Origin of the sequence: Heliorestis convoluta, from assembly GCF_009649955.1 — a bacterium.
Taxonomy (GTDB): domain Bacteria; phylum Bacillota; class Desulfitobacteriia; order Heliobacteriales; family Heliobacteriaceae; genus Heliorestis; species Heliorestis convoluta.
Window position 1 is genome coordinate 1,998,600 of sequence record NZ_CP045875.1, and the last position, 115,343, is coordinate 2,113,942.

A 115,343-nucleotide genomic window follows, 5' to 3' on the forward strand; every position below is an offset into this window, starting at 1 on the left:
CCCCTCGTGTCATTGCCAAAGGACAAGATTTTCTTGCTCAAAAAATAAAGGAAGTTGCCCAGGCACATGGAATACCAATGGTGGAAGATAAGCCTTTGGCGCAGACTCTTTATCGCACCGTTGACATTGGGCAGCAAGTGCCTGCGGAACTATTTCAGGCTGTGGCGGAAGTCTTTGCTTTTGTTTTCCGGTTGAAGCAGAAAAAAGCATAGAAATGTCTTTTTTCAGAAAGAGGCATGATAGGTAGCAACCATTATGGTGATGCACCGGGAAAGGAAGAGTTTAGATGGCCCAAATGGAGGCGCCAAACCAGTCTTTTCGATATTCAGATATAGTAGTTGCTGTTGCTGTTCTGACGACGGTCATTATGATGATCATCCCTCTAAGCCCTGTTATATTAGACATGCTCCTGATCTTTAACATCACTATAGCCATGCTTATCTTGTTATCAACCATGTTTATTAAAGGGACTTTAGAGATATCTGTATTTCCATCTTTACTATTGATAACAACACTTTTTCGACTGTCCTTGAACGTTTCTTCTACACGACTCGTTCTTCTCGACGGATATGCTGGACAGGTAATTGCCAAATTCGGCTCCTTTGTTCTAGCCGGTTCTGTTATTGTTGGCTTTATTATTTTCTTGATCCTTGTGGTGATTCAATTTATCGTTATCACCAAAGGATCAGAGAGGGTAGCCGAAGTAGCGGCACGCTTTACTTTGGACGCTATGCCAGGGAAACAGATGGCTATAGATGCAGATCTGAACGCAGGTTTGATTAACGAAAGTGATGCCAAGCAACGGCGTAAAGATATACAGAGAGAAGCAGACTTTTATGGTGCTATGGATGGTGCAACTAAGTTTGTAAAAGGCGACGCCATTGCAGGGATTGTTATCGTTATCGTCAATATTATTGGAGGATTTATTATTGGTGTCCTTCAAAGAGGCATGTCCATCGGTGAAGCAGCCAGTGTTTATACATTGCTTACAGTCGGTGATGGTCTTGTTACGCAAATTCCAGCCTTATTAATCTCAATCGCTACGGGTATCATTGTCACGAGAGCTGCTTCCGAAGGAAACTTAGGTCAAGATCTTACCTCTCAGCTTTTTCGCAGGCCGAAAGTTCTTTTTATTGCCGCAGGTTTACTCGCCTTGCTTGGTACCATTGGCTTGCCCCCTCTTCCTTTCTTCACCATCAGCATTCTACTAGCTATCCTAGGCTATCGCATGATGAAATCCGAGGAAAAAACAGCGGTCGCGGAAGTAGAGAAAGCACAAGAGGAAGAAATGGAAGAGATCAAAAAACCAGAAAATGTAATCTCTTTATTAAACGTAGATCCTTTAGAATTAGAAATGGGTTATGCTCTTATCCCTCTTGTAGATGCTCAACAAGGCGGCGATTTACTGGATCGAGTCATTATGATTAGAAGGCAATGTGCTTTAGAATTAGGTCTTGTTGTACCGCCAATTCGTTTGCGTGATAATATGCAACTAAAGCCGAATACATACTCGATCAAAATAAAAGGAGTCGAAGTAGCTAGTGGTGAATTATTGCTCGATCACTATCTGGCCATGTCACCGGGCTTTGAAGATGATACAATCTCAGGTATAGAAACCATCGAGCCTGCCTTCGGCTTGCCCGCCAAATGGATTACGACAGACATAAAAGATCAAGCAGAGCTAGCTGGATATACTGTTGTAGATCCACCGAGTGTGGTAGCGACTCATCTAACAGAAGTTATCAAATCACATGCCCATGAGATAATGGGTCGTCAAGATGTGCAGTCACTCGTTGACCATGTAAAACAAAGTCATCCCGCTGTCGTGGCAGAACTAATTCCTGATCTTATGACCATCGGTGAACTTCAAAAAGTACTCTCAGGATTATTAAAAGAGCGAGTGCCCATTCGAGATCTGGTCACAATTATGGAATCTCTGGCTGATCATGCTAGAATGACGAAAGACAACGATGTATTGATTGAATATGCACGACAATCCTTAGCTCGTCAAATTGTAAAAACCTATATCGTACCTGGAACGAATCAATTATCAGTGATCGCTTTAGATCCATCCTTAGAGAATCAGATCAGAGAATCGATTGAACAGACAGAACATGGTACCTATTTAGCCCTCGATCCAACACAAGCACAGAGAATCTTAAGCGCTTTGGTTAGCGAAGTGGAGCGAGTCTCTCAATTAGGATACCAACCAATCGTGCTTTGCGCACCCATTGTACGTCTATACTTTAAGCGTTTAACAGAAAGAGTTGTTCCGCAGCTAACAGTTTTATCTTATAACGAAGTTGGAACGAACTATGAAATCCAAACAATTGGGATGGTGAGCTAGTCTGTGCGTGTAAAACGTTTTGTTGCCAAAACGATGCAAGAAGCCATGAATAAGATGAAATCAGAAATGGGTCAAGATGCCGTAATTTTACACACTCGTAAAATTAAAGAAGGTGGCATCATGGGCTTCTTCGCCAAAGAAATGTTTGAAGTTACAGGCGCCATAGAGAATATTCCTGTTGGCGCAAAGAAAAAAGCGACAAACCCTCCAAAACTACAACCGGTCGTAGAAGAAGCCTTAGCAGCACTAGAAAATGACAAAACTGCGAGATCAGAAAGTTGGAAGGATTCCAAACTATTACTACCGCAAAAGTCAAACGATGATGGTGTAAAAAAAGAAATTAGCCAAATGAAAACCATGATGGGTGAAATTCTTCAGCGTCTGACAAGAGATAAAAATGAGTTACCGTCAGAATTTCAGCAGCTTCAAAAAGAGCTTGTTGATAATGAAGTAGATCCAAAGCTAGCCCAGAATATTATCACCGAAATATACCGAGAAGTCGGTGATACCTACAAAGATCAGGAGTTCCTTTTAAGACAAAGATTACACGATAAGATTAAGAAAATGTTAGGTACTGCAAAGCCATTCTTTACAGCTGATGGGAATCGCCAAGAAATTTTTATTCTGGTAGGACCAACTGGTGTAGGAAAAACGACAACGGTCGCAAAGCTTGCTGCTACATTTTCAATTGTTGATAAACGTAAAGTAGGCCTTATTACCGTTGATACTTACAGAATCGCAGCGGTAGAGCAACTAAAAACTTTTGGCGAGATAATTGGTGTACCTGTCGATGTTGTTTTTACACCTGATGCATTAGATGCGGCCATTTTACGTCATCGCGATAAAGATCTACTTTTAATTGATACAGCTGGAAGAAGTTATAAAAATGATGAGCAAATCGAAGAACTAAAAGGATTTGCTGATGCCTACCCCCACTCTAAAGTGATGCTTGTTTTATCTTTGGCAACCAAATATGCAGACTTAGAAAAAATCATCGAACGTTTTTCATTCTTAAATATTGATCGTTATCTCTTCACCAAATTAGATGAAACGAATCACTACGGATCGATTTTAAATATCTTGCATAAAACCAAGAAGCCTGTTTCATATGTTACAACAGGACAAAATGTTCCAGATGATATGGAAATCGCTGATACGAATAAACTTGCTAAACTAATTTGTGGAGAGACGGACCTATGAAAGATCAAGCAGAAAAACTACGTATCATGATGAACAACATGCGCCAACAAGTAGAATATGAGATAGAAGGAAAAGAAACCCCAACACGCATTATCTGTATTTCTAGCGGTAAAGGTGGCGTAGGGAAAAGCAACTTGACCCTAAACTTAGGATTGGCTCTCGTTGACTATGGCCAACGGGTATTGATTCTTGATGCTGATATGGGTATGGCTAACATTGATGTTATATTGGGAAAAGTACCTCCTTATAATCTCTATCATGTAATTAGAGGAGAGAAAAAGCTTTCAGAAGTAGTAACAACAGGACCTAAAGGAATTAGCTTAATATCAGGTGGATCTGGTATTGTAGAACTAGCCAATTTGGAAGCGCCTGATCTAGATCGATTCATTGAAGGACTCGCTGAATTAGATGGAACAGTAGATGTACTTTTAATTGATACAGGAGCAGGTATATCAAGAAATGTACTTTCTTACATATACGCTGCCGATGAATTAATTGTCTTAACAACGCCAGAGCCAACAGCGATTACGGACGCCTATGGTCTCATTAAATCTGTTGAAATGGTACAAAAAAAGATTCCCATATCACTTGTTATTAATAGAGTGGAGAATGAAAAAGAAGGCAATGCAGTTTCGCAAAAATTAGTTGTGGCCGTACGACAGTTTCTAAATAGAGATATTACTGTTATAGGTTATATTCCTGATGATCCTATCGTTTCTCGATCTGTAAAAAATCAAAAGCCTTTTTATCTCCAAAATGAAAATGCAGGCGCTTCCTTGGCCATTTCACGTTTAGCAGCTACGCTATGTAATGCACCTAGCAAAACAGAAACGCATGGTACCTTAACGCGCCTGTTTCACCGCATGAAAAGCTTTTTTAGATAAGTCGAGCGAAAAAGGGCAGGAAAAAAACTTAGTAACGTGGAAGATCTTTATATTCTGGTGAATAGTTTAATCTAACCCCATTTGGCCAGGAGTGATAACATGCCAGTTATTAAGGTATTGGTCGTTGATGACTCAGCCTTTATGCGTAAAATGATATCTGATATGATAACCTCTGAGCCCGGTATGACTGTTGTGGGAACAGCACGTAACGGTCAGGACGCATTACAAAAGCTTGAGCAGTTAGCACCAGATGTTGTAACTTTGGACATAGAAATGCCCATTCTCGATGGACTCTCCACTTTAGAAAGAATCATGAGTGACAAACCATTACCTGTGATAATGATCTCAAGTTTAACTCAAAAAGGTGCAGAAGCGACGATGCAAGCTTTACAAAAAGGTGCAGTTGACTTCGTACCTAAACCGTCAGGGACTATCTCACTGGATATTCATAAAGTGAAAGAAGAGCTTCTTGGCAAAATCAAAGTTGCTGCTGTTGCAAAAGTGCGTCCAAAATCTCTCCCTCACAAAAAAGCATTTGTGCCTTTCGGTTCTTCTTCCACAAAGCCAAAGATTTTTCCAATACCAGAAAAAGCTTATTCTTCAGAAGTACAGGAAGCAACAGTTTCTACAGAAAAAACAACGCAACATCAAGGTATATTAAATAAAATAGTCTTAATCGGCACTTCTACAGGTGGACCGAAAGCGCTCTATGAAGTGATCCCAAAGCTTCCTTTAACTTTAGATGCAGCTGTACTTGTTGTTCAGCATATGCCTCCCGGCTTTACCCGTTCGCTTGCAGAACGTCTTGACGCCAACTCACCTCTAAAAGTAAAAGAAGCCGAGCATAACGAGGAAATACGACCTGGTGTTGTCTACATAGCACCAGGAGACTACCATCTAAAGGTTCATCGAACAGAAAAACCAGGTTTCGGTAAACAACTATGGGTTCGTTTAACGCAAGAACTTCCTGCAAGCGGTCATCGACCTTCTGTAAACGTGATGATGTCATCAGTCGTTGAAAACTTTTGGTCTAAAATAGTTGGTGTAATCATGACTGGAATGGGCAGTGATGGCACAGAAGGTGTAAGAGGTATTAAAGAACGTCAAGGGAAAACGATTGCCGAAGATGCTTCCACCTGTATCGTCTATGGTATGCCAAAAGTAGCCATTGAATCAGGGAATATAGACAAAGTGGTTCCACTTACTGAAATGGCTGATGAGATTACAAAAGCCATTAGGGAACGCTAGATTGATAACTGTGGAGGTGTGGACAACATGGATATGTCCCAATACCTTGATATGTTTTTGGAAGAATCGCGTGAGCATCTTCAAGCTCTGAATCAAAAAATTTTAGAGCTTGAAGACAATCCCCACAACGTTTCTGTACTAGACGAGATATTTCGCTCTGCTCACACGCTTAAAGGCATGTCAGCAACAATGGGATTTGAAGGCATTGCAGAACTTACTCATGAGATGGAGAACGTACTATCTTATCTAAGAGGCACGCCAGAAGCAGTAACCACTGTTGTAATAGACTTGCTTTTTCGGTGCTTAGACTCTTTAGAGAGTATGGTAGATGCTATTGTTAGTGGCGATGATAGTAAAGGGAATGTAGAAGAGCTTGTTGCCTTATTGCGCCAAGCTGGCACAGGCGGATTGAAAAATGTAGTTCCAAGCATCAGAGAAAGAAAAGAAATAGAAGACAGTGACAAGAAAAAAAATACTAAGATAGAAGAGCAGGAGACTTTACTAGACTTCTTTAACATCAATCAATATGACTTAACAATTCTGAAAGAAGCAGACCGCAAACAAATGAATGCATTTCATCTTCAAATAGAACTAGATGCAGGATGTGTAATGAAAGCGGCTCGGGCTTTTATGGTTTTTCGCAACTTAGAAGAATCAGGAGAAATCATTAAGTCAGTTCCCACGGCACAAGAGCTAGAAGATGAAAAATTTGATAGAGATTTTGAGGTTGTCGTTGTAACACCTGATAGTAGAGAACAGGTCATAAAATTGCTTGAAAGTATTGCTGAAGTCAAAGTCAATTCTGTTTCAGAGATTAATATTGACGAAGTAAAAGCGAAAAAAGCAGTAGAAATATCATTGTCTCACGATGAAGCGACAGAAAATATTATCAGTTCAGAAGATCTCGTGCTTCAGAAAGATGACAAGGATGCGAAAAAAACATCAAAAGCAGTTCAAACAGGCAATGAAAATGCAAAAAGAACCAAAACAAACCCAACAGTTCGTGTAGATATAGAGAGACTGGATAATTTGATGAATCTAGTCGGAGAATTGGTCATCAGCAAAACAAGACTAGAGCAAATCTCAACAACAAGCAATCTGGCAGAATTGAACGAAACAATAGAACATATTGATCGCATCACCACAGATTTGCAAACAGTGGTGATGAAAGTGCGTATGGTTCCAATTGAGCAAGTGTTTAATAGATTTCCTCGCATGGTCCGTGACCTAGCTAAAGAATTGGGCAAAGAAATCAACTTAATTATTGAAGGCAAAGATACAGAGCTTGATCGTACCGTTATAGACGAAATTGGTGATCCTTTGGTGCACTTAATTCGTAATGCCATTGACCATGGAATAGAGCTACCAGAAGTTCGCCGTCAGAAAAACAAATCGATTGAAGCGGTTTTGCGCCTTGTAGCCAAGCATGAAGGCAACAATGTTGTTATAGAAGTGGAAGATGATGGTCAAGGTATTAATCCAGAAAAACTGAGAAATAAAGCAATCCAAAAAGGTCTCATTACAGCGAAAGAAGCAGAGCAACTGGATGATCAAGGAGCTGTTAACCTCATCTGGATGGCGGGCTTTACAACAGCTGAAAAAGTATCCGATGTTTCCGGTCGTGGTGTTGGTCTAGATGCAGTTAGAACAAAGATTGAATCATTAAGTGGTTCTGTAGAGATTGAGACCCAAGTTAACAAAGGAACCAAGTTTAAGATCCGATTGCCTTTAACCCTGGCTATTATTCAAGCACTGCTTGTAAATGTAGGCGATGAGATATACGCTATTCCATTAGGAGCCATTGACGAGACAACGAGCATTGAACAAGAGCATATTAAGAAAGTACAAAATCAAGAAGTCGTCTTATTACGAGGCCAAGTTCTTCCGCTAGTACGTCTTGATCAAGTCTTAGAAGTTCCCCGTGTAAATAGCCATACAGAGGAGCTCTATGTTGTAGTGGTACGCAAGGGAGAAAAGAAGGCTGGATTGATTGTTGATTCCTTAATTGGTCAGCAAGAAATTGTTATTAAATCACCTGGTAAATTACTTCAAGGCATCTGTGGCATAGCAGGTGCTGCAATTTTAGGCAATGGCCATGTTTCCTTAATTCTTGATGTAGGAACTCTCTTGTAAAGAGGTGACGATGATGGAAAAGGCAGACATTTATGATGAATCTCAACTGGTAGCCTTTATGTTAGATGGCGAGGAATATGCTGTTAATATTCACTATGTCCAAGAGATTAATCGCTTGCTGACAATAACACGGGTTCCCAAAGCACCTTTTTATGTTGAAGGGGTAATTAACTTAAGAGGAAACGTTGTGCCAGTCATCGACCTGCGCAAACGCTTTTCTCTACCTCCCCGAGAAACAACCGATAGAACTCGAATTATTATAGTTAAAGTAAAAGACATCACTGTAGGTGTTATCGTCGATGGCGTATCAGAAGTCATTAGCTTACCGAATGATAATATCGAACCACCACCAGGATTGCAAAGTTCTTTAGATCAAGACTATATTTATGGTGTTGGTAAGATTGAAGAACGTCTTTTAATTTTGATCAATATTGAAAAAATTTTAGCCATAGAAGCTTTAATCGAAAACGATTGAACATGGCACTGCTCGGAGTGAAGGGATGATGATGGCGTGCTGATAAAAGTGGGCATGGCCGATTTAAAAGTTTCAAAAGCACCTCAAAATCTAATGACCTCTGGCTTAGGTTCTTGTATAGGAATTTGTCTCTATGATGGTACAGCTCGAGTCGGAGGTCTAGCCCATATCATGCTCCCTGCATCAACGCAGGCCCGAAGCTCAGATAATAAAGCAAAGTTTGCAGATACAGCGATACCTTTTTTGATAGATGAGATGCGACGTCTAGGTGCCGTAAAAAGCCGCCTGGTAGCAAAAATTGCTGGGGGTGCACAAATGTTTGCTTTTCCCGGCTCTTCGGATGTAATGCGGATTGGGGAGCGAAATGCAGAAGCGGTTATTATACATCTAAGACGAGAAAATATACCTTTGCTGGCGAAAGAAACTGGTGGCAATTATGGTCGTACTATTGAACTAGATACAAGCACAGGAAAATTGCATATACGTACTATTGATCGTGGAGAAAAAGTGCTATAGGGGGAAATGTGGTGTTTACTGTCGCCATATGGTTCTCCGCTGGTATGGCTCTTTTTGTTGGTTTACTTACAGCAATTGTTGCTTTTGGAGCATCCATTGGTTGGACTACAATTCTAACTAGAAGTATGGTGGCAGCACTTGTAACGGGAGGATTAACTTTTGCCATAGCTTTTTACTTTGTGAAAATCCTAGAGAAGAATGATTTGGCAGAGCACACTATACCAGAGGACGTAGAAAAATCGAAAGGAAACAATCTTGATGTACAAATTCCTGCAGAAAAGCCTTTTGTTCCAGGTCAGATAGAGGCTGAACTAGAAGAACTGTTAGCAACAGATCCGGCCCGGGCAGCAGAAATCATCCGGAAGATGCAACTGGAGGAGTGAATAAACATGGGGGTACCTCAGGCCAGTTTACTCATCTGTGAAGGGGCGGTATAGGTGGTCGTAACAATGACGTTGTCTCCGACCAAAGAGGATCAGGCCAGGCTCTGGAAACAATACAAAGTAAGCAAAGACGATACAGCAAGAGAAGAGCTAATTTTACTGTATGCACCGCTCGTCAAATACGTAGCAGGAAGACTCTCTATGCTCTTGCCTCCGAATGTTGATAGAGATGATCTTACCAGCTATGGAATTTTTGGACTTATTGATGCAATCGAAAAGTTTGATCTTTCTCGAGGCCTCAAATTTGAGACTTATGCAATTGCTCGAATTCGAGGCTCCATATTAGACGGATTACGAGCAATGGATTGGGTACCTGCTTCTTTGCGGCAAAAAGCAAAAGAAGTGGAAAAAACAATGGCTTCTCTAGCGCATCAGTTGGGTCGAGAAGCAACTGATGAAGAAGTAGCACAAGCCATGGGCATAACAAGTAAAGATTATCAGAAAATCATACATGATCTAAAAGCAACGACTTTATTATCTTTAGATGAATACTGGCCATCTGACAGAGATAAGAGTGAAACAGTATCGCTAATTGAGACAATTGTAGATGAAAACGTTGAAGATCCTGGTATGTCAATAGAATTTCAAGAAATTAAAGAAATTTTGACGAAAGCTATTGATAGACTTTCAGATAAAGAACAGAAAGTAATAGCCCTCTACTATTACGAAGGCTTAACTTTAAAAGAAATTGGCGTTGTACTTCAATTATCAGAGTCTCGTATTTCACAAATCCACACAAAAGCTATATTACGACTTCGAGGACAACTGGCTCGGCAAAAGAAAAAAATATTTAACGTATAGGGAGTTGTGAAAATGACGGAAGAAAGAAAGGTGAAGTCTAGAGAAGAAAAAGAAGAAGAGCAAGTAGAGAGAAAAGACGGAGAGGCTCATGTAACTGTTTCACGAGATGAAATGGAAGCCTACTTAACGATAGTGCCACCAAAAGGCGGCGCGCCTGTTACACGAGAAATAGCAAAAAAAGCACTATTAGAAATGGGTATTCAATACGGTTTTATTGAAGAAGAAATAGATAGAGCTATTCTTGAAATGAATCCTATGGATAGTGTTTTAGTAGCAAAAGGCAAAGTAGCCACTCATGGGAAAGATGGAATCATAGAATATCGATTTAGCACTGATAACAGAATTCAGCCTGTAGAATTAGACAATGGTCGAGTAGACTTTTATAACCTAAATTTAATTAAGAATGTACAAGTTGGCGAAATATTGGCTGTAAAAATAGCACCTACAGCGGGAGAATCAGGAATGACTGTGAAAGGCAATGAACTAAAAGCCAAGCCTGGCAAAGATGTTCGAATTGCCTTTGGTAAAAACACACAACTGAGCCCTGACGAAATGATACTCACAGCTACATTGGCAGGCCATGTTCATGTGAACGGAGGTAAGATTAGTGTCGATCCCGTTTATGAGTTGAGAGGTGACGTTGACTTTGCATCAGGGAACCTAAACTTTTTAGGTACCGTTCTTGTTCGCGGCTCTATCACTTATGGTTTCTCCGTTCAATGTGAAGGAGACTTAGAAATAGGAGGTTCCATTGACGGGGGTTCTGTCACTGTTGGAGGCAACCTTACAGTACGTCAAGGTATACAAGGTCAACAACGCTCTATCATTGATGTGAAAGGCAATGTCTTATCGAAATTTATTCAGAATGCAACAATTAAAGCAGGTGGCGATGTAATGGTAGGAGAGGCCATCATGCATTCTTACATTGATGCAGGCACCAATCTTATGGTCGGTGGAAAAAAAGGACTCATTGTTGGTGGACAATGTAGAACCGGTCGAGAGATTGCTGCAAAAACTATAGGCTCTCTTCATGCTACAGTTACTGAATTAGAAGTAGGCGTTTGCCCAAGGGTTCGTCAAAAATACAGTGAAGCTATAAAAAAGCTCGAAGAAAACCGCTCTAATCTGGACAAAACACAAAAAGCAATCAAAGTTTTAAAAGACTGGGAAGCAAGACTCGGCTCATTGGCAGAAGATAAACGAATGTTACTATTGAGACTGACACGTACACAATTTCAACTACTAAAGACAATTAAAGATTTAGAAGCAGAAAGAGAAGTCTTAGAACTTCGTTTAGATGAAGGCAATCGAGGAAAAATTCGAGCAGCCAGTTGTATTTATCCAGGAGTGGCTATAAAAATAGGTCAATATACAACACGAATTCGTGATAAAATTGACTTTGCAACTGCTCTTGTTGAAGATGGGGAGCTGCATTTCAAACCTTATAACTACTAGACAGGTATTAACTTTTTTATTCTACAATGTTAGGAGTGTAAGGTTATGACCGTTCGTTCTGTAGATATGCAGGTTATGCTTCCGAAAGTTTCTCACGTAGGAAAGCAACAAAGTGTACAACAACAAGCACCTCAAAATCAACAAGACTGGATGGGACAACAGGCACAACAAAATGCAGAAGCCAATCAAAAAAAAGTTCTACAAACACCCCAATCAGAAGATGCAAAAATAGACGCACAAAGAGAGGGTAATCAATCCAAAGAGGAACAAAAGAAAAAGCAAAAAAACAAATCAGAATCCAAGGATAGTAAGAAAGAGACATCCAATGATCCTCATAGTGGAAGACACTTCGATATTCGAGTATAAATTCAGTGGGAGGTTGAAGTGTGGATATTGGTCTAGCACTTGCTGTTACAGGCACATTGCTGATGGCCGCTGGAATCCTCTTAATTTCAAAGCAGCAGCAAAAAAAAGAAGCAGCGCTATTAGAAGCAGAAGAGATCGAGAAAAAACTCGTAGAAGTAAAGTTGGTTGAGCGAGATCTACAAGAATTGCTGAAAGTAGCAACAATGCATAGTGAAGATATTGTGAACAAGATTCAACATGAAGTTGCCCAAGCGAAAGAAACCTTGTCAAATATAGAGGAAGATAAAAAAGGAAAAGATATCAAAAGTCTTACTCCTAATGAAACCATTACTTCGGCTTTGATGGAGAATGCAGCAACGGCTTCTTACTATCAGAAAGAGTCGATAGTGCAACGAAAAAGGAAAAATACCCCTAAAGACAGGGTTAAAGAGAAAAATTTATATCTGCAAGCAGAAGTATATATTCAGTCTTTAAATAAAGGCAAACCCCAGTCATGGAGTAAAGCAGAGCGTTATGCACAGATTCCACCTTTACAAAAGATCGGGATCAAAGACAGTGAGATTGCCCAGCTTCTCCATATCGGTCTAGGAGAACTTCAATTGATCAACCAGTTGAGTAGGAGGGCATGAATCATTGGGCAGCAACCATCTATCTGATCACAGAACCTTCTCTGCCAATCGTTCAAGAGGAGCGATCGACGGGAAGGTTCTCTTTGTTGTAGGCGTGCTCCTATTTTCTGTAGGCATCTCGACGTACTATTTAGGAGGAGACGAAAAAGATCGTAATGAGCAAGGTATAGAGCCTCTCGCCATTCATGAGAAAGAAAAAGATGATTTTCATAAGACCTACAACAATGAAAAAGTTGCAATAGAGATAGCAGAAGAAAAGATAGTGGTAAATGAAGAGAATCTTTTAGAGGAAGTAAACAGGGAATACAAAGATTTTACCGTTTATTGGGGAGAAACATCTACAAGAGTGGCAAGAAGGCTAGAAAATGCTGGGATCATAGATGATAGAATGCGTTTTAACAACTATATGATTACCCAAAACTATGTTCGACGCATACAGACAGGAACCTATCAGTTTTACTATGGCATGACAGACGAAGAAATTGCATCTTTCTTGCTCACCGGACCTGAAAAATAGACATTTTTCTTGCCAACCCTTCTTAACTATGATAAAATTCATTTTGGTGTGATTACACACGGTTGACCGATTATCTCGTCTGGTTCCCTTGAGAAAGCCAAGGGTGGCGAGAGTGAATGAAGCAACCGGAGGAAGAAAAACCTGGAAGGAGGTGGAGTTGTGGCGGTTATCTCCATGAAGCAATTATTAGAAGCTGGTGTTCATTTTGGACATCAGACACGACGCTGGAACCCTAAGATGGCCCCCTACATCTTCACTGAGCGTAACGGAATTTACATTATTGATCTACAGAAGACGGTACGCAAAGTAGACGACGCTTATAACTTTATTCGTGAAGTGGCGGCACAGGGCAAAAAGATTCTTTTTGTTGGTACGAAGAAGCAAGCACAAGACTCTGTAAAAGAAGAAGCAGAACGTTGTGGCATGTATTTCATCAACCAGCGCTGGCTTGGTGGTATGTTGACAAACTTCCAAACGATTCAAAAGCGCATTGCACGTTTGCGTGAGCTAGAGAAGATGGAAGAAGACGGCACCATGCAATTGTTGCCCAAAAAAGAAGTCTCTCAATTGATACACGAAAAAGAGAAGCTTGAGCGCTTCCTTGGCGGTATTAAAGATATGAAGGAACTTCCTGGCGCTATCTTTATCATTGATCCTCGTAAAGAGCGTATTGCTGTAGCCGAGGCTCGTCGCTTAGGAATTCCACTCGTTGGCATTGTAGATACAAACTGCGATCCCGATGAGATTGATTACGTCATTCCTGGTAATGACGATGCTATCAGAGCAGTAAAGCTGTTAACAGCAAAAATGGCTGATGCTGTTCTTGAAGGCAACCAAGGACAATCGGAAGCCCAATAAGTGAAAGGGGTGACCGGGGTAAACCCCAGGGTCACCCTTTTTTGCTAGATTATTCTCTTATAACGAAGGGAATACTAACTGAGTGAGCGAAATCGTAGGGAGGAATCGTTTGTGGTTACAGCAGCCATGGTGAAAGAATTACGCGAGCGCACGGGCGCAGGTATGATGGACTGTAAAAAAGCACTGGCAGAGACAAAAGGCGATTTAGAAAAAGCCGTTGATTTACTTCGTGAAAAAGGCTTAGCCGCAGCAGCAAAAAAATCAAGCCGTATTGCAGCAGAAGGCCGCGTAGAGTCTTATATTCATGGTGATGGACGTATTGGTGTACTGATTGAAGTTAACTGTGAGACTGACTTTGTGGCAAAAACAGATGACTATCGCAGCCTATGTCGTGATTTGGCTATGCAAGTAGCAGCTGTTAAGCCTGAATATGTTAGACGAGAAGAAGTTCCAGCTGCTAATATTGAGAGAGAGAAAGAAGTACTTCGTTCACAAGCTCTCAACGAAGGCAAGCCTGCACATATTGTCGACAAAATGGTTGATGGTCGAATTGACAAGTATTATAAAGAAATCTGCCTAATGGAACAAAGCTTTATCAAAAATCCCGATCAGACTGTAGAAGAGATGATCAAAGAAGCAATTGCTCGTATTGGTGAGAACATCAATATTCGACGCTTTGTTCGCTTTGAATTGGGAGAAGGCTTAGAAAAGCGGCAAGATGACTTTGCAGCTGAAGTAATGGCTGAAATGAACAAGTAAATGCTGTTATAAGGCCTGGCTAGACCAAAAAAGGGGACACAAAATCGTGTTCTCCTTTTTTATAATAAAAGGATTTTCCAAGCTTCTGTAGAAAAGGGAATAGAGTACAAAGGAGGTAACACTCCGTTGCAAATCAAATATAAGAGAGTCATCTTAAAACTAAGCGGAGAGGCCTTAGCAGGCGATCAGGGCTATGGAATAAATCCTGATGTAGTTAATTCTATAGCAGACCAGATTGGTGAAGTTAAAAGCTGTGGCGTAGAAGTAGCCGTTGTTGTCGGTGGTGGTAATATTTGGCGAGGTGTGGCTGGTTCGGCAAAAGGCATGGATCGAGCAACAGCGGACTATATGGGTATGTTAGCCACTATCATGAATTCTCTGGCAATACAAGATGCCTTAGAGAAAAGAGATGTTGACACTCGTGTTCAAACAGCAATTGAGATGAGACAAGTGGCTGAACCCTATATAAGGCGTCGTGCCATTCGTCATCTTGAAAAAGGTCGAGTCGTTATTTTTGCAGCTGGCACAGGCAATCCCTATTTTTCCACGGATACAACAGCAGCCTTACGAGCGGCAGAGATTGAAGCAGATGTTATACTTATGGCGAAGCGTGGCGTTGATGGCATCTATGACTCCGATCCAAGAAGAAACCCCAATGCGCAGAAAATTGAAGAATTGTCTTATATAGACGTACTCAATCGTGGCTTAGGTGTTATGGATTCTACGGCCACATCATTATGTATGGACAATCATATTCCTTTAATCGTTTTTGGCCTTGATAGGCCTGGAAATATAAAGCGAGCGATTGAAGGAGAAAAGATTGGTACGATTGTAAGGAGGAACGACCTATGATCGCTGGCATCAAGAAGGCAACAGAAGATAAGATGAAAAAGTCCTTAGATGCCCTTCGTAAAGAATACCAAAGTATACGTACAGGTCGAGCAAACCCAGCTTTACTTGACAAAGTTCTTGTCGATTACTATGGTACACCAACGCCTGTTAATCAAGTAGGCAATATCTCTGCACCAGAGCCTCGCTTGCTAGTCATACAACCATGGAGTAAAAGCGATCTGGCTGCAATCGAAAAAGCAATTCTTAAGTCTGATCTCGGTTTAACGCCTTCTAACGATGGTCAGGTAATTCGGTTGGCCATTCCAGCTCTAACACAAGAGCGAAGAGCAGATTTGGTTAAAACGACGAAGAAAAGAGCGGAAGAATATCGCGTCATTATGCGTAATTTCCGACGAGACGCTAATGAAGAAATTAAAGCTCTTCTTAAAGAGAACAGCATATCGGAAGATGAGTCCAAAAGAGGTCAAGAAGAGATTCAAAAGCTAACAGACAAATACATTAAAGAAGTAGATGCCACAGCAGAAAGAAAAGAAGAGGAGATCATGGAGATTTGATCCTTCTGACAGAAGAAGAAACTAAAAAGGCTGTAGGGCTCAACCTTAAGGCAATTCAAAAGCAATATGAAGATCTGGGTTTTTCTGTAGAGAGTCGTCTAACTGGTAAAGTGTTAAGAACAGAAGCAGCCCAACCCATACCTCGCGTCTTGCAAGTACAGGTCAAAGAATCTCAACAGATCGAACTCCTCTATGCTTTTTTTCAAAGATAAACATTAGGTAAAAAACATGACCCCCTCGGGGCTCCGAGGGGGTTTCCATCTTTTTTTGTTATAATTATAAAAACGATCTTTTATGGTAAAAACTAGAAGGGGGAGTTGGGTTTGACGAGGCGTTTTTGGCCCTTTAGCCAGCAAAAGAACACACCGTCAGAACAAGAGCTCATTAAGCAAATTGACCCCCAACGAATGCCCAAGCATATTGCTATTATCATGGATGGCAATGGGCGATGGGCCAATCGTCGAGGTCTGCCTCGTGCAGCAGGTCATCGGGCTGGTGTAGAGTCATTAAGACGAGTTTTAGAAGCTTGCGAAGACTTACGAATTCCTGTTCTAACGGTCTACGCTTTTTCCACAGAAAACTGGAAGCGTCCAGCCGATGAAGTCAATGCTTTAATGGATCTTTTGGTCGAATATTTACAACGAGAACTGAATGATCTTCACCAGAAAGGTGTACGTATCTCTACAATTGGCCTTATCTCAGAATTACCAGAAGCGCCACGCCGAGAACTGGAAAAAGCTATCCAAAAAACGGCAAAGAATGATAAAATGATATTGAATGTAGCATTGAACTATGGAGGACGCTTAGAAATCGTAGAAGCGGTCAAAAGAATCGCTGAAGAAATTTCCCAGGGTCGCATGACAACAGCTGAAATAAACGAAAAGTTATTTGGACAGTATCTATATACAGCTGGAATACCTGACCCCGATTTGTTAATTAGACCTTCTGGTGAACTACGACTTTCTAACTTTCTATTATGGCAGTCAGCTTATACAGAGATCTGGGTAACACCGACTTTATGGCCTGATTTTGGACGAATTGAACTTATGCAAGCCATCATTGATTTCCAAAAACGAGATCGACGTTTGGTGGCGTAAAAGTATAGGGGGAATTTTCCTCGTGCTTTGGAAGCGAATTGTAAGTGCTATTATAGGTATCCCTGTGCTCATAGCCATCGTCTATCAAGGTGGTTGGTGGATGACGATTGCAGTCGCAATCTTGGCTTTAATCGGTTATCGTGAATTTCAGGTTATGGCTAGACGGATGGACTATCGCCCCCCCTTGTGGATTGCCTACCCCTTGGTAATTGCCTTGGTACTGGTTGCTCACTATGGCGGACAGGGGCTTACTTGGTTAATAGCGTTAGCTACACTAGCCGTCTTAGCTCATTTTACCATTACCTTTCCGGAGGGGCAGCCGCAAGATGGTGCCATCGCTGTAGTCGGTGCTTTACTAACGGGTTGGCTCCTTGGTCACCTTATTTTATTACGACAATTGCCTAACGGATTAGAAATACTTCTGCTTACTTTTTTTATCACCTGGGCTACCGACACAGGCGCTTACTTTGCAGGAAGAGCCTTTGGAAAAAGACCGCTAGCAAAGCAGCTTAGCCCCAATAAGACAATCGAAGGTTCTATAGGAGGCATTCTCCTAGCCACAGTTATTGGCGTCACCTTTGGTTCTCTCTGGTTTCCCAACGTGAATCTATCTTTGTTGGTTGCACTATCGATTCTATTATCAATACTTGGTCAATTTGGTGATTTAGCTGAGTCAGCGCTGAAAAGAATGGCCCACGTAAAAGACTCTGGCACCCTCATCCCAGGTCATGGTGGCGTCTTAGATCGTTTTGATAGTATCTTATGGACTGCTCCAGCGGCCTATTATTTTTTTCTAACAATTGAGGTGTGGCTGCGATGAAAGATTGGCAAGATTCCCTGTCTCTCCTCTTGAAGTTGGCCACTTGGACGCTTGGTTTCATCTTAGCTTTACTAGTTATTAATTTTATTCTTCCCCTTTCGGGCGAGCTAATGAGTCGGCTAACAGTTTATCTTTTTCCATTTATCGTTGGTGCGACCATTGCAGTACTCATGGATCCTCTGGTCGAATTTCTAGCAAAGAAAGCTAAGATTTCACGAGGCTGGTCCTCTTTGATCTCGCTTATCCTTTTTATTGGTCTACTTAGCTTTACAGTTTTTTTTATCGTCAGTCGCCTTGTCGTTGAATTATTAAAAATAGCAGCGAATTTACCATCGCCACAGAAAATTAGTGATTTTTTTACGGACTGGATTAATGCAGCAGAGCCCTATTACGCTTTGCTTTACTCATCACCAGAAGTTGTTGCAACCATACAAAGAGTCACTTCTGATGCTTTAGTTACTGTAAAAAACATGATGGTATCTTTATCTAACTTTTTATTAGAAGCCCTTGCGGCTTTGCCTGAATTTTTTACAGTCTTGCTTTTTACCATCATTGCAACATTTTTTATTAGCCGTGATAAAAGAGTTATTTTAGGACTTTTATACGGTGTACTACCACGACAAAGAGCAAAGCAAACACGACAAGTATTGTTAGAGATGAGTAGAGCCTTTATGGGCTTTATTCGAGCTCAATTTATTTTAATCACCATCACAGGAATTTTAACAATTTTAGGGCTTTACATAATCGGCGTGGAATATGCATTTACAATTGGGATACTTGCTGGTGTACTTGATATTCTACCGATTATCGGTCCCGGTCTTTTATTCATCCCTTGGATTGGATGGGAATTGCTCACCGGAAATTATGGACTAGCCTTGAAATTAGCTCTTTTATACGGCTTTTTAGCCGTAAGCCGCCAAATGATTGAACCAAAAGTAGTGGCAGATTCTATAGGTCTTCATCCCCTTGTGACATTATTGGCAATCTACGTAGGCTTACGAGCTTTTGGATTTATTGGCATTATAATTGGACCTACCATTGTACTATTGTTGATGTCTCTCTATCGAGCTGGAATATTTCGTGATTTTCAAACGAGGTGAAGTTGTTGACCAAAGCAATTGCAATTTTAGGTTCAACGGGCTCTATCGGCAAGCAAACTTTAGAAGTGGTCGATCAACATCCTCAGGCCTTGCAAGTTGTCGCCTTAGCAGCTCATTCGAATTGGCAAGAACTACTTGAGCAGACAAAAAAATACAAACCCTCTCTGGTTGCAATGATGGATTCAACAGGTGCGCAAGAATTAGCACAAGCCCTCTATGAGCAAGCTATCGATGTTCCTGTAATGGTCGGAGAAGAAGGCCTAATTGCTGTAGCGACTCATGAACAAGCCGATACGGTAGTAACGGCCGTTAGTGGTGCTATTGGGCTTAGACCTACTGTCTCTGCCATTGAGCAAGGGAAAAACATCGCCTTGGCCAACAAAGAGACACTTGTTGCTGCAGGTGCCTTAATTATGGATATGGTAAAAGAAAAAGGCGTTTCCTTGTTACCTGTCGATAGTGAGCATTCAGCCATTTTCCAATGTATACAACAACAAGATTGTGAGCAAGCACGACTCATCTTAACTGCTTCAGGCGGACCTTTCCGAGATTATTCGCTAGAACAACTGAAAAAAGTAACAGCAGAAGACGCTCTAAGACATCCGAACTGGCGAATGGGCCCTAAAATAACCATCGATTCTGCAACGTTGATGAACAAAGGGTTAGAAGTGATTGAAGCCCGATGGTTATTTGATGTGGATTTTGATCGTATTGATGTATTAATTCATCCTCAAAGCATTATCCACTCTATGGTAGAATTTACAGATCGTTCCGTAATAGCACAGCTAGGCTTGCCTGATATGAGATTACCCATCCAATACGCCTTATCGTACCCACAGCGGTGGGAGAGCTGCTGGCCCAAACTCGACCTAACAACCCTAACAGGGCTTACGTTTCAGCAGCCTGACTATAAGCGCTTTCCAGCCTTAGAGCTGGCTTTAGAAGCCGGACGAGCTGACGGTTCAATGCCTGCTGTTATGAATGGTGCGAATGAAGTGGCAGTACATGCTTTTTTACAACGTAAGATTGGCTTTATGGATATTCCGAAAATCGTTAAAGAAACAATGAATCGTCACGAATGGGTCGCGAAGCCGCAGTTAGCTCATATTCAAGAAGCCGATCAATGGGCAAGAGAATTTGCCATTTCAATGGTGAAGCTTACTAGGGAGGACTCAGAATGACGTTCCTTGCTACGGTCTTTGTATTCGGGTTGTTAATTGTGTTTCATGAATTTGGTCATTTTATTGTGGCCAAAATGTCAGGCGTTCGTGTCTTAGAGTTCAGTGTTGGCATGGGTCCAAAAATATTTGGATATCAGCGAGGACCGACTTTGTATGCTCTTCGTGCTTTGCCAATCGGTGGTTATGTGCGAATGGCTGGCATGGATCCCGAAGAGAACAAAGAAAGTCAAGGAAGAACTGAGCATGCAGACAGCGATGAAAGTGTAGATTTTAAAGAAAACAAAGAAGTTCGTGGAAATACGTACGACTCAGGTAGTTTTAGTAACAAATCAATCTCTAAGCGAGCTGCCATTATTTTTGCTGGTTCTTTTATGAACTTTGTTCTTGCTTTTCTGCTCTTTATCTATATTTACGCAATTGTAGGAACCCCCATGTTCACCAATATAATTGGCGATGTCATACCAGAACGACCTGCTGCTATGGCAGGGATAGAACCTGGAGATCGTGTCGTTGCTGTTGATGACAGGCCAGTAAGCAACTGGGCTGAATTAATCCAAGAGATTCATCCGCGAGCAGGGGAAGAGCTACGACTGTTAATTGATCGTCAAGGTTCCGTACAGGAGTTTCGTGTAACACCCATGCTGGATCCTGAAAGAAATGTAGGCCAGCTTGGAATTGTGGTTGATGAAGGTACTATCTATCATGAAAAGCAAAGCTTATTAACATCGATTCGCTTGGGCTTAATGAATACGTACATGCTCACAAGTTTGATCTTAGAGAGTCTCTTTCAAATGATCACAGGTGCGGCCCCAGCTGATGTAGGTGGACCAGTCATGATCGTAAGTGAAATAGGCAAAGCAGCAGAAACGGGTTGGTCTAACCTTCTCATGTTAGCTGCAATTTTATCTGTGAACCTAGGGATCATTAACTTACTGCCCATTCCAGCCTTAGACGGAAGTCGGTTAATATTCTTAGGCATAGAAGCAGTACGAGGCAAACCAATCGATCCAGCCAAAGAGAATATGATTCACTTGATCGGCTTTGCTTTCCTCATTGCTCTAATGATCTTGATTGCTTATCGAGATGTAATTCGCTTAATGGGAGGCGGATAGGTTGATCGTTCCTCTACCGCGAAAAAAAAGGCGTCTAATCCATGTTGGTTCTATACCTATCGGGGGCAATGCCCCCGTTTCGATTCAGTCCATGTGCAATACCGATACAAGAGATCGAGAAAAAACAGTAAAGCAAATTGAAAAGCTAGCCGAAGCAGGCTGTGAAATAATTCGACTGGCTGTACTCGATCAAGAAGCGGTAGAGGCATTGGAGGAAATTGTAAAAAAGTCTCCCATGCCAGTAATTGCCGATATTCATTTTGACTACAAGTTAGCGATTGGCGCTCTTAAAGCAGGTGTTCATGGATTAAGATTAAATCCTGGAAACATTGGTGGAGCTCAAAAAGTACGAGAAGTCATCGCTGCCGCCAGAGAGAAAAAAATTCCCCTTCGAATCGGTGTTAACGCAGGTTCTCTTGAAAAAAACATCCTAGCAAAATATCAGGGAATTACGCCAGAAGGTATGATTGAAAGCGCTTTAGGGCATATTCGAATCCTAGAAAATGAAAACTATCCCTGGATGAAAATATCCCTCAAAGCATCGTCCGTTCCGTTGATGGTAGCAGCCTATCAGGGTCTAGCAGAAAAAGTTGACTACCCCTTACATGTTGGTGTAACAGAAGCAGGGACCCATCGCTCCGGCGTTATTAAATCGGCCGTAGGCATAGGAGCTTTACTTGCACAAGGTATTGGTGATACGATTCGAGTCTCTTTAACAGGCGATCCCCTACCAGAAGTTCATACAGCTTGGGAGATCGTCAAATCACTAGGATTGCGTAAGCGTGGCCCGGAACTGATCTCCTGTCCTACCTGCGGCCGCTGCCAGATTGACCTAGCTGCTGTTGCTGAAGCCGTCGAGCAAGCACTCACCCAAGAAAAAAGAGCAATTACTGTTGCTGTTATGGGTTGTGTCGTCAATGGACCAGGAGAAGCAAGAGAAGCTGATGTCGGAATAGCAGGTGGTAAAGATTGCGCCTTGCTTTTCCGACAAGGAAAAGTTATTAAAAAAGTTTCTCAAGAACAGATGGTACAAGCCCTACTGGAAGAAATCAAGCAGTTACCAGTAGAATAATTAGTGGAGTGAATCGATCCATGAAAATGAGTAAGCTAATGGTACCAACGCTACGACAAACTCCTGCAGAAGCAGAAGTGATCAGTCACCAACTCTTACTTCGAGCAGGCTATATAAGACGTTCTTCGGCGGGTGTCTATCACTATCTCCCTTTGGCCCAGCGGGTCCTACAAAAAATAACTCAAATCATTCGAGAAGAAATGAATGCCGCCGATGGACAGGAAATTGTGATGCCTGTGATACAACCAGCAGAACTCTGGACAGAATCAGGTCGATGGCACGTTTACGGTGATGAGCTTTTTCGATTACAAGATCGACATAATCGAGACTTTTGCCTTGGTCCTACCCATGAAGAAATCGTAACAGATCTGGTGCGGAATGACATACGTTCTTACCGTGACCTTCCTCTTCTGCTCTATCAAATTGCTAATAAATATCGCGATGAGCGCCGCCCTCGTTTTGGTTTATTGCGAGGTCGTGAGTTTATCATGAAGGATCTTTACTCTTTTGATCGAGACGAAGAAGGATTGCATAGAACATACGAGAGTATGTTTCAGGCTTATAGTAATATATTCAAACGTTGTGGACTAACCTTCCGTCCTGTTGAAGCTGACGCCGGAGCAATTGGTGGAACCGGTGGAACCCATGAGTTTATGGTTATCGCCGATTCAGGAGAAGGTGCAATTCTATTTTGTCATCAATGTGACTATGCAGCCAACGTGGAAAAAGCAGAAAGTAGCCTTTTGACAGATGAAGAATCTTTTCATGAACCTTTGGACATGATTGTAGTAGACACACCAAACCAAAGAACGATTGAAGAGGTAAGCAAATTTTTATCAGTTACTCCAGCAGAAACAATCAAAACAATGGTCTATCGTGCTGATGAAGAGCTTATTGTCGTAGTAATACGAGGCGATCGACAATTGAACGAAGTGAAATTAGCCAACGTAACAAGAGCTCTTGATCTATCACTGGCAACAGAGGAAGAGTGCAGAACCATAAGCAACGGTGGCAAAGGCTTTTTAGGGCCACAAGGGCTTCAAAATATAAAAATCTATGCCGATCGGGAAGTAATGAAAATGTCCCGAGCCGTTGCTGGGGCGAATGAAGAAAATAAACACGTTAAAAATATTTGCCCGGGAAGAGATTTCCAAGTTACCTTTGTGGACGATTTGCGTATGGTAGAAGAAGGAGAACCCTGTCCGAAATGCGGTGCGCCACTTGAAGCAGCGAGAGGTATAGAAGTCGGACAGGTCTTCAAACTGGGAACAAAATACACAAAAGCTTTAGGATGTACGTTTATTGACGAAAAAGGTCAAGAGAAACCGATGGTCATGGGATGCTACGGCATAGGTGTAAGTCGTACAATGGCTGCCACAGTCGAACAGAATCATGATGAAGCAGGTATTATATGGCCTATGTCCGTAGCGCCTTATCAAGTTATAGTTGTACCTGTTTCTTATAAAGATGAAAAACAAAGGGCTATTGCTGAAAATCTCTATCAGGGAATGCAACAGCAAGGTTTGGAAGTAATTTTAGATGATCGAGATGAAAGACCGGGTGTAAAATTCAAAGATGCCGATCTCATTGGAATTCCCATAAGAGTTGTTGTTGGCAACAAAGCAATCAAAGAAGGAATTGTAGAAATAAAAGTACGTAAAAGTGGAGAACAATACAACATAGCGATAGAAGAGGCCCTACAAAAAGTTGCGACCCTGATAGAGCCAGGTTTCGGCAATACCTAGTCACGATTAGGGGTGGGTAGTAGGTGTCTGTTTCCGTCATCATACCGGCCTATAATGAGGAGCCCAGAATTGCTGAGGTCGTAGAGGTTGTTATGACATCACCCTATCATCGCGATGTCATTGTAGTCAGTGATGGTTCCACCGATTCCACAGCTGTTGTAGCAAAGCAAGCAGGCGCTAGCGTGGTAGAACTGCCTACAAATATTGGCAAAGGTGGTGCGATGAAAGTAGGTGTGCAAGAAGCTAAGTATGAAATACTACTTTTTCTCGATGCAGATCTTATGGGTCTGAAAAGGGAACACTTGCAAAGCCTTGTAGAACCTCTGTTGAAAGGGAATGTAGAGATGACTGTCGGCGTTTTCGAAAGAGGACGACTGGCTACTGACCTAGGGCAATTGATTACGCCCTATTTGTCAGGACAAAGAGCTGTCTTGAAAAGCATTTTTTTAAATGTTTCTGAATTAGAAGCGAGTCGATATGGTGTGGAAGCAGCCCTAACGCAACATTTTAGACGTTCTCAATCACTACGGAAGATAGAAGTTCTTTTGCCAGACTTAACGCACATGATGAAAGAAGAAAAGCTTGGTTTGCTCAAAGGATTTAAAGAACGCATGAAAATGTATTGGGAAATTGCTAAGTGGGTAAAATAATCTCTACGAAAATTTAATATCATGCAAGGAATTACAATAGAGCCCGTGAAGATTTCTTCACGGGCTCTAAAACATAACAATCAATTCATTGACAGGGCTTAAGCAATAGTGGCATCATTAAAATAGATGATAGGACATTGAAGACCGTAGCAGGAGAATCGTGGATGAGTTTAAGCGATGTTTTAATATTATCAGTAGAAGCGGGAGCAGGTCATATTCGAGCCGCCCAAGCGCTACATAGTGCGCTTAAAAAAAGAGGTATACGAAGTCATATAGAAGATATCTTTACTTGTGGCCCATCTTGGGTTTTTCGCTTTACCATTGGAAGCTATATGCATATGCTTCACTATACTCCGGGGCTATATAGAAAGCTTTATGATACATCAGCAACACTCAAAGTAGGCTCACTGAGTAAAAGTTTTTTTAATCAATCCTTGTGGAAATACCTAGGACCTGGCTTGAAAGCGCTATTACAAGAACACAAGCCTCGAGTCGTGATCTGTACACACCCCTTTCCACTAGGACTCTTATCTGTGCTTAAGAAAGAAGAGTCACTAGATCTAAAAACAGCAGGTGTTGTTACCGATTTCTCGTTTCATCCTTTTTGGATTTATTCAGACTGCGATCGCTATTATGTAGCGGCGGAAGATTTGATCGATGAAATAGAAAAGTTAGGAGACAAAAGAGAGAAAGCTGTTGTAACAGGAATTCCAATCGATCCTTCCTTTTTGACAGTAACAGACATGAAAAGAGAAGCAGCAGAAGAAGTAGCAGCACTTTCTAGTGCAAGCCATCGCATTTTAATTATGGGAGGAAGTTTAGGCTTAGGGGCCTTAGATGTCTGGGTTAACAGTTTATTGTTACAAATGCAGAATAGCGATATCGACACATGGCAAATTGTAGTCGTAGCCGGAAAAAATAAAAGTTTAGAAGAGCGGCTCAGTGCAATAGAGAGTCCACATCTGAAAGTATATGGCTTTACGGATAAGATAGCCTACCTTATGGCATCGTCTGATTTATTAATCACCAAACCAGGAGGTCTTTCATCATCAGAAGCAATTGCTTTAGAATTGCCTCAATTACTCTTATCACCTTTGCCAGGCCATGAAGAACGGAACTATCAATTTCTACTAAAAAAAGATGTGGCAAGAGGTGCCTCTACGGTGGAAGAACTGACAAAATTAACGATTCAACTGATTAAGGACCACAAAGAACGCTCTCTTCTTCAGGAGGGTGCAAAAAAACTTAAAAAAGCCCAGGCCGCTTACCATGTAGCAGAAGATATTGATAAAATTCTTTCACAAACTTCAGTCATGGGCTCATAGAAGAAGGGAGAAAGGTAATGTCCCAACCTTCTAATGTGATAATAAACAATCAACGATATGATAATAAAGTTTTTCGTATCCAACAATTTCTTATTAATCAAAGGGGTCAAGAAGCTCTTCTTTACCTCCAAGCAACAGGGCCCTGGCAGGAAGAAGATTTGCTTCAATGGAAAGAGAAAGTAGCAGCGATTTTGCCGGAATGCAATTGTCTTCACCTTACTATACAATGCAAAATTGCTACGATTGAAGAGTTATTGCAAGAGTATTGGTCTTGTTGGATTCACCTTGCTACACCAGACCAACCTTTGCTTCGCTCGACCTTACAAGCACTAAAAGGCACTGTCGAGGGAAACCGAATTATTTTCAAAGTAGAACGAACGAAAATAGATTTACTCAAAAGTCGCCAATGTGTACATTCCTTGGTTCAACAGGCTGAGCAAGTTTTTGGACTTTCCATAAATATTTCACTTGAAGAAGTAGAAAATCTATGTGATGATAGCTATCTGCAAAATAGAGAAGAAGAAGAAAGAAGATTGTTTTTAGAAGCCTGTAAAAGCCAAAGTGCTGATGAAAAGGTTAAAGAAAGTAAAGATAAAGAAGAAAACAAGAAAAGCAATCAAAACCAAGAAATATACGGTAAAAAAATTGACACTTCTATGGTAACTCCTATTAAAGACATAGAAGATGAAGAACGATCTGTTGTTATAGCAGGAAGAATATTTGGCCTAGAAACTCGAGAAATGAAATCAGGTCGTCGTCTTATTACTTTTCATATAACAGATCTCTCCGATGCAATTACTGTAAAAGTTTTTGAAGGGGAGAAAGAGGATCTTTTGGAAAGCGGAGAGTTGAAAGAGCATCGCTGGGTAAAAGTACGAGGCTCTGTTCAATTCGATAAATATCAACAAGAACTAGCCCTGTTAGCACGAGATATTAACAAGGCGGAAGAACCAGTATCACGATTTGATAATGCACCGATAAAAAGAGTAGAGCTACACGCCCATACAAAAATGAGCTCTATGGATGCAGTCCTTTCAGCCAAAGATTTAATCGCTCGAGCAGCAGCCTGGGGGCATAAAGCGATTGCAATTACAGATCACGGTGTCGTACAAGCTTTTCCTGAAGCAGCCGATGCCGGGAAAAAACATAATATTAAAGTAATCTATGGCGTAGAAGCATATCTCGTTGATAAAGCGCCCGCAACAGGCGAAAAAGTAAAATCCTATCACATCATTTTGCTTGTTCGTAATAAGACAGGCTTAAAAAATCTATATCAATTAATTACAAAGTCTCATCTCCAATATTTTCATCGCCGACCCCGAATTCCTCGAGACCTCTTAGAAGAATATCGAGATGGATTGCTTCTCGGAAGTGCTTGTGAAGCTGGAGAACTTTACCAAGCCCTTCTTCAGAAAGCATCGCCAGAAAAAATCGAAGAAATCGTAAACTTCTACGATTACTTAGAGATACAACCGATAGGTAACAATCGATTTCTATTACGAAAAGGACACGTTCAATCAGAAAATGAACTACAAAGCATCAACGAACATATTGTAGGATTGGGACAAAAAGCCGGAAAACTCGTAGTAGCTACTTGTGATGTACACTTTCTAGAACCAATTGATGAATACTATCGTCGCATTCTAATGGCTGGGAAAGGCTTTGATGATGCTGACGACCAGGCACCGCTTTACTTTCGAACGACAGAAGAGATGCTTGAAGAATTTTCTTATCTTGGCAAAGATAGAGCCCATGAAGTGGTCGTTGCTAATCCAGGACAGATTGCTGACCAGATTGAGATGCTGCAACCAATTCCTGACGACTTTTTTCCACCCATCATCGAAGGGGCGGAAGAGCAGATTCGGCAGATGACGGAAGATTGTGCCGCCACACTGTATGGTAATCCTTTACCGGACATTGTACAAAAACGAGTTGATAAAGAACTGAACTCTATTATCTCCAATGGCTTTGCTGTTCTGTACCTAATATCACAAAAACTCGTCAAAAAATCAAATGACGATGGCTATCTTGTCGGTTCAAGAGGCTCCGTTGGCTCGTCCTTGGTAGCAACTTTTACAGGGATTACAGAAGTTAACCCTTTGCCACCTCATTATCGCTGTAGTGCTTGTAAATTCTCTGAGTTCTTTACGGATGGAACAATTGGTTGTGGTGCCGACTTACCGGATCGGAATTGCCCTACCTGCGGCAAAGAATTAGAAAAAGATGGACATGATATCCCCTTTGAAACATTTCTAGGCTTTGAAGGTGATAAAGTACCTGACATCGATTTGAACTTTTCCGGTGAATACCAACCTAGAGCTCATAAGTTTACAGAAGAACTTTTTGGACGAGACTACGTCTTTCGGGCAGGCACCATTTCTACGCTCGCAGAAAGAACGGCCTTCGGCTTTGTCAAGAACTACTTAGATGAAAAGAAAATGCACTGTCGCAATGCTGAAATTGCGCGCCTTGTCGGTGGCTGCACAGGTGTAAAAAGAACAACAGGTCAACACCCTGGCGGATTAATGGTTGTGCCCAAAAATGCTGATATTCATGATTTTACACCCTTGCAACGACCGGCAGATGATGTCAAATCGGAAACAATTACGACCCACTTTGATTACCACTCTATATCGAGTCGCCTTGTTAAGCTAGACATTTTAGGCCACGACGACCCGACTGTGATCAAGATGTTAGAAGACTTAACAGGTGTAGATGCTCGTAAAATTCCACTGGATGAACCCAAAACCATGTCACTATTCTCTACTACAGAAGCCTTAGGCGTAACAGCAGAACAAATACGATCGAACGTAGGCACCTACGGTATCCCTGAATTTGGAACTAAATTTGTTCGACAAATGCTAGAAGATACAAGGCCAAAATCATTTTCTGAACTGGTGCGTATTTCCGGCTTTTCTCATGGTACAGACGTCTGGTTAAACAACGCCCAGGATTTGATCAAAAGCGGTACTTGTCAAGTTAATGAAGCCATCTCAACACGTGATGACATCATGGTGTACTTAATCTATCAAGGTCTTCCACCGAAAAAAGCTTTCTCCATTATGGAAAGCGTACGTAAAGGAAAAGGCCTTAAGCCAGAAGATGAGGAATTGATGCGTCATCATCAAGTTCCGTCATGGTATATTGAATCTTGCAAAAAGATCAAATACATGTTTCCCAAAGCACATGCTGTCGCTTACGTGACGATGGCCTTTCGTATTGCCTATTTCAAGGTCTATTATCCTGAAGCCTTTTACGCTTCTTTTTTCACAGTTAGAGCCGATGAATTTGATGGTGATATTATCTGCAACGGCGTTCATCCTGTGCGCATGAAAATTGAAGAAATAGAGAAAAAAGGACACGATGCTACTCAAAAAGAGAAAAACCTGATGACCATTTTAGAATTGGCATTAGAGATGTACGAAAGAGGCATCGCCATGCAAAAAGTGACTTTGCTACGCTCCCATTCTACAAGATTCCTTATAGAGCGGGAGGGCTTACTGCCACCTTTTGCAGCCTTAGCAGGTCTTGGTGAGGCGGCCGCTCAAAATATTATGACGGCTCGAGAAGAAGTACCTTTTACATCTATTGAAGACATACGCATTCGAGCTAGAGTAAGTAAAACGGTTATAGAAGTATTACAGAATCACGGTGCTTTAGAAGGTCTATCAGAAACGAATCAAATCTGTCTCTTCTAAAAGAAATAAAAAAGCTCTACCACAACTTGATAAGTAATGCTATAATTAGGATTGAACAGTATTATCATTATACCCTCTAAGAAGTATAGCTGTGCTACAAAATAATTAATTAGTTTGAAATATAGAATTAAAGATTAAGATGCACAAAAGCCTGCTCCTCACTACGTTTTGTTGAAGGAGAGGCTTTCTTTGTAACTAGGATAGAGGAGACGGTGTAGAATGCGAGAAAAGATAAAAGGAATACTTAGAAAAATATATCCTCTTCCACTTACCAAAAGAGTGTACTTTTCTATCCTATTTTTGGTGCTTTTATACACTATCGGCATGACAGGTATCGTTCATCTAGGATTCATCAAAAAAGAGCGGTATGAGCGTAACTTCACACTTCATGAGATAACCTATGCCATGGCAGAGCGGATCGCGCATATCTATCAAGAACTTGCTCAAAAAGAAGAAAAAGTTGCTGAGACGAATTATGAAAGCCAGCTGAATGAAAGTATGCAGTTTTTCCTAGCAGAACTGGCCAGAAAATATCCTGGTGTCAACATGGCCTTTTACTACAATGAAACGGGCCAATTAATCAATTATGAAGAAGACAAAAAAATCAACATTCAAGTTATTGATCGGATTTTTCCAGTTGATAATTTCCGATTCAAAGTTTCTGAAACAAACAAAGAAATAATCACGATTCTAGAGAAAGAATTACAAAAAGGATTAAGTCCAACAGAGCAAAGTATCAAATACTTCTCTTGGACTGACGATCCTTCTATTTACGTCATCCGTCCCGTTTATGCAGATGACAAACTAATTGGCTATTGCTGGGGAAGTATCAACAAAAATAAATTTCACGGCATCGTTAACTTGAGAACAGCAGAAGTCGCTTTTATTCAGATGTTTATCGCAGCACTATGCATTCTACTAGCTTGGCATATTTTCCGTCGCCTAAAAATAGAGATGGAAAGTTTTGGCGTAGCAGCCACACAAACCGATGAAGCCTTACTCCTACAAACCAGCTTTCCAGAGCTACGTCCATTGCTAGAAAAAATGAGTACGCACAGCCATGAAATCGAAATAGCCAATAATCAACTTGCCAAAGAAACCATAGAACGCATTCGAGCGCAACAAGAACTGATTCGATTTTTTGCTTTATCCTTAGATTTTCTTTGTATTATTGACTTTCAAGGACAGATAAAACGATGGAACCTAGCTTTTGAAAAAACGATTGCCCAAGATATTAAGGAGCTTCACGATAGACCCCTGCACCTTTTTATTCATCCTGAAGATCGACAGAGTTTTGAAGAAGCTATTGAATTAACGAAGAAAGGCGTTGCAGAAGCGAATCGAGAAGTACGCTTTTACTGTAGGTCAGGAGAGTATAAATGGATTAACTGGAACGCAGTACCTGTTGTGGAAGAAGGGTTGATCTACATAGCAGGACGAGATGTAACAGAGCAAAAAGAGATGATGCGAAAGTTACACCTTTCAGAGGAACTTTTTTCAAAAGTTTTTCACGCCAATCCAAATCCTATGACCATTAATGAGCTAGAAACATGCAAATTTGTAGAAGTAAATGCTAGCTTTTTAGAGGTGACAGGGTTTACGAGAGAAGAAATAGTTGGAAAAATACCGGAAGAACGAAATCTGTGGACGATGGATCCATCGCTCTTTGATTCTAGCCATAAACAGCAAGGTACTTGTATCATGCGAAATGAAGAAAAAGAAGTGTCTGTTAGCAAAGGAGAGACAAGGAACTGGCTTATATCTACAGAAGTTGTAGAGCTGAACAACCATTTATGTTATATAACAGCAGCCAATGATATTACAGAACGAAAAAAGTTCGAAAAAGAAATTGCTGCACTCGATCGATTGAATTTAGTCGCACAAATGGCAGCAGGCATTGGCCATGAGATACGCAATCCTATGACAACAGTTCGTGGTTATCTGCAAATCATAAGCAACAAAGATATTTATAAAGCCGATAAGAAAAATTTTGATCTGATGATAGACGAATTAGATCGAGCGAATATGATCATAACGGAGTTCTTATCTTTGGCAAAGAATAAAGCAGAGAATCGCAAGAAAACGAATCTGAACAACATCCTACAGTACTTATATCCTTTAATTGAAGCAAACGCTATATTGGCGGAGAAAAAAATCATTCTAGAACAGCAAGATATTCCAGACCTTCTTCTCGATGAAAAAGAGATACGACAGCTTATACTTAACATAACACGCAACGGCTTAGAAGCGATGGAGCCTGGAGGAACTTTGCGTATTCAGACCTATTTAGACGAAGAAAAAGTAGTCATGGCTGTACAAGATGAAGGCAAAGGAATTGAAAAAGCCGTAGTTGATAAAATTGGCACACCTTTCTTCACAACGAAAGAAAATGGTACAGGTCTAGGACTGGCTGTTTGCCAAAGTATTGTCAAGAGACACAATGCCACCTTGACATTTGATACCAGTCGAGAAGGAACCACTTTTATTACGGCCTTTCAACAGGAAGAAAGCAACGGGAGCAGCTCCGTCGATAAAAAGTCATTACCGAAGAATGGATGAAGAGGTGTTGCACCGGAAGTTGAGGTGTGTTATACTATTTTTGGTTTGTGTTGCTTTTTTTTAGATCTTGTAAAGCAACCTTTCCTATGCCGTTTTTCCGATAAACACTGTTGATTTATCGATTTTGTAGTAGAGTGGGTACCTAACCCACTCTTTCCATTTGTCTATAAATGCGGTGTATCGGGTATGTCAATATTTCAATAAGGAAAAACTAAGACCTATGATCGAAACCCTACGATAATCTATTTGCTTTATTGGTTGTAGTAAGGAGGAATGAAGGTCTATGAAAGAGCGCATAGAAGATAAGATCGCACAATGGGTCGAACCATTTGCGCAAGAATTAGGCCTAGAGCTTGTTGATGTAGAATGGGTCAAAGAAGGCGGACAATGGTACTTGAGGGTTTATATAGATAAGGAAAAAGGGATTGAGCTAGAAGACTGTCAGAACCTGAGTCGTAAGATTGATGAACTTTTAGACAGGGAAGATCCTATCGTACACACCTACTCACTAGAAGTATCATCACCAGGTATTGAACGGCCTTTGAAGAAAGTCAGTGATTTTGAGCGTTTCCAAGGAGAGATGATTCGAATCACCACCTTTGCCCCTGTTGAAGGTAGCAAGGAGCATATTGGTCAACTGATACAGCGTAGTGAAGAAGGCATAACTATAAAGGGAGATACACAAGAAGTCGTTATACCTCTTGACAAAGTTTCATCAGTTCGGCTATACGTTCACTTTTAAATTATAGACAAGGTAAAAACAGAAAATAGGAGGTCATAACGATGAACGTCGAATTTCTAGAGGCGCTTCAAGACCTCGAACGAGAAAAGAATATATCTAAAGAGATTCTAATCGAAGCTATCGAAGCAGCACTTATTTCAGCTTATAAGAAAAATTTTGGTTCTCTACAAAACGTTCGGGTTCATATCGATAGGGCCTCTGGAGAGTTTAAAGTCTATTCTCGCAAAAACGTTGTCGACAATGTAGTAGATTCACGTTTAGAAATCTCTCTAGAGGAAGCCAAAACCATTGACCCACGCTATCAAATCGATGATATCATAGAGTTTGAAGTTACACCAAGGAACTTTGGTAGAATTGCAGCACAAACAGCCAAGCAAGTGGTTGTACAACGCATTCGAGAAGCAGAGCGTGGCATGATCTATGAAGAATTTTCGAATCGAGAAGGCGACATCGTATCAGGCATTGTTCAGCGTATGGAAAACAAAAATATTTTTGTAGATCTCGGCAGAGTAGAAGCTTTGTTAGCACCTTCTGAACAAATGACCGGGGAAAGTTATCGTCATGGAGATCGAATTAAAGCATATATAGTCGAAGTGAAAAAAACAACCAAGGGGCCGCAAGTCATGATTTCTAGAACGCACCCTGGTCTGTTGAAAAGACTATTTGAACTTGAAGTACCAGAAATTCATGACGGAACCGTTGAATTAAAAGCAGCTTCCCGCGAAGCAGGTGCCCGCTCCAAAATCGCTGTTTATTCCAGAGATGAAAACGTTGATCCTGTTGGAGCCTGTGTAGGTCCTAAAGGGATGAGAGTGCAAGCCATTGTAACAGAACTGCGTGGAGAAAAGATAGATATTGTAAAGTGGAATGAAGATCCAGCCAGGTTTGTAGCCAATGCGCTAAGCCCAGCGAAAGTCATCTCTGTTGATATTATAGAAGATGAAAAAGTAGCTCGTGTTATCGTTCCTGATTATCAACTTTCATTGGCCATTGGCAAGGAAGGTCAAAATGCAAGACTTGCCGCGAAGCTTACGGGCTGGAAAATAGACATCAAAAGCGAAAGTCAAGCCAAGTCACTACAAATTTTACCTTCAACATATGATGAGCAAGGAAATTATGAAAACTACGAGCTAGACTATGAATATCCAGAGGATACCGTAGAAGAAGTTGAAAATTATGATGCAAGTTATGATGAAGACTACGATTACGACGCTGATTATGAAGAAGTAAATAGTGAATACGACGAAAATTACGACGAAAGCTATGAAAAAACAAATGAGAACGATGCGGATTACGAAGCAGAGGATGATCAAAAAAGCTAAACTGTGCTGATGCGGAGGAACAGCCATGGTCCGTACGAAAAAAATTCCTCAACGAATTTGTGTTGGTTGCAATGAAAGAAAAGAGAAAAAAGCATTAATACGAGTCGTTCGAACACCAGAAAGCGAAATTGTCTTTGATCCAACAGGTAAAAAGTCAGGTAGAGGCGCCTACCTATGTATCTCACAAGAATGTCTAAGCAAAGCAATCAAAGCAAAGCGACTGGAAAAAGCATTAAAGCAAGCGATCTCACCCGATGTTATAGAGACCCTCAAGGTCCAATTAGGAGATGTCTGATGGACTTAGAAAAATTGTATGCCCTGCTTGGTTTTGCTCGAAGAGCTAAGCAAATCGCCTCAGGCGAAACAGCTGTAGAAGCAAACCTTAAAAAAGGAAAAGTAGCTTTACTCATAATGGCTAACGATGGCTCACCTCATGCGATAGAAAAATATAATCTCTGGTGTCAAGATCTAGGGATTAAAACGATTCAAGTCGGTACAAAAGCATCCTTAGGAATCGCACTAGGACAGTCTCCCAGAACAATTGTAGCTGTTCTTGACGAGGGATTTGCCCGGGCTATTGAGCAAGCGCAACAGAAATAAGAACAATATCATAGGGAGTGACAGTATGGTCAAAAAACGAGTTTTTGAATTGGCCCGAGATTTGGGCGTTGAAAGCAAAGCGCTTGTCACAAAGCTCAACGATCTGGGTATTGATGTGAAAAATCATATGTGTACCTTAGAAGACGGAGATATTGAAAAAGTATTGCCCCATGTCAAAAGAGCAAGTGGACCGAATCAGGAAAGAGCGTCTCAAGAAGGACGTCCTTTTCGAGGCGGACAAAGTGGAGAACAAAGACAAGTTCGTCCAGAAGAACAACGGAATCGACCACCGCGCAATGATGGACGTCGACCCGAACATGCAGGTAGACCCGATGGCATGAGACAAGAAGGCGCTACGCCTGCTGGAGCAAGGATAGGTGCACCAAGAAATCAAGAAGGTGGCCCTCGTCCTCAAGGAACCGGTCCAAGACCTGGTGGTCCCGGCGGTCCTCGTCCTCAAGGCGTGGGACCAAGACCCGGCGGCCCAGGAGGACCTCGTCCTCAGGGAGCGGGCCCAAGACCCGGCGGTCCAGGAGGAACCTCGTCCTCAGGGAGCAGGCCCAAGACCTGGTGGTCCCGGCGGCCCTCGTCCTCAGGGAGCAGGTCCAAGACCCGGTGGTCCCGGCGGCCCTCGTCCTCAAGGAGCAGGCCCAAGACCCGGTGGTCCAGGTGGTCCTCGTCCTCAAGGAGCAGGTCCAAGACCCGGTGGTCCCGGCGGCCCCTCGTCCCCAAGGAGCGGGCCCAAGACCCGGCGGTCCAGGAGGCCCTCGTCCTCAAGGAGCAGGCCCAAGACCCGGTGGTCCAGCCGGTGCTGGAGGAAGACCGGGGCAAGGTCGAAAACATACAGGACCTGCCGGAGGTTCTAGACCCATTCCTAAGTCAGCCATTCCTAAGCCACCTGATATTGCTGAACCGCCAAAAAAAGATGGACGACAAAGACATGCTAACAACAAACAAGCCCCAAAAGACAAAGATCATCGCTACGATGATAAATCAGATGTAAAACTCTTTCACCCTAGAGGTAGAGGAAAGAGTAAAAACTTTCATCGAGAACAGGTGATTGCAGAGCGACCGAAACATATTGTTATCGATGAGAATGTAACGGTAGCAGAACTATCCCAGGCTATGGGAATACCTGTTAACGAATTAATCAAAAAGTTAATGCATCTTGGCGTTATGGCAACCATTAACCAAGAAATCGATGCTGATACAGCGATGGTATTAGCAGCAGAGTGGGATATCTCTGTTGATGTTACCAAGTCCTTCACAGCAGAAGAATTGTTGGCCGAAGATGCTGAAGATATTGAAGAAGACATGATCATTCGTCCACCTGTTGTTACCGTTATGGGTCACGTTGATCACGGAAAAACATCTTTGCTTGATTCTATTCGTCACACTGATGTTATTGCTTCCGAAGCAGGTGGTATTACCCAGCATATCGGTGCCTACCAGGTAGAAGTACAAGGTAAGAAAATAACCTTTCTAGATACACCAGGCCACGAAGCATTTACAGCCATGAGAGCTCGTGGTGCCAAAGTCACAGACATTGCCATTCTAGTTGTTGCTGCTGACGACGGCGTTATGCCACAAACGATCGAAGCGATCAATCATGCGAAGGCAGCAGAGGTTCCTATCATTGTAGCCATCAATAAGATTGACAAGCCAGATGCAACGCCTGATCGTGTCAAGCAGGAGCTGACAGAACATGGTTTGGTCGTTGAAGAATGGGGCGGCGAAACCATTGCCGTACCTGTTTCAGCAAAGACAGGACAGAACCTAGACCAATTATTGGAAATGGTCTTGCTTGTAGCAGAAGTACAAGATCTAAAAGCCAATCCCAACCGTACAGCCCATGGAACGGTTATTGAAGCAAAGCTCGATAAAGGTCGTGGACCTGTAGCAACAGTCTTAGTAGCACGAGGAACACTCAATGTAGGCGATGCGATTACGGCAGGAACTTCAAGTGGTAAAGTCCGCGCCATGATTGATGATCGAGGTCGTAGAGTGAAAAAAGCCGGCCCCTCGATGCCCGTAGAAGTATTAGGGCTTTCCGATGTGCCACATGCAGGCGACACTTTCGCGGTCGTTGATGATGAAAAGCTATTTAAGCAAGTTATTGCAGAGCGTATGGCCAAGCGGAGAGAAGAAGACCATAGAAGAACATCAAAAGTATCACTTGATGATCTCTTTAAGCAAATTCAAGAAGGTCAAGTGAAAGACCTGAACCTTATCGTCAAGGCTGACGTACAAGGCTCCGTGGAGGCCATTCGAGGCGCACTAGAAAAGTTGTCAACAGACGAAGTAAGAGTGAAGTGTGTACATGATGGTGTCGGTGCTATTAAGGAAACCGATGTCATGCTGGCTGCGGCATCGAATGCTATCATCATTGGCTTTAATGTTCGACCCGACACAAACACTCGTAAAGCTGCAGAAGCGCAACAAGTTGATATTCGTTTGTACCGAGTAATCTATGATGCTATCGAAGATGTAAAAGCAGCTATGTCAGGCTTATTAGAGCCAGAACAAAGAGAAGTTGTTCTCGGTCGCGCTGAAGTAAGAGCAACATTTAAAGTGCCCAAAGCAGGCACTATTGCTGGTTGCTACGTACTTGAAGGCAAGATTGCAAGAAACGCTGAAGTTCGCTTAATTCGTGATGGCATTGTAATTCACGAAGGCAAGCTTGACTCTCTCAAACGATTCAAAGATGATGCCAAAGAAGTTAACGAAGGTTATGAATGTGGCGTAGGGATCGAAAAGTTTAATGACCTACGGGAAAATGACATCATCGAAGCTTTTATCTTCGAAGAAGTAAAGCGGAAAATTCAATAGAAGCGCTCAATAATAATTGTACATCAGAGAAAGTCTAGTAATCTCTTTCTCTGAACCTGGGGAGGTACCAACATGGCTGGTCATCGTTCGGCCCGTATGGCAGAAGAGATCAAACGAGAATTGGCTCGTTTGATTCGTGACGAAATGAAAGATCCTCGCCTGGGCTTTTTAAGTATCACTGATGTAGAAGTATCGAAAGATATTCGCCATGCAAAAATTTATGTAAGTGTGTTGGGCGACGAAGAGGTACGCAAAGCAACTTTAACGGCCTTAAAGCAAGCCACTGGGTTTTTACGCAGTGAACTCTCCAACAAAATAAGAGTGCGCTTCATGCCGGAACTGGTTTTTCAATTTGATGACTCTATTGAAAAAGGAACGCGTATTAACGAATTGCTTATACAAGCGAAAAGAGAGACCGATGCATAGAATTACAGGCCATGGTGACAAGGGAGCAGCCATTGTTGCTGCATTAAACCAAGCGAGAAGTGTACTGCTCTGTGTACATCAAATACCTGACGGTGATGCTCTTGGTTCTTTAAGTGCCCTTTTGACAACATTACAAAAACAAGGCAAAACAGTGATAGCTTATTGTCGTGATGTGGTGCCACAAATCTATCGCTTTTTGCCAGCTATGGAATTGGTACAACAAACTTTTCCCGAAGATGCTTCTTCTATTGATGTTGCTGTGGTTATGGACTGTGGTGATCTAGAGCGAGTCTGTACAAATCCTGACTTTCTGCAAAATGTTGCGATGCTCGTAAATCTTGATCACCACGTCGGCAACCCTCTTTTTGGTCACTTCAACTGGGTAGATACAGAAGCAGCTGCAACGGGCGAAATAATCTACCAACTTCATGAAATGGCAGGATGGCCCATAACGGCTGATGTAGCTACAGCGTTATATACATCCTTAATGACAGATACAGGTTCCTTTCAATTTTCTAATACAACAGCTTATACCTTGCGTCTAGCTGCAGAGCTGAGAGAAAAGGGTGCCCGAATCGAAGAAATTCGAAGAGAAGTCTATGAAAGCAGGACCTTACGATCTCTGCGATTGCTTCAACAGGCTCTTTCTACGCTACAGCTATCTACAAACGGTAAAATCGCTTGGATAGGAGTCTCACTTCAAGATAAAGAAAGAATTGGAGCCATTCATGAAGATTTTGAAGGCTTGATTTCCTATCCGCGAACTATCAAAGGCGTAGAGGTAGCACTCTTGTTTAGAGAGATTGAAGCAGGAACAGTTAAAGTGGGGCTTCGCTCACAAAGCACCATTGATGTAGCAGCAATAGCACGTCATTGGGGTGGTGGTGGTCACCGAAGAGCTGCTGGTTGTACCATAAAAGGTACAATGGCGGAAGCAGAACAACAACTGCTTGCTGTGGTAAAGGAGTGTCTTGATGAAGATTAATGGCTTCGTCAATCTACTCAAAGCGCCCGGAATGACATCTCATGATGTGGTGGCCAGAGCACGAAAAATTTTACAAGAGAAGAGGATTGGCCATCTTGGTACTTTAGATCCTGAAGCAGCCGGCGTACTGCCCATTGCTGTGGGACAAGCTACCAGATTGGTCCAATTCCTTAGCGGCTCTGATAAAATATATAGAGCTCAACTTTGCTTAGGTAGCACTACAGAAAGTCAAGACTTTACAGGTGCGGTCCTAGCAGAGAAGCCTGTTCCTGCAATTTCTACTGAGGAACTTCAAAGAACTCTGAAGCATTTCGAAGGAACGATAGAACAGATACCACCTATGGTTTCTGCTGTATCCGTAAAAGGCAAAAGACTCTATGAATACGCACGAGAAGGCATTGAGGTAGAACGTTCTTCCAGGAAAGTGCAGATCTATCGGTTAGAAATTTTACAATTCGATCCAGAAAAACCGGAAGAGATCATTATAGAAGTGCATTGTTCTGGAGGTACCTATGTAAGAACGCTTTGTCATGATATAGGACAAGTTATTGGCTGTGGCGCTCATATGGGATGGCTAATTCGTACACAAAGCGGTCCCTTTCCCCTGTCTGAGAGCATACCGCTAGAAGCATTGACAAATGAAAAAGCAACAACAACAGCCCTATCACTATATCAGGCCATGGAAGAATTTCCGTCGTGGGAAGTACCAGAGCATCGACTTGAAGCGCTACAAAAAGGTCTATCTCAGTATATAAAAGGTTCATGGACAGAAGGGCAGTGGATCCGTCTCCATCATCGTGGTCAGCTTTTAGCAATGGGTCAAGTCTATCAACAAGGTGAACGCTGGAGCTGTCAACCGAAGAAAGTCTTTCACTGCTCTCAAAAAGTAACAAAGTAGGGAATGGCCATGAAGACCATCATCTACAAGGGATCTTTCGTTCATAACTACAAAGATGTACATGTAGCTCTTGGCAACTTTGATGGCGTTCATCAAGGCCATTGCCACATCATTGAAAAACTGGTTGAAAGTAGTCGACAACGACAAGGTACAGCGATTGTCGCAACTTTTGATCCTCATCCATTGCATGTCATAAGATCACAGAATCCACCGAAATTGCTTACACCGACCCCAGTGAAAATAGAATTAATGCGTCAATTAGGTGTTGATGCCCTGCTCTTATTGTCTTTTAACGAGCAATTGGCACAACTATCTCCAGATGAATTTGTTGATCAGATTTTACAAAATGATCTGCGCAGTCAAAAGGTGATGGTTGGATTTAACTATTCTTTTGGTCGCCAAGGAGTAGGAACTTCAGAATTGCTAGAAAAACTAGGCAAAGAAAAGGGCTTTGATGTAGAAATTATTGATGCTGTTATGATCGACGGAGAACCGGTCAGTTCGACGAGGATTCGGAATGCACTAGCAGAAGGTGATCTCGAAAAAGCATCACGACTGTTAGGGTATCGTCCTTTTATTGCAGGAAAAGTGATTTCAGGCGAAAAGCGAGGAAGGAAACTCGGCTTTCCAACGATGAATCTTCAGATTGATAGGAATCAGCTATTGCCTCGACGAGGCGTTTATATTGCTTTTTCCACTTTGCCTGGTTTTGATACGAAATTTGCAACACTTGTAAACATTGGTGTGAAACCTACCTTTGGAAACTATCTAGAAAGTGTGGAAGCACATATTTTAGATTTTTCTGGTCATGTCTATGGCCAGACAGTCATTGTCCACTTGCTCCATTTAATACGTCCCGAAATTGCTTTTGAACAAGTGAGCCAACTTGTTGAACAAATGGAAAAAGACAAAGCTTACACAAGGCAATATTTACAAAGGCAAAGCCAACATAGCATTTTAGAAAAAATCAGGGACGTCAAAATAACTTTTCTAGAATAGAATAAGAAACTTTACTTGCCTTATAGGCTATGCTACAATGTTACAGGATTCCCAGACCATTGGCTCGGCTACCGACATCCTCCGACGGTAGGCTTGGCTTATGGAGAATAGTAAAGAGGAGGTGAATAGGATGGTATTAGAAGGCACTCGTAAGCAAGAGTTGATTGCAAAGCACAAGCAACATGATCGTGATACTGGCTCCCCAGAAGTACAGATCGCCATCCTCACAGATCGGATTAACTACTTGACGAACCACTTAAGAACGCACAAGAAAGATCATCATTCTCGTCGTGGATTGCTTAAAATGGTAGGTCAACGACGTAGTATGTTGCGTTATCTCAAGAACAAAGATATTGATCGCTACCGTAAGATTATTGGAGAACTCGGTTTGCGTCAATAAATGTCAGAAAAGAACGGGTCTACCCGTTCTTTTTTCCTTTACCATGTGTTTTTTAGCTTATGGAAGGAAATACTAAACTACGCGTCGAAATAATAAGTGTTTTGGAAAGGAGGTCTTTCAATTTGCAAATCTTTACAATGGAATTGGCTGGGCGCACATTAACCATAGAAACAGGTCGTGTTGCCAAACAAGCCAACGGATCTGTACTGGCCACATACGGTGATACGGTTGTTCTAGTAACAGCAACAGCTTCAAAAGAACCAAGACCAGGCATTGATTTCTTTCCTTTAACGGTTGACTATGAAGAAAGGCTTTATGCTGTAGGCAAAATTCCTGGTGGTTTTATCAAACGAGAAGGGCGACCTACAGAAAAAGCCATTTTATCTTCACGCCTCATTGATAGGCCGATTCGACCTTTATTCCCAAAAGGATATCGAAATGATGTACAAGTGGTTGCTACTGTAATGTCTGTGGACCAAGAATGTCAACCTGATATCGTGGCCATGATTGGTGCTTCTTGCGCTCTGTCCCTCTCTGACATTCCTTTTGAAGGACCGATTGGTGGTGTCACTGTAGGTAGAGTGGATGGGGAATTTGTAATTAACCCAGGGGTAGAAGCAACGGAGAAAAGTGATATTCACTTGGTCGTAGCTGGAACGAAAGACGCTGTTATGATGGTAGAAGCAGCATCTCATGAAGTACCTGAAGAGATTATGCTGGAAGCGATTATGTATGGGCATCAGGAAATTCAACGAATTGTCGAATTCCAAGAAAAGATGGTTAAAGAAGTAGGCAAAGATAAAAGAGAAGTTACACTGCAGAAAGTTGCTGAAGATATCGATAGTGCTGTCCGTAGCTTCGTAGGCAGTAAACTGGCGCAGGCCATTCGTAATTCTGACAAGCTTTCTCGAGAAGAAGATATACAAGCAGTCAAAGATGAAACAATGGCAGCACTGATTCAACAATACCCTGAACAAGAAAAAGATATTCAAGAAGTACTTTACACAATTGTAAAAGAAACGGTTCGTGCCATGATTACAGTAGATAAGATGCGTCCAGATGGCCGCAAGCCCGATGAGATTCGTCCTATCACTGTAGAGGTTGGCATCTTACCTAGAACACACGGTAGCGGCTTATTTACAAGAGGACAAACGCAAGTCTTGAACGTTTGTACCCTTGGCACGATAGGCGACTCTCAGATCTTAGATGGACTAGGTCTAGAAGAATCGAAACGCTATCTCCATCACTACAATTTCCCAGCTTTTAGTGTTGGTGAAGCTCGACCGATGAGAGGCCCTGGTCGTCGTGAGATTGGTCATGGCGCTTTGGCTGAAAGAGCGCTTGTTCCTGTTTTGCCTTCAGAAGATGAGTTTCCCTATACCATTCGATTGGTTTCAGAAGTTCTAGAATCCAATGGTTCTTCTTCGATGGCCAGCGTCTGTGGTTCCACTCTTTCTATGATGAATGCTGGTGTACCCATTAAAGCTCCTGTCGCAGGGATAGCCATGGGACTGATCAAAGATAGCAATGATTATGCTATCTTATCAGATATTCAGGGCATGGAAGATGCTTTGGGTGACATGGATTTTAAAGTAGCGGGAACAACAAAAGGTGTTACAGCCTTACAAATGGACATTAAGATTCAAGGTGTTAATCGAGAGATTTTAACAGAAGCACTGGCACAAGCTTATAAAGGTCGATTGCACATTCTTGATAAAATGACGGAAGTAATAGCGAAACCTTCCGAAACAATGTCTCCTTATGCACCTCGCATCATTGCTTTTGCCATTGACGCTGACAAGATTCGCGAAGTCATTGGTCCTGGTGGAAAAACAATCAATAAGATCATTGCTGACACAGGCGTAAAGATTGATATTGAAGACGATGGACGCATTTTTATTGCTTCTACCGACGAAGAAAGTGCTCAAAAAGCATTGCGCATTATTCAAGATCTCGTAGCAGAAGTTGAAGTTGGTCAGATTTATACAGGAAAAGTTACCCGCATCATGACTTTTGGCGCTTTTGTAGAGCTTTTACCTGGTAAAGAAGGACTTGTTCATATTAGTCAACTGGCCAATGAGCGCGTTGGAAAAGTAGAAGATGTTGTCAAGATTGGTGACGAAATCACAGTAAAAGTCATTGAAATCGATAAGCAAGGCCGTGTTAACCTATCAAGAAAAGAACTTCTCAAACCGAAAGTACCAACTGGCGAACCTCAACTTGGATAAGATAAAAGCAAAGACCGATAAACCGAGATCTACAGGCTCGGTTTATTATTTTTTTACCCCTTAGAGCATAAAGTTTTTATCAGGTCACCAGATAGAGGTGATCGAAAGGGGTAGAAGGACTATGAAAATTTTTTTTATTTCTAAGAGAAAGGCGATTAACACTTTTCTTGTAGCTGTCACTGTTGTAATGGTATTTTTCTTGCTTACGAACATAGGGAACTTATCAGGAAGCAAAGACATAGAAGAACCGATATCAACGATTGGATCAGGCCGAGAAATACCGGGTGTGTTATACCAAGGACCGGCCAGTGATAAAATTGCACTGGCTATTAATGTTGATTGGGGAGAAGAATATATTCCACCCATACTGGAAATCCTTCAACAACATCAGGTCAAAGCAACATTCTTTTTTACAGGACGTTTTGCGGAAAAGCTACCAGATATCGTAAAAAAAGTGGCACAAGAAGGTCACGAGATCGGCAACCATGGCTATTCACATCCCCATCCTACTCAGATATCAGGTGAAGCCAATCGTCGAGAAATACAACGAACTCATCAAGTGTTGGTCAAAGCAACAGGGCAAGCACCCCGGTGGTTTGCCCCTCCCTATGGAGAATGCAATGCCCAGGTTGTAGAAATAGCCCGTCAAGAAGGTTATGGTACTGTTTTATGGACCGTTGATTCAGCGGATTGGATGAATCCTACACCACAAGCTTGGATGCAAAGAGTGCTGAAAGGAATTGAGCCAGGCGCGATCATATTAATGCATCCTACTAAATCAACGACAGAGGCCCTGCCAGAACTTCTAAAATATAGCAAGGAAAAATCGTGGAAAGCTGTTACAATGACAGAACTAACCATGGAACCTGCCAAAGAACAAGGAAAAGAGATTGAAAAAGTACCATAAAAAATGCTTTATAGAGTCATAATAAGCCTGCACACTATAGCAGGGGGCTTAATTATGACAAGTATACAAAAAAAAGTTCTACTATTTCTCTTTTTATTCCTATACTCTTTTCCTTCCAGTAGCGAGGCTTTACCTTCAGTAACGGCCGATGCAGTGATTTTAATAGATGCTGATACAGGCGAGATTCTTTACGAACGAGCTTCAATGGAACCACGACCACCTGCCTCAACTACGAAAATTGTAACAGCAATTTTGGGCTATGAAATGGGAGATCCAGAAGAAGAAACGATAGTAAGTCAAAGAGCAGGAACAACAGGAGAAGCATCGATTCATCTATTTCCTGGAGAAAAAGTTACCCTTGGAGATTTGCTTACAGGTGCTCTCATTCGTTCCGGAAATGATGCTTGTGTGGCCATAGCAGAACATCTAGCAGGCAGTGAAGAATTTTTTACGCTATGGATGACTACGAAAGCACGATTGCTAGGTGCTCGCTCTAGTCAGTTTTATAATCCGCATGGTCTTCCCCACAAAAAACATCACTCAAGCGCCTATGACTTGGCTGTAATCGCTTACTATGCCATACAGAATCCTTCTTTTGCAGCTACAGTAAAACAAAAGTATGGTCACTTAGATCATCGAGAAGGATGGCCTCGAGAGATTCGAAGTACCAATCGCTTGCTTTGGAACTATCCTTATGCTGATGGCATTAAGACAGGGACGACTCGAGCGGCAGGAGCTTGTCTTGTTGCCTCGGCAACCAAAGAAGATCGACATTTAATCGCTGTGGTCCTACACTCGGACGATCGAGTTGGCGACACCATGCGTTTATTTGAATACGGTTTTGCCTTAGAAGCAGGAAAATAGTTTTGGAGACGAGAAGAGAACAAATTACCATTTATAAATTCCCTTTATAAGAGTCATCCCAATTATCAAGGAGGCCACAAACGAATGGTTTGCAAAGAAATATTTCCCAATGGAGTTCGCGTCGTTGCAGAAGCGATTCCGCATGTCCGTTCAGTGTCGATTGGTCTATGGGTTGCCACAGGCTCTCGAGATGAAGAGCCTGCTGTTGCTGGCGTTTCTCATTTTCTAGAACACCTATTGTTTAAAGGTACAGAAAAAAGAAGTGCCAAAGAACTAGCAGAAGTTCTTGAGGCTGTAGGTGGGCAGTTAAACGCCTTCACTTCCAAAGAATATACTTGTTACCATGCCAAGGTCCTTGATGAACATTTTGATCTAGCTCTTGATGTTTTGACAGATATGTTTTTTAATTCACGCTTTGATGAAGAAGATATCGAGCGAGAACGACGAGTCGTCCTAGAAGAAATCAAAATGTATGAAGATTCGCCTGATGAAGTCGTTCATGAGCTATTATCACAAACCATGTGGCCTACCAATTCGCTGGGCAAACCGATCCTAGGTACCTATTCATCCATAGAAAATCTGAACCGCTCTATGATTGTCGATCACTTTACCCAGGAATATAGAACCGATCGAGTTGTTATATCAGTGGCTGGCTGCATCGATCCGGAGCAAGTCATTCAAAAAGTCAAAGGCTACTTTGAGACAATGGATTCAATCAGTTCGAATATCGATCATACTCGTAAAGTACCAACAACAGAAACAACAATAGCCTTTGAACAAAAAGATGTGGAACAAGTTCAACTTTGCATCGGAGCGCCTGGACTATCACACAATGATAAAAATATTTATGCCCTCCATGTTTTGAATAACGTTCTTGGTGGGGGCGCTTCATCTCGTCTATTCCAAGAAATTCGGGAAAATCGTGGTCTTGCCTATTCCGTTTTTTCCTATCATTCATCTTTTTCGGACGCCGGTATCTTTAGTATCTATGCTGGAACGAGTCCGAAGTACCTGCAAGAAGTCTTAGAGATTTCATTCCAGGAAATGGTTCGAATGAAAACGGAAGGGATTACCGATCAAGAACTGAAGAGAGTACAAGATCAGATTAAAGGCAATATGTACCTCGGCTTAGAAAGTGTTAATTCTAGAATGACGCGATTGGGACGTTCAGAAATTCTTTATAACCGCTATGTAACACCAGAAGAAGTTATTGAGAAGATTTATCAAGTCACCAAAGACGATGTGTTACAATTAGCACAAAGTCTATGGAAAAAAGATCAGATAGCGCTGGCCATTGTAGGTTCTCAAAAGCCAGAAATTGATATAGAAAAAATCAAAGAAGAAAAAGGACTATAGAGGCACTGGAACAAATTTGAACTGGAGCGATATAATGGAACGAGATGAAGAAGTCATAACTGCTGATCGATTGGCTCATATCTTTGCTTTACAAGCCGCATTCGATGCTGAGGTTATTCAGAAGCGAGGGCTAGAACAAATCACCCGAGAAGAATGGCTACAAAAAGAGACCCTAGCTATGATCTCAGAACTATCAGAGCTCCTTGATGAAGTGAACTTTAAGTGGTGGAAAAATGCAAAACCTATTGATGAGGATGCAATTAAGGAAGAACTGGTTGATATAATGCATTTTTTTGTAAGCATGTGTCTAAAAGCAGGTTTTACCCCAGAGGAATTATACGAAAGATATAAGAAAAAGAATCAAGAAAACTTTGATCGTCAAGCTGGTTTATCGAAGAAAGAAGGCTATTCGTTCTAAACAGTGCTCTTCCTTGTATAGTATTACTATAAGGGACGAGAGGGAGAGATGAATATGCGTCTAAGTGATCTAGTCGGCAAAGAGATTGTCAATATTACTTCAGGCGCTAGACTTGGGACAGTCGGGGACTCTGATTTGGTCATTGACGAAGTAACAGGTGAAATTGATGCAATTATTTTACCAGCCCGCAATAGCCTTGTAGGATTCTGGACAGATCGACAACATCTGCTTATACCGTGGGATTCCATTGTGAAAATTGGAGCAGAAGTGGTTATTGTGGAACTTGACGATACATATCCTAATTACACCAGAAGATTTCCCTTTTAGCGTTGACGCTGACAATATAACATGGTAGTATCAAAGTCAACAAAGTTATATTTTTTGTACCTCATCCCAGTGGAGAGTTAGAGGCGCGGTTGATCATGAGTACTGCAAGTGAGTTTTGACGGAAAACGATGAACTTGTAGAAAAGGGACAGCCGCCGAAGTCTGAAGAGAACCGTTTATTTTCAGGCTGGGGCTGGGCAGAAGATGCCTAGCACTGCCACCAGTGCTTTTTTGGTGGAGAGCTGCTTTTTACGTACGGGTCGGTGGAAATTAGTACCCATCTTCTTTGATAATGGGGGCGACCGCTGAACTCCTTGCGGTCGCTTTTTTGCATTCTTTTTTAGAGGTGAAGATAATTATGTCCAAGAAAATTCGAGTCTTAGTCAATGGCGCTCGCGGAAGGATGGGAAAGGAAGTTGTAAGAGCTGTCCTATCTGATCCAGCCTTACAGCTTGTCGGCACCGTGGATCCTGCCGGTACAGAAGAAGATGCTGCTGTTATAGCAGGGCTGCCTCCTTGCGGCATTTTATTAACAGGAGATCTAGCTACCACTCTTGAAGCGACAAAGCCTGAGGTTATGGTAGACTTTACAGTGCCTCAATCAGTGATGGAAAACATTCACATTGCTTTACAACATAAAGTCTCGCCTGTTGTAGGAACTACAGGCTTGAGTGAAAAAGATTTGCAAGAGATTAAAGAATGGACAGCACGCTATGAAACGAGTTGCTTGATTGCGCCAAACTTTGCAATTGGCGCTCTCCTTATGATGCGCTTTGCATGCGAAGCTTCTCGTTTCTTCCCTCATGTAGAAATTATGGAATATCATCATGATCAGAAGCTAGATGCACCATCTGGTACAGCAATCAAAACAGCAGAAGCAATCCAAGAAGAACGACAAAAAATTAAGCAGGGTCACCCTGATGAAGAAGAAATTATCGTAGGTTCAAGGGGCGGTGAATACGAAGGCATGCGTATTCATAGCATCCGCCTTCCAGGTCTAGTGGCACACCAAGAAGTTCTTTTTGGTGGTCTCGGTCAGACATTGACGATTCGCCATGACTCCATCACAAGAGAATCTTTTATGCCCGGTGTTCTGGCAGCTGTGCATCGCATACGAAAAACTGAAGGTCTTGTTTATGGATTAGATAAGTTGATCTTTTAAGAATAGAACAAATGTAACGACAAAGCTAAAACCTGTTCACCTCTTATGAACTTTCCTCATAGTATGTGATGAGTTTTTATTGCACCGCTGTGAGGAGGTCAGAGGCATCATGTCAGACCTACAGGGAATTTCATTGGCTGTTGTCGGGGGTGACAAAAGAGACCAGATTCTAATACAGCGCCTCATTGAACTGGGCGCTAAAATCAATGTTATTGGATTACCTGTCGATGACTGCGAACAAATATCTATTAAAAACCATCTATCCCACGCTCTTACCAATGCAGCAGCTCTTCTTTTGCCAATGCCAGGCATTGATCCACAAGGAAAAGTATACGCACCCCTTTATGATAAAAAACTCTATCTTAATGATGAGGAGCTTCAAACACTACCGACAGGTGCACCCATTTTTGTTGGCGTAGCTCGACCCAAACTGCGACAAATGGCAGAAAAAAGAGGAGCACCAATCATTGAAGTTGCTGAAATGGATGAATTTGCAATTCTTAACTCCGTGCCTTCTGCAGAAGGGGCCATACAAATGGCCATGGAAGGATTGCCAATAACAATCCATGGCAGTCATTCTGTCATCATAGGATTTGGAAGATTGGCTGTAACACTGACCCGTATGCTCATGGGACTCGGGTCAAAAGTAACGGTCGTAGCTAGAGATCCTGTGGCTAGAGCACGAGTCTGGGAAATGGGGGCACAACCTTTACCACTGGAAAGGCTGACGGAAGCACTTGCACAAGGTGATTTTATTTACAACACTGTTCCATTCATGGTTTTAGATCAAGAGAAAATAGAGGCGATGAATCCCGAAGGAATGATTATTGATCTGGCCACTGCACCAGGCGGTACTGACTTTGAGGCTGCCCGACAAAAAGGTGTTAAAGCAGAACTAGCACCAGGACTTCCGGGTAAGGTTGCAGCAAAGACGGCTGGTATGCTCGTAGCAAGAGTATACCCTGGTCTGATCCGGAAGCATCTACTTGGCACCGATAGGTAGCCCTTCGGAGGTGTACAGTATGCGTCTACAAGGCAAACAAATTGGCTTTGCCGTAACAGGGTCACACTGCACCATTGCAGAAGTCATTCCTATCGTTAGAGCACTGATTGAAAAAGAAGGTGCAGAAGTCATTCCGATTTTTTCTGAAAGTGTACTCACAACAGATACTAGATTTGGCAAAGCAGCGAACTGGAAAAAAGACTTTGAAGAAATAACGGGTCACAAAGTTATTACTTCAATCAGCGAAGCGGAGCCCATTGGCCCACAAAAAAAGCTCGATGTTATAGTTGTTGCTCCTTGCACAGGTAACACCATAGCAAAGATGGCCAATAGCATTACCGATACAACCGTTCTTATGGCTGCAAAGGCACAATTGCGCAACTTAAAACCTGTTGTATTGGCCATATCGACGAATGACGGTCTTTCAGGAAACTTAAAAAATCTTGGTATCGTCATGAATGCAAAGAATATTTTTATGGTTCCCTTTGGTCAAGACAGTCCCCACGGCAAAGCCAACTCTATTGTTGCCAAAATGGAATTAATTCCTGATACGATAGTGGCTGCTCTAGAGAATCGCCAAATACAGCCACTATTAATTAACAAAGCAAGTTCCTAAAAAATCCAATTCAATCAAGCAAAACCAAGGAGGCCATGTTAGGTGAAAAAATACAACGTAGCGATTGTAGGAGCCACTGGTGCAGTTGGGCAAGAATTACTAAAAGTGTTAGCAGAGAGAAATTTTCCTATTGGTGAATTGCGATTGTTGGCCAGTCCTCGCTCAGCTGGTAAAAAAATGGAATACCAAGGTCAAGAATACACCATTGGACTCACTGATGAAAATGCCTTTGCGGGAATGGATATAGCACTTTTTGCCGGTGGTTCTGCATCGACAACTTATGCACAAGCCGCCATTGATGCAGGTGCCGTTGTAATCGATAATTCATCAGCTTTTCGCTTAAGAGATGACGTACCTCTTGTTGTACCAGAAGTAAACCCTGAAGATGTTGACTGGCATCAAGGCATCATTGCCAATCCCAATTGTTCTACCATCATTATGGCTGTTGCACTAAAGCCCTTGCATGATGCAGCTACCATCCGTCGTGTTGTTGTATCGACCTACCAGGCCGTCTCAGGCGCTGGCAAAGAAGGCATAGAAGAACTAACAGAACAGATAGGGCAAGTACTTCGCGGTGAAAAGGTAGATCCATCCGTTTTTGCCCACCCCATTGCCTTTAATTTAATTCCTCATATTGATGTTTTCCAAGAAGGTGATTACACCAAAGAGGAATGGAAGATGATCAAAGAGACACGAAAAATTATGCATGAACCGAACATGGCCATAACAGCGACTACAGTAAGAGTACCTGTCTATAGAAGCCATTCTGAATCTATCAACATTGAGTTAGAAAAAAAGATAACAGCTGAGGAAGCACGGGCACTCTTTGCTTCGGCACCCGGTGTTGTCGTTTTAGATGACACTATGCAAAAAGAGTATCCCATGCCTTTATATACATCTGATAAAGATGAAGTATTTATTGGACGGATTCGTGAAGACCTATCGACCGAAAAAGGATTGAACATCTGGGTCGTATCAGACCAAATCCGTAAAGGTGCAGCAACGAATGCCATTCAAATTGCAGAGACACTGATTCAACGGAATAAAATCTAACTCTTCCTGCCATGGCCAGCACTCATAAGGAGTGAGGCTATTTGAAAATTGTTGTCCAGAAGTTTGGTGGTACCTCTGTTGCAACGGAAGAGATACGACAACAAGCGATTGAACGTATTCTAGAGGCTCGCAAAAAAGGCTATCATGTCGTTGTTGTTGTTTCAGCGATGGGGCGCTTTGGCGAGCCCTATGCCACCGATACCCTTCTTTCCTTAACTCAATCCATGGATCCCGACTTGCCAACAAGAGAAAAAGACTTACTCATGGCCTGTGGAGAAATCATCTCCGGCGTCGTTATGACAGCACAATTGCGCAGAAGCGGTATAGATGCTCTTTTTTTGACAGGCTGGCAAGCCGGAATCCTAACAACAGATCATTATGGAGAAGCACGCATTCTTAGTGTAAAACCACAAAGAATTTTCGGTGAGCTCAAAGAAGGAAAAGTTGTCATTGTTGCAGGCTTTCAAGGTTCTAATGAACAGAAAGAAATCACGACGTTAGGTCGAGGTGGTAGTGATACAACCGCTGTAGCCATCGGAGCCGCTATGAAAGCAGAGCTTGTCGATATTTTTACGGATGTAGCTGGTGTGATGACAGCCGATCCAAGGCTTGTGCAACGAGCCAGATTTCTCAACCGCCTTTCTTACCAAGAAGTCTGCCAACTCGCCCAAGAAGGCGCCAAAATTATTCACCCAAGAGCGGTTGATCTAGCTATGCAGCGTCATTTGACTTTGCGTGTTCGCAGTACCAGCTCATCGGCTGCAGGCACTTTGATTTGTGATAAAGATGATGAGGGTAACTTTCCCCCGCAACGTCTTATCACAGGGATTGCGCATCGATCACAAATAACACAGTTTAAGCTTGACATTGCCCAGGCTTTAAATCCATCAGAAATTGAACTTACTGTATTCAAAGCATTGGCAGAAGCGGGCATTAGTGTCGATTTTATTAACGTAAGCCCTCGAATTATCATTTTCACCGTTGATGATGCCGTAGCACCGAAAGTAATGGAAATAATGAGAAGCAAAAATCTCGAACCCGATGTAATATCTCACTGTGCGAAAGTAGCTGTCGTCGGTATGAACATGATGGGTGTTCCCGGTGTCATGGCTCGCGTTGTAGAAGCCTTGACAAAAAACGGAATCACGATCCTTCAATCAGCCGACTCGTACACAACTATCTGGTGTCTTATAGAAGAAAAAAATCTAGTAAAAGCAGCCAATGCGCTTCATCAACAATTTTGTCTTGATTAGTTAGAAAATTCAATTTTAGAAGGAGCGAAGAGACATATGAATTTTGGTAGACTGGTAACAGCAATGGTAACGCCATTTAATGAGCGTTTAGAAGTAGATTATAATCGAGCCAAAGAATTGGCCCAATATTTAGTCTCCACAGGTTCTGATGGTCTAGTAATTGCAGGAACGACGGGTGAATCACCGACACTCACCAAAGAAGAAAAAATCAAACTTTTCGCAGCGGTTGTAGATGCTGTTGGTGATCAAGTACCGATCATTGCTGGAACTGGTTCTAACGATACATCTTCTACCATTGCTCTTTCTAAAGAAGCAGAAGCAGTTGGTGTCAGTGGTTTATTGCTCGTAGGTCCCTACTACAACAAACCAAGTCAGCAAGGATACTATCAACATTTTAGTGCCATTGCGAAAGCAACGTCCTTGCCGATAATGCTTTACAATATTCCAAGTCGCACAGGTTCGAATATTCAACCAGATACGGTGGCTTCTTTGGCCCAAATTGATAACATCGTGGCGACGAAAGAAGCAGCAGGCTCTATGGACCAAGTTAGCGAACTTATTCAAAAGGTACCAAGGGATTTTCGAATTTACTCCGGTGATGACGGACTAACTTTACCTATGATGGCTCTCGGTAGTTACGGTGTCGTCAGCGTCTCTGGACATCTTGTAGGTCAAGAGATCCAGAGAATGATCCAATCTTTTATAGCTGGCAAAAACGAGGAAGCGGCAGCCATTCATCGCCAATTATTTGGTCTTTTTAAAGGTCTCTTTGTTGCAACGAATCCCATTGCTGTGAAAGCGGCTCTAAAGCTTATCGGTCAGCCTGTTGGTGGACTACGCTTGCCCCTGATCGACGCATCACCAGAAGAAATAGAATTTTTGAAAAAATTATTGAAAAAGCATGGCCTTTTAGAGTGTAACTGCAACTGTAAATGCAGCTAATTATTAAGAAATATTGGAAAAAGCCTCTCCTGAATTTAGGGAGAGGCTTTTTCAATTTCCTGAACTTGTATCTCGAAGAAAGAGCTTGTATAATAAAACAGAGCGGTTTGTTCGGGGTAGCCTGACTGTGTTTATTTAGAACTACAAGAGGCGGCGGGGCCAGATACAAAAAACTTGACTAGAAGGTCAAAGCACCCTTCCCTGGTTGGGAGGGTGTTTGTTATGGTTACGGCGTCTGGTATATTTTTTATGAAGAAGGAGGGGTGTTATGGTAATACATGATAAGGTTAGCATTATACCTTTAGGTGGTCTCGGTGAAGTCGGAAAAAATATGACGGTAATCAAAGTAAATCAAGATTTACTTATCATAGATTGTGGTCTTATGTTCCCAGAAGATGAAATGTTGGGTATTGATGCTGTTATACCCGATATAACCTACCTGGTGGAAAACAAGAATTTTATTAAAGGAATCGTCTTAACCCATGGTCATGAAGATCACATTGGTGCTTTACCCTATATCTTAAAAGAATTACCCCTGCCAGTATTTGGAACGCCCTTGACCATAGCATTGGCCCAAAATAAACTAAAGGAACAAGCCATTCAAAGCAATGCTACATTTCATACGTTAAAACCTCGTGAAATCGCAAAGATTGGTTCTTTTCGCGTAGAACTGATTCGACTTTGTCACAGCATTCCTGATTCTACTGCTGTTGCGATTCATACGGCAGCAGGAACGGTTTTCTATACAGGTGACTTTAAGTTTGATCAGACACCTGTTGATGGACAATTATCGGACTACTATCGCCTTGCACAACTGGGCGAAAAAGGTGTCCTCGCCTTACTATCCGATTCAACCGGTGCGGAAAGAAGGGGCTTTACACCATCAGAAAGAGCTGTATACGGTAAATTAGAAGAAATATTTCGACTTTCCAAAGGTCGAATTATAATTACGACTTTCGCGACCAGCCTTTATCGCATTCAGCAATCTTTCTGGGTGGCTGCTATGTATAAGCGAAAAATAGCTATCGTCAGTAAGTCCATGAGAAGTGTGCTTGAAGTCGCTCAGCAGCAGGGATATCTGGACGTACCAGCAGGCCTTTTGGTTGATCCCGATCAATGGCATCAATGGCCCAATGAACAAATTGTTTTATTGACAACAGGCCATCAAGGAGAACCTTTATCAGCATTAACGCGTGGGACTCTTGGTGATGGTCGACTATCAAGTTATCAAAGAGGAGATACCGTCATTATCTCTTCGAGCCCCCATGCGGGTAACCAAAAATTAATTGGTCGCACCATTGATGCTTTGGCCCGACTGGGCGCAGATGTTTATCATGAATCAGCTTCCGTTCATATCTCAGGGCATGCCAGTCAAGAAGAATTAAAGATGATGTTGAACTTGATCAAGCCAAAGTATTTTATTCCTATTCAAGGTGAATATCGTATGCTTGTCTTGCATGCCAAACTAGCTAGAGAAGTGGCCGTACCAGAAGAAATATTTTTGTTTTAGAAAACGGACAAGTCTTAGAGATTTCCCAGCAAAAAGCAACGCGAGTTGCCAAAGTAACAGCCGGTCGAATCCTTGTTGATGGTCTCGGTGTGGGCGATGTAGGTAATATTGTTTTACGAGATCGGCGCCAACTGTCACAAGATGGTATTCTCATTGTTGTATTGACAATTAGCAAAGAGACAGGACAAGTTGTTGCAGGTCCAGATATGGTTTCTAGAGGTTTTGTCTATGTTAGAGAAGCGGAAGAACTTATGGAAGAAGCAAAAGGAAAAGTAAAGCAAGCCCTTGAAAAAACAGGAGAAGGAAAAGCAACAGAGTGGGCAGCAATAAAAACAAATGTGCGGGATGTGCTGTCAAAGTTTCTATACGAAAAAACGCGTCGTAGACCAATGATTCTGCCGATTATAATGGAAGTATAAGTCCTTCCAAAAGAGTAGAGACTATAAAAAAGTGTCTCTGAAGGAGGACTTTCAAGGATTATGGTCGAACAAAATTTTGAAACACAGACTCCGAACCAAGATGAAAAGGGTCAAAAATCGAAAGCCATAGAGCCAATCAAGGAACTAGGCGAAACATCTGTACCAGAAGCAAAAAGCAATATTCATTGCATCACAATTGTTGGTCAAGTCGAAGGACACATGATTTTACCACCACAAAACAAGACAACAAAATATGAGCATATTATTCCGCAACTTGTCGCCATTGAGCAGAACAAAGATATTGAAGGTGTGCTCATCATCTTAAATACCGTTGGTGGTGATGTGGAGGCAGGACTTGCCATCGCAGAAATGATTGTAAGCCTTTCTAAACCAACCGTATCTCTTGTCTTAGGCGGTGGACACTCCATTGGTGTGCCGATTGCTGTATCGGCCGACCACGCTATGATTGCTTCAACGGCTACGATGACCATTCATCCCATTCGATTAACAGGTTTGGTAATCGGTGTACCTGCAACTTTTGAATACTTAGAAAAGATGCAAGATCGAGTCGTAGCTTTCGTAACCTCTAATTCCTCGGTAACATCGGAGAAATTCAAAGAACTCATGTTTCGAACCGGCGAGTTAACAAGGGATATTGGAACAGTTGTTGTAGGAAGAGAAGCTGTAGAATATGGACTGATTGACTCTGTAGGCGGAATCTCAGAAGCAGTCAAAATACTAGACCAGTTAATTGAAGAGCGGAAAAAGAGCGGAGGGATGATTCAGTGATCATCTACACGCCTTTACCAGCAGAAATGGTCTTACAGGGCTTAGAACCAGATCTTCCTAAGATGTCCAACATCATTTATCAAGGAAGATCTGTGATGGGGTACAAACAGGAAGATGGTCATTATGAACTAGCTCGAATTATTAGTACTGATCCGCAAGATTTTTTAAATCCCGACTTTCAACCAGGAAGAAAGGTGCTTCCTGACTAAATGAGGGGTAAACAAAGTAGAGAGCCAGCCCAGGTGGGATGGCTTTCCTTTGTTCCGGTATACCTTTTGTAACAGTAGTAAGGTGATGGCATGGGTAATGTGTTTCAACAACTAAAAGAAGACCTAAAGTACGAGATAGTAGGGCTACTTATCCTAGCATTTGCAGTTTTTTCAATTATAAGCTTATTTACCGTATCAACAGACCCTCTATTTGTACCCTCTGCCGGCTCAGGGGCTGTTGGTCAATTTATTGTAGCTATGCTAAGCGTCGTAGCAGGAAATGGAAAAATACTAATTCCTCTTTTTCTCGCCTACGCAGGTGTCAAAGTGATGCTTGAGAGGGCGAGAGCTAATATTATTAATAAAAGAACGATTGCTTTTAGCATTGCTTATGTAATGTTATTGACCTTTTTACACCTTCAAATTTCCGGAGGATTATCAGATTGGCAGGCCGCTTTGCAAGGACAAGGCGGAGGAATTATTGGAGCCTCTGTCGTAATCATACTTAAGACGCTTTTTGGAACCTTAGGAACATATGTAGTCTTAACAACATTGATTCTTGCATCGATTCTTCTAGCATTTGATCTCTCCCTCGTTCGGATTATTAAAAAGATGCTCCTTAGAATTAATAAGAGCTTTCGTAATTCTAAAGGATCTTTAAGCAAATTTCTATTTACCGTCGTAGAGGAAGAAGAAAAGTTACCGAGAAATAGAAGTAAGAAGAAAAGCCGTCGAAAAACAATAGAGGAACAAGAAAAAAAAGAAGAGCACGAACCTGAAAAAAGCTTGATTATTATTGATCATAGGGATCAAGAAAAAGCTTGGCGTGAAGAAGCTACAGGCTTAACGAGTAGCATAACAGGGAGAAACGAACCAAAGAACACAGATGTAGAAGCTTACTCTTCAGAAGATACTTCGTGGCGTGAGCCGTTGCCTCTTTTCGATCATAGAGAAACGGAACAGTTAGCTTTAGGACTTCCTGATGAAAGTGATCTACTGCAAGATAAGATAGAAGAAAAGCAAGAAAAAAGACAAGAAGAGACTCTACGTACAGTGGATGTCCTTTCTGTAGAGAGAGAAGACAGGATTGAAGCAGCGCCTGCATACCAATTGCCACCCTTAACATTGTTAAACCGAGCATTGCGCTTAAAAAGTTCTCGCCTGAACCAGGATATTACAGAAAAGGTGCGCGTCTTAGAAGAAACACTGGAGAACTTTGGAGTGCGAGTTAAAGTTACACAAGTTAGTCGAGGCCCTTCAATTACTCGTTATGAGATTCAACCGGCACCGGGTATAAAAGTATCAAAAATTATGAATTTAGCCGATGATATTGCCCTTTCAATGGCTTCTGGATCGGTCCGAATCGAAGCTCCTATTCCTGGTAAAGCAGCTGTCGGTATTGAAGTACCTAACAAAGAGATTAGTCCAGTAACATTTCGAGAAGTATTGGAAGGTGGAGAATATCAACAATCTTCTTCGAAGCTAACCATAGCTCTCGGCAAAGATATTGCGGGCACTCCCATCGTATCAGAATTGAATCGAATGCCGCACTTGCTCATTGCCGGCGCTACAGGAGCTGGCAAGAGCGTCTGTATGAACAGCTTAATCTGTAGCATTCTTTTCAAAGCAAAGCCAACAGAAGTTAAGTTTCTGATGGTCGATCCCAAGATGGTAGAACTTACACAATATAATGGAATTCCTCATCTTATTGCCCCAGTTGTGACAGATGCCAAAAAAGCAGCAAGCACGCTTAAGTGGATCGTCAATGAGATGGAAAACCGTTATGAACTTTTTGCCAGTACGGGTGTAAAAGAAATTTCTCGATACAACCAGATGAAAGCTTTAGAAAATCCTGATTCTACGCAACCCGCTTTGCCCTATATCGTTGTATTGATTGATGAACTTGCAGACTTGATGATGGTAGCGGCTGTTGACGTAGAAGATGCCATTTGTCGATTGGCACAGATGGCAAGAGCAGCAGGGATTCACTTGGTTGTAGCTACGCAAAGACCTTCTGTTGACGTCATAACAGGAATTATTAAAGCCAACATTCCATCTAGAATTGCTTTTGCAGTTTCTTCTCAGACAGACTCGCGAACAATCTTGGATCAGGCTGGAGCGGAAAAGCTTTTAGGGCGTGGTGATATGCTTTTTAGCCCTGTCGGTGCGAACAAGCCAATGCGAGTACAAGGATGTTATGTATCAGACAAAGAAGTGGAAGATCTGGTAGAATACTTAAAAAAACAGGGCCTTCCTGAGTATCAGGAAGGTATCATAAAAGTACAAGAACAGCAAGAGTCGATAGTAGAAGAAGAAGATGAACTTTTTCTGCAAGCAGTGCAAGTTCTATTAGAAAATGGACAAGCATCCATATCGATGCTGCAACGGAGGTTGCGAATAGGCTACGCGAGAGCAGCTCGTTTAATCGATATGATGGAACAACAGGGGATTGTAGGTGGTTATGAAGGAAGCAAACCACGAGAAATATTAATTAGCAAAGCACAATTTGAATCACGATATGGCATTTCACAGAACAAGGTTACCTAGGCTAGGCTCACTGGGTAAGAAAGGGGGAAAAGATGAAAAAGTTGCGATTCATTCTAATAAAGTTTTTGGTATTATCTATCCTTTTATCAATACTTCTAATGGGCTGTAAAGATAGGGAAGCATTTGAGCAGATAGAGCCAGAATCACCGATGGTAAGCACCTTACCCAATCTACTGGGTGCAGTCATTGCCCCAGAAGATTCACCCTATGGCCAGTTTAACTCTGTTGTTCGAGAAGCCCTACAAAGGATTGGTCATAGGCAAGGCATGCAAGTTACCATTATTGAACCATCGGACTTTTTAGAAAAAGAAGATACCATCCACTATTTTGGGCAAAATGGAGCTTCTTATGTATTCATTATTGACCCTGCCTATGAGGAAGTGGTAAAAGCCTATGAGGAAGCCTATGTAGAAAGTTCTTTTGTTAAGTTTTATGAAATATTGCCGCCACCTCTTATAGAAATAGAGATTGAAGAGGAACCTAGTAGCCATCTCGCAGAGACTGTAGATGAAGACTCTTTCTCTGATAGAGAAGAGCCTGCAATAGATATTGAAGAGCAGATTGAAAGGATTATTAGTAGCTAATCCATAGATTTAATTAAGTAACTCTCAGCTTTTGACAGAGCCTTCAAAATAATGATATACTTCAATTAATGTCGAAGTAAGGCGAAAAAAGCATAGCCAGACAATTCCAAAATTAACTATGCTAAAATTGAGATAGGGAACAATAGATTCGGAAAGACTTGATATGCGCTTGGGAACTAATGAAATTACTTTAATTTTTATCATATCATTGAAAGGGGGCATCCTTTCATGAGCGCGATGAGATCAATCTTGAAAGAAACAAGAGAACGCAAAGGGATCTCGTTAGAGCAAGCAGAAAGAGATACAAATATTCGAAAACCATATTTGATAGGTCTAGAAGAAGGAGATTATGATCAGCTTCCGGGTCGTGTATACACAATTGGCTTTTTACGGTCTTATGGTAAATATCTTGGTCTTGATCCAGAACCTTTGATCCAGGAGTTTAAGCATAATAACACGACTGAACTTGCAGAGACCGTAGAAATAGAGTCTCATAGCAAAGAAACGGAAAAAACGGTAGAAGCAGAGAAAAGAAGCGTATCAAGAGTACAAATGATAGGCTACGGCCTGGCCGTTCTAACACTGGTTGGTTTATTTTACATTTCAACCCATTTGTCCAGTTCACCTGATATGAATGGTATATCTACAGAGAGAAGTGCTTCTGTTACAGGGGAACAAAATAACCAGATAAACGAAAGCCAGCAGGATGAACCTGCTGCTATTGTGCAGAATGCAAATGATGAAGAAGTACCTGTAGAAGAGGCGTCTGTAGTGCAAGAAGAAGGCGTCAATATTACAATTCATGTCCGGCAAGATCGCAGTTGGGTCGCAGTGACACAAGACGGGGTTCCTCAATATCAGGGGATTTTATACGCTGGTGAAACAATGACTTTCAAAGGAAAAGAAAAAGTTCTACTTCACGTTGGCAATGCTGGTGCTGTTGAGGTTATCTATAATGGTGAAAATCTCGGACCAATGGGCCGACTCAATGATGTAGAGAAGAAAGAATTTGTTCGTTCTTGATACCAAGGAGGCGGATGATGGTTGGCAAAGGACGCTAGTTTTGATATCGTTTCTCAAATAGATGAGCAAGAAGTAACAAATGCTATAAATCAAGCCGTTCGTGAAATGGAACAGCGTTTTGATTTTAAAGGAAGTAAAAGTAAAATCACCAAAGAAAAAGATAAAATTATCTTAATCTCTGATGATGAATTTAAGCTCAAAAACGTAGTTGACATTGTAGAAAGTAAAATGGTCAAGAGAGGCATATCTTTACGGGCCTTACAATACGGTAAAGTCGAAGATAGTGCCGGTAATACAGTAAAGCAACAAGTGGATCTTCAACAAGGTATTTCTAAAGAAAAAGCAAAAGAAATTATCAAGTTAATAAAAGATAGTAAAATCAAAGTTCAGGTTCAAGTACAAGACGACCAATTGCGTGTAAGCGGCAAAAAACGGGATGACTTACAAAATGTAATTTCCTTACTCAAAAGTGCCGATTTGGCTATAGAGCTACAATTTATTAACTTTCGATCGTAGAGATACTGGTAAAGTATAGATCAGGTAAAATACTCAATCGTAGCATCTGGAAAGATAGAGAGAATTTTAGCTTTTAGTTTTTCTTCTATTTCTTCTGCAACATCATCGGTATAGACATACTTTCCTCTACCGTATTTGCCGTATTTGTATTTACGCTTTTTTTCTTCGAGATCTAAGAGACTCTGGGGAAATCTCTCTAGTATCACTTTTTTTTGCTTTACTTGTGAAGCGATGCTGTATTAGTTCAAAAGAAAGCGGTACAGAAAAGGTCTTGACTTTATCAAGGCCTTTTTCTAATTCTTCAATGACTCGCCCATAGTCCTCGTACCAACCTGGGTATACCATAATAGGTGCAATAATAAAACCAAGAGGATAACCAGCTTTGGCTACTTTTACGGCTGCTTCTATTCTTTCCTGAACCGATGGTGTTCGATGCTCAAATTGCTGAACGACTTTATCGCTATTTAACGAAAAACGAAACCGACAGTGGCCATTATGCTCTAGGGGCAATAAAGAATCAACATAAGTAAACTTGGTGACAAAGCGCAAACGCCCCTGGGGCAATTGCCCAAAAAATGTGATGGTCCTAGCTAAGGAACCTGTTAAATGCTCGATGCTAAGAGGATCTCCTGAACTCGCTATTTCAAAAGTTGTGATTGAGGGACTTTGCTTATGGGTATAAGCGGCCGCTTCTTTCAGAAGTTCTTCAATGTTGACATAGACTCGTAAATAAGGGCGTTGCCCTAGTGTTGTTTGCAAATAACAGTATTCACAATGACCAGGACAACTCGTCATCAGAGGGAATTGATAATCGGCAGAGGGTCGGCAACTTTGGAAGCGCAGATCTTTTTTCAGACCAACAACAAGAGTTTTTTTTGCTTGGCTATACTTTTGCTGTGCCGTTTCTCCGGGTAAGCCTGTTACGCGGTTGTGTGCCGGAATCATTCGGTAGGGAATATTATTTTTCTGAGCGAAATCTTGTATATTTTGGCCTATGGGATACTCTAATGCTTCTTGTTCAAAAAGAATTCGACTGGGCATATACAGTTTCAATCTCAATGGGCTCCTTTCTAGAAGAAGCGTGGTTCGTGTATATTTTTTCTGAAATAAATTACATAGATAGAGATTAAAAGTAGGAAAGAGCTCTTAATAGTAGAGCTCTTTGGAAAAAATGGATTTATCTAATCTTGACCCTGAATATCATTGATGCCGTAGCGCCAAAAGTGGTTTTTCAGATGACCAATTGTTTTTGCGTTAACACCGAGCTCTTCAGCCATTTCGGTATCACTACGATCTTTGGCAATACCATCAATAAATTTGTCGAAATCAATACCCACTTCATGGGTCATATCGACTAAACTAGGACGTATGCCCCAAGGAGCACCACGAGTTGAGTATTGTGTTGTTTCAGGGGCACCTAGATCACGGGGTTTTACACCCTCTTTTGTAACGAATCCCTCTAGCTCAGAACGACCATCAAGAGCAACTCTTGTGGCAGATCCCAAATCTTCTGAAACAAACTTATCTGGCAACGGTCTTTGACTCATCCTTCCCCCTCCTTTGCTGGAAATCTGCTTCCAGGAGCGAATTTAGCGTAACTGCATAGAAGAGACCTATCCATAATCTTTCACTGCTTTTACGAGCTTATCCATCAGATTAGGGGATTTTTTTTACATCAATAATGTTTTTAAGAAAGGGCAAGATAATGTCACAAGAAATCTCAGAAGGGGTTGGTGACAGCAGCTTGCGCTTTGATACAATTATTATAGGAGCAGGACCGGCAGGGCTTTCTACATCCATTCAACTGGCTCGCTACAACTACTCTGTTTTAGTTTTTGATGGTGGTGACGGAAGAGCAGCCTGGGTCCCTAAATTCCATAATTACCTTGGTTTTCCTCAAGGTGTCTCTGGAAAAGACATCTTACGGTTGGGTCGTGAACAAGCTCAAAAGTACGGTGCTGAAATTGTTAAAAGTCAGGTCGTCAAAGTAGAAAAAAAGAGCAATGATGAATTTGTTGTTACCACTCGTAGTGCCGAATACCAAAGTAAGAGATTGGTATTCGCGACAGGTATGCAAGATATTCAGCCAGAAATAGCAAACCGATATGATTTTGCAGGACGATCCCTCTTCTATTGTTTAGATTGCAACAGTTACGAATTTACAGGACAGAAATCTGTTGTCTTAGGCCACAATGAAAAAACCATTGCGAATGCACTGGCTTTATTAGACTTTACGCATCAGATCTATATCGCTACAAACGGCCTAGAATTAGAAGGTATAGATAAATACAAAAGCCTTCTAGAAGAATACAATATAGATGTTATTACGGAGCCAATCGAACGATTTGTAGGACAAAAAGGTGTAAAAGGAAAACTAGAAGCAATAGAATTCAAAAACGGTGAAAACAGAGCTACAGAAATGGCCTTATCTACCTATGGTCATCATGTCAATAATGAACTAGCCCAAAGTCTAAATATTGCCATGAACGAGAGTGGTCATATCGAAGTTGGTAAATTCATGGAAACCAATATTGAGAATATTTACGCCGTTGGTGATATTGTCAATCGTACGCAGATGCTGGTATTGGCAGTTAGCGAAGGCATAAAAGCAGGCTTGGCCATTCATCGCTCCTTACAAACAGAAAGAAAAGCGACTCCGTGAAACAGCGTATTTAGTTACGCTGTTTCGCTTTTTTAGCCTCATTACTTCATATGTAAAAAAAAATAAAATATTCGGAAAAAAGACTTTTCATTCAAGGAATTATATCTTATAATGATAACTACATAAAAAGACGTAGATTTGTCTAACAATTCTCAAAATTCTTTGAACGAGACAGGGAAAGGGGAAGAGGAGATATGAAAATCGAGAAAATCAGTCAGGAACGATTGCAGCTCCTTGTCTCAGCCGGTGATCTTGCCAGTTATGGAATCGACATCAAAGATCTCTGGCAAAACACACCAGGGGCCCAGAAGTTTTTTTCATCTATCATTAAGCAACTTCTTGATAAGAATGACCTGAGAATTCAGAATCAGAGACAAGCAAGCTTTACTGTAGAAGCCATCGGCTTAATACCAGAAGGTGTTATTGTCATTCTTCATCCCTGTGAATACAGTGAATATCAAGCCAATCAAGACATAGAAGAAAGAGCCTCTAACGTAGACGATGATAGAGAACTCTGCTATACTTTTAATAACTTTGAAGATCTTTACGAGCTATGTACTCGTCTTATAAACATAGGTCAAAAGGAAGGTTCCATCTATCACATGGACGGTCATTTCTATTTCTTGTTCGAATCCGAAAAATCATCGTCACAGCTTCTGGCCTTGCTTAGCGAATATGGGGAGAAGAGCGGGAAGAAAGCTTGTTTCTTAAAAGAACATGGAAAGGTACTAGAAGCACTAGAAGGACCTCGCTTTATCAGCCAACTATTTGAAGCATGATGAAGAAGTAAAATAAATTACCAAAATTTTAATTTTACCCCTTGTCAAGGTAAGCTAGAGTCATATATAATATCATCAGGAAAAAGAACTGGTCACATTGCAGTGACCAATAACTAAGGCAAAGACGCCTTCACAATCTCCTTTTAGAGGGATGTGAAGGTGTTTTTTATTGAAAAATATTATTTAAGGGGGTTTTTTACAATGGGTCTCACCAAAGAAGATGTTCTTCGTTTATCGCGTGAAATGGATGTTAAGTTTATTCGGTTACAGTTTACGGATATCTTTGGCGTCCTAAAAAATCTAGCCATTCCTGTAGAGCAATTGGAAAAAGCTCTTGATGGCGAGCTAATGTTTGATGGTTCATCAATTGATGGTTTTGTACGTATCGAAGAATCAGACATGTATCTTCGTCCCGATCCCAACACATTTGTCGTTTTTCCCTGGCGTCCTCAGGATGGTGCTGTAGCTCGTCTTATTTGTGACGTCTATACACCTGATGGGAATCCTTTTATTGGCGATCCTCGCAATGTACTTAAAAACGTTTTAGCAGAAGCGTCTGAGATGGGATACACTATGAATGTAGGTCCAGAGCTAGAGTTTTTCCTTTTCTTAACAGATAGCGAAGGCAAAGCTACTACTAAAACACATGATAAAGCAGGCTACTTCGACTTAACGCCTGTAGACCTCGGGGAAAACGCACGTCGTGATATGGTTCTTACTTTAGAGCGTATGGGCTTTGAGATCGAAGCGTCGCACCATGAAGTCGCAGCAGGTCAACACGAGATTGACTTTAAGTATTCCGATGCTCTAGATGTAGCAGACAAAATTGTTACTTTCAAGTTTGTCGTACGTACCATTGCGCAGCGACATGGCCTCCACGCCACGTTTATGCCAAAGCCAATTTTCGGGATTAACGGATCTGGCATGCATACCAATATGTCCCTCTTCAAAGATGGGGAGAACGCCTTCTACGATCCTTCTACACCGGATCAATTAAGTGAAACAGCAAAATATTACATCGGTGGATTACTCAAGCATGTACGCTCTTTTGCTGCCGTAACCAATCCCACTGTTAACTCCTATAAGCGTCTTGTTCCTGGTTACGAAGCGCCTTGCTACGTAGCTTGGTCCTGCCGCAACCGCAGTCCTTTGATTCGCATCCCTGCGAAAAGAGGCAATTCTACAAGGGTAGAACTGCGCAGTCCCGACCCATCTTGCAACCCCTACCTATCCTTAGCTGTTTGCCTCAAAGCAGGCTTAGACGGCATCAAAAACAAAATTACTCCACCACCATCGGTAGATGAAAATATTTATCACATGAGCTTAGGCCGTCGTAATGAACTGGGCATTTCCAGCCTACCTGCGAACCTCTGCGAAGCTGTTGACGAGCTAGAAAAGAACGAAGTTATTAAAGCAGCTTTAGGACCTCATGTATCAGAAAGATTTGTAGAAGCAAAGCGTGATGAGTGGGATTCCTTCCGCATCACAGTACATCCATGGGAAGTTGAAGAATATCTAACCAAGTATTAATATCATAACTTGTAGTACAAAAGCGCATCCTTTCCAATATTAATTGGAAAGGATGCGCTTTTCCTTTTTTGATGTTTTCTTTATATTTTAGAGAAAAGGCTCATTATTAAATTATTTTTTCTTTTAAAAATTCACCAAAAGATGCTACTATATTTGTAGAAAAAGATTAAACTATGCTATTGTATATCACAATGTACATGTTATATAGTATCTAGCATAGAATAATCTAATTATTCTGGTTCCAATTCCTACATTTTCTTGCTTTGATTCGAGCAACGTTTTATAATGGCTAGGGAACCTTACATAAAGAGGTGACAGACCATGGAGAACAAAAAAGAGATGAATCCAAAAGTCATTCTGGGAATTGCCATGTTTTTCCTATTTTTTCTATCTGCAGGAATAACATATGGTCTCCTTGATAAAAACTACGGTATTACTGTCGATGAAAGCCAAGCAGAAGACCTAGACGAAAGAGCAAATGATGCAGCCATTTTGAAGAAAGACCGTATCAATGTATTGTTACTTGCTCTTGATGCAAGACCGGGTGAAGACGAAGAAGCTCGCACGGACTCTATTATCTTTGCCAGTATAGATAGAAATGAAAAGATTGTTTCCATTATGTCCATACCAAGAGATACGAGGGTACAGCTCAAAGGGCATGGCCAGGATAAAATTAACAATGCCCATGTCTATGGTGGTGTAGAGCTGGTTCAAAAAACGGTAGAAGATTTACTTGGCGTCACCATTGACTATCATGTAAAGACAAACTTTGAAGGTTTTCGTGATATAATCGACACATTGGGCGGCGTTGAAATCGATGTAGAGCGTAGAATGTATTACTACCAAGGTGATCCTTATGACCGCATTGATCTCCAAAAAGGCTTTCAAAGGCTAAATGGTGACAAAGCATTACAGTATGTAAGATTCCGTTCTGATGCCCTTGGTGATATCAGTCGGACGCAGAGGCAACAGAACTTCTTACAGGCTCTGGCTAAAGAAATGATGCAAATGAATACCCTTTGGAAAATACCGACTTTGATTCCTCAGATCTCCAAAGCAATAGAGACTAACATGGGTCTTAGTGATATGTTAGCCTTAGCGTTGACAGCCAAAGACTGGCAAACTGTTGAAATTGTTTCCCATACCTTACCGGGTAACTTTTTAGACTTAAACGGCATCAGCTATTGGCAAGTCGATCCTGCTGTGGCCAAAAGAGCAACAAGAGACTTATTAAATGGTGAAGTTAATACCTCCGTAGTAGAAGGTCGAACGATTGTCTTAAATGATCGCCCTGTTAAAATAACTACAACCGAAGACAATGCAATGGTTGTAGATGAAGAAGATAAAATAGAAGAGAAAGACAACAATCGTGATATAGATTTGAAGCCAACAGCACCAACTTCACCGAATAAACCAACAAGACCAACGGTGCCAATGCAACCAGATTCTTCACAGACGAAAGAACCAAAAGAACCGATAGAGCCGAAGAAAGAAGAGAAGTCTACTCAAAAAGAGGATCCTACAATATCGGTTCCAATTATTGATAGAGCGCCGGCTGTGCCTTCTGGTGTAGAACCTTTGTACCCTGCAACGCCCACTGATCACTCAATCCAATATCATAGTGGCATTGATGAAAATATTTAGGAGGTAACACTTGTGGACTCTATGATTCGTGATATCCAGTTAGCACCTTCGGGCCAGTTAAAAATTGATTGGGTAGAACAGCATATGCCCATTCTTAGCCAATTAAAAAGAGAATTTTCCGAGCGGAAACCTCTAGCTGGTAAAAAAGCCGTTATATGTCTTCACCTAGAAGCTAAGACCGCTTATCTTGCTCTTACAGTACAAGCTGCAGGCGCTGAAGTAGCAGTGTGTGCTTCTAATCCTCTGTCAACGCAAGATGATGTGGTCGCGGCTCTTGTGCAAAATGGTGTAACAGCTTTTGCTCGATATGGAGCCAGTGATGAAGAATATAAGCTTCATTTGAACAAAGCTTTAGACTTTGATCCCGACATCTTAATTGATGATGGTGGCGATCTGGTATCACTTCTTCATTCAGAAAGAAAAGAACAAGCTCAAAAAATTATCGGCGGTGCTGAAGAAACAACAACAGGAATTTTGCGTCTTCGTGCTCTTGCTCGCGAAGGTCTTCTGCAATTCCCTATGATGGCTGTAAATGATGCACAGATGAAATATCTCTTTGATAATCGCTATGGCACAGGCCAATCCGTTTGGGACGCCATAATGAGAACAACCAACCTCGTTGTCTGTGGCAAAGTGGTTGTTGTAGGTGGTTATGGCTGGTGTGGCAAAGGTGTAGCAGCTCGAGCGAGTGGTTTAAATGCGAGAGTCGTTGTTACGGAAATTGATCCTATCAAAGCCAACGAAGCTTTAATGGATGGCTATGAGGTCATGCCCATGATCGAAGCGGCCAAAATTGGAGATATCTTTATCACTGTCACGGGCAACCGCGATATTGTACGCAAAGAACATTTTGAAGTGATTAAAGACAAAGCCATTTTATCGAATGCAGGTCACTTTGACGTAGAAGTTAATAAAGAAGATTTGAAAGAACTGTCTACGTCTGTCAAAGTAGTTCGTAATAATATTGAAGAATATACCTTTGCTGATGGTCGGAAAGTCTATCTTTTAGGTGAAGGTCGCTTGGTCAACTTAGCAGCAGGAGATGGCCACCCTGCTGAAGTTATGGATTTAACGTTTGCTTTACAAGCTCTTTCCCTTGAATACCTTATCAACGAACGGGATAACTTACGTGCGGAAGTTTATTCTGTACCCGAAGAAATCGATCGCAAAGTCGCTACGTTGCGCTTAGGTGCTTTAGGCATTGAAGTTGACGAGTTAACAGAAAAACAAAAGCAATACTTAAGCAGCTGGCAGGAATAGCGCAGTCGCTTTCATAAAAAAGGCCGTCTCAAGACGGCCTTTCCCACTATCACTAGGAAGGAAAGCAGACACAAAGAATTAGATCGAAAACAACGGATGAAAAAAATGAAAAAAAAAGAATTATGGCGTAAAAAAGAATATCCTTTACTAACTTTTCAATCAACGCAAGAAGCAATGGCTGCAGAAAAGCTTTTTGAACAAGAAAGTATAGTCTGCCTGATTGTGCCGACACCTCGTGAGCTCAGTGAAGGTTGTGGACTTTCTTTACGAATCGATGGTCAGTCTATTCCTAAGGCGATGGAAAAGATAAATGCAAGGAGAATGAATGTAGCTATATTTCTTTGGGAAAAATCTCAAAGGACATGGAAAAAATGGACCCTTGAAGAATCGAAAGGATACCTTTTAACCACTCAAGAATAATGTTAAAATACTTTATATATCGTTGGCTTATCTGCCATGGAAGTGTAAACCACGGAGGTTACGAGATGAATCATAAGGTGGTCATTCCTAACGCTTTTACTTTGGCCAATTTATTATTAGGGATTTTATCCCTTGTCTACACCATGGATGGAAACTTTCGTTTGGCCGCCGTCATGATTCTTTTATCCATGGTATTAGATGGTATGGACGGAAAAGTAGCACGAAAGCTTGATGTTGCATCTCCTTTTGGAAAAGAACTAGATTCTTTATCCGATCTAGTGTCATTTGGCGTTGCTCCTGCAATTTTAGTTTATGCCGCTCAGATGTATGAACCCTATGGTATCGTTGGACTGATCATTGCTTTAATATTTGCCTTATGTGGTGCTGTTCGACTTGCTCGGTTTAATATATTAAATATTAGCACTCACTTTTTGGGAATTCCGATTACAGTAGCTGGGCCACTTATGGCTATCTTTACACTGGTTAGTGATCACTTGCCAACGCTTTTCTTCCCCGTATCTATGCTACTACTAGCCGGTTTCATGATTTCTAACATTAAAATTCCAAAAATATGAAAAATATGATATTATAAAAAAGAAACCCCTTTAAGGGGTTTCTTTTTCAACAAAGATAAAAGGCTAGAAGTAGAGCCATGTCTTTTGTAACTTCTCTAGAGACACAAGAAGAGGAAGTCCTCTTCGCTGGTTAGGCTAGCCAATAAGGGACCATCTTACTGGCAGGGAACTTCCTCACACCTAGTATAACCATCATAAGGTCTCCTATACATTGGAGGTGAGATTCTTGCAAATTCCTTTCTGTGAAAACTGCGGAATCAAAAATACGCAGGGAGCTGTATGCGGACATTGTGACACCATGTATTGTTATGACTGCATCGATAAGAAGCAGATTAACATGAGGGTCTGCAAAGACTGTGGAAGATTTATTTGTGCTGCCTGTAGAACAGGGATGGATCGGTGTACGCAAGTTCCAACAGGTATAGAGAGATAAATTGGGACAAAAGAAAAAGGCAAGCAATAATTGCTAAAAAAGGGCATAGTTGTCAAGATGGAGACATAGACATTACTACCTCAAAACAGGGAGGTATCATGTCATGTTTGACATCTTGGCTTTTTTTTTCTGTGCTTACGGAATTGGGATGCTACCCCTTAGCTACTGGTATGGCAAATATCGTTATAATCAAGAAATTGAAGACTATGGACCGGGTTCTATAGGCCCCATAAAGCTTTTACGGATAGTAGGACCCCAAGGAATGATAATCGCAGGCACGGCCGAAGGGGCTAAAGGATTTCTCGTTGCTTTTATTGGATATTTACTACATATAGAAGCGCTATACCTTTGGTGTGCTCTTTTACTCCTCATGATTGGACATGGCTGGTCACCACTGTTACAGGGTCGAGGAGGAAATAGTTGGCTCCCTTTTAGCGGATATCTATTTCTTATAGAGCCTTCACTGGCTCAACTATCTCTTGCATTAGCCCTATCTATCTTACTTCTTACGCGCTTACCTAGCCTGGGAGCCACTATTTCAGTCTTCTTAACAAGTCTAATTGTACCTTTTTGGTCTATTGGACTGGAGCTTATACTCATCTTATGGATAGCCACAATGATTTTGCTTTTGCAAAATTGGCTCGTCTACAATCACCGACTTGACAGTTCAAAAATATAATGGGATGGATACAAAAGGTAGCGTGATAAGAAAGGGTGAAAGTTGATGAAAATTTATTTCATTAAATTACCAAATTTTTTGCGGTCACTACTATTGAAAGTTTGGCGTTAAAAAAAGAAAAGATAAGAAATAAAGCCAACGGGAAAGGAGTAAGTAAAGACCCGTTGGCTTTTTATTCGCAACTATGCTATCATATGGTACAAGAAAGATTTACTTTTTCAAAGCTACACCTACAACACCACCAGACATGCCGCCTAAGAGAGCGTAGGCTATTTTTTTCCACCACTCTGTTACGGGAAAAGTTACTTCTGGGAGGAAATATCCTACCAGGGATGTAATCAGGAAGAAAGCTAGGCCAGCTAAAGAACCGTATATTAGACCTCTAGACCCAGCTCGGCGAGCTGTAACCAATCCTGCCCAGAACGCAGAAAGGGCAAAAGCTCCCTGTACAAAAGGAGCTACGTATAACTCCGATAGAGTTGTGAAGAAAATTGTTGTCACAATAATAAGAGACAATAGCAGTGACAAAACCAAAGCCTGCCCCGTTCCTACTACCAAGGGCATTACAGAAACCGTCTTTTTTTCGCTTTTTTCTTCCATTTCATTCCCACCTCCTTGCCTACACTTTATTCACCAAAGTATTTCTTTAGGACGAGATTTCTCTATAGGACGGTGAGGTTCTATGTTACATAGCAGGGCTAATAAAGTTGTAGCCCTCTTCTATGCATTTATTTTATGTATCGCTTTTTTTCTATCTTCGAATCATGCACCGTCATCACTTTTTCTTGATACAGCTTCAGCAACGCAAGAGGCTTATGAAGACAGATGAAAAGATAAACCTCAATGACGAGGTTTGACACGATTTATCTGCAAAACGTATAATATGGTAGATAATAAATATTTATTGACAGGGGGCGGCCCCAACATGGATCGATTCCAGGACATATGTGCCAAGATTCACAAAAAAGAATACAAGCTCACACCACAGAGACAAATCATTCTACGGGCTCTGCTGGCCAACGATGAAGAGCATTTAAGTGCAGAGGATGTTTATGGTATTGTAAAGCAGAAACATCCTGAAATTGGATTGGCTACAGTATACCGTACTTTAGAACTACTTGCTGAGCTCGACGTACTATTGAAAATGGACTTTGGTGATGGAAGATTGCGCTATGAATTTGCTGACCTTGATGGCACTCATCATCATCACCACTTGATCTGTAACAACTGTGGCAAAGTCCAGGAATTTGAAGACGACTTGTTAGAGGGGCTAGAACAAACAATCCAAAAGAATAGCAATTTTAAAATTCTTGATCACCAATTAAAATTTTTTGGCCTTTGCGCAGAATGTCAAAAAGAAGCCAAGGACTAAACCCTTGGCTTCTTTTTCTTATAACTCTTTTTTTGAGAGACCGTCTTTCATGACTTTAAGAAAAAATTGACTTAACTCTTCTTCACTCGAAAAGCCATCTATGGAAGGATAGGCTTCCATAGCCGCATCAAGTAGAGCACGAAGAACAGCTTCTCTTTCCATAAAAACTTTCGCTTCTCGATAGGGTGTATGGGCGATCTCTTTTAGCCATTGAACTTGTTCTTCATAGAGCGTTGTTGTTAAGCGAACTCTAGCGCCTCTAGTTTTTTTTTGCTTTTTTTACTGGAGGTACTATTGGAGGGTCCTTTTTCTTCTTGTCCGGGCTTGTTATCGCAACTTGAGGGATTGCACTTGCTTTCGGATTATCTGATTGTGCTTCAGCTTTGAATTCTTCTTTCGCTAAAGACCATTGTTGTCGAGCCAACCGCTCAATTTCAGGCTCTTTTTTTATTTGCTTGCTATTTTCTGATATAGATCTAGAGAACCAGCGTATAGCAACATCGTAATTTCCCACTTGACGATGAAGTTCACCGATTAAATAAGACAAAGCAGTACTCGTCATTTTTCCAACACAATGTTCTGATTCATAGGCTTTCTCATACAAAGGAATTGCTTCTTTAATATAAAAATAAACCATTGCCTCATCGTCCATCTCACGAGCTATCCAGGCGCTTTTTAAGCATAGAGAAGCTATGACGCTAGCGGGCTCTAAGCATAGCTGTGCAGTCTGTATGGCAAGCTCATAAGAACGCAATACAACAGGCAATGAACGAAGACCTTGAAAGGAAGGCTCTTTCTTACGAAGGGTAACTAGAGCCCGGGTCAACTTTCTAGGATCACCACCAGGGCTATCGAAAGAATTATCCTGCGCCGCATAAGAACAACTGGGGCAGACAAAAATCTGATAATGAAGAGGATTCACGCCTTCATAAAGTAACATAAAGTCAGCCTTACGCTCTTTAACACGAATATAAGAGCTACGCACTCTGGTAACAAAGAAAATCTGGCTGCAGATGGGGCAAGTTTTTTCTTTGGTAAAAAAGGCATTATCTAGAGACATAAAGGATACACTCCTTACGTTGATTTTCTCTTTCAACGTGATACAATGAAGCAATGGTAGTTAGGAACTAGCCTGTAAAAAGGAGGAAGATATAGTGGTCCAGCAGCGATTCATAGAAGACAGTATAAGATACGATGGAAGTCAATTATCTTCCCTATGGGCATACCGTTCTTATGGAATACAAGGCGATAGTATCGTATCTTTCTGTGGGCCTTGTCAAGTTAGTTTTGATAAAATGGTTGATCTCGAAGATGTTATCCAGGGAGAAACAATTTATAGCCAAGGTATGTTACACTTTATTATAGAACATTTTGAACTTGATTTGGAGAAAACTGTTCTACGACAGCGCTTGTTCATGACAATAATTAAAGAAGAAATCGAAAGCAAGGGTCAGTACCGATTACAAAGAAAGGGTGACGATTTATACTGGATTGATAATGAACAACAGAAACGGCAGAAGCTTTCTGTGTCTATTGCTACTCTTTCGCCCGTTTCTACAATGATTCATACAGGCCTTAATCTTCAAACAGAAGGCACACCAGTACCTACCGTTGCGCTTGCTCAAATTGGAGTAAAAGATCCCGAAGAATTTGCTCGTCGAATTATGGAAAAATACAGTGCAGAAATGAAAGATATCTATGCGGCTCGATGTAAAGTTCGAGGAGTTGAATAACCTATTGATGGAAGCAAATGCCCCCATTGTTGAAATTATGGAATCAGTACAAGGAGAAGGCCCTTATGTAGGGTGTCGGCAAATTTTTATCCGATTTGCTGGTTGTAACCTCAATTGTAGTTATTGTGATACCATAGGAAGTAAAGAAGCAGATCTACAGCTTTGTCGCATAGAAGAGCCTTGGGGAAGTCAACGGTTTCAGTATTGCTCCAATCCGATTACAGTTAGCGAGATTATTACAAAACTTCATAAAAGGTCTCAAAATATTCACTCTTTAAGTCTCACCGGCGGTGAACCGCTACTTTCTGCCAATTTTATCATAGAATTGGCACAAGCTTGGGGTTCAAACCGACCTCCTTTTTACTTGGAAACCAATGGCACCCTTGTTACAGCCATGGAAAAAGTGCATCACTGCATAGACTATGTAAGTATGGATATTAAGTTACCGACCCTTACGGGACATTGTTGCTGGGAAGAACATGGGCAGTTTCTTGAATGCATTCACAATAAGAAAGGGTATGTAAAAGTGGTCGTAGGTCAAGAAACAACAATGGAAGAAATATCCATAGCCAGTTCATTGATTCAGCAGAAAGCACCAACTTTTCCGTTAGTACTTCAGCCGATTAGTGACAGCTTAGGAAAAACAAATTTATCAGCGCAACAATTATATCAGTATCAATCTTGGGCTTTACAAGAACATGACGATGTACGTATTGTGCCACAGATACATCGGCTTTTATCGTTTTTATAAGCTAGCATCTTGAGCAGAGAAGCCACAAATCAACACAGTTTCCTTTATAAAGTCAATTTAGAGATGAATAGAAAGTATATTCAAAAAAAGGAGTGCTTATATTCTATGGATTTGCAAAAAATAGAATTGGCAGTACGAATGATGTTAGAAGCGATGGGTGAAGATCCCGAACGAGAAGGTTTGGTAGACACGCCACGTCGCGTAGCCCGTATGTATAATGAAATATTGAGTGGCTTAGAAGAAGATCCGCAAAGGCACCTAGAAGTACTTTTTAATGAAGAACACGAAGAAATGGTTCTCGTGAAAGATATTCCCATTTACTCCCTTTGTGAACACCATCTTCTTCCCTTCTATGGTTTAGCACACATCGCTTACATTCCCCAGGGAGGGCGTATCACCGGTCTTAGCAAGTTAGCGCGTGTCGTTGAAGGTTTTGCCAAACGTCCGCAACTTCAAGAGAGGCTTACATCACAAGTGGCTGACTCTATCATGAAGAAGCTAGATCCTCAGGGCGTGCTCGTTGTGGTTGAAGCAGAACACATGTGTATGACCATGCGAGGTGTGAAAAAGCCTGGCTCAAGAACTCTAACATCGGCAGTTCGAGGGATTTTTCAGAAAAACCAAGCGACAAGAAGTGAAGCTTTTGCATTGATTCGAAATAGTTCTTCCTAGAAGGAAAGTGGGAATGGACGAAAGGAGAGAAGGGATGAATCACTCTCTCTTTACCTATGGGACTTTAATGGTAAGAAAAATGATGCAAGATCTACTACAGAAAGAACTAGCAGAGCCCCAACAAGCACTTTTACGGGGTTATCGAAAATATCCTTCTTCCTATGGTTATCCCTTTATCATTGCTGATAACAGTTCAGACGTGAAGGGGATCCTTTGGGGAGGGCTTACCGATCATGATTTGAAAATATTAGATGATTATGAAGGAATATTCGACAGTCCGCCGCTTTATTTTCGCCAGTTCGAGGAAGTGTACATAAGTCAAAAATGTCAAAAAGAGATAAAAGCATGGATCTATGTGGGGAATCCAATCTTTTTTGGCAAAGCTTAACCTTTTTTGTTGATATGTATAAAATAAACCATAAGGCATACCATTTTCTGGTACAACGTGGAGGCAGGTATAATGGAAACAATCAACTTTTGTCTACATTGTTACCTTGATTTAGAAGGTTATCAATGGGACATCATAGTATCCAAAAGACCGATACGAGTCCTGCGTTGCCCACGTTGTCGAACGTTCCACTCTTGTTCTACAAGAAATCAAAGCTTGAATGATCCCAATCGACTATGGCACTCGCGGCGTTCGAATCACCTATAAGGATGGAGGTTCATGGTGCGTATCTTATTAACAAATGATGACGGAATCCATGCACCGGGGATTCACGCTCTTTGGAATGTTTTCGATGGCTGGGCTGACTTATTTGTTGTAGCACCGGAAGGGGAAAGAAGTGCTACCGGACATGGTATTACTGTTCACGAACCAATTCGAGTAGAAAAGTTACAGTTTTCCAATCCTCATTTTCATGGTTGGGCTGTAAAGGGTACACCGGCTGATTGTGTTAAGCTCGCTCTTGAAGAATTAATGCAAGAGCCTCCTGATATTGTGATTTCAGGAATCAATCGCGGACCTAACTTAGCAACTGATGTTCTTTATTCTGGTACAGTATCCGCCGCCATGGAAGGCATGATCTATGGATTTCCGTCTATGGCTGTTTCTATAGCGAGCTGGAAAGATTGTGATTATGATTACGCTGCAAAAGTTACCAAAGAAATTTGTATAAAAATCACAGAAAAAGGACTCACACCCGATACATTGCTCAATGTCAACATTCCCGATTTGCCAGAAGAGAAAATCCAAGGCATCAAAGTTACAAAATTAGGAAACCGTCGATATCAGAATATTTTTGACAAGCGAGTCGATCCTCGTGGTCGAACCTACTACTGGATGGCCGGGGAAGTTAAAGATATCGATTATAGCGAGGGAACGGATATTGGTGCTATTAAAGAAGGGTATATCTCAGTTACGCCAATTCACTTCGATCTTACCAATTACCCAATCTTAGAAGGCGTTCGTGGCTGGTTCAACAAATCAGAATAAGAAAATGAGGAAGGCATATCACCTTCCTCATTTTCCCGACCTTGTTCGTGCTTGCTCTTCTTGAACTAAAACTTCTTCAGCTCTTCGAATCATAGCTTTTACCATAGAGCCACCAATACGACCCCCGACGCGACCGCAATCTTTTGCTGACAAAGCGCCCCAATAATCGTGATGAATTTTTGGTGTTAATCCGAGCTCTTCAGCGACTTCATACTTGAACTCATCGCGTACCGATTGAGGAAAAATTTTCTTTTCAGGAAAGAACTGAGCCATAGGTTTACTTTCCCCCCTTCAGTTTTTTTGCAGTCGCTTTAGTTTGTGTCGCTTTCAAGGGGGCAAGTCTATGAAGATGATGGTGCAGCAGCAAAAAAATCACGCCAAATCGGTGTGATTTTTTGCTGCTGCTTATTTTCGCCTTAACCATCGCAAACCTGGTAAAGAAGAAAGATCATCCTTTGTAAGACAACCAAGAAGAGGCAATGAAACCAAGTAAAGCAAAGTAGAAGGGACAGACGCTAGCATCAATCTCATCAAAAGAGAGTGATCTTCCGCCATGGCACCAAAGAGGTAATAAAAAGATAGCATCATCAAAATAGCACCAAGAGCAGGTCGAAAAAGAAACATCCATTGATGAACAGAAATATTCAAATAATGGTAAAACCAGGCAAGGTGAAAGAGAGCTGTTATAAAGTTACTAATACTATAGGCCCAGGCGACACCTTCTAAGCCTAGGTCAGGAGAAGAGGCGAGGTAGATAAAAGCAAAGGCACGTACAGCAGAAGCAATAACGGTGACAATGAGAGGGAAAACAACTTGCCCCATCCCTTGCAAAATACTCGTTGTTGTCTGATGGATATAAAGAAACAAAGCGCCCACTGCCAGAATACGTAGAGAAGGTCCCAAGCCTTCTAAATCAAAGAGTAAGTTGGCGATATCGCCTCCAGCGAGAAAAAGAATGGCCACAATAGGCCAACTGACAAGGGCGGTAAAACGTAAAGCTTTTACCGTGCGATAGCGAACCGTCTCTCGTTGCTGCAAAGCCCAACTTTCAGCAATACCAGGAATTAAACTAATAGAAAGTGGGATGGTAAAAACCGTAGGAATGGTAACGAGTGGTGCAGCACCGCCATTAAAACTTCCAAAAGCAGCTGTAGCCTCAGCCATTGACATACCGGACTCTTGTAGAGTTCGTGGAATAAGGTAGGCATCAACCGAAAGCATAAGGCAAGTAATAATACGAGATATGGCAATGGGATAGGCAAGAGGCCACAGCGAGAAAAAAGCTTGTCGTAAAGAGAGGGTAGAGGGCATATGGATATGAGACCAAAATGTTTTTAATCGTCGAAAAAGAAAAGGACCGGACAAAAAGGAAAGGCTTAATAAACCAAAAAGTTCACCAAGTGTTATGCCAAGAGCCACACCAGCAGCAGCCCATTCAAGTCCTTTCGGTAGTAATAGGAGAGCAGCTGTCAATCCTGTAACAATACGAATCACTTGTTCAACAAATGAAGCAATCGCCGTTGGTTCCATCGACTGTAGTCCCTGACAAAAAGAACGAAGTACAGAAGAAATCGCAATTAACAAAATGCTAGGCAATAATACGAGATAGGCTGTTTCTGCACGTACATCAGCAACGACTTCCGTAAAAAGAAAAGAAGGTAGAAAAAAAGCAATTATAGTAACAAAAGTACCCATAAAAACAGTGCTAACAAGAGCTGCAATTACATATGTACGAACATTGCCCCATTGGCCTTTTGCCGCTTCTTCAGCCGCTTTCTTAGTGAGTGCCACCGGAATTCCAGCTGTGGCTAGAACGAGCAATAAAATATAAATTGGAAATATCATTTGAAACAAACCAACTGTTTCAGGGCCAATGTATTTCATTAAGACGATCTGATTAAAAAAAGCGAGAATACGGTTTGCCACTGTCGCGACAAACAAGACTAAAGCACCGTAGGTGAGAAGGGTCACCATAGAGCTATCTCCTTGCGCAAAAATAGGCCTGTATCTAAGTTCTAAGATATGCGAGCTCTTTGGCAAGAAGAAGTAAATTCATTTCTAATGACTTTTTTCGTTAAAAAAAAGGTTTTTCATCCCTCCGTAGGGAATAAAATAAGGCGATTCTCTCACTTAAAGTTGTTTTCAGATAGTCTTTTTCATGGCGATATTTAATGAAGTAGGGGAATTAAATAGATGAAAATTGATTTACATCTCCACACCACTGCTTCAGATGGTCAATATTCGCCCCAAGAAATGGTACAGAAGGTCATTGAGGCAGGTATAGACGTCTTTTCTTTTACTGACCACGAATCGATGGAAGGGTACAGAGAAGTGGTTCGTGAAGCGAAAGTGAAAGGCTTACATTTTATTGCAGGTGTAGAACTGCTTGTTCATTATAAAGGCGAAGAAATACACTTGCTGGGCTACGGCATGGAACTATCTGGTACACCCTTTCTTGAAGCGCTAGAGAAATTAAAAGAAGAGAGAAATGCTGTAGCGAAAGCGACAGTAGAAAAGCTACAGCAACTCGGTTTTGCCTTATCTTGGTCTGATGTCAAAGCATTGGGTCATCGGCGCGGTACGATTAGCAAGGGTCATATTGTGCATGCCCTCCACCGATGCGGACTTTTGCCCTGTACAGGTATGGAGTTTATCAAACGCTATCTTGAACCAAAAGGTTTGGCTTATGTACAATACAAAGCTAGCACCTATGATGAAGCTGTGGAGCTAATTCGATCGGCTGGTGGCGTACCTGTCATCGCTCATCCTGGCTTGATTACAGAGCAATCATTGCTTCCGGAATTGATTGCCCGTCACCCTGTAGGCATTGAGGTTTTCTATGCTTATTACGGCACCAAACGACAGAAGTGGATTCAACAGTACTACGAGCTAGCTCAATCAAAAAACTTGCTCATGACAGGTGGCAGTGACTATCACGGCTCCTTCGGTCCTGTGCGCATTGGAGAAGAAGAAGTTCCAGAATGGGTATTTTTTAAACTTAACGAAGCGATTGCCAAAGCGCACCACCAGAAAGCAATCTATTAAAATTTTCAATAGATTTTTCATAAAAAATACGATAGAAGTTCTTGCAATGAGGAGCGTGTAACATGATCTGGAATCGACCTATGGAGACAATGCCTAGAGAGGCTTTGTCGACCTTACAACTTGAGCGTTTACAGAAAACTGTAGAAAGAGTCTATCACAATGTACCAGCATACCGTGAAAAGATGCAAGCCGCTTCAGTAAGTCCTCAGGACATACGAACTTTGGAAGATTTGAAGCGTTTGCCTTTTACTTATAAACAGGACTTGCGAGACAACTACCCTTATGGACTTTTTGCAGCTCCTATGAAAGAGATTGTTCGAGTCCATGCATCTTCAGGTACGACCGGGAACCCTACTGTGGTCGGTTATACGCGCCGCGATATTGATAACTGGTCAGAGTTAACAGCTCGTACGCTCTCCTGTGCTGGCGCCAATGCTGATTCAGTTGTGCAGATTGGCTATGGTTATGGTCTCTTTACAGGGGGTCTAGGCGTTCATTATGGCGCTGAGAAAATTGGTGCTACAGTCGTACCCATTTCTGGCGGCAATACAAAACGTCAAATTAAGCTTATGCAAGATTTCGGCACATCCATTTTGGCTTGTACGCCTTCCTATGCTCTCTATCTCGCTGAGACAATTGCAGAAATGGGCATACCGAGGGAACAGTTGAAGTTGACAGCCGGTATTTTTGGTGCTGAGCCCTGGACAGAAGAAATGAGACGAGAGTTAGAACAACGTCTACAGATCTTAGCGATTGATATCTATGGACTGAGCGAAGTTATGGGACCTGGCGTTGCAAGTGAATGCTCTATGAAAAAGGGCTTGCACATATTTGAAGATCACTTTATTCCTGAGATTATCGATCCCGAATCAGGAGAACCGCTACCTTACGGAGAACAAGGAGAACTTGTGTTCACTTCTTTAACGAAAGAAGGTTTTCCTGTCATACGCTATCGAACTCGCGATATTTCTGTTTTATATGAAGAGCCTTGTGAATGTGGTCGTAGCCATGTCAGAATGGGAAAAGTGAGTGGACGGACCGATGATATGGTTATTATTCGAGGTGTTAACGTATTTCCTTCTCAGGTAGAGAGCGTCCTACTCAATCTAGGTTTAACAGAGCCACACTATTTGCTTGTAATTGACCGTGAAGGTCTTTTAGACACGCTGGAAGTCTGGGTTGAAGTATCAGACAAAGTTTTCTCTGATAAAGTTCGCACCCTAGAAAAAGTAGAACGGAAAATACAGCGTGAATTAGAAAGTTTGCTTGGTGTAACTGCGAAAGTAAAGCTTGTTGAACCCAAGACAATCGAGCGTTCTGAAGGCAAAGCAAAGCGGGTTATAGACCGCAGAAAAAGGTCTTCTTAGGACACTTTTCTTTCGTAATAAATAAAAAGGATCTAAAATAATAGATAGAAGAAAGGGGCGCTGATTTGGTGAAAGTTCAGCAAATATCCATATTTTTAGAGAACAAAACAGGGCGCCTGGCCCAAATGACCAGCACTCTGGCGCAAGAAAATATTAATATTCGAGCTCTTTCCATTGCTGATACAACAGACTTTGGGATCTTACGCCTCATTGTAGATCGACCCACAGAAGCCTATGAAGCTCTAAAAAAGGCAGGCTTCACAGTGACTGAAACATCAGTCATTGCGCTAGAAGTACCGGATCATCCCGGTGGTTTGGCTAGTATTATGGAAATCATGGCCCGTGAGAGCATCAACATTGAATATCTCTATGCTTTACCAGAAAAAACAAAAGATACTGCACTGGTCATCTTCCGCGTCGAAAAAATAGACAATGCGATAGAGGTTTTGAAGGAACAAGGTATCGTAGTTTTGTCTGGCGATAAGGTCTATGGTTTATAGACCTTAGACTATAGTCTTGCTGCGACCCTCTTTTATCGTCGGGTGGTTTCGAATACTTTTCTTTAGGATGAATTGTAAATTCTACTTTTTTAATCTGCTTTTTATGAGGGTACGTAGGGTACGACTTTTTGCATGCATGTAAAAAGCTTCGTACCCTCCTTGATTGCATAGCCTAAAAACTTCTTGTGGAGGTTGATATGAGTAATTTAAACCGGAGAAATCTAAGCATTCTAGGAATTGTTCTAGTAGTCGCTCTTGTAATACCTTTTTTCAAATCACTGCTAGGTCTTTATGTTGATTTTCAATGGTTTCGAGCAGAAGGTTACCAGGAAGTATGGGTGACCCAGTGGATTACTAGTTTGCTTTTGCATCTAGGAGTTGGACTTTTTGCTTTTGCTTTTATCTATATTAACTTGAGCTTGACTCGAACTGTCGTTGAAAAGGCTCTACGATATAACGCCAATGCTGTGAATGAGCCCAAAGTGGTTGACTTGACCAATTATGTCAATCCGAATCATTTGAATAAAATCTTTTTTGGTATCAGCTTTTTCTTAGCTTTTCTTATCTCTCAGACCATGTCGGGTCAATGGTCTAAAGTATTGCTTGCACTACAGAGCCAAGAATTCGCCATTGCTGATCCTCTTTTGAATAAAGATGTGAGCTTTTACCTATTCCAACTGCCTGCTCTTGAATTGTTATATTTTGTTATCTCAACCATTATTGTCTTAACGGCCTTGCTTCTTTTTGCAGTCTATCAAGGGGCCAACACCCTTGGTTTTGGTAAGATTTCTTGGAGCGATTTGCCACGGGCTCGTTATCACCTAGCTGCTCTTGGTGCGTTCTTCTTTTTGCTTAAGGCTTTTGGTTATCAACTTGACATTTATAACCTTGTCTATTCACCGCGAGGCGTTGTCTTTGGTGCTAGCTATACCGATGTCCACGCCCAACTCCCAGCTTTTCAGATCTTAACAGTCCTAGCCGTACTCACTGCTTTGATCTTAGTCTTATCTCTGGTCTTAAAAAGAATTCGCTGGGCCCTCTATAGTGTAGGTGTCTTGCTCCTCGCTTCTCTACTCATAGGGCAAATTTATCCGAATATGATTCAACGTTTTCGCGTGGAGCCCAATGAGTTTGTTATGGAAAAACCTTATATTGATATGAATATAGAGTTTACACGACTCGCCTATGGTCTCAACAATATAGAGCAAGTTCCTTTTTCTGCGACAAACAACTTAACAGCGAATGATATTCTTGCGAACAAAGATACGATTAATAATATTCGTTTATGGGATTGGAGACCTCTTCAGCAAACCTACAGTCAAATGCAAGAGATTCGTCTCTACTATAAATTGAGAGAGATAGATATTGATCGTTATATGATCAATGGCGAACTGCGCCAAGTTATGTTAGCGGCTCGAGAGCTTGACACATCGGCTTTACCCACAACAGCACAGACCTGGATCAACCGCCATTTGATCTACACGCATGGTTATGGTGTTGCCATGAGCCCTGTTAATGAAGTAACTTCAGAAGGCTTACCTACCTTTTTCCTCAAAGACATTCCACCAAGAGCAGAAGCAGATACTGTAGAAATTACTAGACCAGAAATCTATTTTGGAGAAGCAACCAATGACTATGTCATTGTTAAGACTGCTACGAAAGAGTTTGACTATCCTTCTGGCAATGACAACGTCTTTACCACCTACCAAGCTGATGCGGGTGTTCCCATTGGTTCTCTCTGGCAGCGTCTTGTCTTTGCTCTTTACTATGGTGATGCACGCATTGTTCTGTCCAAAGAAATCTTACCGGAAAGCCAGTTGCTTATGAACCGCAATATTTCTGAGCGACTGGAAAAGGTAGCACCCTTTTTGCGCTTTGATCGCGATCCCTATCTCGTTATTCATGACGGTCGCCTTGTTTGGATAGCCGATGCTTATACAACGTCATCCCAATATCCCTTTTCACAGCCCACTCGAGGTGTAGGCAACTATATACGTAACGCTGTAAAAGCAACTGTCGATGCTTATACAGGCGAAATCACCTTCTATATCAGTGATGCATCAGATCCAATCATTCAGAGCTATCAGTCGATTTTCCCCAACGCTTTCCGTTCCCTAGATGAGATGCCGGAGACAATGCGAAGCCATATTCGCTATCCAGAAGATATGTTTAATGTTCAGTCAAGTATCTATGCCACCTATCACATGCAAGACGCTGGTATTTTTTATAACCGAGAAGATGAGTGGAATTTGCCGCGTCTCGCTTCCGGTGGGGACAGCAACCTATGGATGGAACCCTATTATACTTTGATGACCTTGCCTGGGGAAGATGAGCCAGAATTTATTCTGATGACACCTTTTACACCGGCGAAGCGTGATAACATGATTGCTTGGATGGCAGCTCGTTCTGATGGGGAGAATTATGGCAAACTTATCGTCTATACCTTCCCGAAACAAGAGCTTATTTATGGTCCTGCCCAGATTGAAGCGCGGATTAACCAGGATTCCTATATTGCTCAGAACATGGCACTCTGGAACCAGCGTTCCTCTTCCGTCATCCGTGGTAATTTGCTCGTATTGCCTATCAATGAATCTTTGCTCTATGTACAACCGCTTTTCTTGCAAGCAGAGCAAGGAAGATTGCCTGCCCTACGCCGTGTCATCGTTGTGTACGGCGAACGTGTTGTTATGGAAGAAACCCTCGATCAGGCTTTACAAAAAATCTTTGGTCAAAGCGGTCTTACCGGCACCGGAGCAACAGCACCAACAGGAGAATCAACCGGCGCAACGCAAGAAATGGGAGAAACTTCTCTCGTAGAAGCGACGGTTTCACAACTGGCTTCAGAAGCCCGTAAGCTATATGATGAGGCCAATGAAAGACTGAAAGCAGGAGACTGGAACGGCTATGGTTTGAAACTGCAAGAATTAGAGCGCATACTGCTAGAATTAGAAAGAAAAGCGCCCTAAGAGCAGCTTTTTTAGCGAATTACCATATCATTACCAGTGCACCGAAAAAATGAACGTGTTATAATTACGACAAGGAATGGTTAAGAATAAATTAAAAGACTGCCTGCTGTGTACGTCAGCCGCTTTGTGTTTTAACCTACATGATTGAAACGGGAGCCAATATCTAGTTGTTACTGTCACGCCTGCTACGCGTAGGAAGACAAAAGCATCTGTGAGGCGCCCACCTGCGAGACGCAGGTCTAAAACCTTGGAGGCAACGGCATGGTGGGTATCTTATCTTTGATTTTGTAATTAATTTATGAGTCTAATAAAAAGAGTGGCGACTTTATGGGTCGCCACTCTTTTTTAGATTCCATCGGCATATAGACTTTTTAGAGTTACATAGTCTGTTTTACCGCTGCCCAAGAGCGGCATTTGTTCTATATAGCGAATGTGAGAGGGAACGAGCAGAGGTGTATGGCCAGATGCTACGATAAAATCACGAAGTGTTGCTTTAGACGCTTGCTGATCGGTCGTGAAAAGTAGCAGTTCTTCTCCTTTACGACCACCGCTTACACTAATCGCGGCCACCTCTGTTGTACCAAAGCATTGTCCAGCCAGCTCTTCTAAAAGATTTAAGGAGACCATTTCACCACCGAGCTTGGCAAAACGTTTGACTCGCGAAAGAATGGAGATAAAGCCTTCTTCATCGATATCGACAAGATCGCCACAGTCGTACCACTCTTCTACAGGTATAAAGCCTTTTCCATGAATCAAATAACCCTCCATCACATTGGGGCCTTTGACTAATAACTTACCACCGCGAGCGATGCCTTCAATTGGCTCTAAACGATGTTCAATCGCAGGCAGGAAAAAACCGACGGTGCCCGCTTTGTAATGCATGGGCCGATTGATACTAATAAAAGGAGAGGCTTCTGTACAACCATAGCCTTCTAAAGGACGAAGTCCGTACTTATCAAGGCTCAGTCGACGGGTTTCTTCTTTTAATTTTTCTCCTCCTACGATCAAATAGCGCATGGCCTGAAAGTCGTAGGAATGACCGTTTTGAAGATAACCATGGAGAAATGTAGATGTAGCAAAAAGCAAAGTGGCACCAATGTTATAAGCAATTTCTGGGATGGCCTTATAATGAAGAGGCGTAGGATAGAGGTAGAGATTGATACCTGTAAACAAAGGAAGAAAGGCTCCTTGCAAGCCAAAGCTATGGAACATGGGTAAAGGATTGAGTAACTTATCTTTGGCTGTTAGATCAACGACACCAACAGCTTGAAGAAGGTTGGCTCGAATGTTCTCATGACGTAAAAGTACGCCTTTGGGCTTGTTTTCACTACCGGACGTAAAGAGAATCAATTGATTCTTACCAGGTAAGGCTTTGCGTTTTTGAACAAAAGAAGTGAGTGCTTTCAGTTTATCGGTGGAGGTTAAAGATTTTTTTATATCTTCTAGATAGACAATCGATACTTTTTCTGAAAGTTTCGCTATTAAATGATTCAGTTCTGCTTTTTCAATAAAAAGGCGAGATGTAAGAAGGGTTTTTATCTCTGCTGATTCACAACAATCGATCAAACCTTGGGGACCTGTCGTGAAGTTTAAAATGGCAGGCGTTATATTTTGACGAAAAAGTGCCAACAGCGTAACAAGATGACCTATTGAATTGGGCAATAAGATAGCGACACGCTCTTGCTCTCTAAGTTCTTTTTTTAATTTGTCACCTAGGGCATAGGCACCGAGAAGGAGATCTTTATAGGTCGCCTTTTGGCTCATATCTTCTACGATTTGCCGCTTCCAACCGTATATTTTTGCTGTTTTTATTAATTCATCAAAAAGATTAATATTTTCGCGGTGACGAGCATAGAAAAGAGCTTGCTGTAACGCTTGTACCATTTGGTTGGCTACAAGCGTTTTTTCGTTTTTGGAACTCTTTCGGTCTTCAGAAAATAATGAAAAAGGTTTATCGACATAGACGGTAACCTCGGGAAAATCTCGGATGGGTAGCGTATCGCTTAATGTACTAAAAGGTGAAAATTGTGTACCTTCAATTCCAATGGGATAGATGGTCGCACCTGACTTCATGGCAATGTAAGCATAGGGTTCATATACCTTTAAGATACCATTGGTCATGGTGGGACGATCTTCAGGAAATATGATGACTTTTGTACCTTTTTTAATGCTGTTAATGACTTCGCGCAAAGAAGCAGGATTTTCCATATCAAAAGTTATATATTTACGCAGGCGAAAAGCTTCTTGAAAAGAATCCTTTTTATTTTTGTTCACGAGAAAAACATATTCTGGTGGAAGATACAAAGCTAAAATCAGAGCGTCCAAAGAAGAGACATAATTAGACATAACAATGGTCGGTCCACTATCATTTTTGATTCGATCGAAATGAAGTAACTTGAGCTTATATAACTTCTGAAATAGTGTGCGATAAAGAGAATGATGCCAGTTCACATTGAAAAGCCCCTTTCCTGCCTAATAATCTAAGTATAGCAAAAATAAAGGGACTAAGAATTATTAATTATTGTTTTTAAAGGCTCCTTGTAACAAATAGAGTAGGTGTAAAGTAACAATTCCTTTCGGTATTACTATAGATTTTTTATTGTGACAGATGTCACAATAAAAAAGTGTTATGTGCAACTTATCACAAAGTTGTGTGATCCCTCATAATAAAAGCAAGAAAAAGTAGAATTACATTTGTGATTTAAGATCTATAGCAGAAAGGACGTGAAAGAATGAAAAACCCCAATAATCGTCGTAAAATGCTCAAAGCAAGCCTCTTAACAGGTCTAGGTGTTGCCCTTGCTACGCTGGAAGGAAGCCTGCCTAGTAAAATCATGAGCAACCAGGCGATGGCTGCAGGAAATAAAGAAGAAGGTAAGCAGATTGGTTTTCTCTTTGATCAGAACCGATGCACGGGTTGTCAACTGTGCGTACGATCTTGTAAGCGAGGAAATACCTGGGAAGAGGATGTAGTCTGGCGCAGAGTGATCCAAGATCCTACGACAAAAAATGCTTCCCTGCCACGGGACAAGGCTTTGCTTTCCCTAAGCTGTAACCATTGTGAAAGGCCTGCTTGTGCAACTGTTTGTCCTGTAAAAGCCTACACCAAAAGAAATCGTGACGGCATCGTCATACAGCAACAAGAAAAGTGCGTTGGCTGTAAGTATTGTCTCTATGCCTGTCCCTACCAGGCCCTCTCTTATGGCAAAAGTACAGGCACTGTGAGCAAGTGTCACTTCTGTTTTCTAAGGCAAGATGAAGGAGAGCTACCTCTTTGTGTTGATAAATGTCCTACCGGTGCTTTATCGATAGGAGAAATGAGCTTCTTGAAAAGAAGAGCCGGTACGATTCAGCAAATCGGCAATTTGCCCAACCCGGCGATGGTCGGTGAACCCTCTATTATCATTGTACCGAAGCGAAATCATCCCACATAAAAAGGAGGTGCATCCATGGAACAAGCAGCACCATGGGGAATGCTCGTCGTTGTATATCTTTTTCTGGGGGGACTTGGTGCCGGTGCTTTCCTAACTTCCTATGGCGCCGAAAAAGGCTATCTAGGAAACATAGCAGGATTAACCAAAGCAGGCTATTTAATTGCCGCGCCGGCTGTTGCCATTGGTTGTGTATTGCTTCTATTTGATTTAGGACAAGGCCTGATCAAACCATGGCTTATCCTGGGAATGCTCACCAATTTTAGCTCTGTGATGACCTGGGGCTTTTATATTCTTTCGCTTTTTGTTCTAGTCGCCATAGCTCGCCTGTATTTCCAATGGAAGAATATAGAGGCACCTTCTCTCTTGTTATCAGCAGGCGCCATCTTAGCGATTGCCACAGCCATCTATACAGGCTTTCTTCTATCGGTCGTCAAAGCCGTACCGATTTGGAACAATCATATCATTCCATTTATCTTCTTAGCGTCTGCCTTATCGACAGGCCTTTCAGCTACCATGCTTCTAGCTCATGGTATAACAAAAACAGTAGCAGAGACATCGAAAGTGGATAAAGCCCACTTTTATATTATTGCTGCAGAAGCAGTGCTCCTTTTCGTTTATATTACGATGGCCATCAGTGGCCTACAAGGTCTTGTAGCACAACAATCGGCTCAAATGATCCTCTTTGGATCCTTAGCACCGCTATTCTGGGGACTTTTTATGATAGCAGGCATTGTCGTACCGCTCGCCATTTTTGCGCATAACAGCTTTCGGCACCAAAAACTATCCCATAACTGGGTATTGTCAGGTGATGTGGCTGTCATTGTAGGCGGTTTTGCTCTTCGTTACTTAATCATTGCAGCAGCTCTACCAGCCTGGTCGGGCACTTTACTGATGTAGAAGCTACAGAAAGGGGGAACTATAATGAACAATAAAGGCAAGAAAATCATAGTATTCGCCTTTATCATCACTGCATTCGCTCTTGTTCTTTCCGCCTGCGGCATCGGTTCTTTGGCTTCCACTACGACTATAGGAAAAATCGACATGGGTGAGGTTCACGGCATGCCTCTCGCTATGAAGGGCAAAGAAGGCTTTGTCGGTCCCGATGAATGCATTGTCTGTCACGTCAATGAACATAAGAACTGGGAAAAGTCCTGGCATACGCAAAAAGCCATGTGGGGTCCTTCTTTTGAAGATGCCTATGAAAATGATATCTACGACTGGGTACTTCAAGAGTGGGATAACTTAGAAACTTACATGATCTTAGACAAAAAAGATAACAACACCAACTATGTAGCCGTAGAAAAAGTACAATGGCAAGATGTAGACTTCATTATCGGCAAAACGTACAAGCAACGTTACATGACTTATTACAATGGAGAACCAAGACAAGCCTATCTGCAGATAACAGAAGATGGCGGTATTTCCTGGACCATTGATAAGTCTGTGGTCGTTGAATACGAAGGCAATAAAGAGAGAGCAGGCTATAAATTTTTAGCCATTGAAACGAAGCCCAAAGAAGGGGATCTGAACAAGAACAATTACGGAGAATTTCGCTCCTGGCAAGAACGCTGTATTAGCTGTCACACCACGGGCTTTGATCCCGATGCCTGGAACGAGGCCAAAGCTAACTTTGTCGCAGGGGAGCGAGAAGATTTACGAGACATTTTCGTTGCCGATATTCGCGTTTCTTGTGAAAGTTGTCATGGTCCTGGCGCTACGCACGTGAATGATCCCACTATCAATAACATTATTAATCCCCGAACGCTAACCAATGTAGAGCAACGTCTCCTTGTTTGCCAGCAATGCCATACCAGAACGAGTGAAAACACCATGTATGGCAATGGTGCTAACGACAACCGTCGTTTTGTTCTCGGAGAACATACCTATGAAGATGTTATGAATTATGTTCGACCGGCTTGGGGCACCGGTAACCGCAACGTGTCCCCTGATGGCAAAGCTCGTCGTGGTCACCAGCAAGATATGGATATTATGCTCAGCCAGTACATCAAAGGACCGCGAAGCAATCACGCTCGTTTATCCTGTGCAGTTGCGTATACATCGCAGAAAGTTGCGCAAAGCAATGTCAACGGAAAGTAACAATCAGCAAAAAGTCCTCTGGGTCTGGTCATCACGCTTTCCGTAGCGGGACTTGGGACCTCAGCTGTCGCCAGCTTGCTGGCGGTAACAGCGTGGGACCAGTCCAGAGCGGAGGAAAGCGTGATGACCAGACCCCTCTATGAAGTAACCCCAACGTAATCAGGAAAAGTTATTTTCATCAGTGGTTGTGCCCGACCGGGCATAGGGAGTTAATAGGGAAAAAAGCCTTCTACTTTTGTTCCACCTTCCGGCGGAGATGCTATGGTTAGCGTGCCCCCAATACGAGATGCTCGTTCTATCATCGAGGCAATCCCAAAACCACCTTTATTTAAAGTGCTTATCCCAATTCCGTTGTCATGGATAGACAAGTGCATGCCTTGAGCCTTATAAATAAGCATAATCTGGACTTTGGTGGAGCGAGCGTGACGAATCGCATTGGTAAGGGATTCATTGATAATAAGCAATAGATCTTCTTTTAACTGTGTTGCCAGTTCTTCCGGTTCTTCACCTTGAATAGAAAAATCGATTAGAAGAGAAGAGGCTCGACGAAGAAAATGAAGGCGCTCTTGTATCACGTCTGATAAAAGTCCTTTTTCAATTCGAAGAGGTCGGAGATCGTGAACATAGAGACGAATTTCTAGGATGATCGAATTAAGGTGAGTCATAACACGATCTAGATTTTCCTGTACCTCTGTTTCTTTATTTTTTTCTTTTACTAGAAAGCGAGTATTCTCCAATTCCAGACCAATTCCATAAAGATTTTGAATCACACCATCGTGAAGGTTCTGGGAAATTCGCTCTCGTTCTGCCGAAAGGGTTTGCTGTACCATGAACAAGACCAAACAAACCAAGCCAGACCATAGGTCCAGCCAAAGTAAGGCGACTAAATCGCAGTCGTAAAGCAAAAATAATTAAGCCCATGGAGAAAAAAGACAGGCCATAGACGAAATAGACAAGAATGACTGTTAGCAATGGAAAGATATCGTGCATACAGAAGGCTCCTTCGTTACACTTAATCATAGCATGTCCACGATAGAAGCAATTCTGTACGATTCTTTTCTGGACAAATCTACCTGCCTATGCTAACCTCTATGACTGCAAGCCTTCTACTTGCACGACGACGCGACGATGTCTTGGGCCGTCAAACTCAGCTAGATAAAGACTTTGCCAAGTACCTAGGAGTAACTTTCCTCGATGAATAAGCAAAGTTTCAGAAGCACCCGTTAAGGTCGTCATCATATGAGCATCAGAATTGCCTTCACCATGGCGATAGCCCTTTTGATATGGAACAAGGCGTTGGAAAATGGTCTCTAGATCATGGACGACATCGGGATCAGCATTTTCATTGATCGTGACAGCTGCTGTTGTATGAGGAACAAAAACGACAACTTTGCCTTGACCGATGCCACTTTCTCGAACAATGGCAGAGACCTCTGCTGTAATATCGGTAAAACAGAGACGCTTTGACGTTTTGACTTGAAATTCTCGAAGATGGTATAGCAAGATAAAGTCCTCCTATATATACTACTTATATCGCTATTGTACCAGCCTTCGAAGAGTCTGTGAATGATTGACTCAAGGGCGAAAAGAGCCTCGCCATTCCTAGTGATATCTATTTTTGAGGAGGTAAAAAATGATCATTGGTGTTGACATTTGCAATACCATTGCTAGAGTAAATGAAGCTCTGGCCCTCCACTTCCTTGGTACTTATACGATACCAGAATCTTTACAAAAGCAAAGGCGCTGGGATCTTCCAGGCTTGACCCCTGACTTTTTTCGTTCTCCAACTGGAATGATCTTTTTAAGTCAGGTGCAACCTTACAATGGCGCTGCCGAAGTATTGAGCAGCTTTGTTCGTAGCGGCCATAAAGTCATCTATATTACAGCAAGACCGCAAGAAACAGAACTAGTTACGCGGCGTTGGTTAAAAGAACATCACTTTCCTTGCGACGAAGTAATTCATAGCGAAGAAAAAGGCCTTGTCTGTATCGAAAAAGAGGTCGACGTTATGATCGAAGATGATCCCTTCTATGCCCAACAGATTAAAGAAGCAGGTGTCTCGCTTTTTCTTGTAAAGCAACGATATAACGCTACTTTTCCAGCACCCAAAATGGACTGGAAAATGGCTAGGCTGATATTACCAAAAGCGGTAGGAAAAAATATAAAAAGCGAAAGGAACTAAGAATGGATATCAAAGACTATCATTATCAACTAGATTTTCAAGTACGAGACTATGAATGTGACTTACAAGGCATTGTGAACAACGCCGTTTATTTAAACTATCTAGAACATGCACGCCATGAATTCATGTATGAAAAAGGTATCGACTTTGCTGCTTTACATAAAGAAGGCAAAGATTTGGTCGTCGTGCGCATGGAAATCGACTATAAATATTCCCTTACCAGTCGAGATCGTTTTGTTGTACGACTCAAGGTAGATCAAGAAAGCCGATTGAAGCTGGCCTTTTTTCAAGAAATATATCGTGTGCCCGATCAGAAACTGATCCTTCAAGCAAAAGTCGTCGGTGTATGTCTACATAAAGGCAAGCCCGTCGCCGTTCCAGAGATCATTCAAGCACTAAAATCTTGAGGAAGGCTATATTATTTTCATAATATCACCGACGATTTTCGACAAATTCTTTTATTCGATATAGGTATAATAAAGTAACTTCCTATTACTAGATTGAGATAAAAGAATAAGGTGGCGAAAAACAGAGTGAGCAACGTTCATACAGAGATACTTCCAGAATTACAAGATGAAAAAGCCATCGAGAAAATCTCTATATATTACCACGCTTTATTGGTTGAAGATAATTTTTTTACAGCACATCTTACAGAAAAGCTATTGCGTAAATTAGGTCTATTCGTGACAATTGCTAGTAACGGAGTAGAAGCCATAGAAGCGGTCTATGAAAAGGAATTTCATATTATATTTATGGATTATCACATGCCAGTTATGAATGGAGTAGAAGCAACAAAAGCGATTAAAGCATTAAATCATTGCAAAAGCCAATACATACCCATTGTGGCTTTAACAGCTGTTTTGGAAAGAGAGGAATTCTTTCAAGCTGGCGTAGATGATTACTTGTGTAAACCGGCTAAGCTTGCAGATATTAGAACGATTCTGGAACGTTGGCTTAGATAATCGATTCACTCAAAGTTATGAAAAAACTAAAACCTTGACAGAAAACTTGAAATTTGATAAATAATGAATAGCTCTCGAACCCTCTCGGTCAAGTGTTAGAGCTATTATCGTAACCCAAGAAGGTATTGTTCCGTTGGTCAGAACAGGAGAAGGAGGCACTTTACTTTGACAGTAAAACAATTTCAAGCTGAATCGAAACGATTGCTCGACTTAATGGTGAACTCTATTTATACCCACAAAGAAATCTTCTTGAGAGAACTTATCTCCAATGCCAGCGATGCAATCGACAAAATTTATTATAAAGCCTTAACAGACGAGTCCATTGATTTTATCAAGGACAACTATTATATTAAATTACAGATTGACAAAGAGAATAGACTGTTGACCATTTCCGATACAGGCATTGGCATGACCAAAGAAGAAATGGAAGAAAATCTAGGTGTTATTGCCAAAAGTGGATCTTTTGCATTTAAGAGCGAACATGAAATCAAAGATGGCTTTGACATTATCGGGCAGTTTGGCGTAGGCTTTTACTCTTCCTTTATGGTATCAGACATTGTCACAGTCATTAGCAAAGCCTTTGGAAGCGAAGAAGCTTACAAATGGGAATCAAAAGGTGCAGAAGGTTATACCATCGAAGCGTGTACGAAAGAGACAGTAGGCACCGATATTATTCTCAAGATCAAAGAGAGCAGCGACGATGAGAATTATGACGAATACCTAGAAGAATATCGAATTAAATCGATCATTAAGAAATACTCTGACTTTATAAGATATCCAATCAAAATGGATATCACCAAGACCAAGCCAAGAGAAGGTACTGAAACAGAGTTTGAAGAATACAAAGAAGAAGAAATCGTCAACAGCCAGGTGCCGATCTGGAAAAAGAATAAAAGCGAACTAACGCAGGAAGATTATGAAAACTTCTATGCAGAAAAACACTATGGCTTTGATAAACCCATCAAATACATCCACATTAGCGCAGAAGGCACGATCAGTTATAAAGCCATTTTATTTATCCCGGAAAATATGCCCTATGACTTCTATACAAAAGACTATGAAAAAGGCTTAGAGCTCTACTCCAACGGCGTACTGATCATGAGCAAATGCGGAGACCTCCTCCCAGATTACTTTAGTTTTGTCAAAGGTATGGTAGATTCAGAAGACTTGTCTCTCAACATTTCCAGAGAGATGCTGCAACAAGATAGGCAGTTAAAGCTTATCGCGAAAAATATTAAGACAAAAATCAAAAACGAATTAGAAGAGCTGTTGAAAAACAACAGAGATGGCTACGAAAAGTTTTATCAATCTTTCGGTAGACAATTGAAATATGGCATCTACAGTGATTTTGGAGCTAACAAAGAAGTATTAGAAGATCTATTGATGTTCTATTCCTCCCAAGAGAAAAAATTGACGACTCTCAGTGAGTATGTTTCCCGTATGCCAGAAGACCAAAAGTACATTTACTACGGCGCTGGCGAATCGATTGAGCGGATAGAAAAATTACCCCAGACTGAGGTAGTGACCGATAAAGGCTATGAGATTCTTTACTTTACCGATGATGTGGACGAGTTTGCCATTCGAATGCTAAGAACTTATAAAGAGAAAGAATTTAAGTCTATATCGAGTGGTGATCTCGGCATTGATGAAGATGATAAGAATCAATCTTCTCAAGTCAATGAGCAAGAGCACCAAGAACTTTTTGAAGAGATAACGAATATTTTAGCTGGTAAAGTCAAGATTGTTAGAGCCTCTAAAAGGCTCAAGAATCATCCTGTATGCTTGGCCAATGACGGAGACCTAAGCATAGAGATGGAGAAAATCTTAAGGGCTATGCCAAATCATGAAAATATAAAAGCCGATAAAATCTTAGAAATCAATATCAACCATAGAGTCTTTCAATCCTTGAAAGAAGCAAGCCAAAGCGATAAAGAAAAACTACGATTATACACTGAACTATTGTACAACCAGGCTTTGCTTATTGAAGGATTGTCAGTTCAAGATCCCGTAGAGTTTTCTAATAACATTTGCAAAATTATGGTCTAAGCAAAAGCCACTTTCAAGGGCACGTCCTTGAAAGTGGCTTTTGCTTGATTTTCTTTTGGCACTAGTGCTTGGGAACTTTATGATTGTAACTGCCTATGGTTCTACGGATATCGCTAATCACTTCATCTAGGTTCTTATAATCTTCATGGTGAAGAGCTTTTTCAGCTCTTTTTACCTTATCAACAAGTGTTTTCAGTCTTAAATTGGCAGATAAGCCTTTGATTTGGTGAAGGTGAGCGGCTATCTCTTTTTTACTTCTAGTACCATGATACTTTCTTAGAGAATCTATAAGTTCTTCAAGCATAGCAAGACCATGGCGCATAATATGATCTGCTTCTTCTAGATCAAGACCTGTTCCGACTATCAGCTTATCTAATAAGTTGCCCCAGTTATCACAATGGGGCAAAGAATTTCCTGGTGCGTATTTATGAATCATCGCCATGACTTTGTTGAGGGTTACTGGTTTTGAAAGATAGTCGTCCATTCCAGCTTCATAACAAGCTAGGGCGTCTCCTTTCATTGCATTGGCTGTTAAAGCAATAATGATTTTTTTCTTCGAATGTTTTTCCTCTTTTCGTATCTGTCGTGTCGCTTCATAACCGTCCATAACAGGCATCTGACAATCCATGAAGACAATATCATAATCTTTCTCGATACATGCTTTTACAGCTTCTAATCCGTTATTGACTACATCACAATGAAAACCTTTTTTCTGAAGCAACTTAACAAAAAAAGCCTGGTTAATGACATTGTCTTCAACAAGCAAAACCAAAGGGGTTTTATTGAGAAAAGCTACTTCTTCCTTTGATGTAACAACAACCTCTTCGGAAGCGACGCCCTTTGCAAGCCAGACAGTAAAGGTAAAGGTAGAGCCTTGGCCAAAGACAGTATCTACTTCCATCGTTCCGTTCATGAGCTCAATGATACTCTTACTAATCGGAAGGCCAAGGCCAGTACCGCCGTATTTTCGTGTTAAGGAAGCATCGGCTTGCATAAAAGGCTCAAAAATCATAGGCACTGTTTCAGGCTTCATACCGATGCCTGTGTCTATAACCCTACATGATAACTGGACCTTCTTTTCTTTCCATTCTTGTACAGTCACGTTAATCTCAACAGAGCCCTTTTCGGTAAACTTCACTGCGTTGTTCACTAAATTAATCAACACCTGACGCAATCGTAAAGCGTCACCGATCACCCACTGCGGTACAGCAGGGTCCAGTCGTAGCTGCAAATCAAGTTTTTTCTCTTTCGCTTTTTGTAGAAAGGGAACAATAGCAGCAGTAATCGTTTTATGAAGGTCAAAACTGTATTCTTCTAAAATTAATTTTCCCGATTCAACTTTGGATAAATCCAAAATATCATCAATAAGAGCCAACAAGGTTTCTGCAGATGTATAAATTTTTTCTACAAAGTTAGATTGTTCCTGAGTAAGTTCTGTTTCTTGTAACAACTGTAAAAAGCCAAAGAGTCCATTCATAGGCGTTCGTATCTCATGGCTCATATTCGCAAGAAAGCGACTTTTGGCAATATTGGCGGCTTGAGACTGTTCCATGGCCAGGCGCAACCTATTTTCCGCTTTTTTGCGATCGGTAATGTCAGTATGAGAACCCGCCATTCTATAAGGGATTCCTTTTTTATCGCGGAGAGCTTCTCCTCGAGCTAAAATCCAACGGTAAGAACCGTCTTTATGTCGAAATCGAAACTCCATCTCATAATGGGTAAGAGTTCCGCTAAGATATTGATTGACATAATCTTGAACCAACAATCTGTCATCCGGATGAATTCGCTCTTCAAATGAAGAAAAATGATTGGGTAACTCATAATCGTCATAGCCGATTATCTGTTTCCACTTTGGAGAAAGAAAAAGACTGTTATCTCGCAAGTCCCAATCCCAGATGCCATCTTGGGAACCATTCACCGCTAACATAAATTGTTCGCGACTTCTTTTTAATTCTACTTCTGTTTTATGACGAGTGATTAACAATCCTACTTGACGACCAAAAACTTCAAGGAGGCTTTCTTGGTGGAATGTTTTACCAGGTTTTAGAAATAAAAGAAAATTTCCTAAAATAGCACTTTCTTTTTGGATTTTCATAACCACAATGGAGTTTAATTGAAGAAATTGTTCAAGTTGCTGTAAGATAGAGTTAGAAGAAAATCCTTCTAACAAGTCCCTAAGGGAGGAATAATAGGATACCATAGCGCAACTTTTGCTTGAGCAAAACTGTTCAGATTGCCATTGCTTTCCGGTGAGAGTACCTATAGATGCCCCTTTTTGTAACAAATCGGGATGACCGGAGACAGCCATGGTGGTAAACTTTTCGCCAGTATTGTTATACTCATTGAAGATAACCAGCTGAGCGTCCGTAAGACATAGTAATTGATCGGTAATTTTTTTATAGTTTAGCTCTTCTCCTGACATCTGCATCATATCTTCTGAAAAAGCCACAATCTTTTCAAGGATGTTTTTTTCTTCGATTTTATCGGTAACATCTCTAGCAGCTGCATAGATCAAATTGTCTTGGGGATTGGATCGCCATTCGAGATAACGATAGGCACCATCTTTACTACGATAACGATTTACAAAATTTACAACTTGTTTTTGCGCACGAAGCTTTGCGGTAGCAGCTATCGTCTTATCGATATCATCAGGATGAATAAAATCAAAAATATATTGATTTTCTAACTCTTCAATTGAATAGCCCAATACATCTTCCCAGGCTTTATTCAGCTTAAGAAAGCGTCCTTCCGAACTGGTAATACATAACAAATCCAAATTAACGGAGAAAAAATTCTCGAAGACCGAAAGCTCTTGTATTTCTTTTGAGATATCGGTAAAACGGGTTACAAAATGATTTTTTTCCATTGAATAGGCACTTACTCGATACCAACGTTTTGAATAGGGGAAATAGTGCTGTAAATCTTTATGACCCCCGTGAATTGCAATTTCTCCAAATATAGCAACCCAATCATGGATATCTTCTCGAATGTTTGGATAAATTTCTAAAGCTCTTTTTCCTACAATTTTTTCTCGTTGAAGACCTATTAGCTTTTCAAAAGCAGGATTTATATCAAGACATTCAAAATCATAGGCTCGCCATTTTCATTACATATAATCCTGTAGTAGGCATATCCCACAGGAGATTTTTCCAGAATAGACTTGTAGAAAGGCTCATTCATAGGAGTCCACTCCCTATTTTAATAAAAATCTAAAATAGCCGTAGTTGTTGATCTACCACAAGCAAGCCCTTATGCAGAATCTTGTTAAAAATAGCTTTATGATTTAAGATATTATTTTAATTACAAAGTAGCTTATTTCCTGTTGTGAAATAGTGAATAGATATAGAGAAAAAGACCAGATACACCTGGAAGACAAGGGTATCTGGCTTTAAAAAAGGCAAATATATTAGCTCACGGGCCACGTATACTTACAGTCTGCACAATGATTGGCTGCTTTGCCACGCAATATCTTTACCGCAATCGCCCAGGGGAGCAAGACGCCGAAGAAAAGGTAAGGATATATAATAGCAAAAAGCAAAAAGATTATTGTACCGATAGCAAAAACAAAAAAAGACATAAACTTTTTGCTTACTTCTTTTACGCTTGAACTGCTACACCTAGGGCAGGTTAGAGCACCCTTGGGTCTGGAGTCTTGTTTGTCCTTTTCAATGCTTTGATTTTTTTCGAGCGAAAGGCCAGAACCGTTCGCTTTTTCCGTTCTTTTCTCTTCCTTTTTACCCGTACTTCTCTTTTTTCTAGACAATGTCACAACAGCTCCTTCGTATGAGATAGCACTTTCTAGACGAACCTTTAGAACAAAAGTTAATACAATATATTTTTCGACAATAACCATTTTAACTCCTGCAAAAAGTGAAAAAGGAGAAACTCTATTTGTGCTATCTGAAAGGATAGTCCGTAAAGACATCGAAAGTACAGATAGAGAAAAAATAGAAGGAACTAAGAGATTATGAAAGGTGGAGCAAGATTACATGGAAAAAAACACCAAAAGAATGACCGACTCTTATACAGTCATGACTGACCTTGTTTTTCCCAACGATATGAACCATCATCATACCATTTTCGGTGGAAAAGTCATGGCTTATATTGATCGTATTGCAGCCATCTCGGCCATGCGCCATTGCCACAAAGATGTAGTAACAGCATCAACAGACAGCGTTGATTTCCTCGGGCCTGTAAAAGAAGGAGAGATACTCGTTCTTAATGCCTTTGTATCCTTTACAAGGCGCACGTCTATGGAAGTCTGTGTTCATGTCTATAGCGAAAATCCAAAGTCAGGGGAGAGGAAGCTAACAACAACAGCCTACCTTACTTTTGTGGCCGTCGATGATGAAGGACGTCCAACAGAAGTGCCTGTTGTTATACCAGAAACAGAAGAAGAAAAAGCAATCTACTGTGGAGGCGAAGCACGCTGTCGTGCCCGTATGGCCAGACGGCAAAAATTCAAAGAGAAAGTATGATCTAGCTTCCTCTGGTAAGGTAAAGCTTATCGACAGCTCGCTGTTTCTCTTCCTCGGAAGGTTGGCTGTAGCGCATGATCATATCGGCGCTGCTGTGTCCTGATAAGGCCATCGCCAAGGAAAAATCTTCGCCACTGCGAATCAAAGCGGTAATAAAAGTATGACGCAATCGATGAGGATGATCGCCGCCATACTTTTTCACAATTCTTTGCACCGTTCTGGCTGTGATTCGACTGTTTCGATTACTGATAAAAAGGGCTCGATTGTCATCAAGGCGCTCTTCTAAGCTTTTGACAATGGCTCTCCTTGTTTCTGGATTAAGAGGGACTTCTCGGCTTTTGTTTCCTTTACCTTCCCGAATGATCAATCTTCCTTTTCTTTCACTGATTACAACATCGCTTCGATTCAAAGCGACCAATTCACCCACTCGGATGCCTGTATGTAATAAAATCATAATAATGGCATAATCTCGGGCATTTTCACTTCGGTCGGCTTGGCGAATCAAGCGTAACGTATCTAAGCGATCTAAAGACTTAGGCGCGCTTTTTTTATAATCAACGGGCTTCACCACACGAATGTCTTCAACAGCTTCCTCTTTGCCGAGCCATTTGCTAAAAGACTTTAGGGCGTGAAAAGCTTTGTTCACCGTAGAAGCTGACTTTTCAGCGAACATGAGGGAGTCTATATACTGCTGTACATCAGCTCGGGCATAGCTATAGAGATCGGTACCAGCAGCAAAAAGCCAAGCTTCGAACTGCTTCAGCTCATACTGATAGGTTCGAACGGTCGTAGATGACTTACTTCGCAAAGCTTCTTCTGTATAATCTTCGATTAGCTTGTTCATTTGAAACACCACTACACCTCATTTCTCCTATAAGGGTCAACCAACCTTTGCTTCTCACCTTCAACACAGAAGGAATCATCCCCCCTGTGCTATCGTCTCCTCATTCACTCGCTTGTCGCTTCGTCGCTCTTACAGACCGTTTCTCTCTAGATACAACATAAAAACAAGAAGCCTCTCAATACAAACTAGTACTACCTGAATTCTACGACATTTTTTCTTCTTCTTAAAGACCTTTTTTAAGGTCTTTTTTTGCTTTTTTCTCCCCTACAATGTCGTAGAATTAGTATTCTGCGACATTGTATTTTTCCGACTCAATTCTTTTAATTTGCAACGATGTAAACGTAGTAAACATACGTAAACACAAATAATAATCCTGATAAATCAAAGATAATATTGAAATTAGCGGGAATATTAAGTATACTAAATGTAAACATAGGTGAAGGACTATAATTATACGAACCTCCCATGCCCGGTTGGGCACAACCATTTGATGAAAATCAACTTTTTCCTGATTACGTTGGGGTTACTACATAGAGGGGACTGGTCATCACGTTTTCCTCCGCTCTGGACTGGTCCCACGCTGTTACCGCCAGCAAGCTGGCGACAGCTGAGGTCCCAAGTCCCGCTACGGAAAGCGTGATGACCAGTCCCAGAAGATTTTTGCTGATTGCAACTCCCGTTGGAATAGCTTGGAATAACTTCCTTCTATAGGCAACTACCTATTGTATTTGCATTTGCAATAGGCCCAAACGCAGTCACAACCAGTAAAATGTATCTGGGTCAGGCGTTATGACTTCCTGGAGAGAGGACTTCAGACCTCAGCCATCGGCAGCTTGCTGCCGCTCATGGCGTGGGATGAGTCCGTTCGGAAGGAATTCATAACGCCTGACCCCACCACAGGGTAGCTATTTTTGTACGAACCCCCCATGCCCGTCCAGGTACAACCAAAGATAAAAATTGCGTGCCAAACGAAACGTCCCCGTGACACATACAGAAAAAGGAGCTGCTACAATGGCTGATACCACCTTTTCCGTTCGCATGGAACAAGAAAAGCGAGAAAAACTGCAAGAAATGGTTGATAAAAGCGGTCTTACCACGAAAGAATTTATGGATCGGCTTCTTCGGGCCTATGAACAACAAGAGCTACGGCAGACTCTTACAGACCTGCGAGAGCTAGAACAACTGCAATATCATATTGCTAGAATCGAAGAAATCTATATCTCTGTCGTCAAGACAGCACAAGATCAAGTGGAACAGGAACATAGAAGAGGTAAAAAGGCAGAGCAGACGGCAGAAGAAGCGCAAAAAGAGCTAGAAAAAGTTCGCAGTGCCTGTGATAAAGCGGTGCAAGAAGCGCTGAAAGAGGTAGAAAAAGTAAAATCAGAAGCAATCGAAAGGGAAAAAGAAGTAACAGAAAAAACTGCAAAGCTAGAAGAGGATTTAAAGCGAGCCCTACAAGGGCAAGAACAAGCCAGCCGTTTGGCCACTCTGGCAGAAGAAGCAGCTAGAACATCAAAAAAGAAGATAGAAGAACTAAAAGAAAAAGTAAAAATGACAGAAATCTATCAGAACAGAGTGGCAGAACTAGAAAAAACAATAGGGGAGCTGGAAAGAACCATCCAAGAAGGTGAGGAGGAGAGAGGGAAGCTACAAGAAGCGGTCTTTGCAAAAGAAAAAGCTTTACAAAAAGAGCAACAGGATAGAGAAAAGGAGACAAAGGCTCGGGAGCAACAGCTCCTAGATAGACTAGAAAAAAGCCAAGAAAAATCAGACATAGAAAAAGAAAAAGCACTGCTAGAAATGCGCAGAGCTTTTATAGATGAACTTGAAGTTGTAAGAAAAGAACTTGCCGAAGAGCGCTATCGTGTAGCGCGTCTTCAAGAAGAAAAAGCGCAAATGAAGACTATGTAAAAAAATCGACCTATCCCCTCAGAAAATCAAGCACCTTAATCGGCTCTTTGATTTTCTGAAAGCGAGCAAAATTTCGAATTCGCATCTTGAGTGCATCCGTTACTTCGAAACCCTTCGGGATTAACATTCTTCCATGAATATCGACCAATTCCTCTGCTAAGATCATCCCTGGCATCAGATCATCAACCATCACATCGATTAGGAGAGAATCCCCTTCCGTATATTGACTATAGCCTTCTTGGTTTCCTAACACCGTGGTTACCAGAGCTTTGAGAATGGCTGGATCATACCAACCGCTGCGTGATCGCATCAAATCTAAAGCGCTATTTAAACCTTTGCCAGCGCGAAGAAGCTCATCGAAGTCAAGAATCACTTTTAAGATTCTTCCTAGCAACGGGATTGTTGGACCCGATCTCAGATCTAAAGTAGGGACACCTTGCCCGTCAAAACGTTTCTGCTGGAAAGCCACTGCTTCGGCCACATTTTCCAAGCGAGGAATGTGAGTTAGCAGTCGACGTCCTGCTAAAGGATGTTCATCAAACAAAGCTTTTTCTATGTTATCAAGGGGTAGTCCCTGTTCTTTCTTCTGCATAATATGCGCTGGAATGGTGACGCAGCCGATCTGAGAAAAAAGAGCAGCCAACTCTACTTCCCAGATACGATCGTGAGGAACTGCCAGCGTTTGAGCAAGTTCCCGTGCTAGTTTGCGAATAGAGCCTGATAGCTGAAAGGTTTTAGAATTTGAAAGAGATAAGATATCAACAAGTACCTTAATGCTTCCTTTTAAAGTTTTGTCTAGCAGTTCTCTTTCTGCTGTAACCAATCGGTACTGTTCAATGGCGCCTTCTAGTGATTTGATAAAAATTTCGGGTGGACAAGGTTTGGTAAGAAAGCGGAATATTTTTCCTTCATTCACTGCATCGATAGATACTTGCATATCAGCATGACCAGTTAACATAATGCGGCTGGTATCAGGATGATTTTTGTGGCAATAGGCTAAAAATTCAATGCCATCCATACCTGGCATACGGTAATCAGCAACAACGACGTCAAAGGGACCTGCAGTCTCTATCGCTTGAATGCCTGCTTTTCCACCATCGGCTGTAAGCACCTGGAAACGATTTCTTAGCTGACGCTTTAAAGCGAAGAGTACATTTTCTTCATCATCTACAAGAAGAACTTTTGGCTTCTCGGTCATGACTCATCCACATCCTCTGTACAATCAAGAACGTAATCAGTCCACTCTTTCCATCGTGTAGCCTGCCCAGCATCTTTTCGCGCGAGCAAACTGAGAAAAAAAGAAGCGGTATCTTTGTCTCGTATTAAAAGGTTGGCCACATAGACAGCTGTCACGACAGGTTGGTTTGACCACTCTGTTTCCTTGGAAATTTTACAGGGATTGTGATGAAAAGCAACAGCATCACCAATCATAGAAGGAAGGCCCCAAAGACCTAAAAGATAAGCACCAACTTCAGCATGAGAAGTCCCTACGATTTTATTTTCTACTTCGAAAGCATTTTGATTTGAATAAAGCATATGCTCTTTCCATTGTTCCAAAAACCCATCAACTTGTAATAGCACCACTTTCCCTAAATCATGAAGAAAGCCTGCTACCATGCTTCTTCGCCTCTTTTTTTATTGCCCGTTAGATCTGAGGCAATTCTCTGTGCCAGCAGGCCAACTTGCATACTATGCTGCCAAAGATAAGAAAGGAAAGCCGCTTTGTCGCTTTTTTCTTCATAAGTCGAGAAAATATGGTGTGTTACAACAAGCGCTCGCAGTGTGTTTAAACCAAGCAAAACAGCTGCATGACTGGGATTGGTAACCGGATGGGGAAGTCCCAAAAAAGCAGAGTTGGTAAACTGTAAAATCCGAGCCGTCATTGCCATGTCTTTAGAAATAATATGTCCTATTTTCTTGGGAGAGGGGTCTGAACTATCCATTTCATCCATCAGTTGCAGATAAAGAACAGGAAGGCTCGGCAACTGCTTTAAGCCTGTAACCAGTCGTAACAGGTGAGGATCTTTTAGGAAATCACGTAACATAAGAGCTTGTTGAATGATATTTTTTAATGCCTTAGGTTCACAAGGCTTGCCTAAATACTGGTGCGCTACTTCTAAAGAGCGAAGCGCTTGCTCTCGGTCTGCTTGACCAGAAAGGATGATGCGAACAACCTGGGGGTAGTGATGCTGAACCATTTTTAATAGTGCTACGCCATCCATGCCAGGCATACGTAAATCACTAATTATGACATCAACAGGCGTAGAAGCTAAGAAGGATAGGGCATCCTGGCCACTGCTAACAAAATGCAAAGCCCACTGGTTGCGCATCCCATGGAGCATTCGTTTTAACCCCTGTAATATATTAACTTCATCATCTACAAAGAGCACGACCCCTTGCAAAGCACTCACTCCTTGATGCTTTTTTCTTCCGGATCCATGGGCAAGGAAACGATAAAAGTGGTGCCCCAGCCTTCCGTAACATCGACAGAGATGGTGCCTTTGTGTTTGTTGACCACAATATTATGAGCAATCGTCAGCCCTTGACCCGTTCCTTTTCCAACATCTTTTGTGGTGAAGAAAGGATCAAAGATACGATGAACAATTTTTTCATCGATGCCGCCGCCTGTATCGCTAATTAATACTTCAACATTAGATCCGACCTGGCGAGTCTCAATGGTGATCCGTCCTTTTTGGCAGAGATCCTTTTTGATCCGTTCTCCAATCGCATGGGTGGCATTGATTAAAATATTTAAAAAAACCTGGTTGATTTCATCAATGGCACAGTAGACATGGGGCAAGGAAGGGTGGAGTCGCAGATCCATATCAGCTACGTATTTCCATTCGTTTCGTGATATTTCAACGGTACCTGCGAGAGCTTGATTAATATCAGCCATGCCTTTTTTCTTCACGCCAGGATGGGCAAATCGCTTTAACGATAACACGATTTTACTGACATGTTCAATGCCTTGTAAAGATTGCTCAACGGCTTGCGGAATTTCTGTAAGCAGATAGGGTAGATCGATTTCTTCACTCTCTTGAAGGGCTTTTCGAGCTTTTCCATGAAGGGAGTCGCACTTTCCATTCTCAGGTACTCTGCAAGCAACGGTTGCAATAATTTCAAGCATATCTTCTAAGAGGCGGCTCATGTCCTGAAACGCTTCTTGGAGAAAAGAAGTGTTGTCTCCCACGTACTGCATGGGCGTGTTGATCTCATGGGCAATACCGGACGCGAGTTGCCCTATGGATTCTAGCTTTTGAGACAAAGCAAGTTGTGATTCATTACGTTTTTGTTCTGTAATATCACGAAAAACAAGAACATAGCCTTGTAAATCGCCATGGGTGCCTTGAATGGGAGAAGCACTTCCAGAAAGAATGCGTCGAGTTCCATCTTTTTCGAATAAGATAAAAGGCCAGGGACGATCATAATATTCCTGAGAACCCTTCAAAAAATATTGAAGCAGGGGGTCATAACGTTGGCCCTTTTCTGTCTCGGCATATAAAATTTCATCTAAATATTTTCCCTCTATCACTGTCTGCTCTTGCCCTAAAATATCTTTGGCAGCTCGATTGATCATTCGAATACGACCGACAGAGTCCGTAGAAATGACAGCATCACCAATACTTAATAAGGTAACTGCAAGCAGAGATTTATCAGATGCCAACAAAGCTTCTACTTTTTTTCTTTCCTGTACTTCTTGCTGCATCTCTTCGTTGGCACGCCTTAACTCTAATGTACGTTCTTGCACTCTTTTTTCTAACTCTGCTTCAATAATTTCTCGCTCTTTTAACTCTACAAGAGAACGATTGTAAGCCAAGCAACCAAGCAAAGAAATCCGAAACTTTTGCATTACTTGCTCAAATTGCTTTCGTTCCATTTCCGTAATAAGAGTAGGATCGACAGCAGTAGAATAAAACTTCAATACACCGATACTGTCTAAAGAAAAAAGTATATAAGTGCCTTTATGTATCCCTCTTTCGTCAATCAGCTCTTGAAAGCCTTCTTCATCTGAGGTAACTAGATCAAAAGAATTGTGACGAAGTCGCTGAAACAAAGGGTGCTCGTAAGAGATATGCTCATGTAGCGGGTAGCAGGTTGGATTGGCATAGACAAGATGGGCTTTTCCGTCTTTCTTATCAATGATATACTCGTCTTTAACCCACAAAGCAGCATAATCTAAATTCTTAAGAGCCAGAAAACGTTGAAGGAAAAGATCGCAATTGCGGTGCAAATCAAGGGATTGTCCAATCGACAAGGCCAATTCGTACAGAATATAGATTTGTTTCATTGTATCTTTTTCATTCATCATAAAAAACCCCTACGACAACTGTTTTATTCACCAACGCAAGAATTCCATGGTCATAAGAAGATATCTCACCAATGATAATACGTCTGAGGGGTATTCGCCTAGAAGCATTCTATTAAGATACAAGGTTACCCAGCAGTTTCTTGGCGCACTATAAGTGCCTCCGGCATTGTTACACTTTACTCATTCTTCGACAAAGACAAGTGGATCTCCTAGATTGCTTGAAAAATACAAGAAAAAAACCTGCAACCAAAAGGCACAGGTTTTAAGGCATTGTATTTTTCTTTTCTCTAAGAAAGAGATGAAAAAGTGCATCCCCCAATGTAATGAGAAGTCCAAGCGTTAATAAAGCGAAGATAGGTGTCTGGAAAGCAAAAAAGAAGAGGCTGAAGAGAAAAGCTATAAAAGCAGCCATAATACCATCACTAACAGAAGCAACAAAATTACCGTTTCGTGGTAATATGACCATGTCTCCAACAAGATAATTGATGGACGTAGCCAATATACTGAATAGAATGATAAGAAACCAAGGATTATCAACGAATAAACCAAGAGCAACAACAGACGCAACAAAAGTTAGTAAATATTTAAAACCAAAGCCTTTAACGATATTACTCAGTCTATACACCTCCTAATTCATTATTTCATGCTCTGTTGAAGTTTATACGACAGTCCTGGGATAACGGTAAGAAGGGTAGATTAACCAGATTAACTGCTAAATAACATAAGGAGTAACCAATGGAAAAAGAGAAAAAACTCACAAAGGGATTGGTACAAGTTTACACCGGCACAGGCAAAGGCAAAACAACAGCAGCCCTTGGACAAGCTTACAGAGCCATCGGTCATGGCTTTCAAGTTTGCTTTATACAGTTTTTAAAAGGAAGCAGTTACGCCGGTGAATTGTTTACGTCGCAACGCTTACAACCTCATATTGATTTTTATCAGTTTGGGAGGGGTTGTCCTTTTTCCTCTCTCATTCGCAGCGGGTTACGCCAATGCAATGGTTGTGGTGAATGCTTTTATAAAGACAACCAAAAAAAAGAAGAGAACAGGGAATTAGCGACAATGGCTATGCAATTTACCAAAGAAGTTTTGAAAAAAGATAAATACGACCTTCTCGTTCTTGATGAGATTAGCAATGCCTTGCGTTATGACTTTATCGACCCCGCAGAGATCGTAACACTGATTCATAACAAGCCTTGTCATGTGGAACTTATCTTAACAGGTAGAGGCTTGCCAGCAGAAATCTTAGAAGTAGCCGATCTCGTATCAGAAATTAAAGCAATTAAACACCCCTTGCAAAAAGGAATCAAAAGTCGTCGAGGAATTGAATACTAAAAGTATTTTTTTCGCATGGTACTGAGAAAAGGATAAGAAAAGCAGGAAAGAGCGCCAATAAATAGAATTAATCTAGGTTAGAGAAAGAATAGAATCTAAATAAAAGTAACAACAAACGATAGAATTAGAATTACAAAAATAGGAAGTGTTATATTGGCCAGTCAAAATGTACACCACCTAGAAAGAGATGGCAAAAAAATTATTCTCATCGGAACAGCACATGTTTCTCCAAAAAGTGTAGAAGAAGTAAAAGAGGTTATAGAGCAGTATAAGCCTGACGCGGTCTGTGTAGAATTATGCCAAGCTCGATATCAATCGATTACCGATGCTGATCGATGGAAGAAAATGGACGTTGTTAAGGTAATTAAAGAAGGCAAGGCGATGATGCTTTTAAGCAACTTGATTTTGTCTTCCCACCAAAAGCGCTTGGCTCGCAAATTCGGAATCAAACCAGGACAGGAAATGATCCAGGGCATTGAATCAGCGAAAGAAGTGAATGCAACCCTTTGCCTCGCTGATCGAGATATACAAAGTACCATGTTACGGCTATGGAGAAGCATGGGCTTTGTCGGTAAAATGCAATTGATGATGCAACTGTTATTCAGCCTTTTTTCTAATGACGATATGACGGAAGAAGAATTAGAGAAGATGAAAGGGCAGGACATGCTTGCTTCCGTATTGGAAGAATTGTCTCGCTCTTTTCCCCTTTTCAAAACCATTTTGATTGATGAAAGAGATCAATATCTTGCCGAGAAGATAAAAACAGCCCCTGGCTCTACGGTGGTAGCTGTATTGGGAGCGGCCCATATACCTGGTGTGAAAAAAGAATTGGATCGTGATCATGATCTGAAAAAACTGAGTAAAGTACCAGCCTCTTCTTCTGTTGGCAAATACATTGGTTGGGCCATTCCTCTTGTTATTCTTGCCGTTATAGCCTCCACTTTTTCTATTGATCAAGCTACAGGCATTGATCAAATGATCAGTTGGATCCTCTGGAATGGTTCTCTTGCTGCTCTGGGAACGCTAATTGCACTCGGTCACCCCTTGTCCATTCTGGTTGCTTTCATGGCGGCACCTATAAGCTCATTAAGCCCTCTGCTTGCAGCAGGATGGTTTGCCGGACTCACAGAAGCAATTCTTCGCAAACCGAAAGTACAAGATTTTGAGAACATGTCCGAAGATGTTTACTCGCTCAAAGGTTTTTGGCGGAATAAAGTAACGCGCATTTTACTTGTTGTGGTATTGGCCAATATTGGCAGTTCACTGGGAACAATTATTGGTGGCGCTGATGTTATTAGGCAGTTTATTAATACCGTTTTTTAACCAAAGAAGACGATCGCCTCTTGGGGCAGATCGTCTTTTTCTTGTTATTACGCTCTCTCTTTTAAGTAAATAATTACATCAAACTCACCAATAGAGCTCTTTAATGTCAAGAGTAAAGCTTTCTCGTTGTTCATAGAAGAAGAGGTATATTGACCGACAAAAATCTGTGGTGGCGCAATATCACAGATATAACTTTTTTGACTCAATTGTGTTAAGGCATTGCCTCCGATGATATTGGCCACTTCACCAAGAGCAGAAGAAACAAAGCTGTCGATCTCATCCATTTGCATACCAGCCATGATCTTAACCATTTCCAAAGTCATTGCTTTGGGAAAGCAGAACAAAATGGTACCGCGAATATCGCCTGTTACACCGAGCAATACACTCGCATCTTTGCTACTTACGATGGCTTCTACTACTTGTAGAGACCCCTTCTCTGTATCTAAGTCTAGCATCAACTGAAATACTTCTCGAGTGGCGAGATAAAAGGCGTTAACATATTCTGCTTTCATCGGGAATCGCCTCCCTGCTTAACCACGTATCTTCCAATTTTTTGATCCATAGAGGCGACGTGCATAATCAACCAGGTCATGAGCTTGCCACCAAATTCTAAAGCCACCTCTTCGGGATAGCCTTCTTGCTCAAAGCGTTGCACATATTCTTGAACCGCCCTTTTAAACTCTTCGTGCGCTTCTTTATGCTTTTTGAGATCAGGATAGCCAATCTTCTCTAGGTAAGATTCTTCGTCATTAAAATGATCGACTACATAGGCTTGCATAAAAGAAATTGTTTCTTTTACGTTTTCTGCTTTTTCTTCCCAAGTTCCTGACTTGCGCACCGTCTGAATGAATGTAGATACACGGCGAAATAGCTCTTCGTGCTGCTGGTCAATTTCGGCAACGCCAATCTTATACTTATCTTTCCACATCAATAATGAGACTCCTTTCTCTTTTCCCTATTCTTGCAACTTCTTCTTTATGGAGTACAGGTGCTTTTAACATATAGTTTCTACCACAAGGACACCATTCCTCTTGTTGAAAAAAATACAATGGGGGTTGCTCTTCTTCTGCTTCTCCTCGTAGATAGGATTTCCCAAATATTTTGGTATAATTTACGAGTTGGCTGTAGAATTTGGATTGAATGGGCTATCTCTTTTTCAAGAATTAAAGTTATTAAGTCCTAGCTCTTTTTTATTTAATTATTTTAAAATTAAAGATAAAAAACATACTGACAAGTATAAAAAAATAATGCTATTATTTTAACATAGCCTATGCCAGCATAAAGATCATCTTTCTTGACTAGGAAAGGAGAAAATTAAAACGAAAGAGCAGGGAAGGAAAGCATGAAACTAAAAATCAAAGAACGATTGCTTCTTTTCATTGTATCTACACTTGTGATTGTCCTAACGACAGCAATCGCAAGCGGAGCCATCATGACTCGTCAGATTGTCCAAGAAATTTCGAATGATGAAGTGTTACTTCTAGCTAAAGAGCAGGCTGCAGAAGTCCAGATCTTTTTGGACAAGCCCATGGCGGAAGCAAGAGCTTTAGCAGAAGCATTAGCAGGGCTTCAACAAAGAGGACAAACCGATCGAGAGACAGCCCATCAAATTATGCAAAGCCTCTTGAAAAAAAATGAAGACTACTTAGGCATCTGGACGCTGTGGGAACCAAACGCCTTCGATGGCAATGATCAAGCCTATGTAAATGCACCAGGTCATGATGAAACGGGACGCTTTATCCCTTATTGGGTAAAAAGTGGCAATCGTATTATCTTACAGCCCTGTGGTAACTACGAGGTACCCGGTGCTGGTGATTACTATCTCATTGCCAAAGCAACCAAAGAAGAGACCATTATGGAGCCATATGCCTACCTTATAGATGGAGAAGAAGTCACCCTTGTTTCTCTCGTTGTTCCCGTTTTAATAGAGAATCAATTTGTTGGAGTTGTAGGAATTGATGTAGCTTTACATACTTTTATTGAAAAACATAGAGCCGTACAAATCTTCAACAGTGGTTCCGTTCATTTGATTACCCATGAAGGCACTTTTGTATCATTTAGAGATGATTCTTACATTGGTAAAAATATTGCTGACCTTGATGGTGGGCAACATAACGGTGCTATTGAGGCTTTACGTAAGAACGAAATTTTTCATAAGGAATTTCATTCTGATCTATTGGGGGAGCAAATTGCTACCCTATACGTACCTTTTACAGTGGGTAACAGTACCACGCCCTGGTCTTTGGGCGTTATCGTATCACTGAATGAAATCTACGCCAAAGCCAATTATTTGTTGCTTTGGCAGATTGGATTCGGTATTGCTGGTATACTCATTATGAGCGCCATTGTCTACTCGGTAGCTCACTTTATAACGAGTCCACTGCGCAATGTCTTACAGGGATTGGATAAAGTGGCCAATGGAGACTTTAGAACAAAGATGGCAGAAAAAGATTTGGCAAGAAGCGATGAGATTGGCCAAATCGCAGTAGCCGTGGAAACAATGACGCAGAACATGAAAGAAGCAGTAGAAAGAATTGCACAAGTAGCAGAGGAATTGTCTGCTTCTGGACAAGAACTATCAGCATCGACACAAACAGTCTCAGCCAATATGGAAGAAGTATCTGCTTCTTCTGAAGAAATCTCTGCAAGCATGGAGACACTTTCTGCCTCAGCAGAAGAAATCAGTGCTTCTAGCGAGCAAACGGTAACCGCTTTAAAGCAGTTAAATGAAGATGCCACCACATCTTATTCCAAAGCACAAGAAGTCAATGCTAGAGCCAACGATTTGGTGAAAAAAGCCGGCACATCGCACGAACAAGCGGGCAATATGTATGAGACTATTAACAGCAAAATGAACCAGGCCATTGAAGAAGCGAAGATAGTAACCGAAATAGCCCATCTAGCTGATTCAATTGCTGATATATCGGCGCAGACCAATCTTTTGGCCTTGAATGCAGCCATAGAAGCATCTCATGCTGGCGAGCAAGGTCGAGGCTTTGCCGTCGTAGCCGATGAAGTCCGCAAATTGGCCAATCATTCCGCCGAATCGGTACAAAACATTCAAAAAGTAACGAAAAAAGTACAACTTTCTATCGAATCACTCGTTACAAGCAGTCAAGAATTAATGAACTTTCTCAATACACAAGTGAAAACAGATTACGAATCTTTCGTTGGTGTAGGCGCTAAGTACCAAGAAGATGCCGAGACTTTCCATCAAATTGTAACAGAAACATCAAAGCTAACAAAAGAAGTCTTAGCATCAACAACAGAAGTATCAAAAGCAATAGAACAAGTCACAGAAATGGTGAATCAAGCGAACAAAGGAACCACCGAAATCGCCCGAGGTGCTGAGCATACAAGCGAAGCCTTGAATGATGTAAGCAATACAGCCGTCAATCAAGCCCAAATGGCCGATGAGCTTGATAGCTTGGTAAAGAAGTTTAAATGGTAAGGAACAGCCAGAGGGGAGTTGTTAAAGCTCTCTTCTGGCTGTTTTTAAAATGCCGAAGGTTCTGCCCTTTGCCACAAAACAAGCAAAAGGGTCAGGCTTTTTCTTACTTTGACAGAAGCAATCGAATGCTGTATCCTCGAAAAAAGCCAAGAAACCAATGACAGGAGGTCTACATTTGAAGAAAAACCTAGCAGCCTTACTCCTTCTTACCATCTTAACCTTCACATTCACCCTATCGGGATGCACCATCGAAGAGACATCACAAAAAGAAAGACCACCTTCAACAGCAGAAAATCAACAAAGCCAAAACACAGCCCCAACAAAGGCCTCGTCTACCGAGGCAATCGAAGAAAAAGAGAACCAACAAAGGGAAACCTCTCCCGCAGAACGACCAAGCCAGGAACTTACTCTCCACTTTATCGACGTCGGTCAAGGCGATAGTATTCTCATTACCACCCCCAACGGATCGACCTTGCTCATAGACGCCGGACCTCAAAGTGCAGGACAAAAAGTGGTAAGTTACTTAAAAAAGGCTGGTATCACTTCTATTGATAAGCTTATCAGCACCCATCCTCATAGCGACCATATCGGTGGTATGCAAGAAGTCTTAGCTAAATTTGAGATTGGCCAAATCTACGACCCCGGTCACGTCCATAGCACGCGCACTTTTGAACAGTACTTAGAGACCATCGACGAGCGGAACATTCCTTTTATCATCGCCGAAAGAGGCATGACAATCGACATAGATCCTCAAGTAGCTATTGAAATCCTGCACCCACCAGAGCCACAAGAAAGTGCCAACAATAGTTCCATTGCCCTGAAGCTTCAATATGGACAGATAGCAGCTCTACTCACAGGTGATGGCGAAAAAGAAGCAGAAGAAATGATGCTTCAATATGCAGGCTCAAGCGTAAAAAGCACCATCTTAAAAGCAGGTCATCACGGCTCTAACACTTCAACCATAGAACCATTCCTCCAAGCCGTCAACCCGGAAGTAGCCATCATCCAGGTCGGGGTTAACAACCGCTATGGCCACCCTCATCAAGAAGTGCTCCATCGACTCACCCAAAAAGGTATCAAAATATATCGCAACGATCTCCATGGTGACGTTGTTCTAACCACAGATGGTCATACTTATACAGTAAGAACAGAAAAAGAGTAAGAAGGTGAGACCATGGAGTTCAAAGCAACGATCGATCGCTTTGAAGGATCCTATGCTGTTTTGCTCGTCGGAAAGCGTGACGAGACCTTAGACTGGCCCAAAAGCATGCTACCAACAGACGCTAGAGAAGGCGACGTTGTATTGATACATCTCACACTAGACAAAAAAGAAAGGCAAGCAAGAGACAAGCGAGTAAAAAGCCTGCTCGACAAGTTAACACAAAAGAATCAAGGCTGAGCAAAAGAATTCCTTGGAAAACTAACCATAACTGGAAGGAGACGAAAACAGTTTTTATTCGACTATTTATCTTTTCTACCATACTTATCCTCTACGGACTTTTCAACTACTGGCTTGCCCGCGTAGGTATCTTGGCACTGAGCCGCTATATAACAACACCCTGGCTATGGCTTTATGGAATCACTTTCTTTACCCTGGCTCTTGCTTATCCCTTGGGGCGATACCTAGAAGGCATTGTGCCATCTTTGGCTTATCCACTTGTCCTTATTGGTGCCTATTGGCTCGCAGCCATCTTATATATGGCCATGATGTTGATTACCATCGAAATCGCTCGCCTAATCCATCGCTTCCAACCCTTTATCCCCGAATCATGGCTAAATTATGAAAAAACACCACTCTACCTGGTTTTGGCTGTTCTATCTATGAC

111 protein-coding genes, 1 other RNA gene, 2 pseudogenes and 1 riboswitch (2 of these 115 cut by a window edge) are annotated in these 115,343 nt (G+C 41.5%); of the genes and pseudogenes, 93 read left to right on the top strand and 21 right to left on the bottom strand.

Going from position 1 to position 115,343, the window contains the following annotated elements; translation table 11 throughout:
• The 59 genes and pseudogenes from flhB to FTV88_RS09885 all read left to right on the top strand — a co-directional run.
• Positions 1-212: the end of a flagellar biosynthesis protein FlhB gene (flhB, locus tag FTV88_RS09595; RefSeq protein WP_243137080.1), read on the top strand. Its footprint begins 868 nt before the window's first position; the window shows 212 of its 1,080 coding nt (coding positions 869-1,080); its start codon lies beyond the left edge, outside the window; its stop codon occupies positions 210-212.
• Between the two features lie 74 nt (positions 213-286).
• A complete protein-coding gene (gene flhA, locus FTV88_RS09600) occupies positions 287-2,347 on the top strand; it encodes a flagellar biosynthesis protein FlhA (protein ID WP_153725429.1) in 2,061 nt (686 codons plus the stop codon).
• Between the two features lie 3 nt (positions 2,348-2,350).
• Positions 2,351-3,547 (top strand): flagellar biosynthesis GTPase FlhF, encoded by a 1,197-nt coding sequence (gene flhF / locus FTV88_RS09605; RefSeq protein WP_153725430.1) that lies wholly within the window; start codon positions 2,351-2,353, stop codon positions 3,545-3,547.
• Positions 3,544-4,431, top strand: coding sequence for a MinD/ParA family protein (locus tag FTV88_RS09610; RefSeq protein ID WP_153725431.1), 888 nt, complete (start codon positions 3,544-3,546; stop codon positions 4,429-4,431). The genes flhF and FTV88_RS09610 overlap by 4 nt, the downstream gene beginning before the upstream one ends.
• Before the next feature lie 99 nt (positions 4,432-4,530).
• Positions 4,531-5,679 carry a protein-glutamate methylesterase/protein-glutamine glutaminase gene (locus FTV88_RS09615; protein WP_153725432.1) on the top strand — a complete coding sequence of 383 codons (1,149 nt, stop codon included), beginning with the start codon at positions 4,531-4,533 and terminating at the stop codon, positions 5,677-5,679.
• A gap of 27 nt (positions 5,680-5,706) precedes the next feature.
• Complete coding sequence (locus tag FTV88_RS09620) at positions 5,707-7,812, top strand: chemotaxis protein CheA (RefSeq protein WP_153725433.1); 2,106 nt, start codon at positions 5,707-5,709, stop codon at positions 7,810-7,812.
• A gap of 13 nt (positions 7,813-7,825) precedes the next feature.
• The gene (locus FTV88_RS09625) at positions 7,826-8,287 is read left to right on the top strand and encodes a chemotaxis protein CheW (protein ID WP_153726602.1); all 462 of its coding nucleotides are present in this window, start codon (positions 7,826-7,828) and stop codon (positions 8,285-8,287) included.
• Positions 8,288-8,341: 54 nt separating this feature from the next.
• Positions 8,342-8,803 carry a chemotaxis protein CheD gene (locus tag FTV88_RS09630; protein ID WP_153726603.1) on the top strand — a complete coding sequence of 154 codons (462 nt, stop codon included), beginning with the start codon at positions 8,342-8,344 and terminating at the stop codon, positions 8,801-8,803.
• Between the two features lie 11 nt (positions 8,804-8,814).
• Positions 8,815-9,186 (top strand): hypothetical protein, encoded by a 372-nt coding sequence (locus tag FTV88_RS09635; RefSeq protein ID WP_153725434.1) that lies wholly within the window; start codon positions 8,815-8,817, stop codon positions 9,184-9,186.
• A gap of 66 nt (positions 9,187-9,252) precedes the next feature.
• Positions 9,253-10,047, top strand: coding sequence for an RNA polymerase sigma factor WhiG (whiG, locus tag FTV88_RS09640; RefSeq protein ID WP_153725435.1), 795 nt, complete (start codon positions 9,253-9,255; stop codon positions 10,045-10,047).
• 12 nt (positions 10,048-10,059) lie between these two features.
• Complete coding sequence (locus FTV88_RS09645; protein WP_153725436.1) at positions 10,060-11,502, top strand: flagellar assembly protein A; 1,443 nt, start codon at positions 10,060-10,062, stop codon at positions 11,500-11,502.
• Between the two features lie 45 nt (positions 11,503-11,547).
• Complete coding sequence (locus tag FTV88_RS09650) at positions 11,548-11,868, top strand: hypothetical protein (RefSeq protein ID WP_153725437.1); 321 nt, start codon at positions 11,548-11,550, stop codon at positions 11,866-11,868.
• Positions 11,869-11,888: 20 nt separating this feature from the next.
• On the top strand, positions 11,889-12,497 hold the full coding sequence (locus tag FTV88_RS09655) for a hypothetical protein (RefSeq protein ID WP_153725438.1): 609 nt from the start codon (positions 11,889-11,891) through the stop codon (positions 12,495-12,497).
• A gap of 4 nt (positions 12,498-12,501) precedes the next feature.
• The gene (locus FTV88_RS09660) at positions 12,502-13,014 is read left to right on the top strand and encodes an MltG/YceG/YrrL family protein (protein WP_153725439.1); all 513 of its coding nucleotides are present in this window, start codon (positions 12,502-12,504) and stop codon (positions 13,012-13,014) included.
• 159 nt (positions 13,015-13,173) lie between these two features.
• The gene (rpsB, locus tag FTV88_RS09665) at positions 13,174-13,872 is read left to right on the top strand and encodes a 30S ribosomal protein S2 (RefSeq protein WP_153725440.1); all 699 of its coding nucleotides are present in this window, start codon (positions 13,174-13,176) and stop codon (positions 13,870-13,872) included.
• Between the two features lie 126 nt (positions 13,873-13,998).
• Complete coding sequence (gene tsf, locus FTV88_RS09670; RefSeq protein ID WP_153726604.1) at positions 13,999-14,631, top strand: translation elongation factor Ts; 633 nt, start codon at positions 13,999-14,001, stop codon at positions 14,629-14,631.
• A 126-nt stretch (positions 14,632-14,757) separates the two neighbouring features.
• Entirely contained in the window at positions 14,758-15,483 is a 726-nt protein-coding gene (gene pyrH / locus FTV88_RS09675; protein ID WP_153725441.1) for a UMP kinase, read from the top strand.
• Positions 15,480-16,037, top strand: a complete 558-nt coding sequence (gene frr / locus FTV88_RS09680; protein WP_153725442.1) for a ribosome recycling factor — start codon at positions 15,480-15,482, stop codon at positions 16,035-16,037. The genes pyrH and frr overlap by 4 nt, the downstream gene beginning before the upstream one ends.
• The gene (locus FTV88_RS09685; protein ID WP_153725443.1) at positions 16,034-16,249 is read left to right on the top strand and encodes a hypothetical protein; all 216 of its coding nucleotides are present in this window, start codon (positions 16,034-16,036) and stop codon (positions 16,247-16,249) included. Before frr ends, FTV88_RS09685 begins: the two co-directional genes overlap by 4 nt.
• Before the next feature lie 111 nt (positions 16,250-16,360).
• Entirely contained in the window at positions 16,361-17,134 is a 774-nt protein-coding gene (gene uppS, locus FTV88_RS09690; RefSeq protein WP_153725444.1) for an undecaprenyl pyrophosphate synthase, read from the top strand.
• A gap of 22 nt (positions 17,135-17,156) precedes the next feature.
• Complete coding sequence (locus FTV88_RS09695; RefSeq protein WP_162007982.1) at positions 17,157-17,954, top strand: phosphatidate cytidylyltransferase; 798 nt, start codon at positions 17,157-17,159, stop codon at positions 17,952-17,954.
• Positions 17,951-19,054 (top strand): sporulation integral membrane protein YtvI, encoded by a 1,104-nt coding sequence (ytvI, locus tag FTV88_RS09700; RefSeq protein WP_153725446.1) that lies wholly within the window; start codon positions 17,951-17,953, stop codon positions 19,052-19,054. The genes FTV88_RS09695 and ytvI overlap by 4 nt, the downstream gene beginning before the upstream one ends.
• A gap of 5 nt (positions 19,055-19,059) precedes the next feature.
• Positions 19,060-20,235 carry a 1-deoxy-D-xylulose-5-phosphate reductoisomerase gene (locus tag FTV88_RS09705; RefSeq protein WP_153725447.1) on the top strand — a complete coding sequence of 392 codons (1,176 nt, stop codon included), beginning with the start codon at positions 19,060-19,062 and terminating at the stop codon, positions 20,233-20,235.
• Positions 20,232-21,347, top strand: coding sequence for an RIP metalloprotease RseP (gene rseP / locus FTV88_RS09710; RefSeq protein WP_153725448.1), 1,116 nt, complete (start codon positions 20,232-20,234; stop codon positions 21,345-21,347). The genes FTV88_RS09705 and rseP overlap by 4 nt, the downstream gene beginning before the upstream one ends.
• Before the next feature lies 1 nt (position 21,348).
• Positions 21,349-22,419 (top strand): flavodoxin-dependent (E)-4-hydroxy-3-methylbut-2-enyl-diphosphate synthase, encoded by a 1,071-nt coding sequence (gene ispG, locus FTV88_RS09715; RefSeq protein WP_153725449.1) that lies wholly within the window; start codon positions 21,349-21,351, stop codon positions 22,417-22,419.
• A 20-nt stretch (positions 22,420-22,439) separates the two neighbouring features.
• Positions 22,440-24,164 (top strand): proline--tRNA ligase, encoded by a 1,725-nt coding sequence (locus tag FTV88_RS09720; protein WP_153725450.1) that lies wholly within the window; start codon positions 22,440-22,442, stop codon positions 24,162-24,164.
• 23 nt (positions 24,165-24,187) lie between these two features.
• The gene (locus tag FTV88_RS09725; RefSeq protein WP_153725451.1) at positions 24,188-24,814 is read left to right on the top strand and encodes a glycosyltransferase family 2 protein; all 627 of its coding nucleotides are present in this window, start codon (positions 24,188-24,190) and stop codon (positions 24,812-24,814) included.
• A gap of 164 nt (positions 24,815-24,978) precedes the next feature.
• Positions 24,979-26,139: an MGDG synthase family glycosyltransferase gene (locus FTV88_RS09730; RefSeq protein WP_153725452.1), complete on the top strand. Its 1,161-nt coding sequence runs from the start codon at positions 24,979-24,981 to the stop codon at positions 26,137-26,139.
• 17 nt (positions 26,140-26,156) lie between these two features.
• Positions 26,157-29,837 carry a PolC-type DNA polymerase III gene (locus tag FTV88_RS09735; RefSeq protein ID WP_153725453.1) on the top strand — a complete coding sequence of 1,227 codons (3,681 nt, stop codon included), beginning with the start codon at positions 26,157-26,159 and terminating at the stop codon, positions 29,835-29,837.
• A gap of 219 nt (positions 29,838-30,056) precedes the next feature.
• Complete coding sequence (locus FTV88_RS09740) at positions 30,057-32,396, top strand: PAS domain S-box protein (RefSeq protein ID WP_153725454.1); 2,340 nt, start codon at positions 30,057-30,059, stop codon at positions 32,394-32,396.
• A 283-nt stretch (positions 32,397-32,679) separates the two neighbouring features.
• Positions 32,680-33,138, top strand: a complete 459-nt coding sequence (gene rimP, locus FTV88_RS09745; protein WP_153725455.1) for a ribosome maturation factor RimP — start codon at positions 32,680-32,682, stop codon at positions 33,136-33,138.
• Positions 33,139-33,179: 41 nt separating this feature from the next.
• Positions 33,180-34,460: a transcription termination factor NusA gene (gene nusA / locus FTV88_RS09750; protein ID WP_153725456.1), complete on the top strand. Its 1,281-nt coding sequence runs from the start codon at positions 33,180-33,182 to the stop codon at positions 34,458-34,460.
• 25 nt (positions 34,461-34,485) lie between these two features.
• The gene (gene rnpM / locus FTV88_RS09755; protein WP_153725457.1) at positions 34,486-34,755 is read left to right on the top strand and encodes an RNase P modulator RnpM; all 270 of its coding nucleotides are present in this window, start codon (positions 34,486-34,488) and stop codon (positions 34,753-34,755) included.
• A complete protein-coding gene (locus tag FTV88_RS09760; RefSeq protein WP_153725458.1) occupies positions 34,755-35,060 on the top strand; it encodes a L7Ae/L30e/S12e/Gadd45 family ribosomal protein in 306 nt (101 codons plus the stop codon). Before rnpM ends, FTV88_RS09760 begins: the two co-directional genes overlap by 1 nt.
• Positions 35,061-35,085: 25 nt before the next feature.
• Positions 35,086-37,889, top strand: a pseudogene (gene infB / locus FTV88_RS09765) (translation initiation factor IF-2).
• Positions 37,890-37,961: 72 nt separating this feature from the next.
• The gene (rbfA, locus tag FTV88_RS09770) at positions 37,962-38,315 is read left to right on the top strand and encodes a 30S ribosome-binding factor RbfA (RefSeq protein ID WP_153725459.1); all 354 of its coding nucleotides are present in this window, start codon (positions 37,962-37,964) and stop codon (positions 38,313-38,315) included.
• Complete coding sequence (locus tag FTV88_RS09775; protein WP_162007983.1) at positions 38,308-39,300, top strand: DHH family phosphoesterase; 993 nt, start codon at positions 38,308-38,310, stop codon at positions 39,298-39,300. The genes rbfA and FTV88_RS09775 overlap by 8 nt, the downstream gene beginning before the upstream one ends.
• Positions 39,290-40,198: a tRNA pseudouridine(55) synthase TruB gene (truB, locus tag FTV88_RS09780; RefSeq protein WP_153725461.1), complete on the top strand. Its 909-nt coding sequence runs from the start codon at positions 39,290-39,292 to the stop codon at positions 40,196-40,198. The genes FTV88_RS09775 and truB overlap by 11 nt, the downstream gene beginning before the upstream one ends.
• A gap of 9 nt (positions 40,199-40,207) precedes the next feature.
• Positions 40,208-41,197 (top strand): bifunctional riboflavin kinase/FAD synthetase, encoded by a 990-nt coding sequence (locus FTV88_RS09785; protein ID WP_162007984.1) that lies wholly within the window; start codon positions 40,208-40,210, stop codon positions 41,195-41,197.
• Between the two features lie 130 nt (positions 41,198-41,327).
• Entirely contained in the window at positions 41,328-41,597 is a 270-nt protein-coding gene (gene rpsO / locus FTV88_RS09790; RefSeq protein ID WP_153725463.1) for a 30S ribosomal protein S15, read from the top strand.
• Positions 41,598-41,734: 137 nt separating this feature from the next.
• Positions 41,735-43,825 (top strand): polyribonucleotide nucleotidyltransferase, encoded by a 2,091-nt coding sequence (locus FTV88_RS09795; RefSeq protein WP_243137506.1) that lies wholly within the window; start codon positions 41,735-41,737, stop codon positions 43,823-43,825.
• Between the two features lie 121 nt (positions 43,826-43,946).
• Positions 43,947-44,732 carry a polysaccharide deacetylase family protein gene (locus FTV88_RS09800; protein WP_243137081.1) on the top strand — a complete coding sequence of 262 codons (786 nt, stop codon included), beginning with the start codon at positions 43,947-43,949 and terminating at the stop codon, positions 44,730-44,732.
• Positions 44,733-44,786: 54 nt separating this feature from the next.
• Positions 44,787-45,596: a D-alanyl-D-alanine carboxypeptidase family protein gene (locus tag FTV88_RS09805; RefSeq protein ID WP_162007985.1), complete on the top strand. Its 810-nt coding sequence runs from the start codon at positions 44,787-44,789 to the stop codon at positions 45,594-45,596.
• Between the two features lie 84 nt (positions 45,597-45,680).
• Complete coding sequence (locus tag FTV88_RS09810) at positions 45,681-46,952, top strand: M16 family metallopeptidase (protein ID WP_153725466.1); 1,272 nt, start codon at positions 45,681-45,683, stop codon at positions 46,950-46,952.
• Between the two features lie 34 nt (positions 46,953-46,986).
• Positions 46,987-47,370, top strand: a complete 384-nt coding sequence (locus tag FTV88_RS09815; protein WP_153726606.1) for a dUTPase — start codon at positions 46,987-46,989, stop codon at positions 47,368-47,370.
• A 48-nt stretch (positions 47,371-47,418) separates the two neighbouring features.
• On the top strand, positions 47,419-47,697 hold the full coding sequence (locus FTV88_RS09820) for a YlmC/YmxH family sporulation protein (RefSeq protein ID WP_438266895.1): 279 nt from the start codon (positions 47,419-47,421) through the stop codon (positions 47,695-47,697).
• 70 nt (positions 47,698-47,767) lie between these two features.
• A riboswitch (Lysine riboswitch) is annotated at positions 47,768-47,949 on the top strand.
• 105 nt (positions 47,950-48,054) lie between these two features.
• Complete coding sequence (gene dapB / locus FTV88_RS09825) at positions 48,055-48,858, top strand: 4-hydroxy-tetrahydrodipicolinate reductase (RefSeq protein WP_153725467.1); 804 nt, start codon at positions 48,055-48,057, stop codon at positions 48,856-48,858.
• A gap of 109 nt (positions 48,859-48,967) precedes the next feature.
• Positions 48,968-49,861: a dipicolinate synthase subunit DpsA gene (gene dpsA, locus FTV88_RS09830; RefSeq protein WP_153725468.1), complete on the top strand. Its 894-nt coding sequence runs from the start codon at positions 48,968-48,970 to the stop codon at positions 49,859-49,861.
• 19 nt (positions 49,862-49,880) lie between these two features.
• On the top strand, positions 49,881-50,477 hold the full coding sequence (locus FTV88_RS09835) for a dipicolinate synthase subunit B (protein WP_153725469.1): 597 nt from the start codon (positions 49,881-49,883) through the stop codon (positions 50,475-50,477).
• A gap of 42 nt (positions 50,478-50,519) precedes the next feature.
• Entirely contained in the window at positions 50,520-51,530 is a 1,011-nt protein-coding gene (locus FTV88_RS09840) for an aspartate-semialdehyde dehydrogenase (RefSeq protein WP_153725470.1), read from the top strand.
• 41 nt (positions 51,531-51,571) lie between these two features.
• On the top strand, positions 51,572-52,783 hold the full coding sequence (dapG, locus tag FTV88_RS09845) for an aspartate kinase (protein WP_153725471.1): 1,212 nt from the start codon (positions 51,572-51,574) through the stop codon (positions 52,781-52,783).
• A 36-nt stretch (positions 52,784-52,819) separates the two neighbouring features.
• Entirely contained in the window at positions 52,820-53,725 is a 906-nt protein-coding gene (dapA, locus tag FTV88_RS09850) for a 4-hydroxy-tetrahydrodipicolinate synthase (protein WP_153725472.1), read from the top strand.
• 268 nt (positions 53,726-53,993) lie between these two features.
• Positions 53,994-55,654: pseudogene (locus FTV88_RS09855) on the top strand (ribonuclease J).
• Between the two features lie 60 nt (positions 55,655-55,714).
• Positions 55,715-56,443 (top strand): ClpP family protease, encoded by a 729-nt coding sequence (locus FTV88_RS09860; protein WP_153725473.1) that lies wholly within the window; start codon positions 55,715-55,717, stop codon positions 56,441-56,443.
• Entirely contained in the window at positions 56,440-56,652 is a 213-nt protein-coding gene (locus FTV88_RS09865) for a YlzJ-like family protein (RefSeq protein WP_153725474.1), read from the top strand. Before FTV88_RS09860 ends, FTV88_RS09865 begins: the two co-directional genes overlap by 4 nt.
• 90 nt (positions 56,653-56,742) lie before the next feature.
• The gene (locus tag FTV88_RS09870) at positions 56,743-59,199 is read left to right on the top strand and encodes an FtsK/SpoIIIE family DNA translocase (RefSeq protein ID WP_153725475.1); all 2,457 of its coding nucleotides are present in this window, start codon (positions 56,743-56,745) and stop codon (positions 59,197-59,199) included.
• A gap of 32 nt (positions 59,200-59,231) precedes the next feature.
• On the top strand, positions 59,232-59,783 hold the full coding sequence (locus tag FTV88_RS09875) for a hypothetical protein (RefSeq protein ID WP_162007986.1): 552 nt from the start codon (positions 59,232-59,234) through the stop codon (positions 59,781-59,783).
• Positions 59,784-60,011: 228 nt separating this feature from the next.
• Positions 60,012-60,806 carry a helix-turn-helix domain-containing protein gene (locus FTV88_RS09880; protein ID WP_153725477.1) on the top strand — a complete coding sequence of 265 codons (795 nt, stop codon included), beginning with the start codon at positions 60,012-60,014 and terminating at the stop codon, positions 60,804-60,806.
• Between the two features lie 21 nt (positions 60,807-60,827).
• Positions 60,828-61,322 carry a YajQ family cyclic di-GMP-binding protein gene (locus tag FTV88_RS09885; RefSeq protein WP_153725478.1) on the top strand — a complete coding sequence of 165 codons (495 nt, stop codon included), beginning with the start codon at positions 60,828-60,830 and terminating at the stop codon, positions 61,320-61,322.
• A gap of 20 nt (positions 61,323-61,342) precedes the next feature.
• Here the strand turns inward: FTV88_RS09885 and FTV88_RS16165 are convergent, their stop codons facing one another.
• From FTV88_RS16165 to FTV88_RS15895, 3 genes are all read right to left on the bottom strand, one after another.
• A complete protein-coding gene (locus FTV88_RS16165; protein WP_368277271.1) occupies positions 61,343-61,528 on the bottom strand; it encodes a spore photoproduct lyase family protein in 186 nt (61 codons plus the stop codon).
• Positions 61,473-62,375, bottom strand: coding sequence for a spore photoproduct lyase (gene splB, locus FTV88_RS09890; RefSeq protein ID WP_243137082.1), 903 nt, complete (start codon positions 62,373-62,375; stop codon positions 61,473-61,475). Before splB ends, FTV88_RS16165 begins: the two co-directional genes overlap by 56 nt.
• 128 nt (positions 62,376-62,503) lie before the next feature.
• Entirely contained in the window at positions 62,504-62,869 is a 366-nt protein-coding gene (locus FTV88_RS15895) for a hypothetical protein (protein WP_243137083.1), read from the bottom strand.
• A gap of 158 nt (positions 62,870-63,027) precedes the next feature.
• Between FTV88_RS15895 and FTV88_RS09900 the strand changes: the two genes are divergently transcribed.
• The 8 genes from FTV88_RS09900 to FTV88_RS09935 all read left to right on the top strand — a co-directional run bounded on the left by FTV88_RS09900 (position 63,028) and on the right by FTV88_RS09935 (position 71,304).
• Positions 63,028-63,984 carry an NAD(P)/FAD-dependent oxidoreductase gene (locus FTV88_RS09900; RefSeq protein ID WP_162007987.1) on the top strand — a complete coding sequence of 319 codons (957 nt, stop codon included), beginning with the start codon at positions 63,028-63,030 and terminating at the stop codon, positions 63,982-63,984.
• Positions 63,985-64,178: 194 nt separating this feature from the next.
• Positions 64,179-64,763 (top strand): adaptor protein MecA, encoded by a 585-nt coding sequence (locus FTV88_RS09905; RefSeq protein ID WP_153725480.1) that lies wholly within the window; start codon positions 64,179-64,181, stop codon positions 64,761-64,763.
• Between the two features lie 201 nt (positions 64,764-64,964).
• Entirely contained in the window at positions 64,965-66,293 is a 1,329-nt protein-coding gene (glnA, locus tag FTV88_RS09910) for a type I glutamate--ammonia ligase (RefSeq protein WP_153725481.1), read from the top strand.
• A gap of 321 nt (positions 66,294-66,614) precedes the next feature.
• The gene (locus tag FTV88_RS09915; protein ID WP_243137084.1) at positions 66,615-67,937 is read left to right on the top strand and encodes an LCP family protein; all 1,323 of its coding nucleotides are present in this window, start codon (positions 66,615-66,617) and stop codon (positions 67,935-67,937) included.
• Between the two features lie 21 nt (positions 67,938-67,958).
• Positions 67,959-69,197: an adenosylhomocysteinase gene (locus FTV88_RS09920; protein ID WP_153726610.1), complete on the top strand. Its 1,239-nt coding sequence runs from the start codon at positions 67,959-67,961 to the stop codon at positions 69,195-69,197.
• Positions 69,198-69,302: 105 nt separating this feature from the next.
• Positions 69,303-69,617 carry a putative Se/S carrier protein gene (locus FTV88_RS09925; protein ID WP_162007988.1) on the top strand — a complete coding sequence of 105 codons (315 nt, stop codon included), beginning with the start codon at positions 69,303-69,305 and terminating at the stop codon, positions 69,615-69,617.
• 65 nt (positions 69,618-69,682) lie between these two features.
• On the top strand, positions 69,683-70,192 hold the full coding sequence (pssA, locus tag FTV88_RS09930) for a CDP-diacylglycerol--serine O-phosphatidyltransferase (protein ID WP_153725483.1): 510 nt from the start codon (positions 69,683-69,685) through the stop codon (positions 70,190-70,192).
• Positions 70,193-70,728: 536 nt separating this feature from the next.
• Entirely contained in the window at positions 70,729-71,304 is a 576-nt protein-coding gene (locus FTV88_RS09935; protein WP_153725484.1) for a glycerol-3-phosphate acyltransferase, read from the top strand.
• A 210-nt stretch (positions 71,305-71,514) separates the two neighbouring features.
• Here the strand turns inward: FTV88_RS09935 and FTV88_RS09940 are convergent, their stop codons facing one another.
• Positions 71,515-71,904, bottom strand: a complete 390-nt coding sequence (locus FTV88_RS09940) for a TIGR04086 family membrane protein (RefSeq protein WP_153725485.1) — start codon at positions 71,902-71,904, stop codon at positions 71,515-71,517.
• Between the two features lie 325 nt (positions 71,905-72,229).
• Here FTV88_RS09940 and FTV88_RS09945 point away from each other — a divergent pair, with 325 nt between their 5' ends.
• Entirely contained in the window at positions 72,230-72,676 is a 447-nt protein-coding gene (locus tag FTV88_RS09945; RefSeq protein ID WP_153725486.1) for a Fur family transcriptional regulator, read from the top strand.
• A gap of 18 nt (positions 72,677-72,694) precedes the next feature.
• On the opposite strand, the gene FTV88_RS09950 is transcribed toward FTV88_RS09945, so the two are convergent.
• Entirely contained in the window at positions 72,695-72,838 is a 144-nt protein-coding gene (locus FTV88_RS09950; protein WP_153725487.1) for a hypothetical protein, read from the bottom strand.
• Between the two features lie 97 nt (positions 72,839-72,935).
• A complete protein-coding gene (locus tag FTV88_RS09955; RefSeq protein WP_153725488.1) occupies positions 72,936-73,736 on the bottom strand; it encodes a DUF2225 domain-containing protein in 801 nt (266 codons plus the stop codon).
• Positions 73,737-73,830: 94 nt separating this feature from the next.
• On the opposite strand from FTV88_RS09955, the gene FTV88_RS09960 reads away from it, so the two are divergent.
• The 5 genes from FTV88_RS09960 to surE all read left to right on the top strand — a co-directional run bounded on the left by FTV88_RS09960 (position 73,831) and on the right by surE (position 77,267).
• The gene (locus tag FTV88_RS09960; protein ID WP_153725489.1) at positions 73,831-74,409 is read left to right on the top strand and encodes a DUF366 family protein; all 579 of its coding nucleotides are present in this window, start codon (positions 73,831-73,833) and stop codon (positions 74,407-74,409) included.
• Between the two features lie 7 nt (positions 74,410-74,416).
• A complete protein-coding gene (locus FTV88_RS09965; protein ID WP_243137508.1) occupies positions 74,417-75,160 on the top strand; it encodes a 7-carboxy-7-deazaguanine synthase QueE in 744 nt (247 codons plus the stop codon).
• Positions 75,161-75,265: 105 nt separating this feature from the next.
• Entirely contained in the window at positions 75,266-75,832 is a 567-nt protein-coding gene (gene folE, locus FTV88_RS09970) for a GTP cyclohydrolase I FolE (protein WP_153725491.1), read from the top strand.
• Between the two features lie 13 nt (positions 75,833-75,845).
• Complete coding sequence (locus FTV88_RS09975) at positions 75,846-76,220, top strand: gamma-glutamylcyclotransferase family protein (RefSeq protein WP_153725492.1); 375 nt, start codon at positions 75,846-75,848, stop codon at positions 76,218-76,220.
• Between the two features lie 282 nt (positions 76,221-76,502).
• Positions 76,503-77,267 (top strand): 5'/3'-nucleotidase SurE, encoded by a 765-nt coding sequence (gene surE, locus FTV88_RS09980; protein ID WP_153726611.1) that lies wholly within the window; start codon positions 76,503-76,505, stop codon positions 77,265-77,267.
• Between the two features lie 27 nt (positions 77,268-77,294).
• On the opposite strand, the gene FTV88_RS09985 is transcribed toward surE, so the two are convergent.
• Both FTV88_RS09985 and FTV88_RS09990 read right to left on the bottom strand, forming a co-directional pair.
• Positions 77,295-77,540: an alpha/beta-type small acid-soluble spore protein gene (locus FTV88_RS09985; protein WP_153725493.1), complete on the bottom strand. Its 246-nt coding sequence runs from the start codon at positions 77,538-77,540 to the stop codon at positions 77,295-77,297.
• 132 nt (positions 77,541-77,672) lie between these two features.
• Entirely contained in the window at positions 77,673-79,241 is a 1,569-nt protein-coding gene (locus tag FTV88_RS09990; RefSeq protein ID WP_153725494.1) for a putative polysaccharide biosynthesis protein, read from the bottom strand.
• A 219-nt stretch (positions 79,242-79,460) separates the two neighbouring features.
• On the opposite strand from FTV88_RS09990, the gene FTV88_RS09995 reads away from it, so the two are divergent.
• The 5 genes from FTV88_RS09995 to ssrS all read left to right on the top strand — a co-directional run bounded on the left by FTV88_RS09995 (position 79,461) and on the right by ssrS (position 85,420).
• A complete protein-coding gene (locus tag FTV88_RS09995; RefSeq protein WP_153725495.1) occupies positions 79,461-80,312 on the top strand; it encodes a PHP domain-containing protein in 852 nt (283 codons plus the stop codon).
• 62 nt (positions 80,313-80,374) lie between these two features.
• The gene (locus FTV88_RS10000; RefSeq protein WP_153725496.1) at positions 80,375-81,679 is read left to right on the top strand and encodes a phenylacetate--CoA ligase family protein; all 1,305 of its coding nucleotides are present in this window, start codon (positions 80,375-80,377) and stop codon (positions 81,677-81,679) included.
• Between the two features lie 68 nt (positions 81,680-81,747).
• Positions 81,748-82,179 (top strand): ACT domain-containing protein, encoded by a 432-nt coding sequence (locus FTV88_RS10005; RefSeq protein WP_153725497.1) that lies wholly within the window; start codon positions 81,748-81,750, stop codon positions 82,177-82,179.
• 197 nt (positions 82,180-82,376) lie between these two features.
• Positions 82,377-85,145, top strand: coding sequence for a UPF0182 family membrane protein (locus FTV88_RS10010; RefSeq protein WP_153725498.1), 2,769 nt, complete (start codon positions 82,377-82,379; stop codon positions 85,143-85,145).
• A gap of 97 nt (positions 85,146-85,242) precedes the next feature.
• A non-coding RNA gene (gene ssrS / locus FTV88_RS10015) (6S RNA) lies at positions 85,243-85,420 on the top strand.
• 70 nt (positions 85,421-85,490) lie between these two features.
• Here ssrS and FTV88_RS10020 read toward each other — a convergent pair.
• Entirely contained in the window at positions 85,491-87,596 is a 2,106-nt protein-coding gene (locus FTV88_RS10020; protein ID WP_207707853.1) for an AMP-binding protein, read from the bottom strand.
• Between the two features lie 281 nt (positions 87,597-87,877).
• Between FTV88_RS10020 and FTV88_RS10025 the strand changes: the two genes are divergently transcribed.
• Genes FTV88_RS10025 through FTV88_RS10035 form a run of 3 tightly spaced genes read left to right on the top strand, consistent with a single transcriptional unit; the run spans position 87,878 to position 90,676 of the window.
• Entirely contained in the window at positions 87,878-88,579 is a 702-nt protein-coding gene (locus tag FTV88_RS10025) for a 4Fe-4S dicluster domain-containing protein (RefSeq protein WP_153725499.1), read from the top strand.
• Between the two features lie 15 nt (positions 88,580-88,594).
• Positions 88,595-89,476: an NrfD/PsrC family molybdoenzyme membrane anchor subunit gene (gene nrfD / locus FTV88_RS10030; RefSeq protein WP_153725500.1), complete on the top strand. Its 882-nt coding sequence runs from the start codon at positions 88,595-88,597 to the stop codon at positions 89,474-89,476.
• A gap of 24 nt (positions 89,477-89,500) precedes the next feature.
• Complete coding sequence (locus FTV88_RS10035; protein WP_153725501.1) at positions 89,501-90,676, top strand: multiheme c-type cytochrome; 1,176 nt, start codon at positions 89,501-89,503, stop codon at positions 90,674-90,676.
• A gap of 209 nt (positions 90,677-90,885) precedes the next feature.
• On the opposite strand, the gene FTV88_RS10040 is transcribed toward FTV88_RS10035, so the two are convergent.
• Positions 90,886-91,506 (bottom strand): sensor histidine kinase, encoded by a 621-nt coding sequence (locus FTV88_RS10040; protein WP_153725502.1) that lies wholly within the window; start codon positions 91,504-91,506, stop codon positions 90,886-90,888.
• 259 nt (positions 91,507-91,765) lie between these two features.
• The gene (locus FTV88_RS10045; protein WP_153725503.1) at positions 91,766-92,179 is read right to left on the bottom strand and encodes a secondary thiamine-phosphate synthase enzyme YjbQ; all 414 of its coding nucleotides are present in this window, start codon (positions 92,177-92,179) and stop codon (positions 91,766-91,768) included.
• A 130-nt stretch (positions 92,180-92,309) separates the two neighbouring features.
• Between FTV88_RS10045 and FTV88_RS10050 the strand changes: the two genes are divergently transcribed.
• From FTV88_RS10050 to htpG, 4 genes are all read left to right on the top strand, one after another.
• On the top strand, positions 92,310-92,858 hold the full coding sequence (locus FTV88_RS10050) for a 5' nucleotidase, NT5C type (protein ID WP_153725504.1): 549 nt from the start codon (positions 92,310-92,312) through the stop codon (positions 92,856-92,858).
• A 2-nt stretch (positions 92,859-92,860) separates the two neighbouring features.
• Positions 92,861-93,265 (top strand): acyl-CoA thioesterase, encoded by a 405-nt coding sequence (locus tag FTV88_RS10055; protein ID WP_153725505.1) that lies wholly within the window; start codon positions 92,861-92,863, stop codon positions 93,263-93,265.
• A gap of 126 nt (positions 93,266-93,391) precedes the next feature.
• Positions 93,392-93,820: a response regulator gene (locus FTV88_RS10060; protein WP_162007991.1), complete on the top strand. Its 429-nt coding sequence runs from the start codon at positions 93,392-93,394 to the stop codon at positions 93,818-93,820.
• Between the two features lie 165 nt (positions 93,821-93,985).
• Positions 93,986-95,866, top strand: a complete 1,881-nt coding sequence (htpG, locus tag FTV88_RS10065) for a molecular chaperone HtpG (RefSeq protein ID WP_153725507.1) — start codon at positions 93,986-93,988, stop codon at positions 95,864-95,866.
• A gap of 61 nt (positions 95,867-95,927) precedes the next feature.
• On the opposite strand, the gene FTV88_RS10070 is transcribed toward htpG, so the two are convergent.
• Together FTV88_RS10070 and FTV88_RS10080 are read right to left on the bottom strand one after the other, a co-directional pair.
• Complete coding sequence (locus tag FTV88_RS10070; RefSeq protein ID WP_153725508.1) at positions 95,928-98,732, bottom strand: PAS domain S-box protein; 2,805 nt, start codon at positions 98,730-98,732, stop codon at positions 95,928-95,930.
• A 540-nt stretch (positions 98,733-99,272) separates the two neighbouring features.
• Complete coding sequence (locus FTV88_RS10080; RefSeq protein ID WP_153725509.1) at positions 99,273-99,719, bottom strand: hypothetical protein; 447 nt, start codon at positions 99,717-99,719, stop codon at positions 99,273-99,275.
• Between the two features lie 136 nt (positions 99,720-99,855).
• Between FTV88_RS10080 and FTV88_RS10085 the strand changes: the two genes are divergently transcribed.
• Positions 99,856-100,344, top strand: a complete 489-nt coding sequence (locus FTV88_RS10085) for an acyl-CoA thioesterase (protein ID WP_153725510.1) — start codon at positions 99,856-99,858, stop codon at positions 100,342-100,344.
• A 1-nt stretch (position 100,345) separates the two neighbouring features.
• Here the strand turns inward: FTV88_RS10085 and FTV88_RS10090 are convergent, their stop codons facing one another.
• Positions 100,346-101,188, bottom strand: a complete 843-nt coding sequence (locus FTV88_RS10090) for a tyrosine-type recombinase/integrase (protein ID WP_153726613.1) — start codon at positions 101,186-101,188, stop codon at positions 100,346-100,348.
• A 1,011-nt stretch (positions 101,189-102,199) separates the two neighbouring features.
• Here FTV88_RS10090 and FTV88_RS10095 point away from each other — a divergent pair.
• Positions 102,200-103,099: a coiled-coil domain-containing protein gene (locus tag FTV88_RS10095; RefSeq protein WP_162007992.1), complete on the top strand. Its 900-nt coding sequence runs from the start codon at positions 102,200-102,202 to the stop codon at positions 103,097-103,099.
• Positions 103,100-103,109: 10 nt separating this feature from the next.
• On the opposite strand, the gene FTV88_RS10100 is transcribed toward FTV88_RS10095, so the two are convergent.
• The 5 genes from FTV88_RS10100 to FTV88_RS10120 all read right to left on the bottom strand — a co-directional run bounded on the left by FTV88_RS10100 (position 103,110) and on the right by FTV88_RS10120 (position 108,033).
• Entirely contained in the window at positions 103,110-104,297 is a 1,188-nt protein-coding gene (locus tag FTV88_RS10100) for an HD domain-containing phosphohydrolase (RefSeq protein WP_153725512.1), read from the bottom strand.
• The gene (locus tag FTV88_RS16060; RefSeq protein WP_153725513.1) at positions 104,294-104,716 is read right to left on the bottom strand and encodes an HDOD domain-containing protein; all 423 of its coding nucleotides are present in this window, start codon (positions 104,714-104,716) and stop codon (positions 104,294-104,296) included. Before FTV88_RS16060 ends, FTV88_RS10100 begins: the two co-directional genes overlap by 4 nt.
• Complete coding sequence (locus FTV88_RS10110; RefSeq protein WP_153725514.1) at positions 104,710-105,501, bottom strand: HDOD domain-containing protein; 792 nt, start codon at positions 105,499-105,501, stop codon at positions 104,710-104,712. Before FTV88_RS10110 ends, FTV88_RS16060 begins: the two co-directional genes overlap by 7 nt.
• A gap of 5 nt (positions 105,502-105,506) precedes the next feature.
• Positions 105,507-107,408 (bottom strand): two-component system sensor histidine kinase NtrB, encoded by a 1,902-nt coding sequence (locus tag FTV88_RS10115; protein WP_153725515.1) that lies wholly within the window; start codon positions 107,406-107,408, stop codon positions 105,507-105,509.
• A gap of 262 nt (positions 107,409-107,670) precedes the next feature.
• A complete protein-coding gene (locus FTV88_RS10120; protein ID WP_153725516.1) occupies positions 107,671-108,033 on the bottom strand; it encodes a DUF2512 family protein in 363 nt (120 codons plus the stop codon).
• 110 nt (positions 108,034-108,143) lie between these two features.
• Here FTV88_RS10120 and FTV88_RS10125 point away from each other — a divergent pair, with 110 nt between their 5' ends.
• Both FTV88_RS10125 and FTV88_RS10130 read left to right on the top strand, forming a co-directional pair.
• Positions 108,144-108,743: a cob(I)yrinic acid a,c-diamide adenosyltransferase gene (locus FTV88_RS10125; RefSeq protein WP_153725517.1), complete on the top strand. Its 600-nt coding sequence runs from the start codon at positions 108,144-108,146 to the stop codon at positions 108,741-108,743.
• A gap of 153 nt (positions 108,744-108,896) precedes the next feature.
• Complete coding sequence (locus FTV88_RS10130) at positions 108,897-110,066, top strand: TraB/GumN family protein (protein ID WP_153725518.1); 1,170 nt, start codon at positions 108,897-108,899, stop codon at positions 110,064-110,066.
• A gap of 47 nt (positions 110,067-110,113) precedes the next feature.
• Here the strand turns inward: FTV88_RS10130 and FTV88_RS10135 are convergent, their stop codons facing one another.
• Entirely contained in the window at positions 110,114-110,578 is a 465-nt protein-coding gene (locus FTV88_RS10135; RefSeq protein ID WP_153725519.1) for a chemotaxis protein CheX, read from the bottom strand.
• The gene (locus tag FTV88_RS10140; protein ID WP_170285785.1) at positions 110,575-110,994 is read right to left on the bottom strand and encodes a bacteriohemerythrin; all 420 of its coding nucleotides are present in this window, start codon (positions 110,992-110,994) and stop codon (positions 110,575-110,577) included. The genes FTV88_RS10135 and FTV88_RS10140 overlap by 4 nt, the downstream gene beginning before the upstream one ends.
• 414 nt (positions 110,995-111,408) lie before the next feature.
• On the opposite strand from FTV88_RS10140, the gene FTV88_RS10145 reads away from it, so the two are divergent.
• The 4 genes from FTV88_RS10145 to FTV88_RS10160 all read left to right on the top strand — a co-directional run.
• Entirely contained in the window at positions 111,409-113,517 is a 2,109-nt protein-coding gene (locus FTV88_RS10145; RefSeq protein ID WP_153725521.1) for a methyl-accepting chemotaxis protein, read from the top strand.
• 175 nt (positions 113,518-113,692) lie between these two features.
• On the top strand, positions 113,693-114,679 hold the full coding sequence (locus FTV88_RS10150; protein WP_162007993.1) for a ComEC/Rec2 family competence protein: 987 nt from the start codon (positions 113,693-113,695) through the stop codon (positions 114,677-114,679).
• Between the two features lie 12 nt (positions 114,680-114,691).
• The gene (locus tag FTV88_RS10155; protein ID WP_153725523.1) at positions 114,692-114,916 is read left to right on the top strand and encodes a DUF3006 domain-containing protein; all 225 of its coding nucleotides are present in this window, start codon (positions 114,692-114,694) and stop codon (positions 114,914-114,916) included.
• Between the two features lie 131 nt (positions 114,917-115,047).
• Positions 115,048-115,343, top strand: partial view of a metallophosphoesterase gene (locus FTV88_RS10160; protein ID WP_153725524.1) — the 5' end (the start) only. 796 nt of this gene lie beyond the right edge of the window; only the first 296 of its 1,092 coding nucleotides appear in the window; its start codon is at positions 115,048-115,050; its stop codon lies beyond the right edge, outside the window.

Excerpts from the sequence above, each read along its gene's own strand:
- FTV88_RS09955 (WP_153725488.1), bottom strand. The coding sequence starts at position 73,736 with ATGTCTCTAGATAATGCCTTTTTTACCAAAGAAAAAACTTGCCCCATC.
- FTV88_RS10000 (WP_153725496.1), top strand. The coding sequence starts at position 80,375 with ATGATCTGGAATCGACCTATGGAGACAATGCCTAGAGAGGCTTTGTCG.
- FTV88_RS10010 (WP_153725498.1), top strand. The coding sequence starts at position 82,377 with ATGAGTAATTTAAACCGGAGAAATCTAAGCATTCTAGGAATTGTTCTA.
- FTV88_RS09985 (WP_153725493.1), bottom strand. The coding sequence starts at position 77,540 with ATGGCTCAGTTCTTTCCTGAAAAGAAAATTTTTCCTCAATCGGTACGC.
- FTV88_RS09615 (WP_153725432.1), top strand. The coding sequence starts at position 4,531 with ATGCCAGTTATTAAGGTATTGGTCGTTGATGACTCAGCCTTTATGCGT.
- FTV88_RS09965 (WP_243137508.1), top strand. The coding sequence starts at position 74,417 with ATGGAAGCAAATGCCCCCATTGTTGAAATTATGGAATCAGTACAAGGA.
- FTV88_RS09975 (WP_153725492.1), top strand. The coding sequence starts at position 75,846 with ATGGACGAAAGGAGAGAAGGGATGAATCACTCTCTCTTTACCTATGGG.
- FTV88_RS10090 (WP_153726613.1), bottom strand. The coding sequence starts at position 101,188 with ATGAACAAGCTAATCGAAGATTATACAGAAGAAGCTTTGCGAAGTAAG.
- glnA (WP_153725481.1), top strand. The coding sequence starts at position 64,965 with ATGGGTCTCACCAAAGAAGATGTTCTTCGTTTATCGCGTGAAATGGAT.
- rseP (WP_153725448.1), top strand. The coding sequence starts at position 20,232 with ATGACGTTCCTTGCTACGGTCTTTGTATTCGGGTTGTTAATTGTGTTT.
- dpsA (WP_153725468.1), top strand. The coding sequence starts at position 48,968 with ATGTCAGACCTACAGGGAATTTCATTGGCTGTTGTCGGGGGTGACAAA.
- rpsO (WP_153725463.1), top strand. The coding sequence starts at position 41,328 with ATGGTATTAGAAGGCACTCGTAAGCAAGAGTTGATTGCAAAGCACAAG.
- FTV88_RS10080 (WP_153725509.1), bottom strand. The coding sequence starts at position 99,719 with ATGGTTATTGTCGAAAAATATATTGTATTAACTTTTGTTCTAAAGGTT.
- FTV88_RS10115 (WP_153725515.1), bottom strand. The coding sequence starts at position 107,408 with ATGATGAATGAAAAAGATACAATGAAACAAATCTATATTCTGTACGAA.
- FTV88_RS10070 (WP_153725508.1), bottom strand. The coding sequence starts at position 98,732 with ATGGAAAAAAATCATTTTGTAACCCGTTTTACCGATATCTCAAAAGAA.
- FTV88_RS09990 (WP_153725494.1), bottom strand. The coding sequence starts at position 79,241 with ATGGTGACCCTTCTCACCTACGGTGCTTTAGTCTTGTTTGTCGCGACA.
- nusA (WP_153725456.1), top strand. The coding sequence starts at position 33,180 with ATGAACGTCGAATTTCTAGAGGCGCTTCAAGACCTCGAACGAGAAAAG.
- FTV88_RS09835 (WP_153725469.1), top strand. The coding sequence starts at position 49,881 with ATGCGTCTACAAGGCAAACAAATTGGCTTTGCCGTAACAGGGTCACAC.
- flhA (WP_153725429.1), top strand. The coding sequence starts at position 287 with ATGGCCCAAATGGAGGCGCCAAACCAGTCTTTTCGATATTCAGATATA.
- ytvI (WP_153725446.1), top strand. The coding sequence starts at position 17,951 with ATGAAAGATTGGCAAGATTCCCTGTCTCTCCTCTTGAAGTTGGCCACT.
- FTV88_RS09925 (WP_162007988.1), top strand. The coding sequence starts at position 69,303 with ATGAAAAAAAAAGAATTATGGCGTAAAAAAGAATATCCTTTACTAACT.
- FTV88_RS10035 (WP_153725501.1), top strand. The coding sequence starts at position 89,501 with ATGAACAATAAAGGCAAGAAAATCATAGTATTCGCCTTTATCATCACT.
- FTV88_RS09720 (WP_153725450.1), top strand. The coding sequence starts at position 22,440 with ATGAAAATGAGTAAGCTAATGGTACCAACGCTACGACAAACTCCTGCA.
- FTV88_RS09785 (WP_162007984.1), top strand. The coding sequence starts at position 40,208 with ATGAAGACCATCATCTACAAGGGATCTTTCGTTCATAACTACAAAGAT.
- FTV88_RS09880 (WP_153725477.1), top strand. The coding sequence starts at position 60,012 with ATGAGCGCGATGAGATCAATCTTGAAAGAAACAAGAGAACGCAAAGGG.
- FTV88_RS15895 (WP_243137083.1), bottom strand. The coding sequence starts at position 62,869 with ATGAGTCAAAGACCGTTGCCAGATAAGTTTGTTTCAGAAGATTTGGGA.
- FTV88_RS10125 (WP_153725517.1), top strand. The coding sequence starts at position 108,144 with ATGGAAAAAGAGAAAAAACTCACAAAGGGATTGGTACAAGTTTACACC.
- FTV88_RS09820 (WP_438266895.1), top strand. The coding sequence starts at position 47,419 with ATGAATATGCGTCTAAGTGATCTAGTCGGCAAAGAGATTGTCAATATT.
- tsf (WP_153726604.1), top strand. The coding sequence starts at position 13,999 with ATGGTGAAAGAATTACGCGAGCGCACGGGCGCAGGTATGATGGACTGT.
- FTV88_RS09915 (WP_243137084.1), top strand. The coding sequence starts at position 66,615 with ATGGAGAACAAAAAAGAGATGAATCCAAAAGTCATTCTGGGAATTGCC.
- FTV88_RS09645 (WP_153725436.1), top strand. The coding sequence starts at position 10,060 with ATGACGGAAGAAAGAAAGGTGAAGTCTAGAGAAGAAAAAGAAGAAGAG.
- FTV88_RS09935 (WP_153725484.1), top strand. The coding sequence starts at position 70,729 with ATGTTTGACATCTTGGCTTTTTTTTTCTGTGCTTACGGAATTGGGATG.
- whiG (WP_153725435.1), top strand. The coding sequence starts at position 9,253 with ATGACGTTGTCTCCGACCAAAGAGGATCAGGCCAGGCTCTGGAAACAA.
- FTV88_RS10140 (WP_170285785.1), bottom strand. The coding sequence starts at position 110,994 with ATGTGGAAAGATAAGTATAAGATTGGCGTTGCCGAAATTGACCAGCAG.
- dapA (WP_153725472.1), top strand. The coding sequence starts at position 52,820 with ATGAATTTTGGTAGACTGGTAACAGCAATGGTAACGCCATTTAATGAG.
- FTV88_RS09870 (WP_153725475.1), top strand. The coding sequence starts at position 56,743 with ATGGGTAATGTGTTTCAACAACTAAAAGAAGACCTAAAGTACGAGATA.
- FTV88_RS10155 (WP_153725523.1), top strand. The coding sequence starts at position 114,692 with ATGGAGTTCAAAGCAACGATCGATCGCTTTGAAGGATCCTATGCTGTT.
- FTV88_RS09740 (WP_153725454.1), top strand. The coding sequence starts at position 30,057 with ATGCGAGAAAAGATAAAAGGAATACTTAGAAAAATATATCCTCTTCCA.
- FTV88_RS09905 (WP_153725480.1), top strand. The coding sequence starts at position 64,179 with ATGAAAATCGAGAAAATCAGTCAGGAACGATTGCAGCTCCTTGTCTCA.
- FTV88_RS10050 (WP_153725504.1), top strand. The coding sequence starts at position 92,310 with ATGATCATTGGTGTTGACATTTGCAATACCATTGCTAGAGTAAATGAA.
- FTV88_RS10135 (WP_153725519.1), bottom strand. The coding sequence starts at position 110,578 with ATGAAAGCAGAATATGTTAACGCCTTTTATCTCGCCACTCGAGAAGTA.
- FTV88_RS09800 (WP_243137081.1), top strand. The coding sequence starts at position 43,947 with ATGAAAATTTTTTTTATTTCTAAGAGAAAGGCGATTAACACTTTTCTT.
- FTV88_RS09805 (WP_162007985.1), top strand. The coding sequence starts at position 44,787 with ATGACAAGTATACAAAAAAAAGTTCTACTATTTCTCTTTTTATTCCTA.
- FTV88_RS09900 (WP_162007987.1), top strand. The coding sequence starts at position 63,028 with ATGTCACAAGAAATCTCAGAAGGGGTTGGTGACAGCAGCTTGCGCTTT.
- rnpM (WP_153725457.1), top strand. The coding sequence starts at position 34,486 with ATGGTCCGTACGAAAAAAATTCCTCAACGAATTTGTGTTGGTTGCAAT.
- FTV88_RS10085 (WP_153725510.1), top strand. The coding sequence starts at position 99,856 with ATGGAAAAAAACACCAAAAGAATGACCGACTCTTATACAGTCATGACT.
- FTV88_RS09950 (WP_153725487.1), bottom strand. The coding sequence starts at position 72,838 with ATGGAAAGAGAAGCTGTTCTTCGTGCTCTACTTGATGCGGCTATGGAA.
- FTV88_RS09760 (WP_153725458.1), top strand. The coding sequence starts at position 34,755 with ATGGACTTAGAAAAATTGTATGCCCTGCTTGGTTTTGCTCGAAGAGCT.
- rimP (WP_153725455.1), top strand. The coding sequence starts at position 32,680 with ATGAAAGAGCGCATAGAAGATAAGATCGCACAATGGGTCGAACCATTT.
- FTV88_RS09945 (WP_153725486.1), top strand. The coding sequence starts at position 72,230 with ATGGATCGATTCCAGGACATATGTGCCAAGATTCACAAAAAAGAATAC.
- FTV88_RS09650 (WP_153725437.1), top strand. The coding sequence starts at position 11,548 with ATGACCGTTCGTTCTGTAGATATGCAGGTTATGCTTCCGAAAGTTTCT.
- frr (WP_153725442.1), top strand. The coding sequence starts at position 15,480 with ATGATCGCTGGCATCAAGAAGGCAACAGAAGATAAGATGAAAAAGTCC.
- FTV88_RS10145 (WP_153725521.1), top strand. The coding sequence starts at position 111,409 with ATGAAACTAAAAATCAAAGAACGATTGCTTCTTTTCATTGTATCTACA.
- FTV88_RS09775 (WP_162007983.1), top strand. The coding sequence starts at position 38,308 with ATGCATAGAATTACAGGCCATGGTGACAAGGGAGCAGCCATTGTTGCT.
- FTV88_RS09620 (WP_153725433.1), top strand. The coding sequence starts at position 5,707 with ATGGATATGTCCCAATACCTTGATATGTTTTTGGAAGAATCGCGTGAG.
- FTV88_RS10025 (WP_153725499.1), top strand. The coding sequence starts at position 87,878 with ATGAAAAACCCCAATAATCGTCGTAAAATGCTCAAAGCAAGCCTCTTA.
- folE (WP_153725491.1), top strand. The coding sequence starts at position 75,266 with ATGGATTTGCAAAAAATAGAATTGGCAGTACGAATGATGTTAGAAGCG.
- FTV88_RS10055 (WP_153725505.1), top strand. The coding sequence starts at position 92,861 with ATGGATATCAAAGACTATCATTATCAACTAGATTTTCAAGTACGAGAC.
- FTV88_RS10040 (WP_153725502.1), bottom strand. The coding sequence starts at position 91,506 with ATGGTACAGCAAACCCTTTCGGCAGAACGAGAGCGAATTTCCCAGAAC.
- FTV88_RS09795 (WP_243137506.1), top strand. The coding sequence starts at position 41,735 with ATGGAATTGGCTGGGCGCACATTAACCATAGAAACAGGTCGTGTTGCC.
- pssA (WP_153725483.1), top strand. The coding sequence starts at position 69,683 with ATGAATCATAAGGTGGTCATTCCTAACGCTTTTACTTTGGCCAATTTA.
- FTV88_RS09995 (WP_153725495.1), top strand. The coding sequence starts at position 79,461 with ATGAAAATTGATTTACATCTCCACACCACTGCTTCAGATGGTCAATAT.
- FTV88_RS09810 (WP_153725466.1), top strand. The coding sequence starts at position 45,681 with ATGGTTTGCAAAGAAATATTTCCCAATGGAGTTCGCGTCGTTGCAGAA.
- FTV88_RS10095 (WP_162007992.1), top strand. The coding sequence starts at position 102,200 with ATGGCTGATACCACCTTTTCCGTTCGCATGGAACAAGAAAAGCGAGAA.
- FTV88_RS09630 (WP_153726603.1), top strand. The coding sequence starts at position 8,342 with ATGGCCGATTTAAAAGTTTCAAAAGCACCTCAAAATCTAATGACCTCT.
- FTV88_RS09815 (WP_153726606.1), top strand. The coding sequence starts at position 46,987 with ATGGAACGAGATGAAGAAGTCATAACTGCTGATCGATTGGCTCATATC.
- nrfD (WP_153725500.1), top strand. The coding sequence starts at position 88,595 with ATGGAACAAGCAGCACCATGGGGAATGCTCGTCGTTGTATATCTTTTT.
- FTV88_RS09920 (WP_153726610.1), top strand. The coding sequence starts at position 67,959 with ATGATTCGTGATATCCAGTTAGCACCTTCGGGCCAGTTAAAAATTGAT.
- FTV88_RS09730 (WP_153725452.1), top strand. The coding sequence starts at position 24,979 with ATGAGTTTAAGCGATGTTTTAATATTATCAGTAGAAGCGGGAGCAGGT.
- truB (WP_153725461.1), top strand. The coding sequence starts at position 39,290 with ATGAAGATTAATGGCTTCGTCAATCTACTCAAAGCGCCCGGAATGACA.
- FTV88_RS10100 (WP_153725512.1), bottom strand. The coding sequence starts at position 104,297 with ATGACCGAGAAGCCAAAAGTTCTTCTTGTAGATGATGAAGAAAATGTA.
- FTV88_RS16060 (WP_153725513.1), bottom strand. The coding sequence starts at position 104,716 with ATGGTAGCAGGCTTTCTTCATGATTTAGGGAAAGTGGTGCTATTACAA.
- FTV88_RS09860 (WP_153725473.1), top strand. The coding sequence starts at position 55,715 with ATGGTCGAACAAAATTTTGAAACACAGACTCCGAACCAAGATGAAAAG.
- FTV88_RS09875 (WP_162007986.1), top strand. The coding sequence starts at position 59,232 with ATGAAAAAGTTGCGATTCATTCTAATAAAGTTTTTGGTATTATCTATC.
- dapB (WP_153725467.1), top strand. The coding sequence starts at position 48,055 with ATGTCCAAGAAAATTCGAGTCTTAGTCAATGGCGCTCGCGGAAGGATG.
- FTV88_RS09625 (WP_153726602.1), top strand. The coding sequence starts at position 7,826 with ATGGAAAAGGCAGACATTTATGATGAATCTCAACTGGTAGCCTTTATG.
- rbfA (WP_153725459.1), top strand. The coding sequence starts at position 37,962 with ATGGCTGGTCATCGTTCGGCCCGTATGGCAGAAGAGATCAAACGAGAA.
- FTV88_RS09735 (WP_153725453.1), top strand. The coding sequence starts at position 26,157 with ATGTCCCAACCTTCTAATGTGATAATAAACAATCAACGATATGATAAT.
- FTV88_RS09610 (WP_153725431.1), top strand. The coding sequence starts at position 3,544 with ATGAAAGATCAAGCAGAAAAACTACGTATCATGATGAACAACATGCGC.
- FTV88_RS09940 (WP_153725485.1), bottom strand. The coding sequence starts at position 71,904 with ATGGAAGAAAAAAGCGAAAAAAAGACGGTTTCTGTAATGCCCTTGGTA.